This is a genomic window from Streptosporangium sp. NPDC020145 (assembly GCF_040631275.1).
Lineage (GTDB): Bacteria > Actinomycetota > Actinomycetes > Streptosporangiales > Streptosporangiaceae > Streptosporangium.
In genome coordinates this window covers 55410-143023 of sequence record NZ_JBEXZT010000023.1, presented here as the reverse complement: position 1 = coordinate 143023, position 87614 = coordinate 55410, and the positions used below count along the sequence as shown (strand labels likewise).

General features: G+C 70.4%; 82 protein-coding genes and 1 pseudogene. 39 read left to right on the top strand and 44 right to left on the bottom strand.

The window, feature by feature from the left end; translation table 11 throughout:
- Nucleotides 1-242 precede the first annotated feature (242 nt).
- Nucleotides 243-476, top strand: coding sequence for a hypothetical protein (locus ABZ463_RS31845; RefSeq protein WP_352011132.1), 234 nt, complete (start codon nucleotides 243-245; stop codon nucleotides 474-476).
- A 10-nt stretch (nucleotides 477-486) separates the two neighbouring features.
- A pseudogene (locus tag ABZ463_RS31840) lies at nucleotides 487-696 on the top strand (BldC family transcriptional regulator); the annotation flags it as partial.
- Between the two features lie 422 nt (nucleotides 697-1118).
- Here ABZ463_RS31840 and ABZ463_RS31835 read toward each other — a convergent pair.
- Together ABZ463_RS31835 and ABZ463_RS31830 are read right to left on the bottom strand one after the other, a co-directional pair.
- The gene (locus ABZ463_RS31835; RefSeq protein WP_362781703.1) at nucleotides 1119-1628 is read right to left on the bottom strand and encodes a GNAT family N-acetyltransferase; all 510 of its coding nucleotides are present in this window, start codon (nucleotides 1626-1628) and stop codon (nucleotides 1119-1121) included.
- A gap of 90 nt (nucleotides 1629-1718) precedes the next feature.
- On the bottom strand, nucleotides 1719-2585 hold the full coding sequence (locus ABZ463_RS31830; RefSeq protein WP_352011135.1) for an SDR family NAD(P)-dependent oxidoreductase: 867 nt from the start codon (nucleotides 2583-2585) through the stop codon (nucleotides 1719-1721).
- An 80-nt stretch (nucleotides 2586-2665) separates the two neighbouring features.
- Between ABZ463_RS31830 and ABZ463_RS31825 the strand changes: the two genes are divergently transcribed.
- Nucleotides 2666-3229 (top strand): TetR family transcriptional regulator, encoded by a 564-nt coding sequence (locus ABZ463_RS31825; RefSeq protein ID WP_362781701.1) that lies wholly within the window; start codon nucleotides 2666-2668, stop codon nucleotides 3227-3229.
- Nucleotides 3230-3880: 651 nt separating this feature from the next.
- Here the strand turns inward: ABZ463_RS31825 and ABZ463_RS31820 are convergent.
- Both ABZ463_RS31820 and ABZ463_RS31815 read right to left on the bottom strand, forming a co-directional pair.
- A complete protein-coding gene (locus tag ABZ463_RS31820; protein WP_352011137.1) occupies nucleotides 3881-5056 on the bottom strand; it encodes a hypothetical protein in 1176 nt (391 codons plus the stop codon).
- On the bottom strand, nucleotides 5053-5628 hold the full coding sequence (locus ABZ463_RS31815) for an RNA polymerase sigma factor (RefSeq protein ID WP_362781699.1): 576 nt from the start codon (nucleotides 5626-5628) through the stop codon (nucleotides 5053-5055). The genes ABZ463_RS31820 and ABZ463_RS31815 overlap by 4 nt, the downstream gene beginning before the upstream one ends.
- A 159-nt stretch (nucleotides 5629-5787) precedes the next feature.
- On the opposite strand from ABZ463_RS31815, the gene ABZ463_RS31810 reads away from it, so the two are divergent.
- Complete coding sequence (locus ABZ463_RS31810; protein WP_352011139.1) at nucleotides 5788-6714, top strand: glycerophosphodiester phosphodiesterase family protein; 927 nt, start codon at nucleotides 5788-5790, stop codon at nucleotides 6712-6714.
- A gap of 2 nt (nucleotides 6715-6716) precedes the next feature.
- Here the strand turns inward: ABZ463_RS31810 and corA are convergent, their stop codons facing one another.
- Entirely contained in the window at nucleotides 6717-7832 is a 1116-nt protein-coding gene (gene corA, locus ABZ463_RS31805; protein WP_352011140.1) for a magnesium/cobalt transporter CorA, read from the bottom strand.
- Between the two features lie 440 nt (nucleotides 7833-8272).
- On the opposite strand from corA, the gene purD reads away from it, so the two are divergent.
- The 5 genes from purD (at nucleotide 8273) to ABZ463_RS31780 (ending at nucleotide 15067) form a co-directional block, all read left to right on the top strand.
- The gene (gene purD, locus ABZ463_RS31800; protein ID WP_352011141.1) at nucleotides 8273-9505 is read left to right on the top strand and encodes a phosphoribosylamine--glycine ligase; all 1233 of its coding nucleotides are present in this window, start codon (nucleotides 8273-8275) and stop codon (nucleotides 9503-9505) included.
- A 122-nt stretch (nucleotides 9506-9627) separates the two neighbouring features.
- Entirely contained in the window at nucleotides 9628-10662 is a 1035-nt protein-coding gene (locus ABZ463_RS31795) for a hypothetical protein (RefSeq protein WP_352011142.1), read from the top strand.
- Between the two features lie 268 nt (nucleotides 10663-10930).
- Nucleotides 10931-12196 (top strand): UDP-N-acetylglucosamine 1-carboxyvinyltransferase, encoded by a 1266-nt coding sequence (gene murA / locus ABZ463_RS31790; RefSeq protein WP_352011143.1) that lies wholly within the window; start codon nucleotides 10931-10933, stop codon nucleotides 12194-12196.
- A gap of 227 nt (nucleotides 12197-12423) precedes the next feature.
- Nucleotides 12424-13713, top strand: coding sequence for a GTP cyclohydrolase IIa (locus tag ABZ463_RS31785; protein WP_352011144.1), 1290 nt, complete (start codon nucleotides 12424-12426; stop codon nucleotides 13711-13713).
- A 415-nt stretch (nucleotides 13714-14128) separates the two neighbouring features.
- The gene (locus ABZ463_RS31780) at nucleotides 14129-15067 is read left to right on the top strand and encodes an EamA family transporter (RefSeq protein ID WP_362781694.1); all 939 of its coding nucleotides are present in this window, start codon (nucleotides 14129-14131) and stop codon (nucleotides 15065-15067) included.
- A gap of 94 nt (nucleotides 15068-15161) precedes the next feature.
- Here the strand turns inward: ABZ463_RS31780 and hisC are convergent, their stop codons facing one another.
- From hisC to ABZ463_RS31745, 7 genes are all read right to left on the bottom strand, one after another.
- Nucleotides 15162-16223, bottom strand: coding sequence for a histidinol-phosphate transaminase (gene hisC, locus ABZ463_RS31775; RefSeq protein ID WP_362781692.1), 1062 nt, complete (start codon nucleotides 16221-16223; stop codon nucleotides 15162-15164).
- A gap of 195 nt (nucleotides 16224-16418) precedes the next feature.
- Nucleotides 16419-17282: a hypothetical protein gene (locus ABZ463_RS31770; RefSeq protein WP_362781690.1), complete on the bottom strand. Its 864-nt coding sequence runs from the start codon at nucleotides 17280-17282 to the stop codon at nucleotides 16419-16421.
- Between the two features lie 357 nt (nucleotides 17283-17639).
- On the bottom strand, nucleotides 17640-18305 hold the full coding sequence (locus tag ABZ463_RS31765) for an NUDIX domain-containing protein (RefSeq protein WP_352011148.1): 666 nt from the start codon (nucleotides 18303-18305) through the stop codon (nucleotides 17640-17642).
- Nucleotides 18306-18324: 19 nt separating this feature from the next.
- Entirely contained in the window at nucleotides 18325-20139 is a 1815-nt protein-coding gene (locus ABZ463_RS31760) for a DUF4434 domain-containing protein (protein ID WP_362781688.1), read from the bottom strand.
- Nucleotides 20140-20199: 60 nt separating this feature from the next.
- Nucleotides 20200-21288: a glycosyltransferase gene (locus ABZ463_RS31755; protein WP_352011150.1), complete on the bottom strand. Its 1089-nt coding sequence runs from the start codon at nucleotides 21286-21288 to the stop codon at nucleotides 20200-20202.
- A gap of 19 nt (nucleotides 21289-21307) precedes the next feature.
- Complete coding sequence (locus tag ABZ463_RS31750) at nucleotides 21308-22570, bottom strand: nucleotide sugar dehydrogenase (RefSeq protein ID WP_352011151.1); 1263 nt, start codon at nucleotides 22568-22570, stop codon at nucleotides 21308-21310.
- Between the two features lie 195 nt (nucleotides 22571-22765).
- Nucleotides 22766-24439 carry a glycosyltransferase family 4 protein gene (locus tag ABZ463_RS31745; RefSeq protein ID WP_362781685.1) on the bottom strand — a complete coding sequence of 558 codons (1674 nt, stop codon included), beginning with the start codon at nucleotides 24437-24439 and terminating at the stop codon, nucleotides 22766-22768.
- Nucleotides 24440-24495: 56 nt separating this feature from the next.
- Between ABZ463_RS31745 and wecB the strand changes: the two genes are divergently transcribed.
- Together wecB and ABZ463_RS31735 are read left to right on the top strand one after the other, a co-directional pair.
- Nucleotides 24496-25665 (top strand): UDP-N-acetylglucosamine 2-epimerase (non-hydrolyzing), encoded by a 1170-nt coding sequence (gene wecB, locus ABZ463_RS31740; RefSeq protein ID WP_362781683.1) that lies wholly within the window; start codon nucleotides 24496-24498, stop codon nucleotides 25663-25665.
- Nucleotides 25666-25727: 62 nt separating this feature from the next.
- Complete coding sequence (locus tag ABZ463_RS31735) at nucleotides 25728-27800, top strand: glycosyltransferase (RefSeq protein WP_362781681.1); 2073 nt, start codon at nucleotides 25728-25730, stop codon at nucleotides 27798-27800.
- 12 nt (nucleotides 27801-27812) lie between these two features.
- Here ABZ463_RS31735 and ABZ463_RS31730 read toward each other — a convergent pair whose 3' ends face one another.
- Entirely contained in the window at nucleotides 27813-28211 is a 399-nt protein-coding gene (locus ABZ463_RS31730) for a hypothetical protein (protein WP_352011155.1), read from the bottom strand.
- A gap of 286 nt (nucleotides 28212-28497) precedes the next feature.
- Between ABZ463_RS31730 and ABZ463_RS31725 the strand changes: the two genes are divergently transcribed.
- Nucleotides 28498-29244, top strand: coding sequence for a MerR family transcriptional regulator (locus ABZ463_RS31725; RefSeq protein ID WP_362781679.1), 747 nt, complete (start codon nucleotides 28498-28500; stop codon nucleotides 29242-29244).
- Between the two features lie 40 nt (nucleotides 29245-29284).
- Nucleotides 29285-30115, top strand: coding sequence for a hypothetical protein (locus ABZ463_RS31720; RefSeq protein ID WP_362781677.1), 831 nt, complete (start codon nucleotides 29285-29287; stop codon nucleotides 30113-30115).
- Nucleotides 30116-30300: 185 nt separating this feature from the next.
- Here the strand turns inward: ABZ463_RS31720 and ABZ463_RS31715 are convergent, their stop codons facing one another.
- On the bottom strand, nucleotides 30301-31761 hold the full coding sequence (locus ABZ463_RS31715; RefSeq protein WP_352011158.1) for an SPFH domain-containing protein: 1461 nt from the start codon (nucleotides 31759-31761) through the stop codon (nucleotides 30301-30303).
- A 46-nt stretch (nucleotides 31762-31807) separates the two neighbouring features.
- Nucleotides 31808-32008 carry a hypothetical protein gene (locus ABZ463_RS31710; protein ID WP_352011159.1) on the bottom strand — a complete coding sequence of 67 codons (201 nt, stop codon included), beginning with the start codon at nucleotides 32006-32008 and terminating at the stop codon, nucleotides 31808-31810.
- A gap of 408 nt (nucleotides 32009-32416) precedes the next feature.
- Between ABZ463_RS31710 and ABZ463_RS31705 the strand changes: the two genes are divergently transcribed.
- Nucleotides 32417-35125, top strand: coding sequence for a M4 family metallopeptidase (locus ABZ463_RS31705; RefSeq protein ID WP_362781674.1), 2709 nt, complete (start codon nucleotides 32417-32419; stop codon nucleotides 35123-35125).
- Between the two features lie 136 nt (nucleotides 35126-35261).
- Nucleotides 35262-37184, top strand: a complete 1923-nt coding sequence (locus ABZ463_RS31700; RefSeq protein WP_362781672.1) for an NAD(P)-binding protein — start codon at nucleotides 35262-35264, stop codon at nucleotides 37182-37184.
- A gap of 84 nt (nucleotides 37185-37268) precedes the next feature.
- Here the strand turns inward: ABZ463_RS31700 and ABZ463_RS31695 are convergent, their stop codons facing one another.
- Together ABZ463_RS31695 and ABZ463_RS31690 are read right to left on the bottom strand one after the other, a co-directional pair.
- On the bottom strand, nucleotides 37269-38300 hold the full coding sequence (locus ABZ463_RS31695) for an acyltransferase family protein (RefSeq protein ID WP_352011162.1): 1032 nt from the start codon (nucleotides 38298-38300) through the stop codon (nucleotides 37269-37271).
- A gap of 66 nt (nucleotides 38301-38366) precedes the next feature.
- On the bottom strand, nucleotides 38367-39173 hold the full coding sequence (locus ABZ463_RS31690; RefSeq protein ID WP_362781669.1) for an SDR family NAD(P)-dependent oxidoreductase: 807 nt from the start codon (nucleotides 39171-39173) through the stop codon (nucleotides 38367-38369).
- Between the two features lie 158 nt (nucleotides 39174-39331).
- On the opposite strand from ABZ463_RS31690, the gene ABZ463_RS31685 reads away from it, so the two are divergent.
- From ABZ463_RS31685 to ABZ463_RS31660, 6 genes are all read left to right on the top strand, one after another.
- Nucleotides 39332-41632, top strand: coding sequence for a nitrate- and nitrite sensing domain-containing protein (locus ABZ463_RS31685; protein WP_352011164.1), 2301 nt, complete (start codon nucleotides 39332-39334; stop codon nucleotides 41630-41632).
- Nucleotides 41632-42039, top strand: coding sequence for a roadblock/LC7 domain-containing protein (locus ABZ463_RS31680; RefSeq protein WP_352011165.1), 408 nt, complete (start codon nucleotides 41632-41634; stop codon nucleotides 42037-42039). Before ABZ463_RS31685 ends, ABZ463_RS31680 begins: the two co-directional genes overlap by 1 nt.
- A gap of 70 nt (nucleotides 42040-42109) precedes the next feature.
- The gene (locus ABZ463_RS31675; RefSeq protein WP_352011166.1) at nucleotides 42110-42460 is read left to right on the top strand and encodes a DUF742 domain-containing protein; all 351 of its coding nucleotides are present in this window, start codon (nucleotides 42110-42112) and stop codon (nucleotides 42458-42460) included.
- A complete protein-coding gene (locus ABZ463_RS31670) occupies nucleotides 42441-43016 on the top strand; it encodes an ATP/GTP-binding protein (protein ID WP_352011167.1) in 576 nt (191 codons plus the stop codon). The genes ABZ463_RS31675 and ABZ463_RS31670 overlap by 20 nt, the downstream gene beginning before the upstream one ends.
- A 60-nt stretch (nucleotides 43017-43076) precedes the next feature.
- A complete protein-coding gene (locus tag ABZ463_RS31665; protein ID WP_362781665.1) occupies nucleotides 43077-43796 on the top strand; it encodes a helix-turn-helix transcriptional regulator in 720 nt (239 codons plus the stop codon).
- A 79-nt stretch (nucleotides 43797-43875) separates the two neighbouring features.
- On the top strand, nucleotides 43876-44526 hold the full coding sequence (locus ABZ463_RS31660) for a hypothetical protein (protein ID WP_362781663.1): 651 nt from the start codon (nucleotides 43876-43878) through the stop codon (nucleotides 44524-44526).
- A 192-nt stretch (nucleotides 44527-44718) separates the two neighbouring features.
- Here ABZ463_RS31660 and ABZ463_RS31655 read toward each other — a convergent pair whose 3' ends face one another.
- The 3 genes from ABZ463_RS31655 to ABZ463_RS31645 all read right to left on the bottom strand — a co-directional run bounded on the left by ABZ463_RS31655 (nucleotide 44719) and on the right by ABZ463_RS31645 (nucleotide 47063).
- Nucleotides 44719-45309, bottom strand: coding sequence for a DUF1963 domain-containing protein (locus ABZ463_RS31655; RefSeq protein ID WP_352011170.1), 591 nt, complete (start codon nucleotides 45307-45309; stop codon nucleotides 44719-44721).
- Nucleotides 45310-45460: 151 nt separating this feature from the next.
- Entirely contained in the window at nucleotides 45461-46276 is an 816-nt protein-coding gene (locus ABZ463_RS31650; protein WP_362781661.1) for a hypothetical protein, read from the bottom strand.
- A 370-nt stretch (nucleotides 46277-46646) separates the two neighbouring features.
- Complete coding sequence (locus ABZ463_RS31645; RefSeq protein WP_362781659.1) at nucleotides 46647-47063, bottom strand: hypothetical protein; 417 nt, start codon at nucleotides 47061-47063, stop codon at nucleotides 46647-46649.
- 414 nt (nucleotides 47064-47477) lie between these two features.
- Here ABZ463_RS31645 and ABZ463_RS31640 point away from each other — a divergent pair, with 414 nt between their 5' ends.
- Nucleotides 47478-48476 (top strand): RNA polymerase subunit sigma-70, encoded by a 999-nt coding sequence (locus ABZ463_RS31640; protein ID WP_362781656.1) that lies wholly within the window; start codon nucleotides 47478-47480, stop codon nucleotides 48474-48476.
- Nucleotides 48477-48576: 100 nt separating this feature from the next.
- Here the strand turns inward: ABZ463_RS31640 and ABZ463_RS31635 are convergent, their stop codons facing one another.
- The 6 genes from ABZ463_RS31635 to ABZ463_RS31610 all read right to left on the bottom strand — a co-directional run bounded on the left by ABZ463_RS31635 (nucleotide 48577) and on the right by ABZ463_RS31610 (nucleotide 54686).
- Nucleotides 48577-50541 carry an FHA domain-containing protein gene (locus ABZ463_RS31635; RefSeq protein ID WP_352011174.1) on the bottom strand — a complete coding sequence of 655 codons (1965 nt, stop codon included), beginning with the start codon at nucleotides 50539-50541 and terminating at the stop codon, nucleotides 48577-48579.
- A gap of 185 nt (nucleotides 50542-50726) precedes the next feature.
- Complete coding sequence (locus tag ABZ463_RS31630) at nucleotides 50727-52754, bottom strand: serine/threonine-protein kinase (protein WP_362781653.1); 2028 nt, start codon at nucleotides 52752-52754, stop codon at nucleotides 50727-50729.
- A gap of 302 nt (nucleotides 52755-53056) precedes the next feature.
- Complete coding sequence (locus ABZ463_RS31625) at nucleotides 53057-53287, bottom strand: BldC family transcriptional regulator (protein WP_352011176.1); 231 nt, start codon at nucleotides 53285-53287, stop codon at nucleotides 53057-53059.
- A 273-nt stretch (nucleotides 53288-53560) separates the two neighbouring features.
- Complete coding sequence (locus ABZ463_RS31620; protein ID WP_362781651.1) at nucleotides 53561-53908, bottom strand: hypothetical protein; 348 nt, start codon at nucleotides 53906-53908, stop codon at nucleotides 53561-53563.
- Entirely contained in the window at nucleotides 53905-54243 is a 339-nt protein-coding gene (locus tag ABZ463_RS31615; protein WP_362781649.1) for a hypothetical protein, read from the bottom strand. The genes ABZ463_RS31620 and ABZ463_RS31615 overlap by 4 nt, the downstream gene beginning before the upstream one ends.
- Nucleotides 54240-54686 carry a hypothetical protein gene (locus ABZ463_RS31610; protein ID WP_362781647.1) on the bottom strand — a complete coding sequence of 149 codons (447 nt, stop codon included), beginning with the start codon at nucleotides 54684-54686 and terminating at the stop codon, nucleotides 54240-54242. The genes ABZ463_RS31615 and ABZ463_RS31610 overlap by 4 nt, the downstream gene beginning before the upstream one ends.
- A 240-nt stretch (nucleotides 54687-54926) precedes the next feature.
- Between ABZ463_RS31610 and ABZ463_RS31605 the strand changes: the two genes are divergently transcribed.
- The gene (locus tag ABZ463_RS31605; protein ID WP_362781645.1) at nucleotides 54927-56351 is read left to right on the top strand and encodes a hypothetical protein; all 1425 of its coding nucleotides are present in this window, start codon (nucleotides 54927-54929) and stop codon (nucleotides 56349-56351) included.
- On the opposite strand, the gene ABZ463_RS31600 is transcribed toward ABZ463_RS31605, so the two are convergent.
- Both ABZ463_RS31600 and ABZ463_RS31595 read right to left on the bottom strand, forming a co-directional pair.
- Nucleotides 56320-57354, bottom strand: coding sequence for an NAD-dependent epimerase/dehydratase family protein (locus tag ABZ463_RS31600; protein ID WP_362781643.1), 1035 nt, complete (start codon nucleotides 57352-57354; stop codon nucleotides 56320-56322). The two genes, ABZ463_RS31605 and ABZ463_RS31600, sit on opposite strands and share 32 nt — an antisense overlap.
- A gap of 725 nt (nucleotides 57355-58079) precedes the next feature.
- On the bottom strand, nucleotides 58080-58697 hold the full coding sequence (locus ABZ463_RS31595) for a DUF6461 domain-containing protein (protein ID WP_362781641.1): 618 nt from the start codon (nucleotides 58695-58697) through the stop codon (nucleotides 58080-58082).
- A gap of 147 nt (nucleotides 58698-58844) precedes the next feature.
- Here ABZ463_RS31595 and ABZ463_RS31590 point away from each other — a divergent pair, with 147 nt between their 5' ends.
- On the top strand, nucleotides 58845-59345 hold the full coding sequence (locus ABZ463_RS31590; RefSeq protein ID WP_362781639.1) for a DUF6010 family protein: 501 nt from the start codon (nucleotides 58845-58847) through the stop codon (nucleotides 59343-59345).
- Between the two features lie 59 nt (nucleotides 59346-59404).
- A complete protein-coding gene (locus tag ABZ463_RS31585; protein WP_352011184.1) occupies nucleotides 59405-59551 on the top strand; it encodes a hypothetical protein in 147 nt (48 codons plus the stop codon).
- Between the two features lie 126 nt (nucleotides 59552-59677).
- On the opposite strand, the gene ABZ463_RS31580 is transcribed toward ABZ463_RS31585, so the two are convergent.
- The 6 genes from ABZ463_RS31580 to ABZ463_RS31555 form a co-directional block, all read right to left on the bottom strand.
- Nucleotides 59678-60055: a DUF742 domain-containing protein gene (locus ABZ463_RS31580; protein WP_352011185.1), complete on the bottom strand. Its 378-nt coding sequence runs from the start codon at nucleotides 60053-60055 to the stop codon at nucleotides 59678-59680.
- Entirely contained in the window at nucleotides 60052-60441 is a 390-nt protein-coding gene (locus tag ABZ463_RS31575) for a roadblock/LC7 domain-containing protein (protein ID WP_184725372.1), read from the bottom strand. The genes ABZ463_RS31580 and ABZ463_RS31575 overlap by 4 nt, the downstream gene beginning before the upstream one ends.
- Nucleotides 60442-60507: 66 nt before the next feature.
- On the bottom strand, nucleotides 60508-62721 hold the full coding sequence (locus ABZ463_RS31570) for a nitrate- and nitrite sensing domain-containing protein (RefSeq protein WP_352011186.1): 2214 nt from the start codon (nucleotides 62719-62721) through the stop codon (nucleotides 60508-60510).
- Between the two features lie 143 nt (nucleotides 62722-62864).
- Nucleotides 62865-63527: a DUF998 domain-containing protein gene (locus ABZ463_RS31565; RefSeq protein WP_362781636.1), complete on the bottom strand. Its 663-nt coding sequence runs from the start codon at nucleotides 63525-63527 to the stop codon at nucleotides 62865-62867.
- A 223-nt stretch (nucleotides 63528-63750) separates the two neighbouring features.
- On the bottom strand, nucleotides 63751-63972 hold the full coding sequence (locus ABZ463_RS31560) for a hypothetical protein (RefSeq protein ID WP_352011188.1): 222 nt from the start codon (nucleotides 63970-63972) through the stop codon (nucleotides 63751-63753).
- Nucleotides 63973-64141: 169 nt separating this feature from the next.
- Nucleotides 64142-64588 (bottom strand): MarR family transcriptional regulator, encoded by a 447-nt coding sequence (locus tag ABZ463_RS31555; protein WP_362781633.1) that lies wholly within the window; start codon nucleotides 64586-64588, stop codon nucleotides 64142-64144.
- Nucleotides 64589-64663: 75 nt separating this feature from the next.
- Between ABZ463_RS31555 and ABZ463_RS31550 the strand changes: the two genes are divergently transcribed.
- On the top strand, nucleotides 64664-65173 hold the full coding sequence (locus tag ABZ463_RS31550; protein WP_362781631.1) for a VOC family protein: 510 nt from the start codon (nucleotides 64664-64666) through the stop codon (nucleotides 65171-65173).
- Between the two features lie 213 nt (nucleotides 65174-65386).
- Here the strand turns inward: ABZ463_RS31550 and ABZ463_RS31545 are convergent, their stop codons facing one another.
- Nucleotides 65387-65818 carry an Rrf2 family transcriptional regulator gene (locus tag ABZ463_RS31545; RefSeq protein WP_362781629.1) on the bottom strand — a complete coding sequence of 144 codons (432 nt, stop codon included), beginning with the start codon at nucleotides 65816-65818 and terminating at the stop codon, nucleotides 65387-65389.
- A 169-nt stretch (nucleotides 65819-65987) separates the two neighbouring features.
- Here ABZ463_RS31545 and ABZ463_RS31540 point away from each other — a divergent pair, with 169 nt between their 5' ends.
- Nucleotides 65988-66749, top strand: coding sequence for an ankyrin repeat domain-containing protein (locus ABZ463_RS31540; RefSeq protein WP_362781627.1), 762 nt, complete (start codon nucleotides 65988-65990; stop codon nucleotides 66747-66749).
- A gap of 266 nt (nucleotides 66750-67015) precedes the next feature.
- On the opposite strand, the gene ABZ463_RS31535 is transcribed toward ABZ463_RS31540, so the two are convergent.
- From ABZ463_RS31535 to ABZ463_RS31510, 6 genes are all read right to left on the bottom strand, one after another.
- Nucleotides 67016-67501, bottom strand: a complete 486-nt coding sequence (locus tag ABZ463_RS31535) for a hypothetical protein (RefSeq protein WP_362781626.1) — start codon at nucleotides 67499-67501, stop codon at nucleotides 67016-67018.
- Between the two features lie 243 nt (nucleotides 67502-67744).
- A complete protein-coding gene (locus ABZ463_RS31530; RefSeq protein ID WP_352011194.1) occupies nucleotides 67745-68638 on the bottom strand; it encodes a bifunctional 5,10-methylenetetrahydrofolate dehydrogenase/5,10-methenyltetrahydrofolate cyclohydrolase in 894 nt (297 codons plus the stop codon).
- Nucleotides 68635-69255 (bottom strand): cyclodeaminase/cyclohydrolase family protein, encoded by a 621-nt coding sequence (locus ABZ463_RS31525; RefSeq protein ID WP_362781623.1) that lies wholly within the window; start codon nucleotides 69253-69255, stop codon nucleotides 68635-68637. The genes ABZ463_RS31530 and ABZ463_RS31525 overlap by 4 nt, the downstream gene beginning before the upstream one ends.
- A 69-nt stretch (nucleotides 69256-69324) precedes the next feature.
- Nucleotides 69325-70278 (bottom strand): DMT family transporter, encoded by a 954-nt coding sequence (locus ABZ463_RS31520; RefSeq protein WP_362781621.1) that lies wholly within the window; start codon nucleotides 70276-70278, stop codon nucleotides 69325-69327.
- Between the two features lie 50 nt (nucleotides 70279-70328).
- Complete coding sequence (locus tag ABZ463_RS31515; protein WP_362781619.1) at nucleotides 70329-71300, bottom strand: asparaginase; 972 nt, start codon at nucleotides 71298-71300, stop codon at nucleotides 70329-70331.
- A gap of 90 nt (nucleotides 71301-71390) precedes the next feature.
- Entirely contained in the window at nucleotides 71391-72584 is a 1194-nt protein-coding gene (locus ABZ463_RS31510; RefSeq protein WP_352011198.1) for a cytochrome P450, read from the bottom strand.
- A 220-nt stretch (nucleotides 72585-72804) separates the two neighbouring features.
- On the opposite strand from ABZ463_RS31510, the gene ABZ463_RS31505 reads away from it, so the two are divergent.
- The 3 genes from ABZ463_RS31505 to ABZ463_RS31495 all read left to right on the top strand — a co-directional run bounded on the left by ABZ463_RS31505 (nucleotide 72805) and on the right by ABZ463_RS31495 (nucleotide 74683).
- On the top strand, nucleotides 72805-73434 hold the full coding sequence (locus ABZ463_RS31505) for a TetR/AcrR family transcriptional regulator (protein ID WP_362781616.1): 630 nt from the start codon (nucleotides 72805-72807) through the stop codon (nucleotides 73432-73434).
- Nucleotides 73435-73724: 290 nt separating this feature from the next.
- Nucleotides 73725-74378, top strand: coding sequence for a sigma-70 family RNA polymerase sigma factor (locus tag ABZ463_RS31500; RefSeq protein ID WP_352011200.1), 654 nt, complete (start codon nucleotides 73725-73727; stop codon nucleotides 74376-74378).
- A gap of 41 nt (nucleotides 74379-74419) precedes the next feature.
- Nucleotides 74420-74683: a zf-HC2 domain-containing protein gene (locus tag ABZ463_RS31495; RefSeq protein WP_352011201.1), complete on the top strand. Its 264-nt coding sequence runs from the start codon at nucleotides 74420-74422 to the stop codon at nucleotides 74681-74683.
- On the opposite strand, the gene ABZ463_RS31490 is transcribed toward ABZ463_RS31495, so the two are convergent.
- Nucleotides 74624-74968 carry a zf-HC2 domain-containing protein gene (locus ABZ463_RS31490; protein ID WP_362781613.1) on the bottom strand — a complete coding sequence of 115 codons (345 nt, stop codon included), beginning with the start codon at nucleotides 74966-74968 and terminating at the stop codon, nucleotides 74624-74626. The genes ABZ463_RS31495 and ABZ463_RS31490 overlap by 60 nt on opposite strands.
- A gap of 133 nt (nucleotides 74969-75101) precedes the next feature.
- Between ABZ463_RS31490 and egtA the strand changes: the two genes are divergently transcribed.
- The 8 genes from egtA to ABZ463_RS31450 all read left to right on the top strand — a co-directional run bounded on the left by egtA (nucleotide 75102) and on the right by ABZ463_RS31450 (nucleotide 84899).
- A complete protein-coding gene (gene egtA / locus ABZ463_RS31485) occupies nucleotides 75102-76328 on the top strand; it encodes an ergothioneine biosynthesis glutamate--cysteine ligase EgtA (protein ID WP_362781611.1) in 1227 nt (408 codons plus the stop codon).
- A complete protein-coding gene (egtB, locus tag ABZ463_RS31480; protein ID WP_362781609.1) occupies nucleotides 76325-77635 on the top strand; it encodes an ergothioneine biosynthesis protein EgtB in 1311 nt (436 codons plus the stop codon). Before egtA ends, egtB begins: the two co-directional genes overlap by 4 nt.
- Nucleotides 77636-78346: an ergothioneine biosynthesis protein EgtC gene (egtC, locus tag ABZ463_RS31475; protein ID WP_352011205.1), complete on the top strand. Its 711-nt coding sequence runs from the start codon at nucleotides 77636-77638 to the stop codon at nucleotides 78344-78346. It abuts the gene before it with no gap.
- A gap of 23 nt (nucleotides 78347-78369) precedes the next feature.
- Nucleotides 78370-79350 (top strand): L-histidine N(alpha)-methyltransferase, encoded by a 981-nt coding sequence (gene egtD / locus ABZ463_RS31470; RefSeq protein ID WP_362781607.1) that lies wholly within the window; start codon nucleotides 78370-78372, stop codon nucleotides 79348-79350.
- A gap of 238 nt (nucleotides 79351-79588) precedes the next feature.
- Nucleotides 79589-80689 carry a M20/M25/M40 family metallo-hydrolase gene (locus ABZ463_RS31465; protein WP_362781605.1) on the top strand — a complete coding sequence of 367 codons (1101 nt, stop codon included), beginning with the start codon at nucleotides 79589-79591 and terminating at the stop codon, nucleotides 80687-80689.
- Nucleotides 80690-81108: 419 nt separating this feature from the next.
- Nucleotides 81109-82224 (top strand): histidine kinase, encoded by a 1116-nt coding sequence (locus tag ABZ463_RS31460; protein WP_362781603.1) that lies wholly within the window; start codon nucleotides 81109-81111, stop codon nucleotides 82222-82224.
- A gap of 11 nt (nucleotides 82225-82235) precedes the next feature.
- Nucleotides 82236-82889, top strand: coding sequence for a response regulator transcription factor (locus ABZ463_RS31455; RefSeq protein WP_362781601.1), 654 nt, complete (start codon nucleotides 82236-82238; stop codon nucleotides 82887-82889).
- 387 nt (nucleotides 82890-83276) lie between these two features.
- On the top strand, nucleotides 83277-84899 hold the full coding sequence (locus tag ABZ463_RS31450) for a carboxylesterase/lipase family protein (RefSeq protein ID WP_362781599.1): 1623 nt from the start codon (nucleotides 83277-83279) through the stop codon (nucleotides 84897-84899).
- Between the two features lie 132 nt (nucleotides 84900-85031).
- Here ABZ463_RS31450 and ABZ463_RS31445 read toward each other — a convergent pair whose 3' ends face one another.
- Nucleotides 85032-85835 carry an MOSC N-terminal beta barrel domain-containing protein gene (locus ABZ463_RS31445; RefSeq protein WP_362781597.1) on the bottom strand — a complete coding sequence of 268 codons (804 nt, stop codon included), beginning with the start codon at nucleotides 85833-85835 and terminating at the stop codon, nucleotides 85032-85034.
- A gap of 86 nt (nucleotides 85836-85921) precedes the next feature.
- Entirely contained in the window at nucleotides 85922-86782 is an 861-nt protein-coding gene (locus tag ABZ463_RS31440; RefSeq protein ID WP_362781595.1) for an oxidoreductase, read from the bottom strand.
- A gap of 114 nt (nucleotides 86783-86896) precedes the next feature.
- Between ABZ463_RS31440 and ABZ463_RS31435 the strand changes: the two genes are divergently transcribed.
- Nucleotides 86897-87535 (top strand): DNA-binding response regulator, encoded by a 639-nt coding sequence (locus tag ABZ463_RS31435; protein WP_352011213.1) that lies wholly within the window; start codon nucleotides 86897-86899, stop codon nucleotides 87533-87535.
- Nucleotides 87536-87614 lie beyond the last annotated feature (79 nt).

Genomic DNA, 87614 nt, shown 5'->3' with positions numbered 1-87614 from the left:
TGCCCCACACCCCCCCGGCCCCCGCCGGACAGCCTTGCGGGGGCCGCCCGGTCGGCGCCCCCCCCCCCCCACACCTCCGCAAGACGGTTCCCATGCACGCTGGCGTGCTGGGGAAGGGGAGTCGTCTGGCGCACCGGCCCCGAGTGTGTGGGGCCGGTCCTCCTCCAGGGTGCCCGGCCGCATGCTCCCCGGCTCGGGGCCGGGCACCCACCCCCACTTCCACTCCCTAACCAGGGACGACCATGACCGACGACGAACGGCGCCTGATCGACCTGCTCATCAGCACCCACCCCGCCTGGCGGTACGAGGAACGGAACCTGCCCGGACTCCCCAGGTGGTGGGCCGTCCGCTACGAACCCCTGCGCCTCGACCAGCGCAAAGCCGGGGCCCGCGACGTGCTCGGCCGTACGACCCTGCACCGGCTCGTCCGCGCGCTCGCCCGGCACGACCAAATCCTGCACACCCTCCGCTACTGAAGGAGCCCCCATGTCCCCGCTCAAGGCCGTCGCCCCCGACGGCACCTTCTCCACCGGACCGGACACCACCGAACGCCTCCTCACCCCCGGCGAGGTCGCCCGGATCTTCGGCGTCGACCCCAAGACCGTCAACCGGTGGGCCCTCACCGGGAAGATCCCCTCGGTCAGAACCCCCAGCAACCAACGCCGCTACCGCGAAACCGACATCAAGGCCCTCCTCAACGCTTCTCCTGTAGTGGTGCGAACCCTTCAGGGTGATGAGGGACCCATCGGCCGCGGAGAGCGGTTCGCCGTTCCGCAGTGTTGCGAACCCTCCAGGGTGATGAGGGGACCGGGAGAGCGCTTCGTTCACACCGAAGAGGTCACTGGTAACCCTCCAGGGTGATGAGGGACCCGGGGTAAAGTCGCAGGTCAGGCGGGTTAGATCGAAGGTGGGATCGGCTGGTTCTGCGGCAGTCCGGCGGTAGTGCAGAAGTGCAAGTCAGGGCGTTGATCATTTTGTGGATGTGGCTGGGTCGTACGACGGTTCTTCCCTCCTCCCGGCAGCGGCCCGGTCCTCAGGAACCTGTCTGGAGGCCACTGTGTCACACGGCGCCCTCTCCACGACATGCCCATGTGATCCGGTGAGCAAGGCCGTGCCCGTCACAGGGGGAGCCACATGATCCGGAGGCCGACGTGGCCTTCCGTGGGGTGGCGGAAAGCGCCGGGGGCCGTGCCCAGGGTGGTGAAGCCCAGGCTCTCGTAGAGGTGGATCGCGCTCCTGTTGCTGTCCGCGACGGCGTTGAACTGGATCGCCGCGAACCCCTCCCGCCTCGCCCAGGTGATCATGTCCGTGACGAGGGCGCGTCCGACGCCCATGCCCCGTGCCTCCCCCGCGACCATCAGGCTGCCGGAGGCGATGTGGTCGCCGGGGCCGGGCCGGTTGGCGTACATGTTGGCGGTGCCGAGCACCAGGTCACCGTCGACCGCGACGACCACCCTGGCCGGGGCCGACAGGAGCCAGAGGTTCCTGGCGTCGTCCTCGCTCATGGCGGGGTCGTAGGTGAAGGTCTCCTGCGCGGTGACGACGTCGCGAACGATGGGCCAGATCCGCGGCCAGTCCTCCTCACGAGCCTCGCGGATCACGGGAACGGGACGCTTCGGGTCAGCCACGGGAGCCACCGCCGACCTGGAAGGTCCGGGAGACCCGAAGAGCTCGAAGACCAGTGATATGTGACTGTGTCATCCCCCTAGCCTCCTACATCAGAGGCGTCCGATGACCTCGCGGGTCAGGTTCTCGCACAGCGCCCAGATCGTGTCCTGGTTGCGGCGGTTCAGGGCGCTCTCCGGCCAGGCCGTACGGCGGCACTTCATGCTGAAGTAGGCTCCGCTCACTCCCTCGACCTCGGCGCTTGAGGCCAGGTGGATGCTGGAGCGGGCGGGTTTGCCGAGGTCCGCGAAGAACCGGGGGGCGACCAGGCCCAGCAGCGGGACGATCGGGCGGTAGAGGTAGGGGAATCCGGCCGCCTTCAGCGACTGGTTCATCGGCGTGTGGCCGTGCCCGGGGTAGGCCACGTTGACCGTGACTCCGGTCCCGGCCACCTCCTCGGCGAAGCGCAGGCTCATCGCCATCTGCATGGTCTTGGTGTGGTTGTACTGGGCGAAGGTCCACCCCAGATAGCGCCGTTCCGCCTGGAGGTTGTCCAGGTCGATCGGGCCGCCGGGGATGCCCCCGGTGATGTTGACGACCCGGCCGACGAGCAGCGGCAGCAACAGACGGGTGAGTGTGAACGGCGCCAGCACGTGGGCGGCGAAGGTGGTCTCCACCCCGTCCTCGGTGAGCGTACGGCGTGGCGGGTTGGCGCCGACGTTGTTGACCAGCACGTCCAGCCGGTCGCAGCGTTCGGCCACCCGGGCGGCGAGGGCCGCCATCTCACCCAGGCGGGTCATGTCCGCCGCGAGGGCCTCGACCTGGCCGCCGCCCGCGCCCAGTTCGTCGGCCGCCCGCCGGGCGCGTACGGGGTCACGGCCGACGAGGATCACCCGGGCGCCCAGGGCGGCCAGCCCGCGTGCGGTCTCCTTGCCGATTCCTCCGGTGCTGCCGGTGATCAGGACGGTCTTTCCACGCATGAGAGCCTCCGATCCAAAGAGCGTCGCCCTGAATATGTCACCAAGTGCCAAGCTTGGCAATGAGTGTATGATTTTGGGTCATGGAGGGGTTACGAGATCGCACCAGGCGGGCGGTGCGCGCCGAGCTGGCCGCACGGGCGCTTGAGCTGTTCACCGAGCGCGGCTTCGACGAGACCACGGTCGACGACATCGCCAGGGCGGCCGGGATGTCCAAGCGGAGCTTCTTCCGCTACTTCCCGACCAAGGAGGACGCGCTTCTCGGAGAGCTTGAGGCGACGGCCGAGCGGGTCGCCCAGGAGATCTCCGCCCGGCCACCGGGGGAAGGGGCGTGGGAGTGCCTGCACACGGTGCTGCGCGCCTGGGAGGCGCACATCAACACGCAGATCGAGGTGCTGCGGCTCATCGAGTCCACTCCCCCGCTACGGGCCAGGCTCCTGCAGAAGCGTGACGAGGCCCGCGCCCTGATCGTCGAGTCGCTGACGGGGCGCGGCCTGTCCCCGCTGGAGGCCGACCTCGCCTCGGTCGCCGCAGGGGCGGCCCTCGACACGGTGGCGCGTGAATGGCTGCGCACCGGCGGCTCAGCCGACCGCCCGACCCTGACGGACCAGGTCTTCGCCATGCTCCGCCCGGCCTTCCTCAGCTGACCCGGCGAAGCCCCGGCGAGCCGTACGACCTTGGGAGGATCCAGGTCCTCAGCCGAGCCTCCCCAAGGCCGTACGGCCCCGCCCACCCCACGACGAGCCAGATCTCGGACCCCGACTCCTCCGGGCAACCCCACAGCGCGCCGTACGGCCCCGGAAGGGCGTCATCGGGAAATCGCCCCTACCGGTGCCGAGAGGAATTCAGCCCCCGTGGCATTGTGAATTCCCACATCCGGTGTCAAAAGAATGCGACCACCGTTTTCCTGTTCCTCCGCGATTGTTCCGAGCAGGGGATGTCAGTTCCGACATAACAGGCTCCCATTCGGGCGGCCCCGCGACGGGAAAGCCCGACGACCCGTTCGGTCCGACCGCCGTACGGGCCTTCCCACGAGTTCGCACACACCGTTTCCGAAACAAGCCTGTAAGGACCGGTTGTCAACTCCCGTCGTCACCAGGGTTTTCACGGCGGCCGACCTGTTCCGAACGAACCGGGCCCCGGGGGGGACGCGGTCTCCCCCGCCTCCTGAGCCGCCAGGGCGAGGACACGGGCGGACGGCTCCAGGAGGCAGCGCGGGACTTTTCCTCCTCGCCACGGCTCTCCGGTGAGGTCGAGGACCCGAACCCGTTTACCAGCCGACCGAAACCAATAAAGCCTCATCGAATTATGACATTGGGGTTCACCAGAACCAGGGTTTTCTTGTCCTTCTTAAACCAGAACAGGTTCTTCTCCACGAACAGGCCGGGAGGATGATCCTTCGGGTTCAGGGAAGCCCGAACGGGGAACAGCAGGCCGGAGCGGCGCGTGGCCGCGTCGTAGAGACCGCGTCCCCCGTTGCCCGCGTGGTCCGTCTGGTCAAGCAGAACGACACGGCCCAGGAAGGACGCCCCGCCCGTCGACCCCGGCATCGCGTGCAGGCCCGTCCCGTCACGTCGCCAGGCGTTGGAGCCGCCGTAACACCATGTGAGGCCGCACTCGTACCACGAGGTGTGTCCCGCCGGAGGGACCGCGTCCCTCGTCTCACCCGTGAGCGTGTTCCGCAGGTGCTCCATGGGACGGGGAACCGACTGGTCCGTCATGGTGCCCCGCCTGGGCCACCCGGCCCACGGCCACTCGACCAGCCACTGGCCCTTCGTCCCCTCGATGAGGGACACCTTCCCGCCCTTCAGCGGAACCCGGTAGACACCGCCCCCCGGCGGGGACCACACGACCGCGTCGTCTGCCACGGCCAGGCTCATCCCCTCGTAATTGTCGTCGTCGTCGATCGCGGCGGGGAACCTGGCGAGCCGCCGTGGCGTGCCGCCGGCGATCGACACCGTCCACACCTCGGTCGTCCGGCCCCGGGTGGTCGACCACGCCAGATGGCCGTCCCCGAAGGCCGGCGACCCGTCGATCGGCTCCTTCAACGACGCGATCAGGCTGAACCTCCGCCGGACGACGTCGTACGCCCAGAGCCCGTCGAACCGGTCCTTCCGCAGACTCTGCCCGACCACGATCCAGTCGGTGACGAACGTCTCCGGAGTGAACGTCCGGCCGCCGGGCCCTGTCGCCGGGACCTCGTGCACCGCGTCCGGCCACACCTGCCTGATCGGCGGGGGAAGGGCGCCGGAGGAGGACACGGGTCGCGGGGCCGTGACCAGCCGCGTTCGCGTTCCCACGACGACGACGCCGACCACGAGCACCATGGCCGCCGCGACCGCGACCGGCGCCCACCACCCGGGCCGCGCGAGCGGCCTGTGCGGTTCGGGGAGAACGCGGGGCCGTCCGTCGTCCGTCACGGCCTCGGCCCTGGCGGCCAGCGCGTCCCTGAGCCGATCCTCGATGCCGGTCATGCCTTTCCTCCCAGTTCGCGCTCAAGCCGTCCCAGAGCCCGTGAGACGGTGGACCGTACGGTGCTCTGCCCGAGCCGCGTCACCTGGGCGATCTCGGCGTCGGACAGGTCGAGGTAGTAACGCAGGACGAGGACCTCACGCTGTCTCCTGGGCAGCCTGCCGAGCGCGGCCAGCATCTCCTGGCGCGTCTCGCCCAGCAGCACGCTCGTCTCCGCGGAGTCGGAGCCGGAGCCGGAGCCGGAGCCGGAGGCCGAATCGGGGCCGATCGGCCAGTCCCGTCGCGTGAGCCTCAGCCTGGCGGCGACCCCGCGTCTGCGCAGCAGGGAGCGCGAGGCGTTCAGCACGCAGACGCGGACGTACGTCAGCGTGAGCGTCCCGGGGCGCCCGCCGTTCAGCGTGGCGGTGTGCAGCCTGGAGAAGACGTCCTGCACGACGTCCTCCGCGCTCTCCCTGTCCCCCACGAGCAGTACGGCCAGGCGGACCAGGGCGAGCCGGTGCTCGCGGTACAGGTCCGCCAGTACCGCCCGGGCACCGGGTGGCGCGGTCGCCTGAGCGACTGTCTCACCGTTCATGACCTAGGAACGCGCACCGGGCCCGATCCGCTGCACCGTCTTGGTTGTCCGCTGGTGAGGACTTTGCGAACCACATGCGGTGACAAGGTTGACGCGCGATGGAAACAGGGGGCGAGCCGCGCTGTGGAATCGGGGTCCGGGGTCGGTAGGGTCCCCTGTGTGCATGCCGAGATCCATGGCCACCGGGGAGCCCGCGGCCTCCGGCCAGAGAACACGTTGCCCGGCCTCGCCCACGCCCTGGAGCTGGGTGTCGACGCGCTTGAGTTCGACGTCGCGCTGACGGCCGACCGGCGCCTGGTGCTGACCCATGACCTGACGGTCTCCGCGGTCACCAGCGCCGACCGCTACCCCGCCTTCCCCGGCGACCCGCTGTTCCCCTACGTGGGCAGGCCCGTCGGGACTCTGACGCTGGCACAGTTACGCACCCTCGAATGCGGTGTACGGCTGCCGCTCGTCTCGGGTGACCGGTTCGTCGCCACCCAGGTGCCGGTTCCCGACACCCGTATGCCGACGCTGAGCGCCGTGCTGGCCCTGGTGAACGCCTACGGGGCCGACCGGGTGCGGTTGCACGTCGAGCTGAAGTCCGATCCGACGCGGCCCGACCTGAGCGCCGACCCGCGTGAGCTGACCGAGTTGGTGGTCGCCGAGCTGGACCTGCACGGCAGGCTCGGCGGGGCGGCGATCCTCAGCTTCGACTGGCGGATTCTCGGCGTCGCCCGCTCCCTGGTCCCGGCGATGCCCTGTTACGCGCTGGTCGAGCGGGCGACGATGGACCCGGCGTGGTTCGGCGGGCTCGATCTCGACGACTTCGGCGGCGACCTTCCGGCCGCCGCGCTGGCGGCGGGGGGAACGGTGCTCTCGCCCGACCACGTGCTGCTCGACGAGGAGTTGATGTCCGACGCGGCCAGGGCCGGGCTTCCGGTGGTCGCCTGGACCGTCAACGACCCGGCCAGGGCCGCGGTGCTGCTCGACCTAGGGGTCGCCGGGGTCGTCACCGACTATCCCGACCGGATGCGCGTGCTGTGGGCCGAGCGGGGCCTGCCGTTGGCCACCCCGCTCTCCCCGATGCGCGCGCCGGTCGGCTGACGTCATAGCCAGCCGTTGCGGCGGAACCCCCGGTAGAGCAGCGTGCAGACGATCACCATGACGCAGATCACGAGCGGGTAGCCGAAGACGGACTCAAGCTCGGGCATGTGCTTGAAGTTCATGCCGTAGATCCCGGCGATCATCGTGGGGACGGCCATGATGGCCACCCACGAGGAGATCTTGCGCATGTCCTCGTTGGCGAGGGCGTTCGAGCGGGCCAGCGCGGCCTGCAGGACCGAGTTGCACAGTTCGTTGGACGACTCGACCTGCTCGCAGACGCGGGCGAGGTGGTCGACGACGTCACGGAAGTACTCGCGCATCTCCGAGGGGATCATCCGGCGCTGGGCGAGCGTGGCGAGCGGTGACTGCAGCGGGGTCACCGACCGCTTCATCTCGATCATCTCGCGCTTGAGGTTGTAGATCCGGCCGATGTCGCGGGCGCTGACCTCGGCGAAGACCATGGCCTCGACGTCTTCGAGCTCGGTCTGCATGAGGTCGGCCACGGTGAGGTACTTGTCGACGACGTGGTCGGCGATGGCGTGCAGCACGCCGGTCGGGCCCCGGCTGAGGAGCTTGGGCTTGTCCTCAAGGCGCTGGCGCACCTCGGTCAGCGGGCAGTGCGTGCCGTGCCGTACGGTGACCACGAAGTCGGGGCCGACGAAGGCCATGATCTCGCCGGTGCCGATGATCTCGCTGGTCGCGGTGAGTTCGTCGTGGTCGAGGTAGGCGACGGTCTTCAGGACGACGAACAGCGAGTCGCCGTACCGCTCGACCTTCGGACGCTGATGAGCCTTGACGGCGTCCTCGACGGCGAGGGGGTGCAGGGCGAAGACCTCTGCCAGCCACTCGACCTCGGGGGCGTCGGGTTCGTGCAGGCCGACCCAGACGAAGGCGTTGCCCTTCTCCTGCGCGGCGTTGTGCTCGCGGACGAGTTCGAGGGCGTCGACGATGCCCAGGGCGTCGATCTTCTTGCCGTTGACGTAGGCGGCGTACTCGACGAGCGAGTCGCTCGGCGGGACACAGGGGGAGTTCGCACGGTCGGCAGCCGAGAGGCTGGGACGCGGGGTACGAACGGCACGTACGTGCTTGATGCGGGGGAACAGAAGCGAAGAGCGCATGTCAGGCCTTCCCGCCCGAACCGGCACTGATCGCACGCGACGTTGTGTCACCTCAACTCAAAGAGAATGCGTGCGCAGCCGGTCGGACACCGGTGTGGAGTGGTCGAGAGTGCGCACAGCACGTGTGCGCGAGCACGTACTGCTGGGATCGCCAGAGGTCATCCCCAACCACCTCCAATCAGCATCAGACACGCCAAAGCCGCCCAAACTTAGCACATGCTTGGGGGCGGACTCCCAGGATACCCTCGGTCACAAGGGGCGATCATGCGGAACCCAACGAAATTCATGTCCCGTTTACAGCTAGATCAGCTCTTTCATCAGGATATGTCACAGAGAAGATCGACACGCGGAAGTTCGTCAACCCCGGGCGGTACGCGGTCGAACACCTTGTCCACAGCCTGTGGACAGTCGTCCCATGCCCGGCGGATAAGCTCTCCCGAGTGCGCATTCTTGTGATTGGATCCGGCGGGCGCGAGCATGCCCTGTGCCGGTCTCTGGCGACGGACCCCCAGGTCACCGAGGTCCACTGTGCTCCGGGAAACCCGGGGATCGCGCGGATCGCGACCCTGCACCCGGTCACCCCGACCGACCCCGGGGCCGTCGCCGGGCTCGCGGAGGACCTGCGGGCCGACCTGGTCGTGATCGGCCCCGAGGCGCCGCTGGTCGCCGGGGTCGCCGACGCGGTCAGGAAGGCGGGCATCCCGTGCTTCGGCCCCTCGGCCGAGGCGGCCAGGATCGAGGGTTCCAAGGCCTTCGCCAAGGACGTCATGGCCTCGGCGGGCGTGCCGACCGCGCGCTCCCACACCTGTGAGACGCCCGAGGAGGCCGCCGCGGCGCTCGACGCGTTCGGCGCGCCGTACGTGGTCAAGGACGACGGGCTCGCGGCGGGCAAGGGCGTCGTGGTCACCGACGACCGCGAGGAGGCGCTCGGGCACGCGGCGGCGTGCGGACGGGTCGTCATCGAGGAGTTCCTCGACGGCCCCGAGGTCTCGCTGTTCGCGCTCTGCGACGGCTCGACGGCCGTGCCGCTGCTGCCCGCCCAGGACCACAAGCGCGCCTACGACGGCGACAAGGGCCCCAACACCGGCGGCATGGGCGCCTACACGCCGCTGACCTGGGCGCCCGCCGACCTGACCGACCGGGTGATGGCCGAGACCGTCCTGCCGACCGTGGCCGAGCTGGCCGAACGCGGCACGCCGTACACGGGGGTGCTCTTCGTCGGGCTCGCGCTCACCAAGGACGGCCCGAAGGTGATCGAGTTCAACGCGCGGTTCGGCGACCCCGAGACCCAGGTCGTGCTCGACCGGCTCGCGACGCCGCTCGCCGGCCTGCTGCTGGCCTGCGCGAACGGCACGCTCGACCGGTTCGGTCCGCTCTCCTGGCACGAGGGCGCGGCGGTGACCGTGGTCGTCGCGGCGGAGAACTACCCCGCGGACCCGGTCAAGGGCGATGTCATCGAGGGGCTCTCCGAGGTGGCGGACGACGCCTACGTGCTGCACGCCGGGACCGCCGCCGACGGCGACCGTGTCCTGTCGGCGGGCGGGCGGGTGCTCAGCGTGGTCGGCACCGGAGCCGACGTCGCCGCCGCCCGCGAGGCCGCCTACCAGGCGGTCGGCCGCATCCGGATGCGCGGCTCGCACCACCGTACGGACATCGCGGTCCAGGGCCTCTGAGCCCCGGCTCCGCGAAGGCCCGGCGTCCCGGGGCACGGGGACGTACCGTCGAATCGGCACACCCCGAGGGCCGGGAACACTCCCGGCCCGATCCCCCACGGCCCGCGCCCAACGGAGGAACGATGTCGCTCGACGCAGTCTCCCCGGAACGGATCGGCGACACCGGCGTCCTGCGCTGGCCCGGCATCTGGCGCGTGTACGTGGCGACCCGCAGCGAGGAGATCAGGGCCGACGCCGAGCGCGCGCTGACCGCGTGCGAGCGCACGGGCTCGTCCGCCTCGGCGGGCGAGGGCATCGGCACGCACCTGGCCCGCGCCGAGTCCTACGCCAGGAGCAGGCACGGCCTGCGCCGCTGGCTGACCGGTCACGCCGTCGAGGGCGCCTGGTCGAACGTCAACAGCGCGACCGTGATGCTGTACGGCGTGCTGCCGACGCCCGAGCTGTGCGGCCGGGCGACCGAGGTCCTCGCGATCGGCAGGGCCTACCTGCCCGGCGACGACCCCAGGCTGGTCCAGCTGCAGGCCAGGATCGCCGCCGGAGACCTGGGCGAGGGTGACAGGCCGCTGATGCAGTCGGTGCTGCGGGCGGCCTACACCGCGCAGGCGATGGAGAGCGGCCGGGTCCGCAGCTTCCGCAACCTGCTGCTCGGCGGGGTCCTCATGCTGTCGGTGATCGTGTTCGGCCTGGTGGCGGTCGGCGCCATCTGGCCGGACGCGGTACCGATGTGCGGCAACCAGTCGGTGGTCCAGGCCCAGGGCCTGATGCCCGCCCAGATCTGCCCGACCGGCGGCCACCGGCCCGGTCACGGCGACGTCCCGCTCGTCGCCCTGGTCGGCGTGCTGGGCGCGGCGCTGTCCAGCGCGGCCTCGCTGTCCACCCGCGCCGACCTGTCCACGCGTTACTCGCTGGCGGTCGCCCAGACCCTGCTCAAGGCGCCCGCCGGGGTGGCGACGGCCGTGCTCGGGCTGCTGATCCTGAACTCCGGGTTCGTCCCGGGCATGTCCGGGCTCGGCTCCCAGCCTGCGATCCTGGTCTGGGCCATGGTCTTCGGGTACGGCCAGCAGGTCGTGACCCGCTTCGTGGACCAGCGGGCCGACACCCTGCTGACGGCCGCCTCCCCGCTGACCCCCTCGGGCAGGGGCACCCGTACCGCGTGAATAAACTCTGGCCGGTGACGCAGGCGTCGCACGGCCCGCCCGGCGGGGCACACGAACCGCGGGAGCTTTCACGGCCGAGTGGAAATTGTCATGTGGGAACCGTCGAGACTTTCGCGCGGAAGCTTCTGGTCAGTCCGCTGACCGGGTCCGGTTTCCCCACGAAATAGCAGGTTCAGGGGCATCCAACGGCTAGTGTTGGCCGACGCCTTCCGGCCACCGCCCCCCATGTCGTACGAATATCGTCCCCCACCCCCAAGGAGCATGAAGCATGGTCCGTTACCGCGTGCGCGGTGGCAATCCCCTCCGTGGAACCGCCTTCATCCAGGGCGCCAAGAACGCCGTGCTTCCCATGATCGGCGCGGCCCTCCTGGCGCCCAGAGGCCGTACCGTGCTGCGCAACGTCCCCATCATCGAGGACGTCCGCCGCGCGGTCGAGCTGGCCGAGGCCGTCGGCGCCAAGGTCGAGCTCCACGAGGCCGAACGCACGCTGGTGATCGACGCCTCGACGCTGAGCAGCCCCGTGCTGCCCGCCGAGATCGCCCGCCGGTTCCGCGGCTCGGTGCTGTTCGTCCCGGCGCTGCTGCACCGCCTCGGCGAGGCCGTCATCGAAGGGGTCGGCGGCTGCAACCTGGGCAGTCGCAACCTCGACTTCCACTACCTGGGCTACAAGCGGCTCGGCGCGGTAGTGGACGAGGGCGACGCCGTCATCCACGTCAAGACGGCGGGCTTCACCGGCGCCACGCTGTACCTCGACACCCCCTCGCACACCGGCACCGAGAACCTGATCATGGCGGGCGTCCTCGGGCGCGGCACGACCGTGATCGAGAACGCGGCCCTTGAGCCCGAGGTCCTCGACGTGATCGAGATGCTGACCAGGATGGGCGCGCGGATCAGCGGCGGCGGGACCGGCTTCATCACCGTCGAGGGCGTCGACGAGCTGCAGGCCGTCGAGCACACCGTGATGCCCGACCGGCTCGACGCCGGCGTGTTCGCCATGGCCGCCGCGATCACCGGCGGCGAGGTCAACCTGGTCGGCGCCGACCTGGACCACCTCGGTGTCGTCCGTTACAAGCTGGAGCAGATGGGGGTGGAGTTCGCCGACCACGGCGCCGTGCTGCACGTGCGCAGGGACCGCCCGCTGCGCCCGATCAACGTGATCACCGACACCTACCCCGGCTTCGCCACCGATCTGCAGTCGCCGATCATGACGGTCGCCTGTCTCGCGGACGGCGCGAGCTACATCCACGAACGGATTTTCGACGGTCGGTTCGCATTGGCCGCAGAACTGAACAAAATGGGCGCCGACATCGAAGTGAAGGAGAACAGCGCCGTCGTCCGGGGCGCCACTCCGCTCACCGGAACCGACGTCACCGCCCATGACCTGCGCTCCGGCATCGCCCTGGTCCTGGCCGGTCTGGCGGCCCAGGGAGAGACCGTGATCGGGTCAGGATATCTCATCGACCGGGGCCACTCTTATCTGGCCGAGCGTATGCAGGCGCTGGGCGCGGATGTCCACCGAGAGATTTCTGCCTGATAATCAACCGGTTTCAGTCTCCCAAAAAGCGCTCTGACCTGTGTAAACACTGTCAGTCAGGGTTTAGACCGTGGGTTCCTCCAAGAATTGACCTCTAAACGGGCGTGACATTACGGCCCTCGCAAGCGATCGTTCCAAAAGAGAGCCGAATCAACAGGGACGGCAGGATGGGACGAACATTGGTCGAGCGGGCCGAAGAAACTCCACGAGTGTCACGCCCGGGTGCCATGACACCGGACCTCACTATCGGTGTGGTGGGCCCCCATGACCTCGTAGAAAGAGTGATGCTTATGGGACATGCGGCGGCACCTCTGCCGTGCCGCCTGGTGGCCGCTGCGTACCGGGACGAACAGGAGGCGGCCGACAAGGTGACCCGCCTCGGGGCGGGAGTCGACGCCTGTCTGTTCGCCAGCCCGGTTCCCTACGACCTGGCCAGACGATCGGGGGTGCTGACGATGCCCGCGACGTATGTCCAGCTCGGCGGCGCGGCACTGATCGCCGCGTTGGCCAGGGCAGCGTTGGACGAGCGGATCGACCCCAGGAGGGTCAGCATCGACGTGCTCGGACGGGCCGACATCGAGGAGGCCTACGCCGACCTCGGGCTGCCCGCCGGGGACGTGCACAGCCGCGACGAGCCGGGAGCCACCGGCACGATCGCGTCCTTCCACGAGCGCCTGGCGCGCCAGGGGAACACCAGCGGGGCGCTCACCTGCCTGCCCGCCGTCGCCGACCGGCTGCAGACGGCCGGGGTTCCGGTGGTCAGGATCCGCCCCACCTCCGCCGCGGTCCGTACGGCGCTGCACACCGCGGCGCTGCTCGGGGCGCACCACAGGCTGGAGGAGTCTCAGCTCACGGTGGTGCTGGTCGAGGTTCCCACGCTCCGCGAGCCGGTCCGCAGGGCCGCGCCGCGCTACTGGCGTGACGAGCTGAGGCTGTCGCTGCACAGGCTGCTGGTGCAGGAGGCGAACCGCATCAACGCCTCGGTGACCGCGGTCGACGACCACAGCTACATGGTCACCGCGACACGCGGCTCGGTCGCCACGGCGACCGAGGGCTTCCGGGTGCTGCCCTTCGCGGCCCGGGTGCGTGACGAGCTGGGGCTGGCGGTCGAGGTCGGGGTCGGCATGGGCCGTACGACGCATGACGCCGAGTCGCACGCCAGGGCCGCCCTGGCGCGCACGCAGGCGGGCAAGCAGGCCCAGGGCTTCGCCGTCGACCGGGAGGGCAGGGCGCTCATCCCGGCGCCCAGGATGCCTCCGCAGGGCGGCGGGCCGCTGAAGCCCAAGGGCGTGGAGGTGCTGGCACGGCTGGCCGCCAAGCTGGAGGGCGGGGACACCGTGGTGGACGCGGAGGGCGCGGGCAAGATGCTCGGCGTCACCCCGCGTACGGCACGGCGGTTGCTGCGCACGCTGGTCGACGAGGGGCTCGCGTGGCCGCTTCCGCCGAACCGCACTCCGCAGCCCGGTCGTCCACGCCAGCTCTACCGGCTGATCGTGGAGAAGCTGGGAACCCGCTGAGGTCCGCCGAGACCGCCGAGGCCGCCGAGTTCGCTGCCGCGGCTGTCGAGGCTCCCTTCGACACCTCCCACGAAGTCCCCACCGGAGTCCCTGCCAGGACTTCGGAGACCCCTGGGGCTTCCGGGGTGGAGAAGGACTGTCCGGGCTCCGCCGAGGCCACTGAGACCGTTGAGGTCGCAGCCTCCGCCGGGGCCCCTGTCGCGGTCCGGGCCGCGACCTTCGTGTGTCCGTGGCTCCGGGGCCTGCGCCGTACTGCAGCACGGCCCATACCCCGGGGCCGCCGCGCCGTCATCCTCCGGGTCCGCGAGGACATCCGGGGGTGACGGCGCTTTCTGCTTCCGAGGCTCGGGAGGGTCGTCTCAAGGACTGAAATCCGCGAGAGGTTTCTCCATATAAGGGGATATTGTCAGGAGCTATGGCTTATGACGCTGCTGACAGACGCACGTCTCTCCTCGTCTGGGGCGCGCTGGCGATCGTCTACGTGGTCTGGGGTTCCACCTATCTCGGCATCCGGGTGGTCATCGAGACGATTCCCCCGTTGCTCAGCGGAGCGATGCGCTTCACCACCGCCGCGGTGGTTCTCAGCCTTGTCATCCTGCTGCTGAAGGGACCGGGCCCCTTCCGGATGACGGCCAAGCAGTTCGGCGGGGCCGCGCTGGTCGGCGTGCTGCTGCTGACCGCGGGCAACGGCATGGTCGCGCTGGCCGAACAGCACATCTCCAGCGGCCTGGCCGCGCTGCTGGTCGCCTCCGTGCCGCTGTGGCTGGTGATCCTGCGCGTCGTCGCGCGCGACAGGCCCCGGGCACTGACGCTGGCCGGGGTGCTCGTCGGGTTCGCCGGTGTCGCGGTGCTCTCCCTGACCGGGGCGAGCGGCTCGTCGAACGGCACGTCGATCGCGATCATCCTGCTGGCCTCGATCTCGTGGTCGGTGGGCTCGTTCCTGTCCTCGCGCATCCCGATGCCCGCCGACCCCTTCGCGGCCAGCGCGGTCGAGATGATCGTGGGCGGCGTCGGACTGGCGCTGGTCGGCACGACGGCGGGTGAACACCTGAACCTCGCGGCCGTCTCCGGGCGCTCCTGGATCGGGCTCGCCTACCTCATCGTGATGGGCTCGCTGGTCGGCTTCACCGCCTACGTGTGGTTGCTGGGCAACGCCCCCATCTCCCTCGTCTCGACCTACGCCTACGTCAACCCCGTCGTCGCGGTCGTCCTTGGCGGACTCATCCTGAGCGAGGTGGTCACCGGCTCGATGGTCGTCGCGGGCCTGGTGATCGTCGTCGGCGTGGCGCTGGTGGTCTCGACCGAACGCAGGAAGGCGCCGGTCGTGACAGAGAAGGAACCCGCCCCCGCGTAGGGACGGGTTCCTACAAAAGGGACCACAGGGGCCTGAGAGCCCCGTGGGAGCCCTGGGACACCCCAGGGGACTCTCTGCCAGGGCCCCGGGTGCGTCAGCCCTTCAGGAAGGCCTCCGCGACGGCCAGGAAGGTGTCGTTGGCCTCGGGGGAGCCGATGGAGACGCGGGCGCCCTCACCCTCGAAGGGACGCACGGCGACGCCCTCGGCCGCGCAGGCCCCGGCGAACTCAAGGGTGCGCCCGTCCAGGCGCAGCCAGACGAAGTTGGCCTCGGTGACCGGCACCGTCCAGCCCTGGGAGATCAGCGTGTCACGGACCCGGTCGCGCTCCTTGACCACGGTCTCGACCCGTTCGAGCAGCTCGGCCTCGGCCTCAAGCGAGGCGATCGCGGCCACCTGGGCGAGGTGGTTGACCGCGAAGGGCACCACGGTCTTGCGGACGGCCGCGGCGACGGGCTCGTTGCCGATCAGGTAGCCGACCCGCAGCCCGGCCAGGCCGTACGCCTTGGAGAAGGTGCGCAGCACGGCCACGTTGGGCCGGTCGCGGTAGATCGTGAGACCGTCGGTGACGTCGGTGTCCCTGACGTACTCGCGGTATGCCTCGTCGAGGATGACCAGCACGTCCTCGGGGACCCGGTCGAGGAAGGCCGCCAGCTCGGCCGAGCGCACGACCGTGCCGGTGGGGTTGTTCGGGTTGCAGACGAAGATCATGCGGGTCTGCGGGGTGATCGCCTCGGCCATGGCGTCGAGGTGGTGCGTCTCGTCGGCCAGCGGGACCCGCACCGAGGTGGAACCCGACAGGTCGGCCATCAGCGGGTAGGCCTCGAACGACCGCCAGGCGTAGATCACCTCGGCCCCCGGCTCGCCCACGGTCTCGAAGAGCTGCTGCAGCAGCGTCACCGAGCCCGCGCCGACCGCGACGTGCTCCGCGGGCACGTCGTAGCGCTCCGCCAGCGCGTTGGTCAGCGCGCCCACCCCGGGGTCGGGGTACAGATGAGCCTGGGCGGCCGCCTTGGAGATCGCCTCGACCACGGAGGGAAGCGGACCGTAGGGGGATTCGTTCGAGGACAGCTTGAAGGACCGGCCGTCGGCTGACACCACGGCCTTGCCCGCCCGGTAGGGGGGCACGGTGTCCAGAATCGCACGGAAACGAGGCATGACCTTACTTTATGAGGAGCAGGCGGATGGGGCATCCTCCTGGAATGCCGGAGCGGAGGCCTCCGAGCAGGTCTCCGAGCCGAACGGGTGAAAGATGTCCGGCCGGCGACCGGACGTGGGATGTCCGGTCGCCGGCCGGTAGACGCCGGTTCCACCCCCCCGGGGACCCGGCGCCTGTCCATGGGCGTTTCGCGGTCAGGCGTCCCCTGAGGAGACCACCGACAGCGGGAGGATCGGCTGTTCCGTCACGGTCAGGCTGATCAGGTCGACCAGCCTCAACCCCCGTGACACCGTACGGCGGGCGGCCCAGGCCTCCAGGTCGGCGGCGAGCAGCGCCGCGACGAACCAGGCCTCGGCGGGGCCGACCGGGGAGGGCCCTCTGCGGCGCTCACTGCTCCAGTAGGCCTGCAGGTGCCCAGGAGTGGCGGAGGCGGCCAGCCGCCTGGCCCTGACGTCGGAGTGGGTGAGGTCCTCGGGGCCCGAGGAGATGGGTTCGAGCACCGCGGTCGCGCCCTCGACCGAGCAGCGCTGCCAGGCGATCGAGCGTTCGGTGAGCAGGACGTCGGCCTTGGCCCACTCGGCGGGCGGGTGGTCGTCCTGGCACCAGCTGACGGCGGCGCAGCCGAGGGCGGCGTCCGGGGTCGGCACCCGGTGGACCTCGGCACCGATCCGCGCGAGCAGTTCGGACAGCGCGAGCGCGATGGCTCCGCCGCCGACCACGGCGACGGGACCCGGCCAGGAGCGGGGTTCGCGCTCGACCAGCAGCCCACGGTCCTCGAAGGTCCGCAGCGTTCCCGGGTCGAGCTGGTCGAGGTCTCCGCCGATCTCCTGCTGGACGGGGAGGAACTCGCCCGCGGCGGTCCGCAGCACCGTCACCTTCGCGGACTCCTCGGGTACGGCCCGGCCCACGCGGCGTTCCGCGTGACCGTTGCCCGCCCCGGCCCGCAGTCGCCCGCGGGGCTCGGTCTCGGAACGTCCCGTCGTGCCCGCCGCCTGCCGTACCGTCCCGGTCGTCACCGAGAAGATCTCCACGCCGGGCGCAAGTGTCCGCCGCGCCATCAGCACTCTCCTGTCTTGAGAAAAGCCTGTTCCGTGCCTGGGAAGGGCGTCACGCGTCCGGACGGTTCCCGCCCCGGCCCGGCCTCCGCCCCCACCACCTGACGGTGAGGAGGCATGGCCGTTCGCCGGGTGAGCCGTCGCCGTCCGGTGCCGGGTTCACGGTCGCCGAGACCACCAGGACAATCGTCGCGGAACAACCCCGACGACATCCTGAAATTTCAAGATTTTGCGTTCTTAACCTCTCAGTGTGGAAATAGCGTAAGCGATAACCATTTTCATGTCTATAACGAGGGAATGGTTTTCATCCCTTGAGATTCGATGCGTCGGAAGCCTTCCCCGTGGGGACTGTCTCCGGACCTACTCCTTCAGGGAGCGCAGCATCGGGGGATGCAGGAAAACCGCAGGTCCCCTGCGGTACAGCTTGGCCGGACGGCCCCCGTCACGGGTGGTCGTACGGCCCGTCGGCACCAGGAAGCCCTCCGCCTTGGTGACCTTCCGGTGAAAGTTACGCGGATCGAGCGCGCGACCCCAGACGATCTCGTAAACCCGGCGAAGATCGGCGACCGTGAACTCGGGCGGGCAGAAGGCGGCGCCCAGCGGGGTGTATTCGAGCTTGCCCCTGGCCCTTTCGATCCCGTCGACCATGATGCGCCGGTGGTCGAAGGCCATCTCCCTGAGCGAGGAGACCGGCTGCCAGCTCATGTGGGCCTCGGTCGAGGCGGGCAGGTCGGGGGCCAGGCCGAGGTAGGCCACGCTCAGGACGCGCTGGCGCGGGTCACGGTCGGGATAGCCGTAGGTCTGCAGCTGCTCCAGGTGGACCGGCGCACCGGGCAGGCCCGCCCGCTCGGCGAGCACGCGCTCCGCGGCGGCGGGGAGGTCCTCGTCGAGGTGGATGAAGCCGCCGGACAGGGCCCAGCGCCCCTCGTAGGGCTGCTTGTCCCGCCGCCAGACGAGCGCGCTCAGCTCCTGGCACCGCACTGTGAGAACGACAAGGTCCACGCTGACGGGGATGCGCGGAACCATGTCAGGCACGTTACACCGCTCAGGAGCCCACGCGAACGTGTAAGGACTCGGCCGCCGCGCGCCCGTCGGGCGCGGTCACCTTGATCCGCACCCACGTCCCCTGCGGCACGCCGTTCCAGTTGAACGGGAACCACGCCGTCCTGACGCGTTCCGGCAGGTCGGCCGGGAGCGCTTCGAGATCGACCCCGGTGACCTTGGTGACCTCGGGGGTCTCCTGACCGGGCCAGGTGATCGTCACCGTCGAGCCGACCGGGATGTCGTAGCCGCGGATCTCGACGCCGTCCTGGATGTCACGCGGACGGTGGACGGCGTCGACCGGGATCGGCCTGCCCGCGTCCCTGGCGACCTCCTCGGACAGGGACGGCGAACCGCAGGTGAAGAAGTCGCTCCACATGTAGGAGACGATCTTCGAGACGTACCGGCCGACCTGGGTCACCGCGGTGTCGAGCCGTTTCTTGTCGGTGCGCCCCCTGGTGCCCGTCCTGGCGGCGCACGGCTCGTCCGACGACGGCTCGAACGCCTCGACGTTGGCCCAGAGCTGCACGTCGTAGCCCTGCTCGACCATACTGGTCCTGGCCGCCGCCATCTCCCGGTAGTAGTCGCGGGTCGAGCCGTGGTAGGCGTCGCCGTTGGTCGTCTCCCCCACGACGGACCTCAGCCGCTCGTCCACCCGCTGGCCCCGCTGGTCGGGCCAGAACAGCCCCACCTTGCCCGTGCCCCGGCTGTCCTGCGGCGCGATGATGCCGACGCCGGTCCTGGCCAGCGCCTCGAAGCCCTTGGCCACCTCCTGGGGCGTCGCGCTGAACGGCAGCCGCTTGCGCGCGTCCAGGTAGGGACTGACCAGGATGGGTTTGCCCGGCATCTCCTGTTCGACGATCTGGTGCTGGGAGGCGTAGACCGCCAGCGTCGGATGCTCGGCCTTCATGTCCCGCAGTTGCAGCTCGAACGGCTGGTAGAACCCGCCGAGCGAGGTCCGGTTCGCGAAGCGGTCGCCGTAGTCCTGCAGGATGCGCCGGGTGAGCGTGGTCAGGGTGTCGGTGCCGCGCTCCGAGGCGCGGGTGCTCTGCGCCGGGTCGCGCGGGGCCAGCGGCAGCGCCGGGAAGACCTTCACCCCGAACCGGTCGCCGAGGTCGAGCAGCTCGGTGAGGCTGTCCTTCTTCGCGGCGGCCACCAGGATCAGGTGGTAGCCGCGTCCCCTGTTCCTGATGTTGTCGCAGCTGGGGTCGTCGGTGCCGTCGTCGGGCGCGAGCAACCGGTAGAAGACCGTGTCCCCGGCGACGATCCGGCGCTCGTAGGCCGGGCAGCGGAACAGCCCGTCGCCGAACGCCTCGTCGGTCCGGTAGACGAACGTCCAGCTCACCCGGTTGCCCGGGTTGGCCGCCTTGAGGTCCCGCTCGGCCGCCTCGACGCACGGCACGCCGTCCTCGACGCAGGAGGCGTAGCGGGGGTCGGCCTTGTTCCCCTCCTTCTCCAGGACACGGCCGTCCTCGGACGTCCTGCGGGCCTGCAGGCCCCAGCCGATCCGGATCACGGTGTCGCCGCCCACCTCGTGGATGGCCGTGAACTGCCTGCGCCAGGTGCAGTGGTCGGTCGTGGGGATCAGCCAGTAGCCGGTCAGCGCGTACGGAGACCGCACGGCCGTGTCGAACGTCCCGCACGGATCGGTGTACGGCGTGCCCGAGGGGGAGGCCGACGGGTCCGGCGGGCTCTGCGAAGAGGTGGACGGTGTGCTCCGGGCCGTGGAGGCGCTCTCGCCACGGGGCAGGACCATCACGACCGCCACGACGGCGGTTGCGAGGATCGCCAGGCCCAGGAAAGCGGTCAGCCAGCGCACTTTCAGGACACTACCGTTCTCACGATCAGGCGGACATAAACGGCTTCCCCGTGCCGGAGATCAGCTCTTGACCCCCGCCCACGCCTCAAGCTGGGAGACGAAACGACGTGCCGAGTTCGGCCAGTGATGGTTCGCACGGGCCGCCGCGTACCCCCGCGCGCCCTGGCCATGCCGCTCCTTGACGTCGTCCCGCAGGAAGACGACGGCCTGGGCCACGGCCTTGGGGTCCTGCCACGGCACGACGACACCGCTGTTGTAGCGTTCGACCAGCTCGACCGCCCGTGGCGAGGGAGTGGTGATCACCGGGATGCCGTGCGCCATGTACTCCACGATCTTCGTGGGCATGGAGTGCCGGTAGTTGGGCTCGTCACGCAGCAGCGAGAGCCCGGCCAGCGCGCCGTCGAGCCGCTTGAGCGCCTCGTCGTTCGGCATGAAGTCACGCCATTCGAGCAGGCCCTCGGCGACCGCCTCGTTCAGCATCGGGCGCGACTGCGGGTCGGCGTAGCCGATCAGCTCGACCGCGACCCGGTGCGGCCGCAGCAGCCTGGCCACCTCGATGGCCTCGCGCACCCCGCGCGCCTCCGACAACCAGCCGAGGTAGACGATCCGGTCGCCGCCCGGCGCCGTCACCTGGTCGGGGACCCACGTCTCGTTCGGCACCACCAGGTGCGTCCTGTGGAAGCGGCCCGCGTAGGCGCTCTCGGCCAGCAGCAGGTGCAGGTGGCGCTCGGCCGTACCCTCAAGCAGGCGGGCCAGGAAACGCACCGGCGGGCGCAGGAACGCGGGCAGCCAGGGCTTCAGCGACAGGGTCGCCGGGGTGTCCTCGTGGACGTCCCAGACCACCGGGGGCCGGTTGCGCACGCCGACGACCGCGAGCAGCAGCTCGGGGTCGTGCACGATCGCGAGATCCACCTGGCCACGCATGCGCTTGAAGACCTTGCGGGCGGCGCGTACGGCGGTGAGCCGCTTACGCTCGGCTGCCCTGGGGAGATCGACGCCGTTCACCCACGACCGGGCCATGACGCCCCGCGCGGTGTACGGCGCGGCATACGTGACCTCATGACCGGCGTCCACCAGCGCGCGGATCTGCCGGTGCAGAATCCGGGCGTCCTCGGGGTGATGCACCACCGTCATGACGAGCACGTGCACTGCGCGCAGCCCTTCGTTACTAGAGCCGCTCGACGCGTTCACCCTCGGCGAGAACGCCTCGGGTGTCGAGCACGAGCCTGCCGTGGTCCTCGACGATCGATAGGTCGAAGGCGGCGTGCTGCTGGAGCAGCACCGTCACATCCGCCTCCGTGACGGCCTTCGCCAGGTCCTCCTCGCGGGGGACCTCGACGCCGTCGACCCGCCACTGTTTGACGTAGGGATCGGCGAAGACCAGGTCGGCGCCGAGCTCGACGAGCGCCCGCGCGACCGGGAGGGCCGGGGTCTCGCGCTCGTCGGCGATGTCGGGCTTGTAGGTGACGCCGAGCAGAAGCACCTTGGAGCCGTTGACGGCCTTCCTGTGCCGGTTGAGCAGCCGCTGGACGCGGGCGACCACGTAGGCCGGCATCCGCTCGTTGATCTCCTGGGCCAGCTCGACGAACCGGAAGGGGTATCCCAGCTTGCGCACCGTGTAGGAGAGGTAGGACGGGTCGACCGGGATGCAGTGGCCGCCGACGCCCGGTCCGGGCAGGAACTTCTGGAAACCGAACGGCTTGGTCGAGGCGGCCTCGATGGCCTCCCACAGGTCCACGCCCAGCTCGTCGCAGAAGATCGCCATCTCGTTGACGAGGGCGATGTTGACGTGCCGGTAGGTGTTCTCCAGCAGCTTGGCCATCTCGGCCTCGCGGGTGCCGCTGACCGGCACGACCTGCTCGACGAAGCGGGAGTAGAACCCGACCGCGCGCTCCCGGCAGGCGAGCGTGTAACCGCCGACCACCTTGGGGGTGTTGCGCATGCCGTACTTGGCGTTGCCCGGGTCGATGCGCTCGGGTGAGAAGGCGAGGTGGAAGTCGGTGCCCGCGGTGAGGCCGGAGGCCTCAAGGATGGGGCGGGCGACCTCGTCGGTGGTGCCGGGCCAGGTGGTCGACTCAAGGACGACCAGGGTGCCCCTGGAGAGGTTACGGGCGACGGTCGCGGTCGCGCCCTCGACGGCCGACAGGTCGGGGCGGTGGTCCTCGTCGAGCGGGGTCGGCACGCAGATGACCACGGTCGCGCTCTCGGCCAGGACCGACTCGTCCAGGGTGGCGGTGAACCCACCGGCCAGCATGTGCTCCAGGTCGGCGTCCGTGAGGTCGTCGATGTAGGAGCGGCCCGCGTTGAGGGCCTCCACCTTCAGGGGGTCGACCTCGAAGCCGACGACGCGCAGTCCGGCCCCCGCGGCCTCCTTCGCCAGGGGCATGCCGACATATCCGAGACCGATGACGGCCAGGTCGTAGGTGCTCACTCGGCCTCCTTCGCCGGCCCCGCCCACGGGGGCGCCAGTGTCGCCGGCGGGCTCGTTGCGCTCGCTCACCGGGTGACCTTGGGATGCCGGAAACAACACTTCATGGTCGCAAAGGCTATCTCAAGTCCGAACGAGCCACGTCTAATGCCATTGAACGCATCACAAACCGGTTGTTTTCCAGGAGTCGTCCGAAGGTCATGAAGCGGTAAGTGATCGGTAAAGGTCACGGTACGTCTCCGCGACGCGGCTCCACGTGCGCTTGGCGGCCACCTCGGCCCGGCCCGCCTGCCCCATCTCGGCCCGCCGCTCGGGGTCGTCACGCAGCGCGGCGAGCGCGTCGGCGAGGGCCTCGGGGTCGCCCGGGGCGACGAGAAGCCCGGCGCCGTCGGAGCCGACGAGCTCCGAGAGGGCGGGGAGATCGCTCAGCACGACCGGCTTGCCGAGCGCCATCGCCTCGACAGGTTTCAATGGTGTAACAAGTCGGCAGACCCGCAGGTCCTCGCGGGGGCAGACGAAGATGTCGATGGCCGCCTGGGCCTGCAGCGCCTCGTCGGGACCGACCCGGCCGGGCAGGATCGCCACGTCGCCGAGGCCGAGTTCCTCGACCTGTTCGAGCAGCGCGGGCCGTTCGGCGCCGTCGCCGACGAGCAGGACCTTGACGGAGGTCCCCCGGTCGCGCAGCAGCGCCGCGGCGCTCAGCATCGTCGCGAAACCCTCGTAGGCCACGATGCTGGAGACCGAGCCCATGATGACCTCGCCGGGGGCGATGCCGTACGCGGAACGGAACGCGGCGCCGTCGTACTCGGCGGACAGCAGCGAGTCGTCGACCGCGTTCGGCGCCAGGAAGATCCTCTCCCTCGGCACGCCGCGCTCGACGATCTCGGTGGCCATGGTCTCCGCCAGCGTCACCACGGCGTCGGCCGAGCGCATGATGAACGCCTCGCGGTCGCGCTGGAGCACGTGCCGCTGGCTGCCGATCCGCTTGGGGTCGCGCGAGGCCCAGGTCTCCTCAAGGAAGCCGCGGACCTCGTAGACCATCGGCGTGCCGGTCCGCTCCCGTACGGCCAGCGCGACCGAGCCGTTGCGGTGGTCGGTCGCGGCGTGCAGGATCTGCGGCCTGAGGGTCCTGACCAGCTCGGTCACCTCACCGGCGCCCCTGATCATGCGGCCCTGGCTCTCGAAGGGCACCTCACCGCCGTCGGGGATCAGCCGGTGGTAGGGGATGCCGTCGATCTCCTCGTACGGCGTCGCGTCGGCGTGGCCCTGCATCATCGGCCAGCCCCAGCTCGTCACCACGTGCGGGTCGAGACCCGCGGCCTTCTGCGCGGTGACGATGCGGTGGGTGCGCACGGTGTAGCCGGCCTGGGTGAACGGCAGCGCGTTGGTGACGCAGTGCAGCACCCGCCCCTCGACCCGCTCCCCCACGATGACCTTGTCCTTGGGCGGGATCGGGTTGGGCTGGATGGCGCCCAGCTCACCGGCGTAGTAGGTGGCCCTGCGCTTGATGAAGGGATACCTGGTGTGCCCCTGGAGCACGGCGACGGCCTCGCTCATCCGGCCCGAGTCGAAGTGCTCCTTGGCCTCGGCCCACGGCCCCTTGACCATGCGCATGCCGAGCTTGCGGACGACCAGCCTGGCCTGTCGCGCCGCCGGCCACGCGAAGCGGCCCACGACGGGGCGCAGGCTCGGCGGGAGCGTCTCGGCGGCGGCCTGGGCCACACGCACCGGATCGGACTTGACCTTGGCCGCCACGACCCGGGAGACGATCACGGGGTGCTTGGCGAACCCCTTCAACAGGCCGCTCAGCCCGGCACGGGCCGACTTCGCGGAAACCTTTGAGGAGTCTGGCGTGCTGGCATCGGATACCACGCCGTGACCGTACCATAGGCATCGTTTGCCCCACTCCCGCATGAAAGGCGAGGTCAATGAGGGACTACGCCCCCACGGGGACGACCCCGGACCCCGACAATCCCCTCGTCCTGCACGTGCTCGGCGCGCGGCCCAACTTCGTGAAGGCGGCCCCGGTGGTGCGCGGGCTCGCGGAGCTGGGGGTGCGGCAGGGCATCGTCCACACCGGTCAGCACTACGACGCGCTGATGTCGGACGTGTTCTTCGCCGACCTGGGTCTGCCCGAGCCGATCGCCAACCTCGGGGTGGGCTCCGGCTCCCACGCGCGGCAGACCGCGGCCCTGCTGACCGGCCTTGAGGACGTCGTGCTTGAGCACCGTCCCACGCTGGTCGTCGTCTACGGCGACGTGAACTCCACGCTCGCGGCGATCCTCGTGTGCTCCAAGCTGCACGTGCCGACCGCGCACGTCGAGGCGGGCCTGCGCTCCTTCGACCGGGAGATGCCCGAGGAGGTCAACCGGGTCGTCACCGACGCGCTGTCCGACATCCTGTTCGCCACCTCGCCGGACGCGCTGTCCCACCTGTCCAACGAGGGCGTCGACCCGGCGCGGGTCCACCTGGTGGGCAACCCGATGATCGACAGCCTGTTCTCCGCGCTGGACCACCTCGACCCGGCCCCGATCCGCTCCCGCCTCGGCCTGACCGGCCGGTACGGCGTGGCCACCCTGCACCGGCCCGCGAACGTGGACGACCCGGCCTCGGCCAAGGAGCTCGTCGACGCCGTCCTTGAGGTGAGCGCGCGCCTGCCGATCGTGGTGCCGATCCACCCCAGGGGCAGGCAGCGGCTGGCCGACGCGGGGCTGGTGACCGGCGGGAACCTGCTCATCGTCGATCCGCTCGGCTACGTCGACTTCCTGTCGCTGGTCCGCGGCGCCTCGCTGGTCGTCACCGACTCGGGCGGGGTGCAGGAGGAGACGACCATGCTGGGCGTGCCGTGCCTGACGGTCCGGCCGAACACCGAGCGGCCGATCACCATCACCCACGGCACGAACCGCCTGGTCACCCCGGCGCAGCTGGCCGCCGCCGCGGACCGCGCGCTGGCCGAGGGCGCCACGACGCCGTCCGGGGACCTTCCCCCGCTCTGGGACGGCAAGGCCGGTCCCAGGATCGCCCGGGTGATCGCCGCCTGGCTCAAGGGAGGCAACCTCTCCCCCGCAGGCCAGGTCATACCGCCCAATTCCCTGTAAACCGCCCTTTCGGTACGGCGCACGCCGTACGCTGGCACGACCTCGGTGTAAAGGCGATTCCCATGAGTTCCCCTGAGCAGTCTGAGCAGACCCCCGAAGAGCCGAAGTTCCAGCGTCTTGGGCCGATCAACTGGCTTCCCGAGGAGCGCAAGGTCGTCGAGCGCTTCGAGGAGCGCGTCCGCGACCTGGAACGGCGGCTGGCCATCGCCGAGGCGCGCGCCGACTACGCCCAGTGGAAGCTGGAGTCCACGAAGGTGCAGCGGCCGTACCGGGTGGCCGAGGCGCTGACCGGGGCCAAGGGGTCGGGGGTCGTCCGGCTGCCCGGCAAGCTGAAGGCGGCCATGTCCACCCGCAAGGGCCCCAAGGCTCCCAGGCCCGTGTCCGAGGTGGTCGAGGAGCTCGACCAGCAGGGGCCCGTGGTGAACGTGCCCCAGGTGAAGTGGCCCGCCGGGCCGATCAACCGGCCCGACATGAAGGTCGCGGTGATCCTGGACGACTTCTCCAGGATGGCCTTCAAGTACGAGTGGGACCAGATCGAGTTCGGGCTGCGCGACTGGCCGGAGATCTTCGCCGAGCGCAGGCCGGAGATCCTGTTCGCCGAGTCGGCCTGGCACGGCAACCAGGGCCGCTGGCGCTACCAGATGACCGGTTCCAACGCGCCCAAGCCCGAGCTGCGCGCCCTGATCGACTGGTGCAGGGCGGAGGGCGTCCCCACGGTCTTCTGGAACAAGGAGGACCCGCCGAACTTCGAGTTCTTCATCGACACGGCCAAGCTGTTCGACTACGTCTTCACCTGTGACGGGGACATGGTGCCCCGTTACCGGGAGGTCCTCGGGCACGACCGGGTGGACGTGCTGCAGTTCGCCGCCCAGCCCCGGGTGCACAACCCCATCCAGGAGCGCCAGGGCAGGCTGCACGACGTGGTGTTCGCCGGGATGTACTTCCGCGACAAGCACCCCGAGCGGCGTGAGCAGATGGAGACCGTGCTCGCCCCGGTCCGCGAACTGGGTCTGCACATCTTCGCCCGCAACGGCACCGTGGACGAGAAGTACGCCTGGCCCGCCGAGTACGTCCCGCACATCGTGGGCGAACTGCCGTACGACCAGATGCTGGCCGCGTACAAGATGTACAAGGTCTTCCTCAACGTCAACTCGGTGCTCGACTCGCCGACCATGTGCGCCCGCCGTGTCTTCGAGCTGTCGGCCTGCGCGACCTCCGTCGTCTCCGGGTGGTCGCGGGCCATCGAGGAGACCTTCGGGTCGCTGATCCCGATCGCGCGTGAGCCCGTCGAGTCCTACAACCAGGTGCTCCACCTGATCAACAGCCCCGAGCTGCGGGCCAGGCAGGGCCACATGGCGATGCGGGAGGTCTTCGACAAGCACCTGTTCACCCACCGGGTCGACCAGATCCTGCGGGTGCTCGGCAAGCCCGTCGAGACGCGGTCGCGGTCGGTCTCGGTCGTGCTGCCGACCAACAGGGCCGCGCAGATCGAACACGCCATCTCCTCGGTCGCCAAGCAGATCCACCGGCCCGTCCAGCTCGTCATGGTGCTGCACGGCCTCGATATCGACCCCGTCGTGGTGGCCGACAAGGCACGGGTCGCCGGGATCTCCGACGTGGTCGTGCTGCCCGCCGACCCGTCGCTCTCCCTCGGCGCCTGCATGAACCTGGGCATCTCCGCCGCGGAGGGCTCGCTCATCGCCAAGATGGACGACGACAACCTGTACGGCGAGCACTACCTGTCGGACCTCGTGCGGGCCTTCGACTACTCCGACGCCGAACTCGTCGGCAAGGGCGCGCACTACGCCTACTTCGAGGGCAGCAACACCACGATGCTGCGGCTGCCGGGGCTCGAACACCGCTACAGCTGGCTGGTGCAGGGCGGCACCTTCCTCGGCAAGGCCGAGATGTTCAAGCACTACGGGTTCGAGGACGTGACCCGGGGCGAGGACACCCGGCTGGTGCGGCGGCTCAAGGAGGACCGGGTCAAGATCTACTCGGCCGACCGGTTCAACTTCGTGTACTGGCGCAGCGGCGACGCGGCCATGCACACCTGGCAGGCCGACGACATCAAACTGACCCGTAACGCCCAGTTCTCCTTCGTCGGCCACCCCGAGGCCCACGTGATGATCTGAACCGGCCCGGGTTCAGGGTTGGGAGGCCGGACGCCACTCCTCCCTGAACCCGGGGCGCAGGTAGTAGCCGGCCGCGAGATACGACAGGACCTCGGACAGGGTCTCGTCCCTGATCGTGGCGCGGGTGAGCGCCAGCGTGTCCTCGGTGCTCAGGGACTCACCCGAGGCGACCCGCCGCCGGAAGGCGACGACGACCTCACGGGTCGCCCGGTAGCGCTGGATGATGTTGAGCTTCACCTGGGAGCTGCCGGAGATGTGGTCGATGAACTTCTCCCCGCCCCCGGGGCCGAGGGTCTTCTCCCCGAGGGTCCTGAGCAGGTCACCGTCCGCCGCGAGGACCTGGGCGCCGTTCATCTCACTCTCGATGGTGGGATACAGCCAGTCGGCGATGTCGTCGGCGATGTCGGTCACACGTCCTCCTCGACTCGGCTTCCCCGATTCAGGACGGAAGGGAAGCCTCCGGATCAACCGTCCCATGATCACCTCTTCCCTCATCCGTGTCGACCGCCATGCGCTCTCCCAAGAACTCCGGCCCGTCTGGCGTGGTGCCTTCCCCCGGGGACGAAGATCGACATAATGATGAACAGCCTGGTCAGAGCGGTCTTCCCCGCTGCTCTCCGGGTGGCTCCCGGTCGTCCGTACGGCACCCGCCGAGGCGTGTTGACGTTGACGTAACGTCAACGTTTCTAATGAGGGCATGCGGATCGGTGAACTCGCCGCGCTGGCCGGGGTCTCGACCCGGACCGTGCGCCACTACCACCACCTCGGCCTCCTGCCCGAGCCGGTACGGCTGGCCAACGGCTACCGGGAGTACGGCCTGCGCGACGCGGTCGTCCTGGCCCGGGTGCGGCGGCTGACGGAGCTCGGGCTCTCGCTCGACGAGATCCGTGACGTGCTCGGCCCCGGCGACCGGGGCGGGGACCTGCGTGAGGCGCTCATGGAGCTGGACGCCGACCTCGCCAGGCAGCAGGAGGCGATCGGCGCCAGACGTGAACGGCTGGCCGCGCTGCTCGCCGAGGAGGACCTGGGGCCGGACTCCACGGTCTCCCCCGGCCTGGCGGCGGTGCTGCGCGAGCTTCCCGCCGAGGGGTCGCGCATCGCCGAACTCGACCGGGAGCTGCTGACCCTGCTCGACGGCGTCACCGATCCCGAGGCCAGGGACAGGATGCTCGGCATGATCCGGCCGTTGACCGAGCCGGAGGCGCTGGCCCGGGGGCGGCTTCTCTACCGGCGGCTGGACGAGCTGGCCGACGCCGACCCCGGCGACCCCCGGGTGGCCGTGCTCGCCGCCGACCTGGCCGCGCACCTGCCCGGAGAGCTGGCGGGGGCCTTCGCCGGGCCGTACGCGGTCGAGGAGATGGCCGGGGCGCTGGGCGCGGAGATGTCGCCCGCGCAGATCGAGGTGTTCCGGCTGGTGCTGACCACGCTGAGAGGTGAGAGATGACGTTCGGAGGCGCCCGTGTCGTGGTGCGGGGTGAGGACTGATGTTCAGGGTCGCGCGGGCCGCGCTGCTTGCCGTACTTCCCGCCGAGTTGCTGCTCGTGGTTCTGACCGCGGCGGGAGTGCGGCCACCGGGGCCGGTGCTCGTGGTCGTCGAGGTGGCCGTCGTGGCGGTGCTGCTGCTGGAGGCGGTGACCCTGCTGCGGCTGTTCCGCGCGGCGCGCCGGGACGGGGCCGGTCGGCGCGCGGCGCTGGGTACGGCCGTGCAGGAGCTGGTGCCGGCCCCGGTGCGCAGGCTCATCGGGTTCGAGGCGCGCGGTGTGGCCGCTCTCCTGCTGTGGGTGACGCGCCGCCGTCACGGGGTGCCGCCGGGGGCGACCGCGGTGCCGTACGTCCGGGAGCAGTCCTCGATGTTGCTGGTGCTGCTGTTCGCGGCGGTCGTCGAGACGGTGGCGGTCGAGTTGCTGCTGGGGGCGCTCGGCGTGCCGTCCGGGGTGCGGACGGTGGTGCTGGTGCTCGACGCGTACGCGGTCGTGCTGGTGCTGGCGCTGTGGGCCTCCTGCGCGACCCGGCCGCACGTGGTGACCGAGGGGGAGCTGCGGGTGCGCTACGGCGTCCACTTCGACCTGCGCGTCCCCCGCGAGTTGATCTCCTCGGTACGGCTGGCGCGCGCCTACGACGAGCGGGGCACCGTCACCGTGGCCGACGGGCGGCTGGGGGTGGCGGTCTCCTCCCAGACGAACGTGGTCGTCGAACTGTCCGAACCGGTCACCGTGGTCCGGCCTCTCGGCCGCAGGGAGCGGGCCAGGGTGATCCGGCTGTTCGCCGACTCCCCCGGCCTCGTCCTCGACGCCCTGCGAACCCCGGTGCCCTGAGAGGCCGGGTGCCCGGTGCCTGAGAGGCCGGGTGCCCGGGGGCCTGGGTGCCCGGGGGCCTGGGTGCCCGGGGGCCTGGGTGCCCGGGGGCCTGGGTGCCCGGGGGCCTGGGTGCCCGGGGGCCTGGGGCCTGGGGCCGCCCGCGTGCCGTACGGCTTGGCGGGCGGCCCCTCCGAGGGCGCGGGTCAGGAGGTGGGCTCGACGGCCTTGCCGTTGGCCTCGGGGATGGGGACGGGAGCGGCAGCGGGGGCGCTGTTCATGTTGAGGAGGGAGCGGGCCAGGCCGAGGCCGGTCCCACCGAGGGTGAGGGCCTTGGCGAGCATCTCCTCGATGCCCTGGGCGCCGTTCAGCACGACCATGTGGTCCACGTTGCCGAAGGCCTTCGCGCCCGCCTCGACGATCTGCGGCCAGTTCTCGGCGAGCTGCTGGGCGATGACCGCCTCCTGGTTCTCGGCGAGCGCCTGGGAGCGGGCACGGATGGCCTCGGCCTCGGCCAGACCCTTGGCCTTGGCGGCTTCGGCCTCGGCGAGGCCCTTGGCCTTGGCGGCGTCGGCGGAGGCCAGACCGGTCGCCTTGGTCGCCTCGGCGGAGGCCAGACCGCGCAGCCGTACGGACTCGGCCTCGGCGGCGGCGGCCTGCTTGACCTGGGAGGCCTGCGCGGCGGCGCGCAGCTCGGTCTCGCGGGCCTCGGCCTCGGCGCGGGCGATGCGGGCGTCCCTCTCGGCCTGGGAGAGCGTGACGGTCTCGTACGCCTTGGCGTCGGCGGGCTTGCGGACCTGGGACTGCAGACGCTGCTCGGAGAGCTGCGCCTCAAGCTCGGCGGCGCGGGTCTCCTGGACTACGACCTCCTGGCGGGCGGAGGCCTCCGACAGCGGGCCCGCCTGGCGGGACTTGGCCTGGGCCTCGTCGATCTCGGCCTGGTAGGCGGCCTGCTTGATCTGGGCGTCGCGCCAGGCGGCGGCCTTGTTCGCGGCGGCGATCTGCTCGGCCTCGGTGGCCTCCTGGTCGCGCTGGGCCTCGGCGATACGGGCGGTGGCGGCGATCTTGGCGGCGTGCGGCTTGCCGAGGTTGGTGATGTAACCGGTCTCGTCGTCGATCTCCTGGATCTGCAGGGAGTCGACGATCAGACCGAGCTTGATCATCTCATCGGCGGCGGAGGCGCGCGTCTCGCCGGTCAGCCGCTCACGGTTGAGGATGAGGTCCTCGACGGTCAAGTTGCCGATGATCGAGCGCAGGTGACCGGTGAACAGCTCGTGGATGGCCCCGTTCATCGAGTCCTGCTGGTCGAGGAAGCGGCGCGCGGCGTTGGCGATGGAGTGCAGGTCGTCGCCGACCTTGTAGATCACCACGCCCTTGACGACCACCGGGATGCCCTGCAGCGTGACGCAGGAGACCTGGAGGTTGGCCGCGCGGCTGTCGAGGCGCAGGCGGCGCGCGGTCTGGAAGCCGGGGAGCACGGCGGTGCCCTTACCGGTGACGATCTTGAAGCCGAGGCTGTCGCCCTCGTTCTTTCCCCGGGCGCCGAGGCCGGAGATGATCAGTGCTTCGTTGGGCTCGGCCACCCGCCAGACGGCCTTGAACAGCAGGATGACGACAAAGAGGGCGACAAGGACGCCGCCACCGATGATGAGGGACTCGGTTGGCAATGTGGCCTCCACGAGGGGGGAGAGAGCAAGAGAAAAGGGAGAGAGGTCAGACGAGCGCGCGAGCGACATAGACCGTGCGAGGCGGGTAGTACTCCACGACGACGACGATCGATCCGGGAGAGATCTCCTCGTCGGGGACGGCGGGATGGGCGTAGAAGGCCTCGACGCCGCCGCGGACGGCGATCAGCACCTCGCCGACCAGACCGGGACCGATCTTGCCGGTCACCCTGCCCTGCTTACCGACCACGCGCGGCTCCCCGTCCCGTCGCGGAGCAGATCCGTCATCCACCGAGCGAATCCGCGTCTGCGGACGCTACTCCGACATGTCCTGTTTCACCACCCTTCGTAGCACGCCCCGCGTCCTGCGGGGTCAATGACCGCTCCGCAGCCCGTCTCCCCCTCCAACGACCGGCGCCTCGAAAACGTTCACCATCGGTTGCGACAAGCCCAAACAATCTCGACGCATCCCCATATATACGACTGAGCAGGGCGTACCTCGTTTGGCAGAAGTCCGGTCCATAACACCGCGACATGGAAAAGCATTGGCTACTCGCCCCACACAATCCGGTGTCACGTTGAGTTGCGTTTCGAGTTGAGCCTGGCCGGCCCGGCTCCTGGTCCCCCTCCCCAGGGACGTCTTGAGGAGTCACACGCAGTGAAACCGAACGGCAGAACACGCGTCGCGGCGTTGCTCGCGGCGACACTGGGCGCGAGCGCGTTGTACGGCGCCGCGCCCGCGACCGCCTCGCCTTCCCCCACCCCTCCCGTCAGCCCCTCCGGCCCCCAGGCCACCGGAGCCCAGGGTTCCGCCTACGCTCCCCCGGACGCCCGCGCCCGCTCCCGCGCCCTCGGCACCGCGGACAGGGCCCTCACCGCGCGCTCCCGCGAGCTGCGCACCGGTGACGGCGACACCTTCGGGAGCCCGACGGTCGTCTTCGGCTCACGCGGCCTGCAGTACCTGACCTATCCGCGCCTGCACCGGGGCCTGCCCGTCTACGGCGGTGACGTGATCGTCGCGACCGACCGCGAGGGTGGCAGGGTCACCGCGGTCACCACCGGCCAGCGGGCCAAACTCGACGACGTCGCGACCAAGCCCGTCGTCACCGCCGAGCGGGCACGCGCCATCGCGCGGGACCTGCTCGGCACCGTGACCAAGCAGAGCGACCCGCGCCTCGTGGTGCACGCCGCGGGCACCAAGCCCCGGCTGGCCTGGGAGAGCGTCGTCACCGGGAGCTCGAAGGACGGCCCCTCCGTCCTGCACGTCTACGTCGACGCCGCCGACGGCTCGATCGCCGACCGCTGGGACGACGTACGGCGCGGCGTCGGCCACCCGTTCCACAACGGCGACCCCGTCTACATCGACACCTCGGGCTCGGCAGGCTCCTACAGCATGACCGACCCCACCCGGGCCAACCTGAGCTGCGCGTCCACCAACGGCACCGTCTACACCGGCGCCGACGACGAGTGGGGCGACGGCTCGGCCTCCGGCCTGGAGACCGCCTGCGTCGACGGCATGTTCGCCGCGCAGCGCACCTGGGACATGGTGCGGGACTGGCTCGGCCGGGACGGCATCACCGGCACCGGCCGGACGTTCCCGATCAGGGTCGGCTTCAACTTCCCCAACGCCGTCTGGGCCGGTGACGGCGTGTGGCTCGGCCACAACGAGAGCGGCAGCAAGCAGATGTCCTCCATGGACGTGGTCGGCCACGAGTACGGCCACGCCATCTTCGAGAACACCAGCGGCGGCAACGGCAGCGGCAGTGAGACCAACGCCCTCAACGAGTCGACCGGCGACATCATCGGCACCCTCACCGAGCACTACGCCAACCAGCCGCCGGGGGTGGACGCGCCCGACTACCTGATCGGGGAGAAGGTGGACTTCAGCGGCCCCGGCCCGCTGCGCAACATGTACGACCCGGCCGTCTTCGGCGACCCCGGCTGTTACTCCGAGGAGGTGCTCACCCAGGAGCCGCACAAGGTGGCCGGTATCCAGAACCACTGGTTCTACCTGCTGGCCGAGGGCGACCGCGTCCAGGGCAGGCCGGAGCAGAGCCCGGTCTGCGCGGGCGACGGCGTGACCGGGATCGGCCTGCGCGACGCGGGTGAGATCTACATGGGCGCGCTGAACCTCAAGACCGTGCCCTGGACCCACGCCAAGGTCCGCGCGGCGACCGTGCAGTCGGCGCTGGCCCTGTTCGGCTGCCTCCACCTCCAGCGGGTCAAGGACGCCTGGGACGCGGTCGGGGTCGCGGCCTCCCCCGACGAGCCCGGCTGCCCGGCCGATTCGCGGACCTTCACGGTGCGGACCGGCGAGCCCGACAGCGTGATCGACCAGGGCACCTCGACGACCGTCGCGGTGCGGACCAGGAAGCTGAGCGGCCCGAGCCAGGACCTCGACCTGACCGCCGAGGGCGTCCCCGCCGGCACGGACGTCACCTTCACCACCCCCCGCATGCCGAGCGGCGCCTCGACCTTGATGAGGGTGACCACCTCGGCGTCGACCCCGGTCGGCACGCACACCATCGTCGTCCGCGCCACCTCGGCGGCCACCCCCACACTCTCCGAGACGACGTCCTACCGGCTGACCGTCTCCCCGGCCTCCCCGGCGAACGACTTCTCCGTCTCGCTCGACCGCCACACGGTCACCGTCAAACCGAGCCAGACGGCCACGTTGACGCTCGGCACCACGACCACGGCCGGTGACCCGCAGCAGGTCGCGCTCACCGCCTTCGGCCTGCCCGACTCCTTCTCCTTCACCTTCAACCCGTCCACGATCACCACCGGGCAGACCGCCCGGGTGACCGTCCATCCGTCCGAGGCGACGCCGCCCGGCGTCTACTTCGCCACCGTCCGGGCCACGGGGGCCTCCCGCCGTACGACCACGCTGCGGCTTGAGGTGCCCGGCGGCGACTTCGCCGTGCACCTCACCCCGGACGCGGCGACCGTCGAACCCGGGCAGACGACCGCCTCCACCCTGGAGACCACGCCCGTCTGGGTGGCCCCCCAGGCGCTGACCATCTCCGCCAGCGGCCTCCCGGCCGGGGTGAACTTCGCGGCGAGCCCGACGACCGTCGAGCTCGGCAGCCCGAGCACGCTCACGTTCACCACCTCGGCGGCGACCGTGCCGGGGACCTATCCGATCACGGTCAGCGCGACCGGCGTGGAGACGCGTTCGGCGACCTTCACCCTGACCGTCACCCCGCCCCCGCTGCCCGCGTGGAAGCCGTACACCCAGTACAAGGCCGGTGACCGCGTCACCCACAACGGGGTCGTCTACCGGTGCGTGCTCGGGCACGTCTCCCTGCCCGGTTGGCAGCCGCCCAGGACTCCCGCCCTGTGGGCACGGGTCAAAAGCACGAAATAAATGACATTTCCGGCGGGTGGGTCGTAGAGCCCGCCCGCCGGAAACCACGAAAAGCCTTTCAACACCCCGGGTAAAAAGTCCTCGTCGCCGCCCTTGGACGACCAATTCGGGCGGCCCGATTCATGATGATCCCTCCATGACGGATCCCGGGGAGATCACTCCGCACAGGGCCGGGGAGCTGGGGATGAACCGCCCCATTTCCCGCCGTGACTTCTTCGACGGCGTCGCGACGGCCGCCGGGGTCGCGGCGCTGGAGACCCTCACCGGCCGGCCGGCGTCGGCCGAGCCGATGGGGGCGGCACCGCGAGGAGGCCACCCGGCCGCTCTGACGGGACTGCGGGGCGACACCCCGCAGGACGTCGGGGTACCGCACGCCCTGCGCGACGGCCGGTTCTGGGCCCACGCGGGCCCCGCCGAACCGACCGGCGAACGCTACGACCTGGTGGTGGTCGGCGCCGGGATCAGCGGGATCAGCGCGGCCCACCGCTGGCTCGAACACGACCCGGACGCGCGGATCCTGATCCTGGACAACCACGACGACGTCGGCGGGCACGCCCGCCGCAACGAGTTCCACCCCACGGGCCGCCGGGGGCCGCTGGTCGGCTACGGCGGCTCCCAGGCGATCGAGGCGCCCTCCGCCTGGACCCCCGAGGGCAGACTGCTGCTCGACCGGCTCGGGGTACGGCCCGCACGGCTCGCCGCCGTGCCGTACCCGGGCCTCGGGACGCGGGAGGGGGTCTTCTGCGACCGGGAGTCCTTCGGCGTCGACCGGCTCGTGCCGACCGGCACGGACACCCGCCGGTGGATCGCCGAGCTGCCCCTCGCCGAACGGGCCAGAAGGGACCTGCTCACGCTCCACCTGGACCCGCCCGACTGGCTGCCCGGCCTGACGGAGCGGGCCAAGCACCGGTTCCTGGCGGGCCTGACCTACTCCGGTTTCCTCGGGGAGGTCTGCGGGGTCCACCCGGACGTGCTGCGCTTCGTGCGGACGATGCCGAGCGACGAGTGGGGGTACGGCTCCGACGCCTTCGGCGCCGTCGACGCCTGGGGGTGCGGTTACCCCGGTTTCCAGGGGCTCGGGCTCGACCGGTCGAAGCCCTCGGTCTACAACTCGCCGAGCGTGATCAGGCAGTGGGAGGCGCCCAGGGAGGTGCTGCTCTTCCCCGAGGGCAACCAGGCCCTGGTCAGGATGATGGTCGGCAGGATGGTCCCCGGGTTCGCCACCTCCGTCGACCCCGAGGACGTCACGACCGCGCGGTTCGACTACGACCGGCTCGACCGGCCGGGCAACCGGGTCCGGGTCCGCCTGTCCAGCCCGGTGGTCTCGGTGGCCAACGACGGCGACCCGGAGACCGCGGCCACGGCGACGGTCGGCTACTTCGACGGCGACCGGGTCAGGACCGTACGGGCCGCCGGGGTGATCATGGCCTGCTGGAACATGATGATCCCCCACCTCGTCACCGGGCTGCCTCCCGAGCAGGAACGGGCGCTGCGCGCGGCCGTCAAGGTGCCGATGCTCTACGCCACGGTCCAGCTGCGCGACTGGCGGGCCTGGCGGGCGATCGGCGTCGGCCGGGTCCGTTTCACCGGGGCCTACTGGTCCGTCGCGGAGCTGGCCCCCCGGGTCGCCGTCGGCGGCTACCGGCCCCCCGAGGACCCCGCAGAGCCGGTCCTGGCCCACCTGGTACGGGCTCCCGCGGTGCCGGGCATGTCGCCGGCGGACGGCTCTGCCGCGGGGCGACGCGAACTGCTCGGCACGCCGTACTCCTATCTGGAGTTCAGCATCCGTGAGCAGTTGGTCAGGCTGCTCGGGCCCGGCGGATTCGACCCGGTCCGCGACATCCAGGCGATCACGGTCAACCGGTGGGGACACGGCTACGCGCCGGAGTACGCGACCCCGTGGAACCTGGACTTCTACCCCGACGGGCCCTTCCCCGCCGAGACCGCCCGCCGCAGGTGGGGCCGGATCGCGATCGCCAACTCCGACTCGGTGCCCGCCGCCTACGCCGACGCGGCGATCACCGCCGCCTACCGGGCCGTCCTCGACCTGCGGACCTGAAGGCCCGCTGACCTGAAGGCCCGCTGACCTGCAGGCCCATGGGGCTGAAGGCTCGCGGGCCTGAAGGCTCCCGGGGCTGGGTGTTCAGGGGGACGGGCGGCGCAGCCGGGTGAAGGCCCAGCTCATCCTGGGTTCGACCGCCCAGCGGGTCAGGGCCCTGACCGGGGGCGTGCACAGCAGGGCCGCCAGCACGACGCCGAGGAGCGCCACGGCCACGACGCCGGGCACCGTCCGCGCCCAGTCGCCGTAGAAGCGCTCGGCGACCTTCACCACCAGGCCGTGCAGCAGGTAGGCGTACATGGTCGCCGCGCCGAGGCCCGAGTACCACGTCCGGCGCGAGGGGGTGATCGCGAGGAAGGCCGCGACCAGCAGCGCCCCGGCCGCCAGCATGCCGAGCCGGATCAGGCTGCCGGTGAGGTCGTCCACCCCGATCGCGTCGTTGGCGTGCCGCCAGCGGATCCACTCGGTCTTCACCGAGGTGTGCACGGCCAGCGCGAGCGCCGCCCCGGCCACCAGTGTGAGCGCCCCGGCGATCCTGACCTTCGGCCGTCTGAGCATCTCGAAGTGCTCCGGGCGCAGCATGAGACCGAGCACGTAGAAGGGCAGCAGTCCCAGCGTGCGGTTCATCGACAGCTCGTCGGGCAGCCTGCTCGTCCCGGACAGCAGCGACAGGCCGACCGCGACCACCAGCGGCCACCTGAGCTGCTGCCAGACGGGGGTGGACAGCCGCCACAGGAACAGCGACATCAGGAACCAGGTCAGGTAGTACGGGTCGAGCAGGCTGATGTCCAGCTTGCCGTACAGGATCAGGCGGGGCAGTGAGTAGAGCAGCTCGAAGATCACGTACGGCACGGCGAGCGTGCTGATCAGCTTGCGCGCCTTGCCTGAGGAGAAGGTGAAGTTCCGCGACAGGTAGCCGCTGAGCACGATGAACAGCGGCATGTGGAACACGTAGACGAAGAAGTAGGCCGCGTGCGCCACCGCCACGTCCCGCAGGTCCTCCACCAGGTGCCCGGAGACGACCAGGGTGATCGCCAGGAACTTGGCGTTGTCGAAGAAGGGGTCCCTGCCCGCCGTGGGGACGGCGGCGACCTGGCGGGGGCTCGTGACGCTCACAGGCCACGCACCGTAGCCGCCCGTGTCCCAACGGCGGGCGAACCCGGGATGACATCCCGGGGACGGTCAGGAGACGGCCCTTTCGCTGGCCTCCCAGAGGTCGCGGGCCAGGCCGGGGTCGGTCATGCCCCTGGGAGCCCTGGCGGGGGCGCCGTTGGCGAAGTAACGCCCCGGGTGCGCGGTCCCGTCGGGGTGGGTGGCGAGGTGGACCAGGGTGCTCGCGCCCTGCTCGACCGTACGGCCCACGCCCGGGATGTGGTGGGTCATCCACATCAGGAACGTTCCCGAGGCGAACCCGGTCTTGATCACGCCGGGGTGGAAACAGGTCGCGCTCACCCCGGTGCCGGACAGGCGGCGGGCCAGTTCGACGGTGAACAGCGCGTTGGCCTGCTTGGAGTCGCCGTACTGCAGCCAGCCGCTCCAGCGGCGCCGCTCACGGCTCAGGTCGGCCGGGTCGAGGTTGCCCGACCTGGCCGCCATGGACGAGGTGGTGATCACCCGCTCCCCGACCCGGTCGAGCAGCAGGGTCGTCAGCAGGAACGGCGCGAGGTGGTTGACCTGGATCATCGTCTCGTGGCCGTCTTCGGTGCGGGTCCGCTCTGTGGACATCACGCCCGCGTTGTTGACCAGGACGTCGATCCGCTCGTAGCGGGACCGAAGCTCACCGGCCAGTCGCCTGACGTCGTCGAGGGAGGTGTAGTCACAGGTCAGCGTGTCCGGGACGGACCCCGAGGCCTCCTTGACCCTGGCGGCGACCCCGGCCAGCCTTTCCTGGTTCCGGCCGACCAGAACGACCTGACGCCCGCGCCTGGCGAGTTCGACGGCAGCGGCCTCACCGATTCCGGCACTCGCCCCGGTAATCACATTAATCATCAGATCCTCCACTGCGCGGAAACCCTATCGGTGCTAGTCTCCTGTGCGATCTTCCGGAGGCATATCCATCCCCAAGGCGACGCGGGCCTCCACACACTCAGAAGTTGGGACGAGTGGGCATGGGCTCTGGAAACCGGTCAATTCGGTTCAAGATCTTCTTGCTGCTGCTCCTGCCCCTGTTGTCACTGAGTGCCCTGTGGGGTTTCGCCCTTAATCTGACGGTTGGCGATGGCGCCGCGCTGTTACGGTCGAACAACCTCTACCAAACGGTCGGCCTCACCTCCACCGAGCTTGGGCTCCAGCTTCAGGCGGAACGGACGCAGTCCTCGGTCGCGATCAGCTCCCGCGTCCTCACCAGCGGAATCGCCGACCAGCGCGCCCGCACCGACCGGGCGGCCGAGAAGTTCCGCGCCGCCGCCGCGTCCACCGGTTCCGGCAGCCCGGAACTCCGCACCGCGCTGAACGGGGTGCTCAGCCAGATCGGCAGGCTGGCGACCATCCGCGCCGGCATCGACAGCGGCCGTGACGCGCGCCTGGACGTCCTGACGAACTACAACCGGGTCCTCGACTCGGTCTTCCTCCTGTACGACCAGCTCGTCGCGGTCCCCGACCTGGGCATCTACCGGCAGGCCGCGGCCATGCAGTCCATGGGCAACGCCCGCGAGATGATCGCCAGGGAGAACGCGCTGATCAGCGGCGCGCTGATCGACTACCGCCTCACCCCGAGAGAGCGCGAGGCCTTCGGCGAGTACGTCGCCACCCGGCGCTACCTGCACGCGCGGGGCCTGTCCGCGCTGGACGCCGAGCTGGGCAGGCCGTACCGGGAGACCTTCGACTCGACGGCCTTCGAACGGTTCACCGCCCTGGAGAGGGCCATCGCGGGGACCCAGGGGGACCGGCTGCCCATCGAGGCGCAGCGCTGGAAGCAGACCACCAACAGCGTGGCCAACTGGCTCGACCAGCTCGGCGTCTCCTCCTCCAACACCCTGTCCCAGCGGTCCAGGTCCATCGCCACCGGGATCATCGTCAGGATCGTGGTCGCCGGCGGCCTGGGACTCGTCGCGGTGATCGCCTCGATCATCCTGTCCGTCCGCTTCGGCCGCAGGCTCGCCGGTGAGCTCGCCACCCTCCGTTCGACCGCCCTCGACCTGGCCGACGTACGGCTCCCGAGCGTCGTCGAACGGCTGCGGCGCGGCGAGGAGGTGGACGTCCCCGCCGAGATCCCACCGATCAAGGTGGGCGACTCCACCGAGGTCGGCGACGTCGCCCACGCCTTCGACTCGGTACGGCGCACCGCCGTCGAGGCGGCCGTCGGCCAGGCCAACCTGCGCCGCGGCGTCGGCCAGGTCTTCCTGAACCTCGCCCGGCGCAAGCAGAACCTGCTGCAGCGCCAGCTCACCCTGCTCGACGGCATGCAGCGCAGGGCGACCGACCCCGACAGCCTTGAGGACCTCTTCCGGCTCGACCACCTGACCACCCGCATGCGGCGGCACGCGGAAGGCCTGATCATCCTGTCCGGGGCGGCCCCGGGACGCGCCTGGCGCAACCCCGTGGCGGCCGTGGACATCGTCAGGGCGGCCATCGCCGAGGTCGAGGACTACACCAGGGTCAACGTCGCGCCGATGCCCGCCGCCGCGCTCGACGGCGCCGCGGTCGCCGACATCACCCACCTGATCGCCGAACTGATCGAGAACGCCACGATCTACTCCCCCGAGCAGACCATGGTGACCGTGCGCGGAGACCTGGTCGCCAACGGCTTCGTCATCGAGGTCGAGGACCGCGGCCTGGGCCTGAGCGCCGAGGAGTACGCGGTCCTCAACGAACGGCTGGCCACCCCGCCGGAGTTCGACCTGGCCGACAGCGAGCGTCTCGGCCTGTTCGTGGTCGGGCGGCTCGCCGCCAGACACGACATCCGCGTCATCCTGCGCGGCTCCCCCTTCGGCGGGACCACCGCCATCGTGCTCATCCCGCGCACCGTGCTGGCCGAACTGCCCGCGCAGCTCGCCCTCACCGCGGAGCGGGTGGAGGAACGGCCCGCCGAACCTCCCGCGCGTCCCTCCGGCGGCCTGTTCGAGTCGTCCATTCCGGGCGCCCTGCCCCGCAGGAGCAGGACGACGGGTGCCCCGCCCGTTCCCGAACCCTCCCTGTCCGTGGTCGCGGACGGCCCCGTCGCGGGCGGCCCGGCCCCGGGAGGCCCCAACGGCGCGGGCGGCGGGGAACCCGCGCAGGGGGCGCCACGGCCACGGGCCCTGCCCCGCCGGGTACGGCAGGCCAACCTGGCCCCGCAGCTCCGCCAGGAGCCTCCGGAGGGCCCCGAGCCCGGCCCCGCCGAGGCGCCGGAGCGCTCACCGGACGAGGCGCGGGCGTTGTTCTCCGCCTTCCAGGCGGGCGCGCGACGCGGCCGGGAGGAAGAGAAACCCGATCTCGCACACCACAGGACAGGCGACAAGGAGGACTAATGACTGGAAAAGCGTCCAGTACTGGCGAGCTCAACTGGCTCCTCGACGACCTGACCAACCGGGTGGGCGCGGTACGTCAGGCGGTGATCCTGTCGACCGACGGGCTCGCCGTCGGCTTCTCCAAGGGGCTCAACCGGGAGGAGGCCGAACACCTGTCCGCCATCGCCTCCGGGTTCCAGAGCCTGGCGCGCGGAGCGGGCCGTCACTTCAACGGTGGTGAGGTGCGCCAGACCATCGTGGAGATGGAGTCGGCGTTCCTGTTCGTCACGGCCGCCGGGCAGGGCACCTGCCTGGCCGTGCTGAGCGCCGCGGACGCCGACGTCGGCCACATCGCCTACGAGATGGCGATGCTGGTCAAGCGGGTCGGCCAGCACATCTCCGCCCGGCCGAGACAGGGCCTCACATGACCGGGCTTCCGTCGTCCTGGTTCTCGTCCCCCGGGCTCTCCCACCCCGGGGCCGAGGGCGGAGCGGGCGGATGACCCGGTGGATGGACGAGGAGGCGGGACCGGTCGTCCGGCCGTTCGCGCTGATCGGAGGCCGTACCAGATCGTCCGGTGACACGCTGGACCTGGTCGCGATGGTCAAGGCGACCGGTTCGGCCCCGTCCGGCGGGTTCGTCCCGGGACCCGAGCACGAACGCATTCTCTCCCTGGTCACCGTCGAGGCCACCTCGGTCGCCGACATCGCCTCCGACCTGGACCTGCCGCTCGGCGTCGTCCGGGTGCTCCTCGGTGACCTCAAGGACCACAAGCTCATTTCGATCGGGCGCGCGTCGGCGAGCGAGCGCATTCTCAAGGAAGTGATCAATGGACTTCGGGCCCTCTGACGAACCTGTAGCGCTCAAGATCCTCATCGCGGGCGGTTTCGGTGTCGGCAAGACCACGCTCGTCGGCTCGATCAGTGAGATCCGCCCACTGCGCACGGAGGAGGTGCTCTCCGACCGCGGTATCGGCATCGACGACGTCGAAGGCGTGGAGAACAAGACCACGACCACCGTCGCCATGGACTTCGGACGCATCACGATCCGGGAGGGGCTGGTCGTCTACCTGTTCGGCACCCCGGGTCAGGAACGGTTCTGGTTCATGTGGGACGAGCTGTCCTACGGCGCGCTCGGCGCCGTCGTGCTCGCCGACACCCGCAGGCTGACCGACTGCTTCCCGTCGATCGACTACTTCGAGCAGCGTGGCACGCCGTTCATCGTGGCGGTCAACTGCTTCGACGGGGCCGAGCAGTACGAGGCGGAGGAGGTGCGCGTCGCCCTCGACCTGGACCCGGACGTCCCGGTCCTGCTCTGCGACGTACGGCGCCGCAGCTCGGCCAAGACCGTCCTGGTGACCCTCGTGGAGCACTCCCTGCGGGTTCTCACCGCCAGCCAGCCCTGACCCCGCCGTCCGTTTTGGTGAAAGTCGTCGGGTCTGGTGGGTCATGGGAAACTTCTCCTGATGGAAGCGTCTCTTGACCAACTGGCCCGGCGGCTCGAAGAGGTCGTCGGCGAGCTGCGCGGTGTCCCCGTGGACGTCGCGCGGCTGGAGGACGGGGAGCGGGTCAGGCAGGAGATCACCCGGCTGGTCGCCACCTCGCGCGAACTACGCGCCATGCAGCCGCTGGGCTCTCCTGAGCGGGGGCGCGAGGAGCAGCGCAGCCGCCGCCAGGTGCTGGACGCCCTGGCACGCGGGATGCGGATGCGGACGGTCGTCCACGCGAGCGTGCTGGATGACGAACGCAAGCTCGCCCGGCTCAGGGAACTGCACGCCGCGGGTGACCTGCACCGGGTCGTGGACGAGCCGATCCAGCAGCTGCTCGTCTTCGACCGGGAGGCGGCCTTCGTCAGGATCACCCCCGTGCTCCGCTCGCCGGGCGCGCTGCTGATCCGGCAGCAGAGCCTGATCAGCGTCCTGATCGACCTGTTCGAACAGACCTGGGACAGGGCCAGGGAGGTCACCGAGCCGACGGCGCGGCTGAGCCCTCGGGAGCGGGAGGTGCTGGCGCTGATCGCGGAGGGACGCTCCAACGCGGCCGTGGCGCGGGCCCTGTCGATCAGTGAGGCGGCGGTCGGCAAACACGTGGCCGGTGTGTTCGCCAAACTCGACCTGCCCTCGGGCGACGACGTCAACCGGCGGGTGCTGGCGGTGCTGGCCTACCAGCGCGGGGCCGCCAGGTAGGGGCGGCACTACGTCAGGGTAGGTCTGGCACCCGTGTCCGGCCGGCGCCCGGCGGGCTTGGATGAAACGCATGCAACGTATGAGCGGATTACTGGTCGGCGCCGTCTTCGGTGCGGTCTTCGTCTTCGTCAACGCGCGGAGTCCGCTGGACGACGTCGTGGTCACGGTCCTGCGGGTGCTCGCGGGCCTGGCCGTCGCGGCCGTGCTGGCGCTGTGGTTCACCGATGTGCGACGACCTGCCGCCGCCGTCTCGGGAGGGACCGCCGTCTCGGGAGGGACCGCCGTCTCGGGAGGGACCGCCGTCTCGGGAGGGACCGCCGCCTCCGGAGGGGCCGCCGCCTCCGGAGGGGCCGCCGTCTCGGGAGGGGCCGCCGCCTCCGGAGGGGCCGTGAGGACGATGTTCGGGCGCGGTTACCTGATCGTGGTGGCCGTCGAGGTGCTCGCGCTGCTCGGCGGCCTCCGGCTGCTGGCCGCCCTGGGCGCGCCCACGGAGGTCAACGTGGCGTGGGTGGCGATCATCGTGGGTGTCCACTTCGTCGCCCTGGCCCCGGTGTGGAAGGACAGGACCATCGCGGTGCCGGGCGTGGCCCTGACCCTGCTCGGGATCGCCGGATTCCTCATGGCCTGGGCGGGTTCCCTGCCCTGGGTGCCGATCGTCAGCGGGGTGGCCTCCGGTGCCGTACTGCTGGCCGGATCCCTCACCGCCGGACTACGACTCGCCAGGCCCTGACCCCTTGGTCGTACGGCCCGCTCTTGTCGGCCACGCGGCCCGCTCTCGTTGGCCGTACGGCCCGCTCTCGTCGGTCACTCCGCCCTTGTCGGTCACGCGGCCTGCCCTCGTCGGTCACTCCGCTCTTGTCGGTCGTATGGCCCGCCCTTGTCAGCCGCGCGGCCCGGCGGCCACGCCGTACGGACCGGGGTTTCAGCCCTGCAGGACCACGGACGCCGCGTCGCAGGGAGGGCAGGCGAAGACGAACGCCTCGCCGCCGCCGAAGTTCATCAGCCAGTTCCTGCTGTAGCCCTCCCTCATCTGCGCGACGAAGCCCATGGGGGTGCCGCAGGTGGAACACGTGGGCGTCATGTCCGTCTCCCACCACTCCGCCTCGCCACCCAGCCAGCCGACCACCTTGAACTCCGCGACCTCGTCCGCCGTCTCCGGCTCGACCTCGCAGATGCCGATCTCGAAGCACTGCGGGAGAACGAACGCCTCCCCGGGGGACGGCAGGGGCACCGTGGCGTCCTCGGCGAACAGATAGGCGCGGTTGCCGCCCGCCTCGGGGTTCCAGGCCTCGCACTGGCCGGGATCGTTGTCGCACATGAAGAACGACAGGAGTGCCCCGGGCCGCAGGGCCTCGGCGTGGTCGCCGAGGTCGTCCGTGATGAGCTGCAGCAGGAACCGCAACGGCCCGTCGCACACGGCGCAGCGCGGCCAGTCGAAGCCCTCCGGCGCCAACGGCAGCCCACCGATACGGCTCACCCGCGCCGCGACCTCGACATCCTTCACAAACGCCATAGATCCACTCACGGCTCGGCAGCCTATACCGTGTCGCTCACCGGGCGTCCGACAGCGGATCTCCGAAGATCCGGTACTCGAAGAGCAGGCCGTCCCGTGCCCGGACCATGCCCCGGATCGTTCAACGGTCTCCGGCAGCTTCGGGGTCGGCTCAGGAGAGGATCTTGACGGCGTTCGCGTAGCGCGCCTTCAGAAGGTTGGACAGGCGGTCGACGGTGAGGCGGTCGGCCGCGATGATCTTTTCCTGGGCCGACGCGTAGGCGCGCTTACGGGCACCGCTGTAGTCCACCTTCAACCGGCACGCCTCATCGGCGACCGCCACGGCGATCTCGTCCTTGCCTGGCGGCTGCCACACACTGTCTTCCCCGCCGCGCCCGGCCCATCGCCTGTCACTCTCGGCGGCCGGTGGGTCCGGGTAGGTGAAGCCCGACGCGCGCATGCACTCGCTCCATGCCGAGCCTGCGGCCCGCACTTGGGGGTCGCTGTACGCGGCTATCGCGGCGTCGTCCATCAGGACGTAGAAGTTCTTGTAGATGTGCGGTTTGGCGGGCACCTTGCCGTCCGGGCCGGGAGCGTTTCCATTGAGTTCGCGCTGCGCCCAGCCGTCACACCCTCCCTGAGGAACGGCACGACCCCTGTACGTTCTCACGGTGCCGACGTGAACGGCGTCCTGCTCCCGTGGAATGACGTATCCACGGATGCCGGAAACGGCGGCACCGACTTCCTCCCATTGCCTGGGAGGGCCGCTGTAGCCGTATTCGGCGACTTTCTTCGCCCCCAGCCAGCCGAGGTAGGACGCGTTCTTCGGATAGGTGACCGGCTGGGTGTTGTGTGGTTTGAACTTCAGTCCGAAACCCGCCACGCATCGTCCTATCAAGAGGTATCGGGCGGTCTGCACCGCGGAGCGTTGTTCGGACGTCAGATCGTAGGCGTCCAGCGGCAGGACCAGGTCGGACTCATTCCGCACGGGGTGGGACGGCGGCGCGCCGGACCGGCTCGACGCACCGCAGGCGGACATGGCGCCTAGAAATGTCGTGACGCATACGACGACGACGGCCGGACGTCTCTTCAATTCTCTCCTATGAGGAAAAGCGGTACGGCCGACACAGCCTATCTGGGATGCCATACCGTCACACCGACCCGTTCGACCCGCGCGACGGTGCGGCCGTCAGCCGATCGGTCGTTCCACACGGTTTCCCTGCGCCGTACCACCACGTGCCATTCCGGTCGGAGCCGACGTGAATGGAGTGGTCTCGTTCCGTCGAATACCAGCGGTCCAAGCGGCGTTTCGGGGAGATGGTCGTGCGGCCGGGCGCGCCACCCCAGGAGAATTCCGTTCAGCGCTCGTTGACGTGCTGGTTCCGGTCCATCTGGTAAAGGCGTTCCCGGTCGCGGGCGATCGCCTTCATGACGATCGAACCGATCCGGGTCTGCTCCGTGACCGACAACAGCGGGGTCAGTTCCTCGTCGAGGAGGCGTCTCAGTTCGGCGGCCGACTCGGGGGCCTCTCTCAGCAGGTGCGCCAGCCGTACCTGCCAGACACCGGCCAGTGCCCGCTCGGTCTCGACGTCCCCCGCCTGTCGCGCCGTCAGCAGTTCGGCGTGGGCCTCTACCAGCTCACCCTCGACGACCTCGGCCTGTTCGGGGCGGAAGCGCCGCCACAGCGCGACCACCCCGGCGCGGGCGTCCTGCCAGGCGTCGGTGGCCATGGCCGTCACCAACGCCGTCCCCGCGGCCAGCACAAGCGGATCCATGTGTCGCTCCTATTGCGCCTTATTATCACTTGCCACGATAAATCAGATCCTTCCACCGAACCACCCCACAAAAAAGGGATAGCACGATGTCCCGACTTGAGCGCTTTGTGGAGCATTCGCCGCATATCTAGATCACCAAATAACCCACTTCCAGGCCAGATTGCCCCCTTCTGGAATTTCCCTCCTTCAGCGAACAATCATCCCATTCCACCCCGTACGGCACCGCGCTTTCGGACACCGAATGGACATCGTTCATTCATCCTCTGTTCCCCTCGGACGTCCCGGCGCGTACGGCCGCGAGTTCCAGTCTTCATGGCCGCCCACGCCCTCCTCGCCGTGCTCCGCGGTGATGAGTTGTCGCGCCCGAACCCGTCATACCTACGACGGGACACGACGAGGCGGAAGGATGACGTGATGAGTGTGGGAACGCTGCTGGAGGAGCTGGGCGTGAGCGGTCTGGGCGAGGTCGACGAGCCCGCGTTCTCGGGACTGGCGGAGCGGCACCGGCGGGAGCTGCATGTGCACTGCTACCGGATGCTCGGGTCGTTCGAGGACGCCGAGGACACCGTGCAGGAGACGTTCCTGCGTGCCTGGCGGCGGCGGGAGACCTTCGAGGGACGGTCGACGTTCCGGGCCTGGCTGTACCGGATCGCCACCAACGCCTGCCTGGACCTGCTCGCCAGGTGCCGCCCGGAGCCCGCGACCGGTGGCGAGGCGTTGTGGCTTCAGCCCTACCCGGACCGGCTGCTCGACGAGTTGCCCGCGGGCGACGCGGACGAGCCGGAGACCGCCGCCGTCGCACGGGAGACGATCGAACTGGCGTACCTGGTCGCGATCCAGCACCTCGCGCCGCGCCCTCGGGCCGCGCTGATCCTTCGGGACGTGCTCGGCTGGCCGGCGAAGGACGTCGCGGCACTCCTCGGGGACTCCGTCAACTCCGTGAACAGCGCACTACAGCGGGCCCGCGCCGGAATGCGGGAGCACCTGCCCACCGAGCGGCAGGACTGGACCGGTGGCGAGGAGGACGCCGGGACGCGCGAGCTGGTGCGCCGCTACACCGACGCCAGCGTGGCCACGGACATCGACGGGCTCGCCGCACTGCTGCGGGACGACGTCCGCTACTCGATGCCGCCCACGCCGGGCCTGTACGTCGGCCGCGAAACGGTGGTGAACGGCTGGGCCGAGAGCGGCTTCGAGGGCATGGGGCGCCTACGTGCCGTCCCCGCCTCCGTGAACCGGCAGCCCGCCGTCGCCTTCTACCTCTGGCGGGAGCGGGAGGGCGCGTACCTGCCGCTGACGATCGACGTCCTGCGCGTCACCGGCGGGGCGATCACCGAGATCTTCACGTTCCACGGCGACCGGTTCCCACGACTCGGGCTGCCGGAGCGCCTTCCTGCGGACGGTACGGAGTAGCGCCCGGACCGGTTGACGATCTCGCAGGTAAGGGCACCGACGCGACCTCCGCCCTCGTCCCTCATGCGTGGGGCCACCCCCCGCGCGCGGGGGGTGTCTCTCACTCCGCCTCGTTGTGGACCGGTTGGGGGCCCGTGGTTCCCGAGAGGTCGTGCGGTGCCGTCGTGGTGGGCCTCACGAACAGGGTCGCGTCGGCGGGGGACGGCTCCGCCGGGACCGGGGTGTCGAAGATGTCGATGTCCACCTCCTCACCCCCGACCGTCAGTGTGTCCCAGGCGCCGCTGACCACCAGGGACCGTACGGTCTCGCTCCGCAGCTCGCTCAGCCGCTCCAGCAGGGCCGCGTCGTCGGGCATGCCGGGGATTCTCGGGGCCAGGCGGGACCGGATCTGGCGCAGCCGGTCCATCAGGACGTCGATGTCGGCGTTCCTGTCCACCCCGGCGGCGCCCTCTTCGAGGCCCTGGGCGATCTTGTCCTTGATGGCCCGGGTGACCCCCTGCTCGTCGGCGGCCACCATCGCGTTCCAGGCGCGGCTCTTGTGCCGGTACTGCAGCATCGACATCGCGGCCTCGTGGCGGACGAAGTCGGCGTCGCGGAACGGCCTGCCCCGCCAGTTGCGGTTGAGCGAGCGCGCCAGCGAGATGGCCGAGGCCAGTCCGCTGTTGAGCCCGCGTCCCGGCCAGAAGTGGATCGCGTTGGCCGCGTCCCCCAGGAGGAAGCCGTACGTGCCCGGGGTGGTCGAGGTCGGGAAGAACAGCCGGGAGGTGAAGCGGGGCCGCTGCACCATGTCCAGCCGGAAGCCGGTGACGGCGCTCACGTTGTCCTCGGTGATGCCGAAGAGGGTCAGCCCCTCCTGCACCCGCCTCCACAGCGCCGAGCCCCTGATCAGGGCGGGCAGGAACAGCGTCTGGTGCGTCGAGCAGTGGAAGTCGCCGCTCTCCGTCCGCTCCATCAGGCAGGGGTTGGAGGCGATGCACTCCTCGAACACCTGCCGGATGGGGTCGATGCCGATGACCTCCTTGGCCTCGGCGTCGGTGAGGCGAACGTTCAGGAACCCCTCGCCGCGCAGCGAGTTGAGCAGGAAGCGGTTCTGGGCCACGGTCAGCAGGACGATCATAGGGTCGGGCAGGTCGGACTTCACGCGGATGCCGAGCACCACGTCCTGGACGTGGTGACCGTCCAGCGAGTAGATCGACTTGTCGGCCTGCCCGAACCTGTCGCCGAAGTGTTCGCGGGTCCGGGAACGCCCGCCTTCGCAGATGGCCAGCACGTGGTCCTGCGCGATGCCGTCGCGGTGTGCGACCGGGTCGAGGTTCTCGGGGATCAGCCGGATGCGGTCGGCCTTCTCGTTCACCATGTCGAGGAGCACGTCCTCGACGTGGGCGATCCGGATGTTGCGCGGGCTGTAGCCGCGGATCGAGTCGGGGCCCGCCGGCCACATCTCGCTGTAGGAGCCGGTGGTGAACAGCCGTTCCTGGACGTCCTCGGGCAGGTTGAGATACTGACGGCTCTGTACGGTCACCACCTGCTGGCGCCGGTTGTTGCCCTGGGCCGCGTTCCGCCACACGATCCGCGCCCCGTCCCGGGTCCAGCGGCCGTCGTACATCGTGATGGACACCCGGTGTCCCATGAGGTGTTCGAGCAGCAGGGCGAGGCTCAGCCCGACGGGCCCGCCGCCGGAGATCGTGACGTGCAGGACCTGTCCCATCCCGACGCCGGGCACGGCCCTGACGACCGTCGGGAGCATGGAGGCGTCGACGACGGTCTCCAGGTCGTCGAACGTCTCGAAACGGAACGTCTCGCCCCCGATGGAGATCGTGTCGCCGGGCTGGAGCACGTGGGAGGTGATCTTCCTGCCGTTGACCAGCGTCCCGTTGCGGCTTCCACGGTCCTGCAGCACGTAGTCGTCACCCTGGGCGCGCACCTCGGCGTGGAAGCGCGAGGCCCGCTCGCTGGTGATCACCACGTTGTTGTCGCCCCGGCGGCCGAAGGTCACCGGCTCGTCGCCGATCAGGAACCGCTGTCCGGTGAGAGGACCTTCGTGCCCGACGATCGCATACGGCATGGGGCCGTACTCCCCTCCGTCAAAAATCTCCAGCAGAAACCGGTTTGATCGTTTATCGTGTCACGCTTCGCCACACAGGAAAAGCCACAAAAACCCGACACATCCCACCTACGGCGCCTCCTGCGAACTTTGTTCCGGACTATTGAGAATTCCATTTTCGGACATCGAAAAAGTGGCGCGGAATTTCAGGACGCGGGGCCCAGGTCCCACACCCGCACGGCCGTGTCCCTGCTGCCGCTGACCGCGACGGCCCGTCCTCCGATCCGCGTGACCGCCACGCCGTAGACGGTGCTGGTGTGCCCGGTGAACGGCCCGCCGACGGGCCTGCGCGTGGTCAGGTCCCACAGGCGGACGCTCCTGTCCCAGCTCCCGGTGACGGCGACGGTGCGGCCGCCCACCTGCCCGACCGCCACCGACGTGACGTTGCCCGTGTGACCGACCATCGGCTGCCCCACGGGCTGGTGCGTGGCCAGGTCCCACACCCTGACCGTGTCATCCTCGCTGCTGCTCACCACCACGGGACGGCCGTCGAGCCGGGTGACCGCCACGCCGTACACGTCACCGGTGTGTCCCGTTATCGGCTCCCCGACGGGACGGCGCGTGGTCAGGTCCCACACCCGGATCGTGTCGTCCACCCCACCGGTCACCGCGACCGGGCGTCCGTTCAGCTGCCCGACGGCGACCGCCCAGATGTCCTCGGTGTGCCCCTTCATCGGCTCGCCGACGGGTTGGCGGGTGGTCAGGTCCCACACCCTGACCGTGTCGTCGCCGCTGCCCGTGACGGCCACGGGACGTCCGTCCACCTGGGTGACCGCCACCGCGTAGACGTCCTCGGTGTGCCCCCTCATCGGGTCGCCGACCGGCTGGCGCGTCACCAGGTCCCAGACCCTGACCGTGTCGTCCGCGCTGCCGGTCACCGCCACGGGACGTCCGTCCACCTGCCCGATCGCGACCGCGCTGACGTCCTCGGTGTGCCCGCGCAGCGGATCACCGACCGGCGTGCGCGTCGTCAGGTCCCACACCTGGGCCGTGTCGTCCGCGCTGCCGGTCACCGCCACCGGACGCCCGTCCACCTGCGCGGCGGCGACCGCCCAGATGTCGTCGCTCTGGGTGCCGACCACGCCCGGCACCACCGCCGCCGCCGTCGCCGGAGCCGCGCTCGTCACCGGCTCCCTTGAGAAGGGCCAGAAGACCACCCCGAGCACGACGACCACGACACCGGCCGCCGCGGTGATCCACCCGGCACGGCCACGCGGAAAGGAGCGCCGTACCGGCCGGTCCCCAGTGGAGATCATGTCCCGCTCGGCCGCCGGATTCGGCGTCACCGCGCCGGAGACCGCCGATCCGTCCGGGGCGGGGGCGGGGCTCTCGGTGACGGTCTCCATCTCGTACGGCTCCGCCGGAATACGGCCGGTCAGCATCGCCAGCACCTCGCCGATCCCGGGGCGGTCCCTGGGGTCCTTGGCCAGGCAGGCGGCCAGCAGCGCGCGCAGCGGCTCGGGCACCCCGTCCAGGTCGGGTTCGCTGTTGAGGATGGTGCCCATGATCGCCGCGGCGTGCTCACCGGCGAAGGCCCGGCGGCCGGTCGCCGCGTAGACCATGGTCGCCGCCCAGGCGAACAGGTCGGAGGCCGCACTGGCGGGCTGGTTGGCCAGTTGCTCCGGGGCCAGGTAGGCGGGGGTGCCGACCAGCGCGGAGACCGTGGTCGCGTCGGTGCCCTCCAGGATGCGGGCGATGCCGAAGTCGATGACGACCGGCCCCTCGGGACCCATGATCACGTTGGTGGGCTTGAAGTCGCGGTGCACGATCCCGGCCCGGTGGATGGCGTCGAGGGCGGTCGCGGTGGCGATCGCCAGCCGTTCCAGGCCGCTTCCCGTGCGGGGGCCGTCGGTGGCGACCAGCTCCTGGAGGGAGGGGCCGGGCACGTACTCGCTGACCAGGTAGGGCCGTCCCTCGCTGAACCCGGCCTCAAGGACCGTGGCGGTGCAGAAGGCCGCCACCTGCCGCGCCAGCGCGACCTCGCGCTCGAAGCGCCGCATCTCGGTGGTGTTCTCGACCACGCGCGCGTGCAGGACCTTCACCGCCACCTGCTGCCCGGAGGGGCCCCTGCCCAGGTAGACGGTGCCCTGGCCGCCGCTGCCCAGCACTCCGAGCAGGTCGTGGACGCCGATGCGCCGGGGGTCGGTCGCCTTCAACGGTCCTGCGTCGGGCACCGCTACCGTCCTTTCCCGCCGGATGCCCAACGGGCGCCCGACGGAGCCATCCGGCCGCGCAGCCGGGAACCTCACAACGCGTCGATCATGATCTGCGAAAGACACACTTGACCGACAAATCCGACGCGCATGACGACTTTCCTCGGGGCAACAATACGAGCCGGATCACATCCTCGGTACACCACGGCCACACCGGCACACGATGTATGGACCTCGCGTCATGAGATTTATAGCTTTTTATCCTCCTAAATGTGATTTATCACCAAACCGAATTGAGAGGGTGATTTCGTGGAGACAGCCGGTCAGGAGCCCTGGGAACCGTCCAGCAGAGCCCTGATGTCGTTCTCCCGGTAGCGTCGCTGCCTGCTGGGGGTCCGCACCGAGGGGATGCGGCCGGTCAACGCCCACCGATTCACGGTCTTGGGGTCCACGCCGAAGATCCGGGCGACCTCGCCGGGCGTGAGAAGCCGTTCGGTCGTTCCGGCCTCGGTGATGAAGGTGCCATCGGGGGCGACGGCCTTGAGTGGGGACATGGAGGGCTCCATGGGGGTCAGTAGCGGCTGCGGTGGGGGCGGGTGCCCGGCCCCGAGCCGGGGAGCATGCGGCCGGGCACCCTGGAGGAGGACCGGCCTTCCTTATAGGAAGACCGGTGCGCCAGACGGCTCCCTCTTCCCCAGCACACTCGGCGTGTGTGGGAGCCGTCTCGCGAGGGTGTGCGGCCCAGGTCCCTCCCACCTGAGCCGCACGTTCACGAGGTACGGCGGGGCGGCGGGTGGGATGACGTTCCACCGCCCGCCGTACCGGCTTCACGAGCGCAACAACCTGCGCAACGCCGTAGACCGACCCGGCCCGACGGCGTGAACGGCCCGGGAGATCCGGGCGGTCCGGGTCTGCAGAGCACGGGCGACGGCGACGGCCTGAATGCTCGGCGGCACCACCGGGGACACCTGAGCGGCCAGCTTGCGATCCAGCTCCTCGGCGGACCCGGCCCGCACCAACAACACCTCCCCGGCGTACGGCCTGCCGGGCAGAACACCTCGGTAGGCGCTCCACAGGCCGGAATGCGAACTGTGGAAGACCAACCAATCAGGATGAGCCCGCTGCAGACTGTCACAACTGGGACCCACGACCCCCAGCACCGGCCACGGCATCACGCCGCCCTCCTCGCCGACCGCAACCGTCGCCTCCCGGCCGGTCGCCGCCCCTCAGCGGTCGGCATCCGCAGGGTCAGAAGCGTCTCGGCCTCACGCATCCGCCGCTCCAACCCCTCGGCGGTGGTGTCGCTGACGATCACCGGCTGCGGGGAGGGCCACGAACACAACCCGTAGAACCGGCGCGTCCCCAGGCTGTAGAGCACCGTCCATCCGGCCCACGCCTGGTTGAGGCTCTCGGCCTCCGCACGGGCCGGGCCGTCCCACACCCGCCGATGCACCAGGCTGTACGGCCTCCCGTCACGATGCCGCCCACCCGGCCGAGACGACCCGATCACGAGGACGCCCCCTCAGCCGACGCGGCACCCTTCAACCCAGGGGCCGGGAGACGAGCCAGATGCTCGACGATCTGACGGGCGGCCTCCTCCACCTGCGCGACCGGGACCTGGTGGGCCCGCTCGTTCCGGTACTTCCAGAAGAAGTCCTTCTCTCGAAGGTCGGTCCAGATCACGAACTCCATCGAGGGCACCTCCAGCAACGGAGCCCCGTCGTCACACCGGAACACCACCTCCACCCGCGACCGGCCGAGCAACCCCTGAAGCCGACGCAACTGCGGCGCCTTGGGGTCGTAGAAACCCTCACTGACCTTCCGACGCAGAGCGTCGGCCATGGGTGTACCGATGGGAAACACGATTCGGCTCCTCCACGGGATGAAGTGAACGGCCTCGGGGTCGCTTCCGGCCCGGTCCGTTGCGCGATCTTCGGCGTCGATGCCGGTCACCAGGGGGTACCTCTGGTGGTCGGCGGTGGGACGTGGCCGATCATCGCCAGTAACGACTTGTAATGAACATGTCGCGAAGGGTGACCTCTGTTGATGTTTGATGTCCGGAACGGACGTCACCACGGACACCGCCATGACATGTCAGTGCCCGAGGGTGACATCTGCTGCGAAGTCCCTCCGCACCACGAGACAGCGTTTTACGCTGCCAGCGACCGCACCCGCACGAGGAGGAACAACCCCGTGCACCATGCCGAAGAAACGCTCCTGAAGCAGCTCGTGCGCGCGCGTGGCCTGTTACTTCCGCGCGCGTTCCTCACCGCCTACAGTCGATGCGCCACCGGACTTGGCCTACGCGGCATGACCCTCGACGAACGCCAATACCGGCGTTGGCTGGCAGGCAACGTCAAAGGGCTACCGCTGCCGGATGCCTGCCGCGTCCTGGAGGAAATGTTCGACCGGTCGGCGCAGGAACTGTTCACGATGGTTCCCACCCTGGTGGCAGACACCGCATCACCGGGCGAGGTAATCGACCTCTCACCCACCCGCAGCGTCATATGGACGACGCCCGACCTTCCCGCCTCTGGTGCAGGCTCAAAGCCTGCTCCTTCTCTGCGTGAGTTGATGATGGCTGCTGCCGAAGATTCCCGACATTCCGCCCGAGCAGCGGACGCCGCGATCGGGCCCTCAACCCTTGAAACACTGCAAGACGATGTGGTCCGTGCAGCACGCACGTTCCACACCCGACCGCCGATCGTGACGTTTCCCGAAATCAAAGACCTACGCGACCAGGTAGAGAAGAAGCTTGGACAGACCCGGCAACCTGGGCAGATCACCGAACTGACCTACCTGAACGGGCTGCTGTGCCTGCTGCTGGCCGAAACCTGCATGGACTTGGGCGAGCATGGATTTGCTCGTGATCACGCGCGTGCCGCGTGGGCACACGCCAACAGCATCGGCAACACCGGTCTGGCCGTATGGGCACGCGGTGTGCAGGCGACGGCGGCCTATTGGGGCGATTCTCCCCAAGAGGCGATCACCGCAGTCAAACGCGGCCGGGAGCACAAACCCACCGGCCTGGCAGCCGCGCGACTGCACAGCATCACCGCCCGCGCGTGGTCACACCTAGGCAATCCCGACGAAACGCTCCGGGCCGTCCGCGACGCGCAGGAGGCACGGACAACCGACTCAGACGCCCATGACGACCTGGCTGTCATCGGCGGTCTGTTCGACTGGGGACCAGCGCGAGAGGAGCGTTGCGCCTCAACCGCGTTCTTGGAACTGCTGCAACGCCGCCACGACAGCCTGGAGCCAGCGACGCTACGCCGCTTTGTGAATCTGGTGCTGGAGCACGCCGAACGAGCGCTGAACCTGGAGCTCGCCACTCCAGCCGACAAACGCTCTCCGATCCTGAAAGCGACCATCCTGCTGGACATGGCCGCCGCTCGGGTACTGCTCGGCGATGTGAACGGGGCCCACGAAACGGTCCAGCCCATGCTGGGCCTGTCTCCGGATCTGCGCACCTTCTCCGTACGCTACCGGCTGCGCTCCCTACGGGCACCGCTCAACCAACTCCGCACGCGGGCGGCTCAGGAACTGGTCGAGACGGTCACCGCGTTCGGTGAGGCTTCGACCGCTAAGCACCTGCCGCCTGTTCCTGGTTCTTGACCACTGTCCGGTTGTCCCAGGCGGTGAGGATCGCCGTTTCCCGTTCCACGGAGATGCCCAGCTCCGCAGAGCGAGCGGAAGAGACCGTGACCCCGGTCTGGAGCCACCGCCAGGTATCGGTCACGGTCTCCTCGATCGAACGGCACGTCAGACCTGCGGCGTGAGCGCGGGAGGCATCCACCCTCCAAGCGCCCTCGTGCTCGCGCCAGATCGGCAACTCCGTCCACTCACGCACGCCGTACCGCCGGAGAAAGCTGCCATCCACCCACACCAGTTCAGCGGTGCTGCTGGTCGCTTCACGGCAGGCGGTGAGGAACTCACCGAATGTCGCATGCCCGATCGGCGCGGCCACGTTGTAAGGACCCGACAGACGCCGCTCAGCGCACCCCAACGCGAAGGCGGCGACGTCTCGTACGTCAATCGGCTGGATCTTCCACGTGGCCGTGCCCGGGGCCAGCACCCGGCCCCCTGCGCGGATACGCGACAGCCACCACGGCAAACGACCCACATACTCATGCGGACCGAGAATGACACTCGGCCGCAAGACAGTGGCGCGCTCACCGAAAACAGCGGTGACAGCCTGCTCGCAACCGACCTTCTCGCGCCCGTAGGCGTCAGGCCCGCTCTCCCCCTCCGGGCCCTCGGAGGTGTACTTCCGCAGCGGCGAGGCGTCCGTCAGCGGAGTGGTGGGCCAGCCCTTGTAGACGTTCACGGTGGAGACGAACACGTACCAGCCGACGACATCGGCCAGAGCGCGGGTGGTGTCCTCCACCATGGCCGGGGTCATGCCGCTGGGGTCGATCACCGCGTCCCACGGACCCGCGTCAGCGAGCGCCATCAGGTCCTGAGGGTTGGTCCGGTCTCCGCGAATCATGGTGGCGCCGGGCACGTCATCACCGGAACGGCCACGGTTGAACGTGGTCACCTCATGACCACGCCGCAGGGCCTGCTCCACGAGCACACGCCCCAGGAACTTCGTTCCGCCGAGGATAAGGAGCCGCATGGTCTCGATCCTGGCCCAGGAAACCCGATTCACACAGGTGCTTCCCGGGAGCAATACGCAACTGTCGAGGAAACAAGGAAAGCCCTCCAGAGGACATCGCTCGCGGCCTTCCCCACAGCCCGCGACGCCTCGTCTCCTCGACCGTTAACCCGGCTGCCCAGACGTACCGCGAAAAGGTGATCTTTCTTCGTGTCACATGGCACAGTGGGGTCATCAGGTACACCCCCGCGAGGCGCGGATCACACTATGGCCGCTATCGGTACGAGGAGGAGACTGTTCTCGAACCAAGTCGGATCTCAAAAATGATCAACGCTCTGACCTGCACCGCTGCACTACCGCCGGACTGCTGCAGAAATCGCGCACCCCACTTCCACAGCGTCCGGCCCGACCTGGGACTTTACCCTCGGGTCGCTCATCGCCCGGAAGGGTTCGCCACACCTGGCGGTTCCAGCGGCGTTCACGGTGGTGGAGTCGCTCATCACCCTGAAGGGTTCGCAACGCGGCGACCGGCCCGCGTTCTTGCAGTACTCCGGTGTCACTCATCACCCTGAAGGGTCCACAACTCCCCACCTTGTGGACGGTCACCAGCCGGGGGCGAAGAAGGGGGTGGTGGGTTCTCTCCAGGCCAGGGTGTACAGGAGGAAGGCGTTCAGGGCCATCGCCAGGACGGTCACCAGTACGGCGGGGCCGACGTCCGGTGGGTCGGGGAACCCTCCAGGGGGCCGTCAATCAGGGTCGCCGGCCGGCACGACATACGTGGTGTGTGTGGCCTCCAGCCATTCTCTGTCGATGCGGTGGCCGACCATTCGGCCGATCGCGGTCAGGGCGGATGTGAGGCTTTCACCGGGCTCGACGGCGGGTTCTCCTGGGATGTCGTCGTCGATGTTGAAACGGAGACCGTAGAGGTACGGGTCGAGGGCGTTCGGATCGGTGCCGGACCGTTCGCCGGTGTCGAAGATGTCAATGACCGTGATCAGCTTCCCATCTTCGGCGTATTCCAAGGTGCTCTCACCATGAAGATCCCAGCGGATGGCCAGAGCGCGCCTGCCACATCGTGACAGCGCGAGCAGCGCTTCATCCTCCGTGGAACGGTGGTCACCGATGACCAGAATCCAGTCACCGACCTGCCCTGCCAGCAGACCTGCCGCCTCTTCGCCTCCTCCGTCGGAACCCGTCCCCCACCCGAGAAAACCGTCCCGCGTCCCGGAGGCCGGATCGCCGTTCAAAATGACGACCGCTTCCTCGACAGGGATGGACTCCACCCAGACGGCGTGGAACTGCTGCATCGAAACGTCACTGGGATCGTACGAGCGGAGCAATTGATACAGGTCGTCTGCCGTCACGGATTCAGCCTCCTCCGCGAATCATTCTGCCCGGCCTTTCAGGGCCGTACGGCCCGCGTACGGCGCACCCGGCCAAACGCGTGAGACCTTCCCGGAACTCCGGCCCGGTCGCCGACGACTCCTGAGGTAAAGGCAGGAGGGCCGAGCATGGGCGGGCGGGTGTGGGTGAAGGCCGGGTGGGCGCTCTACGTCGTGGTGGTCATGGTGGCGATGTCGTACGCCATCGGGGCCGTGGCGCGGGCCGGGCTGCTGGTCGTGGCGGCGGCGCCGTTGGGGGTGGTGCTCGTCCTGGCGCTGTGCCGGTTGCCCGGCAGGACCGAACTGGCGGCCTGGAGCGCCGTCACCGTGGGGATTCTCGCGCCGACCTACCTGGCCGGCGGCGGGGTGGAGTACGCGGCGTCCGGGGTGGTGGTGGCACTGGCCCTGCTGGGGGTGTTCCGGTCGCCGTGGTTCCTGGTGGCCGCCTGGGTGCTGCACCCGGTGTGGGACGTCGTGGTGCCCCGTCATCTTGAGCCGCCGCTGACCGACCTTCCGACGGCCTGCGTGCTGTACGACCTGCTGGTCGCCGGTTACCTGGCCTACCGCGCCCACCGTGGCGGTTTCGCGAAGGGCGTCAGGTCACCCGAGGAGGCGGGAACCCGGGGCTGAGGCCGTCGCGTTCTCCAAGAGTCGTCTCTTCGAGGAAGCGGACTGTGACCGGAGGAAGCTTGGCACTCAGGGCACGTTATCTCCTGAACGCGGCCCTCGCCGTGGTCGTCCTGGTGCTGACCATCTGTATCGACGGGATAGGGCTGACCGCCCTGTTCGGCGTGATCGCCGTACTGTTCTTCCTGGTCTGCGCGTTCAGGGCGTAGCCCGAAAAGACCTGAGAAGCCGGGAGGAGCTTTCCCCGTGCCCTCCGACGGTGCACGGGGCCTCCGAAGTCGTCCTGGATCGTACGGCCGGCCACCCCACCCCCGCCGGGCCGTACGGGAAGGACGTTACAAGGCCCGCAGGCCGCTGATCACCTCTCGCAGCAGCCCCTCCGCGGGAGAGGTGTTGGCGGGAAGCGGGGAGCGCACGAGGATCAACCCCTGGTCGAGCAGGTCGCCGAGGAGGACCTTGATCACGCCGATCGGCAGGCCCGACTCAGAGGCGACCTCGACGATGGGCCTGGTGCGCTTCATCAGGCCGAGCAACCGCCGGTGCTCCGAGCCCAGGTGTGAGCCCGCGGAGATCACCGAGCCGTTGGCGACCACCATGGACAGCAGGTCGAACGCGGACGAGGACGTCGAGGTCGCGGTCCGGCCGCCGGTCAGCGCGTAGGGACGGACGACGGGCCCAGCCTCCTCGTCGACCCACTCGACGTCGTCGCTCATTGGCCCGCCACCCGGGGTGCGGTGGCCAGATGCTGGCCGACACGGGTCACGAGGCGGGCCATCTCGTAGGCGATGAGGCCCACGTCCGCGGCGCCGCTGGTCATGACGGCGAGACAGCTGCCCTGGCCCGCCGAGGTGACGAAGAGGAACGCCGAGTCCATCTCCACCATGGTCTGCCGTACGGCGCCGCCGCCGAACTGCATGCTTGTCCCCTTGGCGAGGCTCTGGAAGCCGGAGGCGACGGCCGACAGGTGGTCGGCGTCCTCCTTGCTCAGACCTCGGGAGGAGGCCATCATCAACCCGTCGTTCGACAGGATCAGCGCGTGGGAGACGTCCGCCACACTCGTGACGAAGTCATCCAGAAGCCAATAAAGCTCACCCGGCACGTGCTCAAACCCCTTCCCCTGTGACGATCACACTCGGTGCGATCCTCGGTTCACTACCCCAGCTCATCATTCGGCACCGCCGTCCTCGCTCTCGGCGCGTCCGCGCCGCCATCCCGACTGGAAGGAGTTCAGCAGCGCCCGAGCCTCCTCGGGCGAGCGCTCGGTGGCGCCTGAGGTCTGGTCGTTCTCCTGGCGCTGGTCGTCCTGGCGCAGGCCCGGTGAGAGGTTCGCCTGGCGGACCCTGCGGGGCAGCCCGGTGCCGCGCCGTACCGACGACTTCCACAGGTCCGCGGGGACCGGCAGCACCGGTTCGGTGAACCGGGGCTCCGCGGACACCGGGGGCAGCGCGGCGACCGGCGGCATGTGCTCGGCCCTGAGCGGCACGACCGGCTCGACGGGCTCCGGGTCTCCCAGGAGGTGCTCGGGAAGCAGGATGACCACCCCGGTCCCGCCGTACGGCGAGGGCCTCAGCGTCACGTTGACCCCGTAGCGGGCGGCGAGCAGGCCGACGACCGCGAACCCGAGGCGGTCGGTCTCCGACGGGTCGAACTCGGGCGGGCTGGCCAGGCGCTCGTTGATGGAGGCCCGCTTCTCGGCGGTCATGCCCAGGCCCCGGTCCTCGATCTCGATCGCGAACCCGCGGCCGACCAGCTCACCGCGGATCGACACCTCCCCTCCCGGAGGGGAGAAGACGGTGGCGTTCTCGATGATCTCGGCGAACAGGTGCATCATGTCCGCGACCGCGCTGCCGATCAGGGTGGTGCCCGACATGGGGTAGACCCGCACCCGGGCGTAGTCCTCGACCTGGGCGGCGGCGCCGCGCAGCACGTCCTCCATCAGGACGGAGGAGCGCCACTTACGGCCGGAGGCCCCACCGGACAGGATGACCAGGCCCTCGGCGTGGCGACGCATGCGGGTGGTCAGGTGGTCGAGCAGGAAGAGGTTCTCCAGGGCGGCGGGGTCCTCGGCCTGCTTCTGCATCCCGTCGAGCAGTTTGAGCTGACGCTGCAGCAGGGACTGGCTGCGCCTGGCGAGGTTGCGGAAGGACTGGGCGACGCCCTCGCGCAGCTTGGCCTGGTCGACGGCCGACTGCATGGCGCGTTGCTGGACGCTGTCGAAGGCGGCGGCCACGTCGTGGACCTCCGCCGTGCTGCCCAGCGGTTCGAGCGGCGGCGCCTCGACACCGACGTCCACCGGCTCGCCCCTGCGGAGCTTCTCCATGACGCGGGGCAGGCGCACCTCGGCCACCTCCATGGCGGCCCTGCGCACCCCGGCGAGCTCACGGGTGAGCCCGCTGCCGACCCGGTAGGAGACCAGCAGCGAGGCGACGACGGCGACGAGACCGAGCGCGCCCGCGATTCCCGCCCTGGTGAACGTCGTCGCGGCGGACGGGGCCGCCCGGTCGGCCAGGGAGAGGGTGACGGCGGTCAGCGCCCGCTCGTAGACGGCCTCCAGGTCGTCACCCGCCGAGCGCCACTCGGTGGCGGGGATGAGCTCCCCCTCCTGGATGGTCTCCTCGAAGCCGGTGTACCTGGTGTAGATCGTCGAGGTCATCATCCCGGCGAACGGCAGGCGCAGCCTCGGCTCCAGGTCGGGCAGGGCCTGTTCGAGAAGGAAGACCCGGTTGGTGGCGAGCTGGTTGAACAGCTGCAGCTCACTCGGCGACATCGGGCGGCCCAGGCCCAGCACCCCGGCGGCCAGCGCCCGCTCGCGGCTCATCAGGTCCTTGGCGTAGCTGACCATGCCGAGGCTTCGTGACTGCTGGAAGAGCGGCAGGTCGTTGTTGAGGCTCATGATGCTCGACAGCCGGTTCAGCGCGTCGGGCACCAGGGAGAAGTCCCTGGAGAGGCCGACGAGGCCGATCCTGCCGCCGTCCACCTTGACGCGGGTCCCGTCGAGGGCGTTGATCCGGGTCATCACCTCGTTGAACCGGATGCGCATGTCGGGGGTCATCGCGGACTTGGCCGACTCGGTGTTCGTCCGCTCGCGGAAGCGCTGGCGTGCCTGGTTGGTGATGTTCCGCTGTACGGCCAGGGCCGACCTGGCCGAGTCCGTGCGGGAGGCGAGGTACTCGGCCGAGAGCAGGTGTTCGTGCTGCAGGGCGTTGTTCAGCTCGTCACCGGGTTTGCCGACCGTGTCGTACAGGGTGGAGACCGTGAGCAGGCTCATCGAGTCGCCGACCGTCACGGTGGCCGCGAATCCCCACAGGGCGAGCAGCGAGATGATCGGGATCGCCAGGAGTGCCGAGATCTTGAACCTGATGGGTCTGCTCGATGCCATGTCACCTCATCGGTTCGGTCCCGGAGCGCCGAAGTGGGGGGCTCCGGACGACCTCTAGATCGCCGACGAGGATAGCACTGACAAGCCTGTGTATTCGTATCCTATTTGTGACATGTCATGAATTAGTAAAGCAAAGTGACAAGTCAGCCGAGGGCGGCCTGGGACGCGCGGGCGGTCCTCCCGGCCCGGCTCAGGTGCGCCAGCCGTACGGCGAGCACCGCGACCAGGGCGATCTCGGCGGCGAGCAGCACCCACTCGGCCAGCCCGATGAAGACGCGGTCGCCGGGGAGCGCCACGTAGGTGACCGCGACCAGCCCGAAGCCGCAGGCCAGCGCCAGCCACTCGACCGGCCTGGCCACCGCCTTCCACCGCTCGTCCTCCCCGAGGCGCGTGACCATCAGCGCGCCCGCGACGGGCAGCGCGACGAACGCCACCGCCGAGGCGTAGCCGTGCACCTGGTCCCGCATCCAGTCGTCCAGGGCTCCCGCCGAGCCGGGAACGCCCGCGGGCACGAACGCCATGACGGTCAGGGCGCCGCTCCACACCGCGAGCAGGCGTTCGACCGCCGTCCCCAGCGGGGCCCTGGCCGCCCGCAGTCCCGCGACCAGCGCGAGGGAGGCGACCGCCAGTGAGATCATGGCCAGCTCGGTCGTCCCGTTGCCCTCGACCGCGGCGTACTCGCCGATCGTCAGGGCGAACGGGTCGGAGTGGGTGGTCGCGACGACCTGTCCCACGACCATGGACCCGACGGCCACCGCGATTCCGGCGCAGGCGACCAGCGGGTAGAGCCTTCTCAACGCGAGCATGCCCCAAGACTGTCCCGGAAGGGGCCCCTGACACATCCGGCGCCGCCCCTGATCCGACCCTGAGCCGCCCCTGATCCCGGCTCGTTGTGCACAGGCTGTGGACAACCACTCCGCACGCCCTGTGGAAACCCCGTACCAGCTGGGGAAAGTCATCCACAGGCCTGTGGACGGAAAGGGCCGCCCCGTGCCGCCTGTGGGCGGAGGCGGGACGGCCCACCCTGGTCTACAGCCCGGACGGGTCCCGGCCGACGCTGATCTCCTCCGCGATCCTGCGGATGCCGTGGTCGTCCATTCCCGGCACCCCGGCGAGCCTGCCGCGCAGGACGGCGATCACCTGGGAGACGTCGGCCCCCGCGTACCGGACCGCCACCTCGTGGACGGTTCCGAAGAGCGCGCGGTTCGCCTCGTGCTCACCGTTCGCCCGCCTCAGAGAACTCTCCGCCATCTCCGCATCCCCCTGTTGAGCCGATCGGTCGGGGGAAACGGTACGACGGACGGCCCCGGGACGGGGACGGACCCGGCTGGATTCTCCTTCTGTTCCCCGCCCCTTCCAGCGCCTCGACCGGGCCGGGCCGTACGGCACGGCGGGCGTGTCGCCGGACCGGCGAGGAGGTTCACCCCCGGTCGTCGAGCACCGCGGAGCAGATCTCCATGAGCCGCTTGACCTGCTCGGAGTCGACCCGGTCGAACAGCACGCGCCGTACGGCCTCGACGTGGCCGGGGGCGGCGGCGGTGAGCGCGGCGAACCCCTCGTCGGTGAGCTCGGCCCAGCTGACGCGACGGTCGGCGGCGCAGGGCACGCGCCGTACCCAGCCCCTCTCCTCAAGACGGGACACCGCGTGTGAGAGCCTGCTCTGCGAGGAGTTGAGTTCGGTGGCCAGATCGCTCATCCGCATCCTGCGATCCTTCGCCTCGGACAACTTCACCAGGATGATGTAGTAGGTGTGCGGCATACTTGAGTCGCGTTGCAGCTGGCGGTCCAGTTCCTCGTGGATGAGCTGCGAGGCCCCCATGAAAGCGCGCCACGCGCGTTGCTCTTCGTCGTCAAGCCATCTGGTCACGAGGCCCACTTTACTTGAACTTTCAAGCATATGAGGATAGTGTACTTGAGAGTTAAAGTTTCTCGGGGAGGAAACATGCCGGTCCAGCGACTCAACCACGCCGTCCTGTTCGTTCGCGACGTCGAGCGCAGCGTCGCCTTCTACCGGGAGGCCCTCGACTTCCGGGTCGTCATGGGCGGCCAGGGCTCGGCGTTCCTGCAGGCCCCCGGATCGAGCAACGACCACGACCTCGGCCTGTTCGAGATCGGCGCCCAGGCGGGCCCCTCCGGCGCCGGGCGGACGACCGTCGGGCTCTACCACCTCGCCTGGGAGGTCGACACCCTCCAGGAGCTGGAGCGCATCGCGGTCAAGCTCACCGAGATGAACTCCCTCGTGGGCGCCTCCGACCACTCGACCACCAAGGCCCTGTACGCCAAGGACCCCGACGGGATCGAGTTCGAGGTGTCCTGGCTCGTGCCCGCCGACCTGATCACCGAGGAGACGATGCGGGGCCGCAGCCACATCAGGCCCCTCGACCTCGCCAGGGAGAAGGAGCGCTACGGCGCGCAGACCCGGGGCGGCCTCGGGGTCTCCATCCCCGTCTGAGACACGGAGGGCCCGGCCGCCCCCAGGGGATCCGGCCGCCGGCGCCCGGGACCCGACCGCCCTCCGGGGACCCGGCCACCCGCCGTGGTCCGGCCGGACCTTCAGAGGGCCCGGCCGACGTCCGGGGCCGGGTTCCGGCACTGCCGGCACGCCCCGGTCCGTCAGGGAACCCGGCACGGAAAGCGCGGTGACGGCGCGCCCGGCATCCGTCCCTCAGGCCGTCTGCCGCCGCGGGACCTCGGCTCCCTGGGACTCCAGGAGGGTGGCGAGGCTGACGCTGTCCACCACGGCCCCGATGGAGGCCTCGACGTCCAGCCAGACAGCGCGCAGCGGCACCGCCTCGCCGAAGTAGACGACGTCGGCCGTCGAGAAGCCCCGCACCGAGGTGAAGCCGCCGCCGACCGCCCGCAGGATGTCGCCGACGAAGACGGTCTCCGCCCTCCTGGCCAGCGTGAACCCGCCCTCGTTGCCCCGCTGGGCGAAGACGAGGTTGGCCCGCCGCAGGTCGGTCAGGATACCCCTCAGGAAGCTCGGCGGGATCTTCTGAGCCCGGGCCAGCGTCTCCGCGGTGACCGAGGCCGGGTCATGGGCCGCGATCACCAGCATCGCGCGTATGGCGTAGTCACTGCGGGCCGTGACATGCATCCGAAGATCCTCCCGATGACGTGAACCGATGATCGGCGACCTCTGGGCGGGGCTCAATAAATCTACTATCTCTATGGGTTAACCATGAATTATCGCCACAGTCAGAAATGGAGATCATCACCGGGAAAACCCATAGATCACCGACACTTCGCCACGCACAATGAACCGCATGACAGGGGAGCGACTGGTGACGGCCGCGGCGACCGGGGACGCCGAGACGGTCGGGCGGCTACTCGACGACGGCCTGGCCCCGGACACACCCGATCCGTACGGCTCCACGGCCCTCTACCGCGCCGCCGTACACGGGGACGCGGGCATCACGCGGCGGCTCCTGGCGGCCGGAGCCGACCCCGGCCTTGAGAGCGGGGGCGAGCACGAGGGGCTCCCGCTGTGCGCCGCCGCGTCCTGGGGACACGCCGAGACGGTGACCGCGCTGCTCGACGGCGGCGCCGACCCCGACCAGCGGGAGCACGCCGAGGAGAACGCGATGACGGCCCTGCACTGGGCCGTGGCCGGTGGGCACCTGGCCGTCGTCGAGGCCCTGCTCGCCCGGGGCGCCGATTCCGCCGTCCGCGACTCCGCGGGCGGCACCGCCCTCTGCCGTGCCGTGACGTACGGCGCGGCGGCCGTCGTCAGGGCGCTGCTCGACGGCGGCGCCGATCCGGAGCTGCCCGACGGTCAGGGGCGGCGCCCGGTCGAACTCGCCGAACTGCGCGCCGGGCACGACGTCGAGGCCGAGGCCCTCGCGCGGGCCACGGAACACGCCCCTCCCGGGGCGCGGATCACCGTCCGCCGGGAGGAGGCCGAGGGAGGGGACGCGTTGCTCGTGGTCGAGGTGCGCGACGCCACCGGCGCCCCGCGCTCGGAGTCACGCACGGGCACCGGCCAGGCCGAGATCCTCGACCTCCTGCGAACCCGTACGGCCTCATGACCCACCGGCCGTACGGGCTCATCCCGGCGAAGAACGCGAGCGGCTCCGGCGGGACATCGGGTGGTCAGCGGTTCGGCCGCGCCGCGCGCCGGGCGTCTCGTCTCACGCACCGTTCACGCGCCATGAGGATCCTGACGGTGCGGGCGGAGTCCACCGCCCTGGTGAACCCCGCCCGCACCACCGCTCAGGGAACACAGACGGTCACGACCGCCACGCCGGACCGCCCTGCGTCCGGTCGCTTCCGCCCTGCGAGGAGACCGGCAGATCTAGGGGCATTCGCCGCCCCACCGCTGGTCGGACAGGATTTGGTAGAGGGATGAGCGCAAATACACCCACGACCCCTGGTTGAGGGTCGTCCCCACGTTGAAGTGCAGGCACTTGGTCTTCCCCGCGTGTTCGAAGTAGTAGTGGTCGAGTCCGCGCTTCGCGTTTCCGTTGTTGACGACGTAGTAGGACGTGTTCGCTTTCAATCCGTAGTGGCTCAGCGTGCCGTAGGACGAGTCGACCATGTCGTTGTCCGCCAGGCTGCCCTCATAGAGGCAGACCTGCCCGGAAAGGCAATCAGCCAGGTTGTCTCCGGCCAGTGCGGTGCCCTGCGTGACCGTGAGCGCGAGTACTCCCGCCACGAGGGTGACGAACGCGACGCGGAAAGGCCCGGCACCGAAGGACCTGCGCCCCGACCGGATTCCGGATTCGACGTTCACGGCCGCGGCGCCCGTCGTCGGCGCGTCCACGATGGTTGGTTTTCTCATCAGGATGTCTCCTGTCGGCCGCCTGGAAAGGTCGGCCCGCCGAGCGGATAACGGCAGGCAGGGGCCAGTGTCAGCGGCCGACGGATTGTCTGGAACCCCGATTCGCCACCTGGACAAAACCAATCGCGGTACTGACGGGCGCGGAGCCGGCCCATTCCACCGGGCCCGGGATCGTCACCCGGTTCCGGTCTGGACGGCGGCACGCGCGTCGACGGCCGTCGCCTGGTGTGAGGGCCGAAGGAGTCACCGGCCTTCGGTCAGCGTCTCCGCGGCCTGGACCGTGTGGGCCAGCAGGAGGGCGGTGGTCACCGGTCCCACGCCTCCCGGCACGGGTGTCAGCGCCGAGGCCCTGGTCGCCACGGCGGGGTCGACGTCGCCCGCGAGGCCGCCGTCCTCGGTCTGGTTCGTGCCCACGTCCACGACCACCGCGCCGGGCCGTACGTGGTCGGGGGTGACGAGCCCGATCCGGCCGACGGCCGCGACCAGGACGTCGGCCGCCGAGGTGACCGCGGCCAGGTCGGCGGTCCGCGAGTGGCACACGGTCACCGTGGCGTCGCGGTCGAGCAGCAGGTGGGCGGCGGGCTTGCCGACCACCGTCGAGCGGCCGACCACGACCGCGTGCCTGCCCGCGAGCGGGACGCCGTGGTGGTCGAGGAGCCTGACCACCGCCTCGGCGGTCGCGGGTGCGAAGGCGGGCAGTCCGGCGGCCAGGCGGCCGAGGGAGAGCGGGTTGGCGCCGTCGACGTCCTTGGCGGGGACGATGGCCGAGGCCAGGTCCTCCAGTTTCGTCCCCTTCGGCAGCGGGGTCTGCAGGATGATCCCGCTCACCCACTCGTCGGCGCTCAGCGCCTCAAGACGGTCGCGGATCTCGCCCGCCCCGGCCCTCGGACCGAGATCGGCGACCTCGCACTCGATGCCCACCTTGCGTGCGGCGTTCACGATGGAGCGCACGTACCAGGCGCTGGCCTCGTCGTCGGTGGCCGTGACGACGGCCAGGCGCGCCGGGCGTCCCCGGGCGGCGAGGGCCGCCGCCCGCTCCGTCGCGTCGGTCCGGATCGCCGTGGCGAGCCCCCGCCCGGACAGCTCCCGCGCCGAACCCGCCGAACTCCCCGCACCCGACAGACCCTCGGTACTCATCGGCTGATCTCCTCGCGGACGGTCGCGGTCACCCGGTCGGCGTCGGCGGCCAGGGCGTCGACCCCGGCGACCCTTCCGGCCAGTTCGGCGCGGACCGCCTCGTCCCGGATGCCCCCGAGGTTGATCTCGACGTTGACCCTGGCCGTGGTCGCGGCGGCCCTGGCCGCCTCGGCGGCTGCGGCCACGTCGGTGATGACGTTGCGGTTGCCGACGGGCAGCAGTTCCCCGGCCAGCTCGACCAGGCGGCGCGCGACGTCCACGGTCTCCGCGGGTGGCCCGGCCGCGGCGGCCAGCGCTCCGGCGATCGCCGCCGAGCGGGCCGTACGCTCCTGGTCGGTCTCCTTCGGCAGCCGGTAGGCGTCGGTGACCGCGGTGAACGCCGCCGCGTCCTCCTCGGCGAGTTCGAGCGCGCGTTCCCGCAGCGTGTCGGCCTCCGTCAGGATCCGCCCGATCAGCCGCTCGTGCCCGGCCTGCTTGGGGCCGTCGCTGTAGCGGGCGACCATGCCCAGCAGCGCGGCGGCCTGCGCGGCGTGCAGGGCCGCACTGGCTCCCCCGCCGGGGGCGGGTACCCGGGCCGCCAGGCTCCGCAGAAAGTCACCGATCGTCTGGTCTCGCATCCGCGCCTCCCGAGTCACCCGGGGCGGGTGCGCCCCCCGTCCCCGTGGATCACGCAACGGGCTGACACGTTACCGGGACCGTACCGCCCGCACCGAGGACGGGGTGGTGGCACGCGGGCCGCCGCGGGAGACGGCGACGCCCGCCAGGCACAGCAGGCCGCCGGCCAGGGTCAGCCAGCCGGGTACCTCGCCGAGCACCGCCCAGGCCATCAGGACCACCAGGGCGGGAACGATGTAGGTGGTCGCGCCCATCTTCCCCGCGGTGGTGCGGGCCAGCGCGTAGGCCCAGGTGGTGAAGGCCAGGGCCGTCGGGAAGACGCCCAGGTAGACGACGTTCAGCGTGGCGGCCAGTGGGGCGGCGGCGACCTGCTCGACCAGCTGCCCGGCGAACGGCAGGCAGACCACGGTGCCGACGAGGCAGCCGAAGGTGGTGACCTGAATGGCGGAGCCGTGCCTGAGGGCGGGTTTCTGGCAGACCACCCCGGCGGCGTACGTCACGGCGGCGAGCAGGCACAGCAGGACGCCCAGGATCGAGGCGCGGCCCGCGCCCGACATGGAGACCCCGACCACGGCGGCCCCCGCGAAGGAGACCGCCATCCCGGCCAGCAGACGGCGCGGGAAGCCCTCCCGCAGCATCCAGCCGCCGAGGAGCGCGATCAGGATGGGGCCGATGTTGACGAGCATGGCCGCGGTTCCGGCGTCCACCTCGTGCTCGCCCCAGTTCAGGGCGACCATGTAGAGGCCGAACCACAGCACGCCCGAGCCCAGGATGCCGGGCCAGGCACCCCGGGACGGCAGTCCCCCGCCGCGCGCAAGCCAGATGACGAGGAGTACGGCCGAGCCCGCGAGCAGGCGACCGAGGGCCAGGGCTCCGGGGCCGAAGTACTGGGCGGCGTCGCGGATGGCGACGAAGGCGGAGGCCCACAGCAGTACGGTGACCCCCGCCGCGGCCAGTGCCCGGCGGTCGATCCGGTCGTCCGATGTAGTGATTTGCCCCGTACCCGAACCAGCGGTCTGTTCCATACCCGAACCCTAGGATGTGGACATTTCACTCCACATCTAAGTTTCCCTGCTCAAAGTCTGGCGAACCAGTCGCGCACCGCGTCGACGCCGCCCGTTCCGAGGGCGACCATCAGCGCGACGCGCGCCTTGGCCGGGCTGAGGCCGTACGCGCCGACCGCGCCCACCTTGGCGGCCAGGACGGCGCCCAGGCCCAGTTCGTCGAGGGGCGCCCTGCGGGTGCGGGCGCGGGAGGTGACGACCACCGGGATGCCCCACCCGGTCAGCTCGTCGATCGCGGTGAGCAAACTGACCGGTATGTTCCCCGCACCGGTTCCCTCGATCACGACGCCCCTGACGCCCGCGTCCACGAGGGCGGTGAGCGCCGCGGTGTCCATGCCCGGGTAGGTCTTGACCAGGGCGACGTCCGTCTCCGGGTCGCCCGCGACCGTCGGCGGCCTGCCCGGTGGGAGCGTGGAGATCACGGCCCGTCCCCCGTGCACGTGGCCGAGCACCGGTTCGGGGGCTGAGGACATGGCGCACACGCCCGTCGCGTCGGTCATGGTGACCCAGCGGGCGGCGTGCAGTTCGTCGTTGACGCACACGACGGCGCCCACGCCGCACAATGCCGGGTCGGCCGCGGCGGCCAGGGAGGAGGCCAGGTTGCGCGGGCCGTCCGGCGACAGGGCGTCGAAGGGTCGCGTCGCGCCGGTCAGGACGATCGCGCCGTGGTGCGCGGCCCGCCCGGCGAGCAGGTCGGTGAGGAAGGCCGTCTCCTCGACGGTGTCGAGACCGTGGGTGATCACGACACCGTCGAAGCCCCGGTCGAGAACGGCCTCCCGGGCCTTGCGGGCGAGCAGCAGCATGGTCGAGGGGGACATGTCCCAGCTCGGCTCCGCCTGGACGTCCTCGGCCACCACCTCGGCCGTGAGCGTGCCGGGCGGCAGTGTTTCGAGGAGCCGCGCGCCCGAGGCCACCCCTGGGCTGCGGGGATCGGTCGAGTAGGCGATGGTGTCGCCGGTCGCCAGCAGCAGCACACGCCCCACCGCACGGTCCCTTCGGTTCTCCGAACTGTTCACAGCCTTTATAGCCCATAGATAACCCCATATGGGGTTATCTATGGGGTCATTCGGTTTCTACCAGGCGACCGGCAGCCGGTGCACGCCGTAGATGGCCATGTCGGAGCGCATCGGCACCTCCTCGGCCGGTACGGCGAGGCGCAGGCCGGGCAGCCGTTCGAGCAGGGCCGGGATGGCGATGCGCATCTCGTTGCGGGCGAGCTGCTGGCCCAGGCACTGGTGGATGCCGTGGCCGAAGGACAGGTGTCCGCCCGACTGCCGGAAGACGTCGAAGTCGTCCGGCCGCTCGAAGCGCTCGGGGTCGCGGTTGGCTGCGGGCAGCGAGACCGTCACCGTCTCACCGGCCCTGATCGTCTGCCCCTCGATCTCCACGTCCTCGACGGCGCCCCTGACCGTGAAGTCGATGATGCTCAGATAGCGCAGCAGTTCCTCGGCGGCCCCCGCCGCCAGGGAGGGGTCGGCACGCAGCGCCGCCAGCTGCGGGGGGTTGCACAGCAGCGTGTAGGTACCGAGCGCGATCATGTTCGCCGTCGTCTCGTGCCCGGCGACCAGCAGGAGCAGGGCGATCCCGGTGATCTCGTCGTCCGTCAGCTCGTCGCTCTCCGCCAGGCCGCCGAGCAGGTCGTCGGTCGGCTTCGCGCGCTTGCTGAGCACCAGTTCGTGCAGGAAGGTCAGCAGGTCGGTCACCGCCGCCAGCTTGCTCTCCTTCGACTCCTCCCGGCTGACGATCACCGCAGAGTCGTGCTGGAAGCGGTCGTGGTCGGTGTAGGGGACACCGAGCAGCTCGCAGATCACCAGCGAGGGGATGGGCAGCGCGAACGCGCTCACCAGGTCGGCGGGCGCCCCCTGACGCTCCATCTCGTCCAGCCGCGCGGCGACGATCTTCTCGATCCTCGGTTCGAGCTGCCGCATCCTGCGCACGGTGAACTGGCCGGTCAGCAGCCGCCGCAGGCGGGTGTGGTCCGGCGGGTCCATCCGCAGGAAGAAACCGGCGGGCATCGGAAGCTGCCGCTGTTCGACCATGTGCGGCAGCGCCGGGTGCTGGGCCTCGACCCGGCTGCTGAAGCGGTTGTCGGCCAGGATCGCGCGGACGGCCGAGTGGCTCGTCGCCAGCCAGCCGATGTGGCCGTCGGCGTAGGTCATGCGGCGGATCGGGGCCTCCTGGCGCCAGACAGCCAGCTCAGGAGGTGGATCGAAGGTGTCGTGACGAGCCACGGAGAGGGTCACGGGGCCGAGATCGGCTTTGTGCACAGCGTGCTCCTTCGAAGTGGGACGCGCATGTTCGCCTCCACAAAACCTCACTGAGAGAAAAATTGCAACCCATGAAGATAAGCGTTCGATGCAGTATTTTTTCACCCGGCGTCGTCCGCCCCGGGACCGGTGGGACGCCTGACCATTGCGCACACAGGTTTGACCACCCCAAAACCGGCGCTTAGCTACGTCCACCTGCGACAACGACTTGAATCGAACCATGACTTCTGCGGATGAGCAGCAGAGCGAGGCGGTCATAGAGTTCGCGACCCGGCTTTTCGCCGCGTTCGGGTATGACGGCACCACCCTGCAGGGACTGGCAGAGGCCATGGGCTTCGACCTCGAATGGCTGCACGAGACGTTCGGCGACAAACGCGCGCTCTACCTCGCCGTCATCGAGCGGACGAGCCGGGCCCAGCGGAGCGTCGTCGAGGGGGCGCTGGCGTCGTTGCCCGCCCGCGACGCCGCCGGGGTCGCCGGGGCCATGCACGCCCTCGTGGACGACTACCTGGAGCTGTGCCTGTCCAACCCGCAGATCCCGGCGCTGTGGATGCACCGCTGGCTCGGCGACGCCGCCGACATCCCCGACCTGGAACAGCGGTACGCCATCCCGATCATCAACCTCACCCGGGACGCGCTGCGCGCCGCCGTCAGGGACGGGCTCATCGAGGGGGACACCGACCTGGACCTGCTGGTGCGGACGCTGGCCTGGAGCATGTACGGCTTCCTGCACGGCGAGGCCCTGGCCCCGCCCGATCCGCCCGATCCGGACAACCCCAGGACGACGCCCCGCCTGCGGGCCCACCTCCACCAGTTGGTCGACCGCATGCTGCGGCTCCCCGAATCCTGAGAACGTTTCACCAACGGACGGGAAATTTCAGGAACGTCCCGAAATAACGGTGTAACACCTGGGCGCGCCGGGGAACCGTACAGCCTGGACCGCACCCTCTTCGGTGCCTTCTTGCGCGTTCCTCCGGCGCTCCCCCGCGGCCCCCGCGGGGAGGTATCGGACCGGCCGTGGACGGGAACCCTCATCCTCGCAGTCGGTGGCGCCTCGGGGGCGCCGGACGGTCCAGGCACCTTCTCGTGTCCACGGGCACGAGAGCGGCGTCCCAGACGCCCGACCGCAAGGAGGCGATCGTGGAGTCCTTCACGGGCAGCAGGCTCCCCCCGGATGACGTCGTCGTCGCGGCGCTGCGCGCCGGGGACGAGGCGATGTTCGCGGCCCTGCTGGACACCTGGTCGAGGGGCATGCTCTGGCTCGCCCGCTCCCACGTGTCGACCAACGACTCCGCGGAGGAGGTCGTGCAGGACACCTGGCTGGCGGTGATCAGGGGCATCGACGGCTTCGAGGGTCGCTCCTCCGTGAAGACCTGGGTCTACCGCATCCTGGTCAACACCGCCAGGAAACGGGGGCTGCGCGAGAACCGCACGGTACCGTGGAGCAGCGCCTTCGAACATCGGGAGGAGCCGGTCGCCGACCGGTCGCTCTTCCAGGGGCCCGACGACCCGTTCCCCGGGCACTGGAAGAACGTCCCCTCGGCCTGGTCCACCCCCGAGGGCGAGGTGCTGGCCGCCGAGGTGCGCGACCTGATCGCGGCGGCCCTGGCTGAGCTTCCCCCACGACAGCGCGCCGTCATCACACTTCGCGACGTCGAGGGGTGCACCTCGGAGGAGGTCTGCGAGATCCTGGAGATCTCCGCGGCCAACCAGCGGGTTCTGCTGCACCGCGCCCGCGTGGCGGTGCGCGGACGCCTGGAGGATTATTTCGAGACGGCGAGGCGGTCGGCGTAGTGAAATCGGTTCGGTTCAGAGACGGTAAGGCGTTTCACGTCGTGAAGCGGTTCAGTTGCGACGAGTGGGTCGAGCTCGTCACCTCCTACCTGGAGGGCGGCCTCGACGAGTCCACCCGGCACGTGTTCGAGGAGCACCTCGCCGCCTGCGAGTGTTGCGGACACTACCTGCACCAGTTCCGCGTGACGGTCACCGCTCTGGGCGCCCTGCGACCCGAGCCGCTGCCAGGTCAGGCGCGTGAGCGGCTACTGGCCGCCTTCCGCGACCGGCGGGACTCCAGGGTCGAGGAGCCGCGGAGCTCCTGAGGACGGCACCGGGAAGAGCCGCCCCCGCGACGGGCCCTGCGACGGGCCTTCGGGTGGGCCGAAGACGTCGCACAACCGGGTGAGCACCTCCTGCGGGATGTCCTCCCCGCCGAAGGCCCGCAGCACCTCGACCGTCACCCGGACCCGCTCAAGAAGGTCCGGGCACAGAGCGCATCCGGCCAGGTGCTCCTCGAAGCGCCGCCGCGTCCCGGCGGGCAGGGCCTCCTCCAGATAGGCCGTGACGAGGCCCCCGGCCTCCCGGCAGCCCAGGCTCGCCCGTCTCATCGCAGCCCCCCGTTCCATACGGGACAGTCCCCCGGGGCCGTCGAACCGTTACACACACCCCGAAAGTCCCCCTGTAACGCCTGCACGCCTCACGGGTCTATAGACCGTACACATCAGGCGAAAAGGGGGGACGATGGCCAGTCTTGTGGCCGAGGACACGCCGATCCGGAATGCCTCCGATGTGGAGGCCTTCGCGCAGGACTGCTTCCTCGGCGCCGCCGGGGACGAGGTGGGGGTCGAGCTGGAGTTCCTGGTCTTCGACCGTACGGCCACCGACGACCAGGTTCCACTGGACAGGACAGCCGACGTTGTGCCGTCGATGGACGGCGGAAGCCGGGTGACGTTCGAGCCCGGCGGGCAGCTCGAACTGTCGGGACCCGCGGGCCCGCTGCCCGAGGCGATCGCCCGGATGCGCGCCGACGTCGACGCGACCCGCCGGGCGCTGAACAGGACCGGTCTGGCCCTGGCCGGGGTCGGTCTCGACCCCGTACGGCCCGCCAGACGGCAGTTACACCTGCCCCGCTACGACGCGATGGCCGAGTTCCTCGGCCTGCCGTACGGGGCGTTGATGATGTGCTCGACCGCGTCGATCCAGGTCAACCTCGACCTGGGCGACAGACCCTCGGCGCGCTGGGAACGCGCCCACCGGCTCGGCCCCGTCCTCCTGGCCGCCTTCGCCAACTCCTCGCTGCGCGAGGGACGGCCGTGCGGATGGATGTCCGGCCGTCAGGAGGTGTGGGAGAACCTCGACCGCACCAGGACCGCCCCCGTCCAGGCCACCGGCGACCCCGTCGCCGACTGGGCCGCCTATCTCCTCGACGCCCGGCTGATGCTGGTGCGCGAGGACGACGACCACTACCGCACGATCCGCGACGGCTCGACCTTCCGCGACTGGCTCGACGCGCCCGTTCCCCCGCCGACCCTGGCCGACCTGGCCTACCACGCCACGACGATCTTCCCTCCGGTACGGCCCCGCGGCTGGCTGGAGATCCGCTACCTCGACGCCCAGCACCCGGCGAACTGGCCGGTGTGCGTGGCCGTCACCCACGCCCTGGTGATGGACGACCGGGCGGCCGACACGGCGCTGGCGGCGGCGGAGCCGTACGCGGGGATGTGGCGTGAGGCGGCCCGCTGCGGCCTCACCGACCCCCGGCTGCGCCAGGCGGCCGAGGAGTGCTTCCGCGCCGCCTGCGAGGCGCTGCCCAGGCTCGGTGTGGACGGCGCGCTGGCCGCTCAGGTGGCCGCCTACACCGACCGCCACGTGACGACCGGGCGGCCCCCCGCCCTCGACCTGCTGGACATGGCCGCAGAACCGGGACCGCGCCTGTCGGCCTGGTTGACCGAGGAAGGACAGGCATGAACGACTTCAAGGAGCGCATCGCCGCCGAACTGACCGCGGTGCGCGGCCGGTCGCTGGCCTACACCGACGCCGAGGACGACCTGCTGGTCAGGCAGCACTCACCGCTGATGTCGCCGCTGGTGTGGGACCTGGCGCACGTCGGCAACTACGAGGAGCTGTGGGTGCTGCGGGAGGCCGGGGGCATCACCCCGCTGCGCCCCGAGATCGACGACCTGTACGACGCGTTCAAACACCCCAGGAAGAACCGACCGAGCCTGCCCATCCTGGGACCCGCCGAGGCGCGGCGCTACATCGAGGGGGTACGGGGACGGGTGCTCGACGTCCTCGACCGGCTCGACCCGGAGAGCCCCGACCCGCTGCACCGGGACGCCTTCGTCTTCGGCCTGGTGATCCAGCACGAGCACCAGCACGACGAGACCATGCTCGCCACCTGGCAGCTCTCCGGGACCGCGGGCCTGATCCGCGACGGCGAGCTGCCGTCCGGCAAGCGGTACGGCCCCGAGGAGGTGTTCGTGCCCGCCGGGCCGTTCACGATGGGGACGGACACGTTGCCGTGGGCCTACGACAACGAGCGTTCCGCGCACCGGGTCGACCTGCCCGCCTACTGGATCGACCGGCTGCCGGTCGGCAACCGCGCCTACGCCGACTTCGTCGAGGACGGCGGCTACGACGACCCGCGCTGGTGGAACCCCCAGGGGTGGGCCTGGCGGCGGGAGACGGGCGCCTTCGCCCCGCTGTTCTGGACCAGGGACGGCGACACCTGGTGGCGGACCCGGTTCGGCAGGCCGGAACCGGTGCCCATGGACGAACCCGTACAGCACGTGAGCTGGCACGAGGCCGACGCCTACGCCCGCTGGGCGGGCAAACGGCTGCCGACCGAGGCCGAGTGGGAGAAGGCCTGCGGCTGGAACCCGGAGGCCGAACGGGCCAGGAAGTACCCGTGGGGGGACGACGACCCGGACCCCGGGCTGGCCAACCTCGGGCACCGCGCGGCACGTCCCGCCCCCCTCGGCGCCTACCCCGCCGGGGCGAGCTTCTACGGCGTCGAGCAGATGATCGGGGACGTGTGGGAGTGGACCTCCTCGGAGTTCCTGCCCTACCCGGGCTTCCGCAGCTTCCCCTACCGCGAGTACAGCGAGGTCTTCTTCGGCGGCGACTACCGGGTGCTGCGCGGCGGCTCGTGGGCGGCCGACCCGGCCGCGGTCCGCACGACGTTCAGGAACTGGGACCACCCCATCCGCAGGCAGATCTTCACGGGCTTCCGCTGTGCCCGGTCCGTGTCCGCCGAGCGTCTGGAGCACCGATAGATGTGCCGCCACGCCGCCTGGCTCGGCGCTCCCCGGTCCGTCGCCTCACTGGTCAGTGAACCGGAGCACGGCCTGCTGCGGCAGTCCTACGCCCCGCGCATGCAACGCCACGGCCTCATCAACGCCGACGGCTTCGGCATCGGCTGGTACGACGCCGGCCGCGCGGAACCGGTCCGCTACCGCCGTTCGGTCCCCATGTGGGCCGACGCCAACCTGCCCGCCCTGGCCGAGATCGCCCGCTCAAGCTGCCTGCTGGCGGCCGTACGGTCGGCCAGCGAGGGCATGCCGATCGAGGAGAGCGCCACCGCGCCCTTCGCCGACGGGGCGTGGCTGCTCAGCCACAACGGCCGCGTCGCCCGAGGCCCCGTCAGGGAGCTGGCGGGCGACGCGGGAGCGGAGAGCACCTGCGACGCCGCCTGGGTCGCCGCCGCCGTCTTCGTACGGCGCCGCGCCGGCCTCACCCTCGGCGACGCCCTGTCCGAGGTCGTCGTCACCGCCGGGGCCAAGGACCCCGCCGGGCGGCTGAACCTCCTCGCCTGCGACGGCTCCTCCCTCGCCGCGACCACCTGGGGGGACACGCTCTTCCTCAACCTCGAAGACGGCGTGCTCGTGGCGAGTGAACCGCTCGACGACCGGTCCGGCTGGCAGGCCGTACCGGATCGGAGTCTGGTCCTCGCGTCCATCGACGGCGTGCGCGTCCAGCCGCTGTGACCTGCGACATCCAAGGAGTCATCATGCCCGTCAGCCAGTCCGACGTACGCCTGACCAACCATCTCGGTGACGACTACCTCAGCCAGGCCCTTGAGCACGACGTCCGCGCCGGGCTGACGTCCGACCCCAAGTGGCTGCCGCCCAAGTGGTTCTACGACGAGACGGGCAGTGAGCTGTTCTCCCAGATCACCCGGCTGCCCGAGTACTACCCGACCCGCAGGGAGCTGTCCATCCTGCGCAGGCACTCGACCGACATCGCCGCCGACAGCGGGGCGGACACGCTGGTCGAACTGGGCTCGGGGACCAGCGAGAAGACCGTGCTGCTGCTCGACGCCCTGGCCTCGGCCGGGACGCTGCGCGCCTACACCCCGGTCGACGTGGACGCCGTCACCCTCGGCGACGCCGCGCGGCGCCTCGCCGCCCGCTACCCGGGGATGGCGGTGCACGCGGTCTGCGCCGACTTCGAACGCCACCTGGCGCTGTTGCCCAAGCGGGGACGGCGGATGGTGGCCTTCCTCGGCGGCACCATCGGCAACCTCGACCCCGAGGCCAGGGCCGTGTTCCTCAAGGAGCTGCGCGCCACCCTCTCCCCCGGCGACTCCTTCCTGCTGGGGGCCGACCTGGTGAAGGACACCGGGCGGCTGGTCGCGGCCTACGACGACGTGGCCGGGGTGACGGCGGCCTTCAACAGGAACGTCCTGCACGTGCTCAACCACCGGCTCGACGCCGACTTCGAGCCGGACGCCTTCGAACACGTCGCGCTGTACGACCAGCGCAACGACTGGATCGAGATGCGGCTGCGCGCGAGCCGCGCCATGACCGTGCGGATCGCCGCCCTCGACCTGTCGGTCTCCTTCGAGGCGGGAGAGGAGACCCGTACCGAGATCAGCGCCAAGTTCCGTCAGGAGGGCCTGCGCCGGGAACTGGTCGCGGCCGGATTCACCCCGAGCCGGACCTACACCGACCCGACGGGGGACTTCACCCTCGTCCTCGCCCACGCGTGACGGATTCACCCGCCCGTGGCCCGTCCACACGCGACCGAGTTCACCATCGTGCGGTTCGTCCACCGTGACGGAGTCAATCGTGTGATTCGTCCGTTCGTGGTGGATTCGCCTGCCCGTGACCTGTTCGCGCATGGTTCGTTCGCGTGTGGTTCCTTTCGCACGTGACCAGGTTCGTCATCATGTGCTTCCTCCGCCCGTGACGGGTGACGGAAGCGCCGGGGCGGGGGACGATGAGGCGGTGGATCTGGACTCCCTCCTCGTGACGGCACGGCGGCTGCTCGCCGTGCCGTCGACCGCCGACCGCCCCGGCGACCTGCGTGAGGCGCTCGAACTCGTGCTCGGCCTCCTCGCCGACGACTCGTTCACGGTCGAACGGTTCGTCTCGAACGGCAAGCCGAGCGCGCTCGTCTACCCCGGTCCCCGCAGGCCCCGGTTCCGGGTCGTCCTCAACGCCCACCTCGACGTGGTGCCCGCGCCACCGCACCAGTTCAGGCCCCGCCTCGAAGGCACCCGCCTGTACGGCAGGGGCGCCCACGACATGAAGGTGTCCGCGCTGGTCGAGACACTCGTCTTCCGCGAACTCGCCGGGGCGCTGCCGTACCCGATCGGGCTGCAGCTCGTCACCGACGAGGAGGTCGGCGGCCTGGACGGCACGGCCCACCAGATCGACCAGGGCGTGACCGCCGACTTCGTCGTCATCGGCGAACAGAGCGGGCTGCGGGTCGTGACCGACTCCAAGGGCATGGTGTCCGCGAACCTGCGGGCGAACGGACTCGGCGCGCACAGCGCCTACCAGTGGCTCGGCGACAACGCGCTGCTCAAGCTGAACCGCAGCCTGGGGGCCCTGCTTGAGCGCTACCCCGTGGCGACCGAGGAGGCCTGGCGGACCACGGTGAACGTCGCCAGGATCGAGACCTCCAACACGGCCCGCAACCAGGTGCCCGACCAGGCGGAGGCGTGGCTGGACATCCGCTTCCCCGCCGGTGACCCCGACCTGGACGGCAGGACCGAGGAGGAGGTCACCGCGCACCTGGCGGCCTTCTGCGCGCCGGGCGTCGTGCCCGTCGTCACCCACGTCGCCCCGCCGCACCACGCCGACCCCGAACGGCCCGAGGTGCTCGGGCTGCGGCGGGCGGCGCGCAACCAGGGCTACGACGGCGCCCTGCTGCGCAAGCACGGCGCCGCCGACGGCCGCTTCTACTACCGCCGGGGCATCGACGCCGTCATCTTCGGCATCGGCGGGGACGGGCAGCACGGCCCCGAGGAGTACGCCGACATCACCACGATCGAGCCCTACCGCAGGGCCCTGCGCGAGTTCCTCACCGACCTCGGGCCGTGAGTCCCCGGGCGTGCGCCCTCCGGGCATGGGCCTCGGGCCTCGGACCTCGGGATGTGGGCGTCACGTCGTGAATCCCGGCGTGAGCCCTCTGGGCACGGGCCTCGGGACGCGGGCCTCGGGACATGGGCGTCACGTCGTGAATCCCAGGGCGTGAGCCCTTGCACGTGGACCTCGCCGCCCGGATCCCGCCCCCGGGAGTTCGCCCTGGAGGTTCCCCTATGGGAGCCGGCCCAGAGAGTTCCCTCCCGGGAGGGAGGGCGGCCTCGGTCGGGCGAGGGAGGCGTGTCCCGGTGGGGGGCGCATAGCCTTACAGGACTCCTCAATGGTCGGCGGCCTGGCCGTCGAACGGGGCGGGAGTCCAACGGCGCATAGCCTTACAGGGCTCCTCAATGGGGCTTTCGACCCGGACGGTGACACCAGTGGACTCCCTACGCGCGCCGAACCTCCTGCGCGTGCCCCGGGCCGACGTCGCGATCGCCGCCGTCGTCACGGCCGCGACGGTGGTACCGGTCCTGCTGCCTCGCCTCCAGCCGTGGTGGGTCGTGGTCCTGGCCCTGCTGTCCTCGGCGCCGGTCCTGTGGCGGCGGACGCTGTTGATCGCGGCGAGCCTGGTCGCGGGCCTGGCGATGACGGCGCTGGTGCTGATGCAGGACGCGCTCACGCATCCGCCGTTCCTGCTCATGCCGTACGGCCCGCTGGTGTGCACCTACACCATCGCGGCCCTCGCCCCGCCGACGCTGCGGATGATCGGCGTCGGGCTGCTGGCCGTCGGGGTGCTGACCTCCCTGATCCTGCCGCACGAGGACTTCGACACCTTCCGCTACGTGGTGACGGCCTACGTCGCCGCCTACGCGCTGGGGGTCGGCGCCAGGGCCAGACGCGCGCAGCGCGGGATGGTCGAGGAACGCGCGCGGCGGCTGCGTGAGGAACGGGCGGCGGCGGTCGCCGAGGAACGTACCCGCATCGCCCGCGACATGCACGACATCGTGACCCACTCGGTCGGGCTCATGGTCGTGCAGGCCGAGGCGGGGCCCCTGGTCGTGCGGGACGACCCGGCGCGGGCGGAGATGGTGTTCGAGGCGATCGCGACGGCCGGGCGGGACGCCGTCGGCCAGCTCCGCCTGATCCTCGGGACACTGCGGGACGGCCCGGTCCGCGAACCGCAGCCCGGCCTCGAAACCCTGGCCGACCTGGTCGAACGCACCCGTGGGGCCGGTCTCGACGTGGTCGTCGAGGAGCACGGGACCCGGTCGCCGGTCCCGGCGGCGGTGGACATCGCCGCCTACCGGATCGTCCAGGAGTGCCTGACGAACGTCCTGCGGCACGCGGCCGTACGCACAGCGCGGCTGCGCCTGACCTGGTCGGGACGGGCGCTGACGATCGAGGTCACCGACGGGGGCGGCGGCACGGCCGAGTTCCGCGAGGGACACGGCGTCGTCGGGATGCGCGAACGCGCGGCCTCCTGTGGGGGCGGCCTCACCGTCGATCCCCGGGGGTTCACCGTCACCGCCGTCCTCCCCCTCGGCTCTCTCTGACAGGGGCTCCCATGCGTGTGCTCGTCGCCGACGACCAGGACCTGTTCCGCGCCGGTTTCTCGCTGATCCTCAACGCCCACCCCGACATCACGGTCGTCGGGGAGGCCGCCGACGGGACCGAGGCCGTCGCCAAGACCGTCGAGCTCCAGCCCGACCTGGTCCTCATGGACATCCGCATGCCCCGGATGGACGGCGTCGCGGCCACGGCGGAGATCTGCCGCCGCACCTCGGCGAAGGTGCTGGTCCTGACGATGTACGACGTCGACGAGTACGTCTACGACGCGCTGCGCGCCGGGGCAGGGGGCTTCCTGCTCAAGGACGCGCGGCGGGAGGAGCTCGTGCGCGCGGTCCTGCTCGTCGCCTCGGGGGAGGCGCTGCTCGCCCCGGCCGTGACCCGCAGGCTGATCGAGGACGTCGTACGGCGCGGCACCGCCAGGCCGGAGCTGCGCAGACGGCTCGGCGAACTGACCGACCGGGAGACCGACACGTTGCGGCTGATCGCCCGGGGGCTGTCCAACACCGAGATCGCCGCCGAACTGGTGGTCAGCGAGCACACGGTCAAGACGCACGTGAGCAACCTGCTGACCAAACTCGGCCTGCGGGACCGGGCCCAGGCCGTCGTGTTCGCCTACGAGTCAGGCCTGACCGTCCCCGGCTCCGCGTAGCCCGGTCTCCTGTCTCCGTACGGCTCCCGGCTCCGTGCGATGCCCGGCCCCATGAGTTCCGGCGCCGCGTAATCTCGGTCCCCTGTTTCGTACGGTTCCCGTGTGATGCCCGGCTCCATAGCTCCGGTGCCGCGTACCCCTGCCCCCTGCTTTCCGTACGGCTCCCGTAGGTCCTCTTGTCCCCGTGTGGTGCCCCGGCCCCCGCCCGGCAGGCCCTTTTGGTCCCTGCGCGGTTCCCGGCCCTGTCGGCCTTTCGCCCCGGAGCGGTTCCCCGCTCTCTGGTTCCTGGTTCTCGCGGGTGATTCCGGGTTCGCTCGGCAGGCCGATCCGCGACGGTGCCCTCCGCCGCGAGGCTCTCCTCGATCCACACAGCCCGAGGAGGTCTCGATGTTCCGTTCGCTCCGCCTGCCCATCTCCCTGCCCGCCGCTCTGGCCGTCGCGGGGGCGGCCCTGACGCTGGCCGTACCCGCCACCGCGTCCACCGCCGGCGCAGCCGGGGGTACGGCCTGCGTGACCCGGACCTCGCTCGGCGTCGTCTCGGGGACGGCCACGGACGGCCTGTGCGCCTTCCGCGGCATCCCGTACGCGCAACCACCCGTCGGGAGGCTCCGGTTCAGGCCACCGCGCCCGGTGTCCCCGTGGCGGGGCACGCTCAAGGCCGTCGACGGCACCAGGGTCTGCCCCCAGGGCCGCGACCAGATGTCGGAGGACTATCCCGACGACAGGAAGGTCTACACCGACGAGGACTGCCTCCACCTGAACGTGTGGACGCCGAAGCCGGACCGCTCGAAACGACCGGTGATCGTCTTCATCCACGGCGGCGCCGCCGCGTACGGCACCGGCAACGAGCCTCGCTACGACGGGACGAACCTGGCCACCAGGGGGGACGCGGTGGTCGTCTCGCTCAACTACCGGCTCGGGCTGCTCGGCTGGGCCGAACTCGGCGGCCTCGACCCGGCCTACCGGGGCTCGGGCAACAACGGGCTGCGCGACCAGATCGCGGCGCTGAGCTGGGTGCGCGACCACGTGGCCGACTTCGGCGGCGACCCGGCCAACGTCACCGTGGTCGGGGAGTCCGCGGGCGCGTTCTCGATCAGCGCGATGCTCGCCACCGACCACCCCGAGCGGCTGTTCCGCAGGGCCGTACTGCAGAGCGGCAGCGGGGCCCTGGTGCACACCGCGGCGTTCGAGCGGAAGCTGGCCTCGACCCTGCCGGTGCGCGACCTCGCCGCGCTGCGGACGATGCCCGTGGCCGAGCTTCTCAGGGTCCAGGAGAAGGCCGTGGCCGCCTTTCCCGGCGCGGCCGGGCACGCGCTCTACTTCGGCCCGTACGTCGACGGGACGCTGGTCCGCGACACGGTGACCAAACGGGTGAAGGCGGGCAACGCCCGGGGGATCGACCTGCTGATCGGCACCGACCGGGACGAGATGAACTTCTTCGGCCAGTACTCCAAGGACGGGCTGGGAACCCTCGCCGAGCAGTACGACGCGTTCTTCCCGAAGGAGCTGGCCGCCCGGCGCGCCCGGATGACCGAGGTCTACCGCAGGGACAGGACGAAGCAGGCCGCGGCCCTGGCGATGTTCACCGACCAGGGCATGCGGGTGCCCGCCCTGAGGCTCGCCGAGGCGCAGAGCCGCTGGCGGCCGACCTACGTGTACCAGTTCGACTGGGCGCCGCCGAAGGGCGTCGGGGCGGTGCACACGATCGAGCTGCCGTTCATGTTCGGCACGCTGCGCTTCGTCGGCGTCCAGGGTGGCCCCGAGGCCCTGCGGACCGACCGGGCGCGGCTGACGACCCTGTCGGCCCAGATGATCGACGCCTGGGCCTCCTTCGCCCGCACGGGCGACCCGGACGCGCGCCGTACGGTCCCGCGTCCCGCCTGGCCCGCCTACCGGGTGCCGCGGCGCGCCACGATGATCTGGGACCTCTCCCCCAGGGTGGCCGACGACCCCAGGGGGCACGAGCGCGCCCTGTGGGACGGCGTCCCCTTCGACGGCGCCTACCTGTGACCGGCCGTCGGCCGACGTCCCTCACCGGGGCGGGGGCGTCGGCCGGACCGGCACCAAGCCCCACAGGAACGACCGGACTCGAACGGCCATCGCCGGCCGGTCAGGATAAAGTGACAATCCAATGACAGATTGTCACTCCAGGAGGACGACCGGGTCGCCGACGCGGATCGTGCCCGGGGTGTGGGGCAGGCCGGACTTGCCGAAGACGACGCGTGGCTTGTCCGTCCTGACGGTCCGGTATCCGGCGAGTGTGCGCAGCGGCTCCCGGCCTCTGACCCCCGTCGCCTGGTCCACGTTGACGATCACGCAGCGCCCGCAGGGTTTGACCAGCTCGACCTCGATCTCGCCGATCCGCAGCCGCCGTACCCCGTCCTCCTCGAACGGCTCGCGCCAGCCGGAGACGACGATGTTCGGGCGGAAGCGGTTCATCGGCACCGGCTCCGCCAGCCGCGTGTTCAGCTCGGCCAGCGACTCGGCCGAGGTGACCAGCAGCGGGAGGGCGTCGGCGTAGCGGAGTTCCCCGACGGCGTGCCTCGGGTTGATCCTGCGGACGTGGTCGTCGGGGAAACACACCAGGCGGCAGGGGACGCCGAGCACCGTGGAGAACCAGTCGGCCGCCTCCTCCCCCTGGTCCACGCCCCGGTGCGGGGCGTTGAAGAGGGTGATGTCCCGCGCGGGCAGGTCACGCCGTACCTCGTGGGTGAGCGGGGCCGTCGCGGACGGGTCGGGGGGCTCGACCCTGAGCTTGTCGCCGTCGTAGACCGGCCGCAACAGCGCCATCCCCGGCACCTCCCGCTGGGACAGGTGCGTGCCGTCCGGCGAGACGAGCATCAGCTCGCGGTCGTGTCGTATCCCCCTGGGCGTGATCTCCGCCTCCCGCAGCGCGGTGCCCGCGCAGCTCTTGAGCGGATAGACGTTCAGCTCCGTCACGATCACATGGATCTCCGTGCGGTCATGGCCGCGACCCTACGCGTCCACGGGAACGACCAGAAGGCTTCCCCGGCGAATCTCACAACAAAATGTCAACCTTGCTGAAGGCCGAGGGTGTTCAGCTCCGTGACCTCCCGCTCGTCCAGCACAAGGTCGGCGGCGGCCGTGTTCTCGGCGAGGTGCGCGAGCGAGGAGGTCCCCGGGATGGCCAGCATGACCGGGGAACGGGCGAGCAGCCAGGCCAGCATGACCTGCGCGACCGTGGCCCCGTGCCGGTCGGCGATCCGCCTGATCCGCCCGTCGTCCGGCAGCCCGAACCCGCCGAGCGGGAAGAACGGCACGTACGCGACCCCCTCCCGCTCGCACTCGGCGAGCAGGTCAAGGTCGTCCTGCCGGGTCAGGTGGAAGTGGTTCTGCACCGCGACGACCGGCGCGATGTCCCGTGCCTCCGCGAACTGCTTCGCCGTCACGTTGCTGAGCCCGAGGTGCCGGATGAGCCCCTCCTCCCGCAGCGCGGCCAGTACGGCGAAGCGCTCCCCGATCGGCTCCTCCGACGTCCCCATCAGGCCGACCCGCAGATACACCAGGTCGAGGTGGTCCCGCCCCAGCCCGGTGAGGTTCTCCTCGACGGCGGCGCGCAGGTCACCGGGACCGGCCTCGGGCAGCCACCCGCCGGGACCACGCCGGGGACCGACCTTGGTGGCGATCACCAGGTCCTCGGGGTAGGGACGCAGCGCCGTCCTGATCAGCTCGTTGGACGAGAGATCCTCGTAGGAGTAGAACGCGGCGGTGTCGATGTGGTCCACGCCGAGTTCGACCGCCCGGCGCAGCACCGCGAGCGCGGCCTCCCTGTCGCCTCTGGGGCCGTCCCAGCTGCGTGCGGGCAACCGCATCGCCCCGAACCCGAGACGTGAGATCCGCCTGTCACCACCGAGCGTCACGTGTTTCGTCATGTCTCCGACCCTGCCGCCTCCGCCCCGCCCCACGCGAGGCGTTGGCAGCAAGCTGCCACCCGCCCTGACCTGTATGGGTTTGTCCCGTACGGCGCGGCACCGCAGACTTGGGGCGTGGACCAGGATCGGAACGTGACCCTGCGCGGAGAGCGGGAGCTGACCGCGCGGGTGGGGCACCTGCTGCTCGGCGCGCGGCGGGAGTTCTCCTGCGCGGCCGGTGACCTGGAGACCTGGAGCATGCCCGGCATGCGCGCCCGGATCGTGAAGGACCGTCCCCTGACCGTCCGCAAGCTCTTCGACGCCCGGCTCCTCGCCGACGAGGAGGGACGGCGCCATCTCGACGAGGCCGCCCGCAGGGGCGCCCTGGTACGGATCTCCACGACGGGCCTGCCGTACGAGACGATCATCGTCGACGGGCTCCTCGCGGTCCTCGCCGGGCCGCCCGGTCCCGGCGAGCGTTCCTACACCGTGGTCCGCTCCCCCGACGTGGTCGCGAACGTCAACGCGCTGTTCCTCACCGCGTGGAACGCCGCCGCCGACCTGGCCGAGTTCCGCCGTTCGGCGCCGCCCGTACTCGACCAGGAGAGCCTGCGGGTGCTGTCCATGCTCGGCAGCGGGCGCAAGGACGAGAGCGCGGCGCGTGAGCTGGGCCTGTCGCTGCGCACCTACCGTCGCCGGGTGGCCGCCCTGATGAAGGCACTCGGCGCCGACTCCCGCTTCGAGGCCGGCCTGCGCGCCAGGGACCTCGGCTGAACCGGTTCCTTCCACGCTTCGGTGCGGACGCGAACATGGTCGCAGAAATGTGGTCCGCTGAACGCCCGGAGCGTCCTTC

Coding starts and splice junctions, on each gene's coding strand:
- ABZ463_RS31845 (WP_352011132.1), top strand. CDS start 243: ATGACCGACGACGAACGGCGCCTGATCGACCTGCTCATCAGCACCCAC.
- ABZ463_RS31830 (WP_352011135.1), bottom strand. CDS start 2,585: ATGCGTGGAAAGACCGTCCTGATCACCGGCAGCACCGGAGGAATCGGC.
- ABZ463_RS31825 (WP_362781701.1), top strand. CDS start 2,666: ATGGAGGGGTTACGAGATCGCACCAGGCGGGCGGTGCGCGCCGAGCTG.
- ABZ463_RS31820 (WP_352011137.1), bottom strand. CDS start 5,056: ATGACCGGCATCGAGGATCGGCTCAGGGACGCGCTGGCCGCCAGGGCC.
- ABZ463_RS31815 (WP_362781699.1), bottom strand. CDS start 5,628: ATGAACGGTGAGACAGTCGCTCAGGCGACCGCGCCACCCGGTGCCCGG.
- corA (WP_352011140.1), bottom strand. CDS start 7,832: ATGCGCTCTTCGCTTCTGTTCCCCCGCATCAAGCACGTACGTGCCGTT.
- ABZ463_RS31795 (WP_352011142.1), top strand. CDS start 9,628: ATGTCGCTCGACGCAGTCTCCCCGGAACGGATCGGCGACACCGGCGTC.
- murA (WP_352011143.1), top strand. CDS start 10,931: ATGGTCCGTTACCGCGTGCGCGGTGGCAATCCCCTCCGTGGAACCGCC.
- ABZ463_RS31785 (WP_352011144.1), top strand. CDS start 12,424: ATGACACCGGACCTCACTATCGGTGTGGTGGGCCCCCATGACCTCGTA.
- ABZ463_RS31780 (WP_362781694.1), top strand. CDS start 14,129: ATGGCTTATGACGCTGCTGACAGACGCACGTCTCTCCTCGTCTGGGGC.
- hisC (WP_362781692.1), bottom strand. CDS start 16,223: ATGCCTCGTTTCCGTGCGATTCTGGACACCGTGCCCCCCTACCGGGCG.
- ABZ463_RS31770 (WP_362781690.1), bottom strand. CDS start 17,282: ATGGCGCGGCGGACACTTGCGCCCGGCGTGGAGATCTTCTCGGTGACG.
- ABZ463_RS31765 (WP_352011148.1), bottom strand. CDS start 18,305: ATGGTTCCGCGCATCCCCGTCAGCGTGGACCTTGTCGTTCTCACAGTG.
- wecB (WP_362781683.1), top strand. CDS start 24,496: ATGAGGGACTACGCCCCCACGGGGACGACCCCGGACCCCGACAATCCC.
- ABZ463_RS31735 (WP_362781681.1), top strand. CDS start 25,728: ATGAGTTCCCCTGAGCAGTCTGAGCAGACCCCCGAAGAGCCGAAGTTC.
- ABZ463_RS31725 (WP_362781679.1), top strand. CDS start 28,498: ATGCGGATCGGTGAACTCGCCGCGCTGGCCGGGGTCTCGACCCGGACC.
- ABZ463_RS31720 (WP_362781677.1), top strand. CDS start 29,285: ATGTTCAGGGTCGCGCGGGCCGCGCTGCTTGCCGTACTTCCCGCCGAG.
- ABZ463_RS31700 (WP_362781672.1), top strand. CDS start 35,262: ATGACGGATCCCGGGGAGATCACTCCGCACAGGGCCGGGGAGCTGGGG.
- ABZ463_RS31690 (WP_362781669.1), bottom strand. CDS start 39,173: ATGATTAATGTGATTACCGGGGCGAGTGCCGGAATCGGTGAGGCCGCT.
- ABZ463_RS31680 (WP_352011165.1), top strand. CDS start 41,632: ATGACTGGAAAAGCGTCCAGTACTGGCGAGCTCAACTGGCTCCTCGAC.
- ABZ463_RS31675 (WP_352011166.1), top strand. CDS start 42,110: ATGACCCGGTGGATGGACGAGGAGGCGGGACCGGTCGTCCGGCCGTTC.
- ABZ463_RS31670 (WP_352011167.1), top strand. CDS start 42,441: ATGGACTTCGGGCCCTCTGACGAACCTGTAGCGCTCAAGATCCTCATC.
- ABZ463_RS31665 (WP_362781665.1), top strand. CDS start 43,077: ATGGAAGCGTCTCTTGACCAACTGGCCCGGCGGCTCGAAGAGGTCGTC.
- ABZ463_RS31660 (WP_362781663.1), top strand. CDS start 43,876: ATGAGCGGATTACTGGTCGGCGCCGTCTTCGGTGCGGTCTTCGTCTTC.
- ABZ463_RS31655 (WP_352011170.1), bottom strand. CDS start 45,309: ATGGCGTTTGTGAAGGATGTCGAGGTCGCGGCGCGGGTGAGCCGTATC.
- ABZ463_RS31645 (WP_362781659.1), bottom strand. CDS start 47,063: ATGGATCCGCTTGTGCTGGCCGCGGGGACGGCGTTGGTGACGGCCATG.
- ABZ463_RS31640 (WP_362781656.1), top strand. CDS start 47,478: ATGAGTGTGGGAACGCTGCTGGAGGAGCTGGGCGTGAGCGGTCTGGGC.
- ABZ463_RS31635 (WP_352011174.1), bottom strand. CDS start 50,541: ATGCCGTATGCGATCGTCGGGCACGAAGGTCCTCTCACCGGACAGCGG.
- ABZ463_RS31625 (WP_352011176.1), bottom strand. CDS start 53,287: ATGTCCCCACTCAAGGCCGTCGCCCCCGATGGCACCTTCATCACCGAG.
- ABZ463_RS31600 (WP_362781643.1), bottom strand. CDS start 57,354: ATGCGGCTCCTTATCCTCGGCGGAACGAAGTTCCTGGGGCGTGTGCTC.
- ABZ463_RS31590 (WP_362781639.1), top strand. CDS start 58,845: ATGGGCGGGCGGGTGTGGGTGAAGGCCGGGTGGGCGCTCTACGTCGTG.
- ABZ463_RS31580 (WP_352011185.1), bottom strand. CDS start 60,055: ATGAGCGACGACGTCGAGTGGGTCGACGAGGAGGCTGGGCCCGTCGTC.
- ABZ463_RS31570 (WP_352011186.1), bottom strand. CDS start 62,721: ATGGCATCGAGCAGACCCATCAGGTTCAAGATCTCGGCACTCCTGGCG.
- ABZ463_RS31565 (WP_362781636.1), bottom strand. CDS start 63,527: ATGCTCGCGTTGAGAAGGCTCTACCCGCTGGTCGCCTGCGCCGGAATC.
- ABZ463_RS31560 (WP_352011188.1), bottom strand. CDS start 63,972: ATGGCGGAGAGTTCTCTGAGGCGGGCGAACGGTGAGCACGAGGCGAAC.
- ABZ463_RS31550 (WP_362781631.1), top strand. CDS start 64,664: ATGCCGGTCCAGCGACTCAACCACGCCGTCCTGTTCGTTCGCGACGTC.
- ABZ463_RS31545 (WP_362781629.1), bottom strand. CDS start 65,818: ATGCATGTCACGGCCCGCAGTGACTACGCCATACGCGCGATGCTGGTG.
- ABZ463_RS31540 (WP_362781627.1), top strand. CDS start 65,988: ATGACAGGGGAGCGACTGGTGACGGCCGCGGCGACCGGGGACGCCGAG.
- ABZ463_RS31535 (WP_362781626.1), bottom strand. CDS start 67,501: ATGAGAAAACCAACCATCGTGGACGCGCCGACGACGGGCGCCGCGGCC.
- ABZ463_RS31530 (WP_352011194.1), bottom strand. CDS start 68,638: ATGAGTACCGAGGGTCTGTCGGGTGCGGGGAGTTCGGCGGGTTCGGCG.
- ABZ463_RS31525 (WP_362781623.1), bottom strand. CDS start 69,255: ATGCGAGACCAGACGATCGGTGACTTTCTGCGGAGCCTGGCGGCCCGG.
- ABZ463_RS31520 (WP_362781621.1), bottom strand. CDS start 70,278: ATGGAACAGACCGCTGGTTCGGGTACGGGGCAAATCACTACATCGGAC.
- ABZ463_RS31505 (WP_362781616.1), top strand. CDS start 72,805: ATGACTTCTGCGGATGAGCAGCAGAGCGAGGCGGTCATAGAGTTCGCG.
- ABZ463_RS31490 (WP_362781613.1), bottom strand. CDS start 74,968: ATGAGACGGGCGAGCCTGGGCTGCCGGGAGGCCGGGGGCCTCGTCACG.
- egtA (WP_362781611.1), top strand. CDS start 75,102: ATGGCCAGTCTTGTGGCCGAGGACACGCCGATCCGGAATGCCTCCGAT.
- egtB (WP_362781609.1), top strand. CDS start 76,325: ATGAACGACTTCAAGGAGCGCATCGCCGCCGAACTGACCGCGGTGCGC.
- egtC (WP_352011205.1), top strand. CDS start 77,636: ATGTGCCGCCACGCCGCCTGGCTCGGCGCTCCCCGGTCCGTCGCCTCA.
- egtD (WP_362781607.1), top strand. CDS start 78,370: ATGCCCGTCAGCCAGTCCGACGTACGCCTGACCAACCATCTCGGTGAC.
- ABZ463_RS31455 (WP_362781601.1), top strand. CDS start 82,236: ATGCGTGTGCTCGTCGCCGACGACCAGGACCTGTTCCGCGCCGGTTTC.
- ABZ463_RS31450 (WP_362781599.1), top strand. CDS start 83,277: ATGTTCCGTTCGCTCCGCCTGCCCATCTCCCTGCCCGCCGCTCTGGCC.
- ABZ463_RS31440 (WP_362781595.1), bottom strand. CDS start 86,782: ATGACGAAACACGTGACGCTCGGTGGTGACAGGCGGATCTCACGTCTC.